Origin of the sequence: Streptomyces sp. NBC_00690 (assembly GCF_036226685.1) — a bacterium.
Lineage (GTDB): Bacteria > Actinomycetota > Actinomycetes > Streptomycetales > Streptomycetaceae > Streptomyces.
Genome location: NZ_CP109009.1, coordinates 3,165,420 through 3,280,762, shown reverse-complemented (window position 1 = coordinate 3,280,762; position 115,343 = coordinate 3,165,420). Strand labels below are relative to the sequence as shown.

92 protein-coding genes, 1 tRNA gene and 3 pseudogenes (2 of these 96 cut by a window edge) are annotated in these 115,343 nt (G+C 68.1%); 55 read left to right on the top strand and 41 right to left on the bottom strand.

Going from position 1 to position 115,343, the window contains the following annotated elements:
• Positions 1 to 598, bottom strand: the start of a protein-coding gene (locus tag OID54_RS14395; RefSeq protein WP_329019292.1) for a helix-turn-helix transcriptional regulator. Its footprint begins 1,721 nt before the window's first position; the window shows 598 of its 2,319 coding nt (coding positions 1-598); the start codon lies at positions 596 to 598; the stop codon falls past the left edge of the window.
• Positions 599 to 962: 364 nt separating this feature from the next.
• Complete coding sequence (locus tag OID54_RS14390) at positions 963 to 3,443, bottom strand: phosphatidylinositol-specific phospholipase C domain-containing protein (protein WP_329019288.1); 2,481 nt, start codon at positions 3,441 to 3,443, stop codon at positions 963 to 965.
• A gap of 383 nt (positions 3,444 to 3,826) precedes the next feature.
• Here OID54_RS14390 and OID54_RS14385 point away from each other — a divergent pair, with 383 nt between their 5' ends.
• On the top strand, positions 3,827 to 4,051 hold the full coding sequence (locus OID54_RS14385; RefSeq protein ID WP_329019284.1) for a hypothetical protein: 225 nt from the start codon (positions 3,827 to 3,829) through the stop codon (positions 4,049 to 4,051).
• A complete protein-coding gene (locus tag OID54_RS14380) occupies positions 4,017 to 4,340 on the top strand; it encodes a hypothetical protein (RefSeq protein ID WP_329019282.1) in 324 nt (107 codons plus the stop codon). The genes OID54_RS14385 and OID54_RS14380 overlap by 35 nt, the downstream gene beginning before the upstream one ends.
• Before the next feature lie 99 nt (positions 4,341 to 4,439).
• Here OID54_RS14380 and OID54_RS14375 read toward each other — a convergent pair whose 3' ends face one another.
• Positions 4,440 to 4,634, bottom strand: a complete 195-nt coding sequence (locus OID54_RS14375; RefSeq protein WP_329027505.1) for a DUF397 domain-containing protein — start codon at positions 4,632 to 4,634, stop codon at positions 4,440 to 4,442.
• 14 nt (positions 4,635 to 4,648) lie between these two features.
• The gene (locus OID54_RS14370; protein WP_329019279.1) at positions 4,649 to 5,512 is read right to left on the bottom strand and encodes a helix-turn-helix domain-containing protein; all 864 of its coding nucleotides are present in this window, start codon (positions 5,510 to 5,512) and stop codon (positions 4,649 to 4,651) included.
• 257 nt (positions 5,513 to 5,769) lie between these two features.
• Between OID54_RS14370 and OID54_RS14365 the strand changes: the two genes are divergently transcribed.
• Both OID54_RS14365 and OID54_RS14360 read left to right on the top strand, forming a co-directional pair.
• Positions 5,770 to 6,261 (top strand): ATP-binding protein, encoded by a 492-nt coding sequence (locus OID54_RS14365; RefSeq protein WP_329019275.1) that lies wholly within the window; start codon positions 5,770 to 5,772, stop codon positions 6,259 to 6,261.
• On the top strand, positions 6,261 to 7,274 hold the full coding sequence (locus OID54_RS14360) for an endonuclease/exonuclease/phosphatase family protein (protein ID WP_329019272.1): 1,014 nt from the start codon (positions 6,261 to 6,263) through the stop codon (positions 7,272 to 7,274). The genes OID54_RS14365 and OID54_RS14360 overlap by 1 nt, the downstream gene beginning before the upstream one ends.
• Here the strand turns inward: OID54_RS14360 and OID54_RS14355 are convergent.
• The 4 genes from OID54_RS14355 to OID54_RS14340 form a co-directional block, all read right to left on the bottom strand.
• On the bottom strand, positions 7,195 to 8,175 hold the full coding sequence (locus OID54_RS14355; RefSeq protein WP_329019269.1) for a cation diffusion facilitator family transporter: 981 nt from the start codon (positions 8,173 to 8,175) through the stop codon (positions 7,195 to 7,197). The genes OID54_RS14360 and OID54_RS14355 overlap by 80 nt on opposite strands.
• A 148-nt stretch (positions 8,176 to 8,323) precedes the next feature.
• Positions 8,324 to 9,202, bottom strand: coding sequence for an acyl-CoA thioesterase (locus tag OID54_RS14350; RefSeq protein ID WP_329019266.1), 879 nt, complete (start codon positions 9,200 to 9,202; stop codon positions 8,324 to 8,326).
• A 5-nt stretch (positions 9,203 to 9,207) separates the two neighbouring features.
• A complete protein-coding gene (locus tag OID54_RS14345; protein WP_329019263.1) occupies positions 9,208 to 10,365 on the bottom strand; it encodes an acyl-CoA dehydrogenase family protein in 1,158 nt (385 codons plus the stop codon).
• Between the two features lie 173 nt (positions 10,366 to 10,538).
• The gene (locus tag OID54_RS14340) at positions 10,539 to 10,913 is read right to left on the bottom strand and encodes a VOC family protein (RefSeq protein WP_329019260.1); all 375 of its coding nucleotides are present in this window, start codon (positions 10,911 to 10,913) and stop codon (positions 10,539 to 10,541) included.
• 367 nt (positions 10,914 to 11,280) lie between these two features.
• Between OID54_RS14340 and speB the strand changes: the two genes are divergently transcribed.
• Both speB and OID54_RS14330 read left to right on the top strand, forming a co-directional pair.
• Positions 11,281 to 12,255 (top strand): agmatinase, encoded by a 975-nt coding sequence (gene speB, locus OID54_RS14335; protein ID WP_329019256.1) that lies wholly within the window; start codon positions 11,281 to 11,283, stop codon positions 12,253 to 12,255.
• On the top strand, positions 12,252 to 13,934 hold the full coding sequence (locus tag OID54_RS14330; RefSeq protein ID WP_329019253.1) for a thiamine pyrophosphate-binding protein: 1,683 nt from the start codon (positions 12,252 to 12,254) through the stop codon (positions 13,932 to 13,934). The genes speB and OID54_RS14330 overlap by 4 nt, the downstream gene beginning before the upstream one ends.
• Positions 13,935 to 14,329: 395 nt before the next feature.
• Here OID54_RS14330 and OID54_RS14325 read toward each other — a convergent pair whose 3' ends face one another.
• Together OID54_RS14325 and OID54_RS14320 are read right to left on the bottom strand one after the other, a co-directional pair.
• On the bottom strand, positions 14,330 to 14,980 hold the full coding sequence (locus OID54_RS14325; protein ID WP_329019249.1) for a response regulator transcription factor: 651 nt from the start codon (positions 14,978 to 14,980) through the stop codon (positions 14,330 to 14,332).
• A 257-nt stretch (positions 14,981 to 15,237) separates the two neighbouring features.
• A complete protein-coding gene (locus tag OID54_RS14320; protein ID WP_329019246.1) occupies positions 15,238 to 16,425 on the bottom strand; it encodes a sensor histidine kinase in 1,188 nt (395 codons plus the stop codon).
• Positions 16,426 to 16,533: 108 nt separating this feature from the next.
• On the opposite strand from OID54_RS14320, the gene OID54_RS14315 reads away from it, so the two are divergent.
• From OID54_RS14315 to OID54_RS14290, 6 genes are all read left to right on the top strand, one after another.
• Entirely contained in the window at positions 16,534 to 17,463 is a 930-nt protein-coding gene (locus tag OID54_RS14315; RefSeq protein WP_329019243.1) for an ABC transporter ATP-binding protein, read from the top strand.
• A gap of 2 nt (positions 17,464 to 17,465) precedes the next feature.
• Positions 17,466 to 18,245, top strand: a complete 780-nt coding sequence (locus OID54_RS14310; RefSeq protein ID WP_329019240.1) for an ABC transporter permease — start codon at positions 17,466 to 17,468, stop codon at positions 18,243 to 18,245.
• Positions 18,246 to 18,469: 224 nt separating this feature from the next.
• Positions 18,470 to 19,435: a serine hydrolase gene (locus tag OID54_RS14305; protein ID WP_329019236.1), complete on the top strand. Its 966-nt coding sequence runs from the start codon at positions 18,470 to 18,472 to the stop codon at positions 19,433 to 19,435.
• 190 nt (positions 19,436 to 19,625) lie between these two features.
• The gene (locus tag OID54_RS14300; protein WP_329019233.1) at positions 19,626 to 23,375 is read left to right on the top strand and encodes an ABC transporter ATP-binding protein; all 3,750 of its coding nucleotides are present in this window, start codon (positions 19,626 to 19,628) and stop codon (positions 23,373 to 23,375) included.
• 389 nt (positions 23,376 to 23,764) lie between these two features.
• A complete protein-coding gene (locus OID54_RS14295; protein WP_443055775.1) occupies positions 23,765 to 24,157 on the top strand; it encodes a hypothetical protein in 393 nt (130 codons plus the stop codon).
• A gap of 384 nt (positions 24,158 to 24,541) precedes the next feature.
• The gene (locus OID54_RS14290) at positions 24,542 to 25,996 is read left to right on the top strand and encodes a S28 family serine protease (protein WP_329019230.1); all 1,455 of its coding nucleotides are present in this window, start codon (positions 24,542 to 24,544) and stop codon (positions 25,994 to 25,996) included.
• 113 nt (positions 25,997 to 26,109) lie between these two features.
• On the opposite strand, the gene OID54_RS14285 is transcribed toward OID54_RS14290, so the two are convergent.
• From OID54_RS14285 to OID54_RS14275, 3 genes are all read right to left on the bottom strand, one after another.
• Positions 26,110 to 26,703, bottom strand: coding sequence for a hypothetical protein (locus OID54_RS14285; protein ID WP_329019228.1), 594 nt, complete (start codon positions 26,701 to 26,703; stop codon positions 26,110 to 26,112).
• A 174-nt stretch (positions 26,704 to 26,877) separates the two neighbouring features.
• Positions 26,878 to 28,725 (bottom strand): glycoside hydrolase family 3 protein, encoded by a 1,848-nt coding sequence (locus tag OID54_RS14280; RefSeq protein WP_329019226.1) that lies wholly within the window; start codon positions 28,723 to 28,725, stop codon positions 26,878 to 26,880.
• A gap of 689 nt (positions 28,726 to 29,414) precedes the next feature.
• Positions 29,415 to 30,317, bottom strand: a complete 903-nt coding sequence (locus OID54_RS14275; protein WP_329019223.1) for a LysR family transcriptional regulator — start codon at positions 30,315 to 30,317, stop codon at positions 29,415 to 29,417.
• A gap of 119 nt (positions 30,318 to 30,436) precedes the next feature.
• Between OID54_RS14275 and OID54_RS14270 the strand changes: the two genes are divergently transcribed.
• The gene (locus OID54_RS14270; protein ID WP_443055583.1) at positions 30,437 to 31,420 is read left to right on the top strand and encodes an EamA family transporter; all 984 of its coding nucleotides are present in this window, start codon (positions 30,437 to 30,439) and stop codon (positions 31,418 to 31,420) included.
• On the opposite strand, the pseudogene OID54_RS14265 reads toward OID54_RS14270, so the two are convergent.
• Positions 31,323 to 32,084, bottom strand: a pseudogene (locus OID54_RS14265) (sugar phosphate isomerase/epimerase family protein); the annotation flags it as partial. The gene OID54_RS14270 and the pseudogene OID54_RS14265 overlap by 98 nt on opposite strands.
• Before the next feature lie 229 nt (positions 32,085 to 32,313).
• Positions 32,314 to 33,390, bottom strand: a complete 1,077-nt coding sequence (locus OID54_RS14260) for a LacI family DNA-binding transcriptional regulator (protein ID WP_329019218.1) — start codon at positions 33,388 to 33,390, stop codon at positions 32,314 to 32,316.
• A gap of 289 nt (positions 33,391 to 33,679) precedes the next feature.
• On the opposite strand from OID54_RS14260, the gene OID54_RS14255 reads away from it, so the two are divergent.
• The 5 genes from OID54_RS14255 (at position 33,680) to OID54_RS14235 (ending at position 41,007) form a co-directional block, all read left to right on the top strand.
• Positions 33,680 to 34,840: a Gfo/Idh/MocA family protein gene (locus OID54_RS14255; RefSeq protein WP_329019217.1), complete on the top strand. Its 1,161-nt coding sequence runs from the start codon at positions 33,680 to 33,682 to the stop codon at positions 34,838 to 34,840.
• Positions 34,837 to 36,000: a dihydrodipicolinate synthase family protein gene (locus OID54_RS14250; RefSeq protein WP_329019215.1), complete on the top strand. Its 1,164-nt coding sequence runs from the start codon at positions 34,837 to 34,839 to the stop codon at positions 35,998 to 36,000. Before OID54_RS14255 ends, OID54_RS14250 begins: the two co-directional genes overlap by 4 nt.
• Positions 36,001 to 36,044: 44 nt before the next feature.
• Positions 36,045 to 36,842 carry a sugar phosphate isomerase/epimerase family protein gene (locus OID54_RS14245; RefSeq protein ID WP_329019212.1) on the top strand — a complete coding sequence of 266 codons (798 nt, stop codon included), beginning with the start codon at positions 36,045 to 36,047 and terminating at the stop codon, positions 36,840 to 36,842.
• Positions 36,843 to 37,269: 427 nt separating this feature from the next.
• Positions 37,270 to 39,477: an SF1B family DNA helicase RecD2 gene (gene recD2, locus OID54_RS14240; RefSeq protein ID WP_443055774.1), complete on the top strand. Its 2,208-nt coding sequence runs from the start codon at positions 37,270 to 37,272 to the stop codon at positions 39,475 to 39,477.
• A 240-nt stretch (positions 39,478 to 39,717) separates the two neighbouring features.
• A complete protein-coding gene (locus OID54_RS14235) occupies positions 39,718 to 41,007 on the top strand; it encodes a citrate synthase (protein ID WP_329019206.1) in 1,290 nt (429 codons plus the stop codon).
• A 3,051-nt stretch (positions 41,008 to 44,058) separates the two neighbouring features.
• Here the strand turns inward: OID54_RS14235 and OID54_RS14230 are convergent.
• Together OID54_RS14230 and OID54_RS14225 are read right to left on the bottom strand one after the other, a co-directional pair.
• A complete protein-coding gene (locus OID54_RS14230; RefSeq protein ID WP_329019203.1) occupies positions 44,059 to 44,376 on the bottom strand; it encodes a heavy-metal-associated domain-containing protein in 318 nt (105 codons plus the stop codon).
• A 172-nt stretch (positions 44,377 to 44,548) separates the two neighbouring features.
• Positions 44,549 to 45,268 carry a TetR family transcriptional regulator gene (locus OID54_RS14225; protein ID WP_443055582.1) on the bottom strand — a complete coding sequence of 240 codons (720 nt, stop codon included), beginning with the start codon at positions 45,266 to 45,268 and terminating at the stop codon, positions 44,549 to 44,551.
• Between the two features lie 163 nt (positions 45,269 to 45,431).
• Here OID54_RS14225 and OID54_RS14220 point away from each other — a divergent pair, with 163 nt between their 5' ends.
• Positions 45,432 to 47,855: an MMPL family transporter gene (locus tag OID54_RS14220; RefSeq protein ID WP_329019198.1), complete on the top strand. Its 2,424-nt coding sequence runs from the start codon at positions 45,432 to 45,434 to the stop codon at positions 47,853 to 47,855.
• A gap of 290 nt (positions 47,856 to 48,145) precedes the next feature.
• Here the strand turns inward: OID54_RS14220 and OID54_RS14215 are convergent, their stop codons facing one another.
• Together OID54_RS14215 and OID54_RS14210 are read right to left on the bottom strand one after the other, a co-directional pair.
• On the bottom strand, positions 48,146 to 48,343 hold the full coding sequence (locus OID54_RS14215) for a helix-turn-helix transcriptional regulator (RefSeq protein WP_329019195.1): 198 nt from the start codon (positions 48,341 to 48,343) through the stop codon (positions 48,146 to 48,148).
• A 208-nt stretch (positions 48,344 to 48,551) separates the two neighbouring features.
• Positions 48,552 to 49,463, bottom strand: coding sequence for a sugar phosphate isomerase/epimerase family protein (locus OID54_RS14210; protein WP_329019190.1), 912 nt, complete (start codon positions 49,461 to 49,463; stop codon positions 48,552 to 48,554).
• Between the two features lie 130 nt (positions 49,464 to 49,593).
• On the opposite strand from OID54_RS14210, the gene iolC reads away from it, so the two are divergent.
• From iolC to OID54_RS14175, 7 genes and pseudogenes are all read left to right on the top strand, one after another.
• Positions 49,594 to 50,781, top strand: a complete 1,188-nt coding sequence (iolC, locus tag OID54_RS14205) for a 5-dehydro-2-deoxygluconokinase (protein WP_329019188.1) — start codon at positions 49,594 to 49,596, stop codon at positions 50,779 to 50,781.
• Positions 50,778 to 51,662 (top strand): Cgl0159 family (beta/alpha)8-fold protein, encoded by an 885-nt coding sequence (locus OID54_RS14200; RefSeq protein WP_329019186.1) that lies wholly within the window; start codon positions 50,778 to 50,780, stop codon positions 51,660 to 51,662. Before iolC ends, OID54_RS14200 begins: the two co-directional genes overlap by 4 nt.
• 16 nt (positions 51,663 to 51,678) lie before the next feature.
• Positions 51,679 to 52,611 (top strand): 5-deoxy-glucuronate isomerase, encoded by a 933-nt coding sequence (iolB, locus tag OID54_RS14195; RefSeq protein ID WP_329019183.1) that lies wholly within the window; start codon positions 51,679 to 51,681, stop codon positions 52,609 to 52,611.
• Positions 52,608 to 54,629 carry a 3D-(3,5/4)-trihydroxycyclohexane-1,2-dione acylhydrolase (decyclizing) gene (iolD, locus tag OID54_RS14190; RefSeq protein WP_329019180.1) on the top strand — a complete coding sequence of 674 codons (2,022 nt, stop codon included), beginning with the start codon at positions 52,608 to 52,610 and terminating at the stop codon, positions 54,627 to 54,629. The genes iolB and iolD overlap by 4 nt, the downstream gene beginning before the upstream one ends.
• Positions 54,630 to 54,671: 42 nt before the next feature.
• Complete coding sequence (locus OID54_RS14185) at positions 54,672 to 56,174, top strand: CoA-acylating methylmalonate-semialdehyde dehydrogenase (protein ID WP_329019178.1); 1,503 nt, start codon at positions 54,672 to 54,674, stop codon at positions 56,172 to 56,174.
• Positions 56,175 to 56,250: 76 nt separating this feature from the next.
• Positions 56,251 to 56,412 (top strand): annotated as a pseudogene (locus OID54_RS14180) (DUF4291 family protein); the annotation flags it as partial.
• Between the two features lie 19 nt (positions 56,413 to 56,431).
• Positions 56,432 to 57,949 (top strand): recombinase family protein, encoded by a 1,518-nt coding sequence (locus OID54_RS14175; RefSeq protein ID WP_329019175.1) that lies wholly within the window; start codon positions 56,432 to 56,434, stop codon positions 57,947 to 57,949.
• A 47-nt stretch (positions 57,950 to 57,996) separates the two neighbouring features.
• On the opposite strand, the gene OID54_RS14170 is transcribed toward OID54_RS14175, so the two are convergent.
• The 5 genes from OID54_RS14170 to OID54_RS14150 form a co-directional block, all read right to left on the bottom strand.
• The gene (locus tag OID54_RS14170; protein ID WP_329019173.1) at positions 57,997 to 58,137 is read right to left on the bottom strand and encodes a hypothetical protein; all 141 of its coding nucleotides are present in this window, start codon (positions 58,135 to 58,137) and stop codon (positions 57,997 to 57,999) included.
• Positions 58,134 to 59,495, bottom strand: coding sequence for a replication initiator (locus OID54_RS14165; protein WP_329027499.1), 1,362 nt, complete (start codon positions 59,493 to 59,495; stop codon positions 58,134 to 58,136). Before OID54_RS14165 ends, OID54_RS14170 begins: the two co-directional genes overlap by 4 nt.
• A 289-nt stretch (positions 59,496 to 59,784) precedes the next feature.
• Complete coding sequence (locus OID54_RS14160) at positions 59,785 to 59,979, bottom strand: hypothetical protein (RefSeq protein WP_329019171.1); 195 nt, start codon at positions 59,977 to 59,979, stop codon at positions 59,785 to 59,787.
• Entirely contained in the window at positions 59,976 to 61,268 is a 1,293-nt protein-coding gene (locus OID54_RS14155) for an FtsK/SpoIIIE domain-containing protein (protein ID WP_329019168.1), read from the bottom strand. The genes OID54_RS14160 and OID54_RS14155 overlap by 4 nt, the downstream gene beginning before the upstream one ends.
• The gene (locus OID54_RS14150; RefSeq protein WP_329019165.1) at positions 61,265 to 61,609 is read right to left on the bottom strand and encodes an SCO3933 family regulatory protein; all 345 of its coding nucleotides are present in this window, start codon (positions 61,607 to 61,609) and stop codon (positions 61,265 to 61,267) included. The genes OID54_RS14155 and OID54_RS14150 overlap by 4 nt, the downstream gene beginning before the upstream one ends.
• 176 nt (positions 61,610 to 61,785) lie before the next feature.
• Between OID54_RS14150 and OID54_RS14145 the strand changes: the two genes are divergently transcribed.
• Positions 61,786 to 62,562, top strand: a complete 777-nt coding sequence (locus OID54_RS14145) for a GntR family transcriptional regulator (protein WP_329019161.1) — start codon at positions 61,786 to 61,788, stop codon at positions 62,560 to 62,562.
• A 501-nt stretch (positions 62,563 to 63,063) separates the two neighbouring features.
• Here OID54_RS14145 and OID54_RS14140 read toward each other — a convergent pair.
• The 4 genes from OID54_RS14140 to OID54_RS14125 form a co-directional block, all read right to left on the bottom strand.
• Positions 63,064 to 63,630, bottom strand: coding sequence for a hypothetical protein (locus OID54_RS14140; RefSeq protein ID WP_329019156.1), 567 nt, complete (start codon positions 63,628 to 63,630; stop codon positions 63,064 to 63,066).
• A 210-nt stretch (positions 63,631 to 63,840) separates the two neighbouring features.
• On the bottom strand, positions 63,841 to 64,137 hold the full coding sequence (locus OID54_RS14135; RefSeq protein WP_329019153.1) for a hypothetical protein: 297 nt from the start codon (positions 64,135 to 64,137) through the stop codon (positions 63,841 to 63,843).
• Between the two features lie 258 nt (positions 64,138 to 64,395).
• Entirely contained in the window at positions 64,396 to 64,641 is a 246-nt protein-coding gene (locus tag OID54_RS14130; protein ID WP_329019147.1) for a DUF7848 domain-containing protein, read from the bottom strand.
• Entirely contained in the window at positions 64,638 to 64,862 is a 225-nt protein-coding gene (locus OID54_RS14125; RefSeq protein ID WP_329019144.1) for a hypothetical protein, read from the bottom strand. Before OID54_RS14125 ends, OID54_RS14130 begins: the two co-directional genes overlap by 4 nt.
• 118 nt (positions 64,863 to 64,980) lie before the next feature.
• Here OID54_RS14125 and OID54_RS14120 point away from each other — a divergent pair, with 118 nt between their 5' ends.
• The 7 genes from OID54_RS14120 (at position 64,981) to OID54_RS14090 (ending at position 73,563) form a co-directional block, all read left to right on the top strand.
• Positions 64,981 to 65,724, top strand: coding sequence for a helix-turn-helix domain-containing protein (locus tag OID54_RS14120; protein ID WP_329019141.1), 744 nt, complete (start codon positions 64,981 to 64,983; stop codon positions 65,722 to 65,724).
• A gap of 3 nt (positions 65,725 to 65,727) precedes the next feature.
• On the top strand, positions 65,728 to 66,198 hold the full coding sequence (locus OID54_RS14115; protein ID WP_329019138.1) for an NUDIX domain-containing protein: 471 nt from the start codon (positions 65,728 to 65,730) through the stop codon (positions 66,196 to 66,198).
• Between the two features lie 68 nt (positions 66,199 to 66,266).
• Positions 66,267 to 66,731: a DUF4291 family protein gene (locus tag OID54_RS14110; protein ID WP_443055773.1), complete on the top strand. Its 465-nt coding sequence runs from the start codon at positions 66,267 to 66,269 to the stop codon at positions 66,729 to 66,731.
• 289 nt (positions 66,732 to 67,020) lie between these two features.
• Positions 67,021 to 69,762 (top strand): alpha/beta fold hydrolase, encoded by a 2,742-nt coding sequence (locus OID54_RS14105; protein ID WP_329019135.1) that lies wholly within the window; start codon positions 67,021 to 67,023, stop codon positions 69,760 to 69,762.
• Positions 69,759 to 70,616 (top strand): ABC transporter permease, encoded by an 858-nt coding sequence (locus tag OID54_RS14100; RefSeq protein ID WP_329019133.1) that lies wholly within the window; start codon positions 69,759 to 69,761, stop codon positions 70,614 to 70,616. The genes OID54_RS14105 and OID54_RS14100 overlap by 4 nt, the downstream gene beginning before the upstream one ends.
• Positions 70,617 to 70,909: 293 nt before the next feature.
• Positions 70,910 to 72,574 (top strand): vWA domain-containing protein, encoded by a 1,665-nt coding sequence (locus tag OID54_RS14095; protein WP_329019131.1) that lies wholly within the window; start codon positions 70,910 to 70,912, stop codon positions 72,572 to 72,574.
• 113 nt (positions 72,575 to 72,687) lie between these two features.
• Positions 72,688 to 73,563, top strand: a complete 876-nt coding sequence (locus OID54_RS14090) for a glycosyltransferase family 2 protein (protein WP_329019128.1) — start codon at positions 72,688 to 72,690, stop codon at positions 73,561 to 73,563.
• Positions 73,564 to 73,603: 40 nt separating this feature from the next.
• Here OID54_RS14090 and OID54_RS14085 read toward each other — a convergent pair whose 3' ends face one another.
• On the bottom strand, positions 73,604 to 75,448 hold the full coding sequence (locus tag OID54_RS14085) for a hypothetical protein (RefSeq protein WP_329019126.1): 1,845 nt from the start codon (positions 75,446 to 75,448) through the stop codon (positions 73,604 to 73,606).
• Between the two features lie 177 nt (positions 75,449 to 75,625).
• On the opposite strand from OID54_RS14085, the gene OID54_RS14080 reads away from it, so the two are divergent.
• The 3 genes from OID54_RS14080 (at position 75,626) to OID54_RS14070 (ending at position 78,464) form a co-directional block, all read left to right on the top strand.
• A complete protein-coding gene (locus OID54_RS14080) occupies positions 75,626 to 76,708 on the top strand; it encodes an NAD-dependent epimerase/dehydratase family protein (RefSeq protein ID WP_329019123.1) in 1,083 nt (360 codons plus the stop codon).
• Positions 76,709 to 76,722: 14 nt separating this feature from the next.
• Complete coding sequence (locus OID54_RS14075; protein WP_329019120.1) at positions 76,723 to 77,397, top strand: NUDIX domain-containing protein; 675 nt, start codon at positions 76,723 to 76,725, stop codon at positions 77,395 to 77,397.
• Between the two features lie 125 nt (positions 77,398 to 77,522).
• Positions 77,523 to 78,464: a GHMP family kinase ATP-binding protein gene (locus tag OID54_RS14070; protein ID WP_329019117.1), complete on the top strand. Its 942-nt coding sequence runs from the start codon at positions 77,523 to 77,525 to the stop codon at positions 78,462 to 78,464.
• A 247-nt stretch (positions 78,465 to 78,711) separates the two neighbouring features.
• Here OID54_RS14070 and OID54_RS14065 read toward each other — a convergent pair whose 3' ends face one another.
• The 4 genes from OID54_RS14065 to OID54_RS14050 form a co-directional block, all read right to left on the bottom strand.
• Complete coding sequence (locus OID54_RS14065; RefSeq protein WP_329019114.1) at positions 78,712 to 79,806, bottom strand: radical SAM protein; 1,095 nt, start codon at positions 79,804 to 79,806, stop codon at positions 78,712 to 78,714.
• Positions 79,807 to 80,313: 507 nt separating this feature from the next.
• The gene (locus tag OID54_RS14060; protein WP_329019111.1) at positions 80,314 to 81,162 is read right to left on the bottom strand and encodes a carbohydrate ABC transporter permease; all 849 of its coding nucleotides are present in this window, start codon (positions 81,160 to 81,162) and stop codon (positions 80,314 to 80,316) included.
• The gene (locus tag OID54_RS14055; protein WP_329019110.1) at positions 81,159 to 82,250 is read right to left on the bottom strand and encodes a carbohydrate ABC transporter permease; all 1,092 of its coding nucleotides are present in this window, start codon (positions 82,248 to 82,250) and stop codon (positions 81,159 to 81,161) included. Before OID54_RS14055 ends, OID54_RS14060 begins: the two co-directional genes overlap by 4 nt.
• Entirely contained in the window at positions 82,240 to 83,529 is a 1,290-nt protein-coding gene (locus tag OID54_RS14050) for an extracellular solute-binding protein (RefSeq protein ID WP_329019107.1), read from the bottom strand. Before OID54_RS14050 ends, OID54_RS14055 begins: the two co-directional genes overlap by 11 nt.
• A 296-nt stretch (positions 83,530 to 83,825) precedes the next feature.
• Here OID54_RS14050 and OID54_RS14045 point away from each other — a divergent pair, with 296 nt between their 5' ends.
• Together OID54_RS14045 and OID54_RS14040 are read left to right on the top strand one after the other, a co-directional pair.
• Entirely contained in the window at positions 83,826 to 85,013 is a 1,188-nt protein-coding gene (locus tag OID54_RS14045; RefSeq protein WP_329019104.1) for a serine/threonine protein kinase, read from the top strand.
• Between the two features lie 279 nt (positions 85,014 to 85,292).
• Positions 85,293 to 86,036: an HAD family hydrolase gene (locus OID54_RS14040; protein ID WP_329019101.1), complete on the top strand. Its 744-nt coding sequence runs from the start codon at positions 85,293 to 85,295 to the stop codon at positions 86,034 to 86,036.
• On the opposite strand, the gene OID54_RS14035 is transcribed toward OID54_RS14040, so the two are convergent.
• Complete coding sequence (locus OID54_RS14035) at positions 85,984 to 87,429, bottom strand: N,N-dimethylformamidase beta subunit family domain-containing protein (protein ID WP_329019098.1); 1,446 nt, start codon at positions 87,427 to 87,429, stop codon at positions 85,984 to 85,986. The genes OID54_RS14040 and OID54_RS14035 overlap by 53 nt on opposite strands.
• A 351-nt stretch (positions 87,430 to 87,780) precedes the next feature.
• On the opposite strand from OID54_RS14035, the gene OID54_RS14030 reads away from it, so the two are divergent.
• Together OID54_RS14030 and OID54_RS14025 are read left to right on the top strand one after the other, a co-directional pair.
• Complete coding sequence (locus tag OID54_RS14030; RefSeq protein ID WP_329019095.1) at positions 87,781 to 88,626, top strand: class I SAM-dependent methyltransferase; 846 nt, start codon at positions 87,781 to 87,783, stop codon at positions 88,624 to 88,626.
• Positions 88,627 to 88,741: 115 nt separating this feature from the next.
• Complete coding sequence (locus OID54_RS14025; RefSeq protein WP_329019093.1) at positions 88,742 to 89,515, top strand: N-acetyltransferase; 774 nt, start codon at positions 88,742 to 88,744, stop codon at positions 89,513 to 89,515.
• Here OID54_RS14025 and OID54_RS14020 read toward each other — a convergent pair.
• Both OID54_RS14020 and OID54_RS14015 read right to left on the bottom strand, forming a co-directional pair.
• Positions 89,481 to 90,611, bottom strand: coding sequence for a hypothetical protein (locus OID54_RS14020; RefSeq protein ID WP_329019090.1), 1,131 nt, complete (start codon positions 90,609 to 90,611; stop codon positions 89,481 to 89,483). The two genes, OID54_RS14025 and OID54_RS14020, sit on opposite strands and share 35 nt — an antisense overlap.
• Positions 90,612 to 90,883: 272 nt before the next feature.
• Positions 90,884 to 91,189 carry a hypothetical protein gene (locus OID54_RS14015; RefSeq protein ID WP_329019088.1) on the bottom strand — a complete coding sequence of 102 codons (306 nt, stop codon included), beginning with the start codon at positions 91,187 to 91,189 and terminating at the stop codon, positions 90,884 to 90,886.
• 212 nt (positions 91,190 to 91,401) lie between these two features.
• Here OID54_RS14015 and OID54_RS14010 point away from each other — a divergent pair, with 212 nt between their 5' ends.
• Positions 91,402 to 91,872, top strand: coding sequence for an anthrone oxygenase family protein (locus tag OID54_RS14010; RefSeq protein ID WP_329019087.1), 471 nt, complete (start codon positions 91,402 to 91,404; stop codon positions 91,870 to 91,872).
• Here the strand turns inward: OID54_RS14010 and OID54_RS14005 are convergent.
• Positions 91,861 to 92,682 carry a class I SAM-dependent methyltransferase family protein gene (locus OID54_RS14005; RefSeq protein ID WP_329019085.1) on the bottom strand — a complete coding sequence of 274 codons (822 nt, stop codon included), beginning with the start codon at positions 92,680 to 92,682 and terminating at the stop codon, positions 91,861 to 91,863. The genes OID54_RS14010 and OID54_RS14005 overlap by 12 nt on opposite strands.
• A 335-nt stretch (positions 92,683 to 93,017) precedes the next feature.
• A complete protein-coding gene (locus OID54_RS14000; protein WP_329019084.1) occupies positions 93,018 to 93,665 on the bottom strand; it encodes a hypothetical protein in 648 nt (215 codons plus the stop codon).
• Positions 93,666 to 93,949: 284 nt separating this feature from the next.
• On the opposite strand from OID54_RS14000, the gene OID54_RS13995 reads away from it, so the two are divergent.
• The 6 genes from OID54_RS13995 (at position 93,950) to OID54_RS13970 (ending at position 100,466) form a co-directional block, all read left to right on the top strand.
• The gene (locus tag OID54_RS13995) at positions 93,950 to 94,414 is read left to right on the top strand and encodes a hypothetical protein (protein ID WP_329019081.1); all 465 of its coding nucleotides are present in this window, start codon (positions 93,950 to 93,952) and stop codon (positions 94,412 to 94,414) included.
• 45 nt (positions 94,415 to 94,459) lie between these two features.
• Positions 94,460 to 95,923, top strand: coding sequence for a sensor histidine kinase (locus tag OID54_RS13990; RefSeq protein WP_329027497.1), 1,464 nt, complete (start codon positions 94,460 to 94,462; stop codon positions 95,921 to 95,923).
• Positions 95,826 to 96,485: a response regulator transcription factor gene (locus OID54_RS13985; protein ID WP_329019078.1), complete on the top strand. Its 660-nt coding sequence runs from the start codon at positions 95,826 to 95,828 to the stop codon at positions 96,483 to 96,485. Before OID54_RS13990 ends, OID54_RS13985 begins: the two co-directional genes overlap by 98 nt.
• 462 nt (positions 96,486 to 96,947) lie before the next feature.
• Positions 96,948 to 97,550 carry a carbonic anhydrase gene (locus OID54_RS13980; RefSeq protein WP_329019075.1) on the top strand — a complete coding sequence of 201 codons (603 nt, stop codon included), beginning with the start codon at positions 96,948 to 96,950 and terminating at the stop codon, positions 97,548 to 97,550.
• A gap of 100 nt (positions 97,551 to 97,650) precedes the next feature.
• Positions 97,651 to 99,951 carry a SulP family inorganic anion transporter gene (locus tag OID54_RS13975; protein WP_329019069.1) on the top strand — a complete coding sequence of 767 codons (2,301 nt, stop codon included), beginning with the start codon at positions 97,651 to 97,653 and terminating at the stop codon, positions 99,949 to 99,951.
• Positions 99,948 to 100,466 carry a hypothetical protein gene (locus tag OID54_RS13970; RefSeq protein ID WP_329019066.1) on the top strand — a complete coding sequence of 173 codons (519 nt, stop codon included), beginning with the start codon at positions 99,948 to 99,950 and terminating at the stop codon, positions 100,464 to 100,466. Before OID54_RS13975 ends, OID54_RS13970 begins: the two co-directional genes overlap by 4 nt.
• 998 nt (positions 100,467 to 101,464) lie before the next feature.
• Here OID54_RS13970 and OID54_RS13965 read toward each other — a convergent pair.
• Both OID54_RS13965 and OID54_RS13960 read right to left on the bottom strand, forming a co-directional pair.
• Complete coding sequence (locus tag OID54_RS13965; RefSeq protein WP_329019059.1) at positions 101,465 to 102,418, bottom strand: polyphosphate polymerase domain-containing protein; 954 nt, start codon at positions 102,416 to 102,418, stop codon at positions 101,465 to 101,467.
• Positions 102,415 to 103,068, bottom strand: coding sequence for a DUF4956 domain-containing protein (locus OID54_RS13960; RefSeq protein WP_329019055.1), 654 nt, complete (start codon positions 103,066 to 103,068; stop codon positions 102,415 to 102,417). Before OID54_RS13960 ends, OID54_RS13965 begins: the two co-directional genes overlap by 4 nt.
• Before the next feature lie 841 nt (positions 103,069 to 103,909).
• On the opposite strand from OID54_RS13960, the gene OID54_RS13955 reads away from it, so the two are divergent.
• Positions 103,910 to 105,133, top strand: a complete 1,224-nt coding sequence (locus tag OID54_RS13955; protein WP_329019053.1) for a hypothetical protein — start codon at positions 103,910 to 103,912, stop codon at positions 105,131 to 105,133.
• Positions 105,134 to 105,432: 299 nt separating this feature from the next.
• Here OID54_RS13955 and OID54_RS13950 read toward each other — a convergent pair.
• Positions 105,433 to 105,505 (bottom strand) — tRNA-Arg (locus OID54_RS13950).
• 309 nt (positions 105,506 to 105,814) lie between these two features.
• Here OID54_RS13950 and OID54_RS13945 point away from each other — a divergent pair.
• The 6 genes and pseudogenes from OID54_RS13945 to OID54_RS13920 all read left to right on the top strand — a co-directional run.
• A complete protein-coding gene (locus OID54_RS13945) occupies positions 105,815 to 107,422 on the top strand; it encodes a dynamin family protein (protein ID WP_329027495.1) in 1,608 nt (535 codons plus the stop codon).
• A gap of 5 nt (positions 107,423 to 107,427) precedes the next feature.
• Positions 107,428 to 109,374: a GTPase gene (locus OID54_RS13940; protein ID WP_443055581.1), complete on the top strand. Its 1,947-nt coding sequence runs from the start codon at positions 107,428 to 107,430 to the stop codon at positions 109,372 to 109,374.
• A gap of 200 nt (positions 109,375 to 109,574) precedes the next feature.
• Positions 109,575 to 110,003, top strand: a pseudogene (locus OID54_RS39195) (single-stranded DNA-binding protein); the annotation flags it as partial.
• A gap of 1,156 nt (positions 110,004 to 111,159) precedes the next feature.
• The gene (locus OID54_RS13930; protein WP_443055580.1) at positions 111,160 to 112,692 is read left to right on the top strand and encodes a Cys-Gln thioester bond-forming surface protein; all 1,533 of its coding nucleotides are present in this window, start codon (positions 111,160 to 111,162) and stop codon (positions 112,690 to 112,692) included.
• Positions 112,693 to 113,166: 474 nt separating this feature from the next.
• Positions 113,167 to 114,831 carry an energy-dependent translational throttle protein EttA gene (gene ettA / locus OID54_RS13925; protein ID WP_329019043.1) on the top strand — a complete coding sequence of 555 codons (1,665 nt, stop codon included), beginning with the start codon at positions 113,167 to 113,169 and terminating at the stop codon, positions 114,829 to 114,831.
• 11 nt (positions 114,832 to 114,842) lie between these two features.
• A protein-coding gene (locus OID54_RS13920; RefSeq protein WP_329019041.1) for an acyl-CoA thioesterase crosses the window boundary here: on the top strand, positions 114,843 to 115,343 show its 5' portion. Its footprint extends 6 nt past the window's final position; the window shows 501 of its 507 coding nt (coding positions 1-501); it begins with the start codon at positions 114,843 to 114,845; its stop codon lies off the right edge, out of view.

The following is a 115,343-nucleotide window of genomic DNA, read 5'->3' as shown; positions in this document are numbered from 1 at the left end:
GGGGCACCATCTGCTCGGCCACACCCAGGGCGGCCAGCAGTTTGGCCAGGGCTTCCTGGGGAGGTGCGGGCTGGGCCGCCATCCCCCGCAGATCGAGGTGCAACTGTCCGTCCGGGAAGTGCGGGGCGAGGGTGTGGGCGGCGTGAACGGCGAAGGCGGTCTTGCCCAGCCCCGGCTGTCCGCAGATCACCGCGACCGGAGGGTGGGCGGGGTCGGTCCGTTCCACCAGTGACAACAGCCGGGCCAGAGCGGGGCCGCGAGCGGTGAAGTCATGGAGGTCGCGGGGGAGCGTCAGTGTGTGCCGCAGGGCGGGCCCGTCGGACGGTTCGGTGGTCGGCCCGCCGGAGGTTCGGGGGCGGCCGAGGCTGGCGGATCGTTCCAGCGCCGTGGCAGTGGGGGCGTCCAGGCCCAGCGCGGCTGCCAGGGCCTGCACGGTGCGGCGCTGCGGGCCCCGGGACCGTCCGCGTTCCAGGTTCGACAGTGCGCGCACGCTCACCCCCGCGGCGTGCGCCAATTCCTCCTGGCTGATACCGGCGTCGACCCGCAGACCGTGCAGGCGCCGGCCGAAGTCGCCGGTGTCCGACACAGCGCCGCCCATGTCTGGATTCCCCCGGTCAGCATGGCTCGGCCGGAACGCCGAACTCCTCCGACAGGAAGTATGCAAGACACTGCTTCTGTCAGTGGCAAATGCCTGGTGCGGGGGCCTCTCGATCAGCGCGCCAAGGGCGTCAACGGGCCTCTGGCGCACGGTATTTCACCGAAGGGATAGCCGGCTGCGGTGCACCACCGGGAGTGCATTCACGCCGTCGCGGCCGAACTCACCTGCCTCACGACAGACGCTCGGCCGGGGAACCCAGCCGAGCGTCTGTCGCAACTGCTCGCCCTCACACATCAGTGATCAAGCGTTGTACGACCCGGGAGCTCGCCAGCGGAAGGCCGAGCGTCCACGGGGTTGGGCCGTGTCAGATGCGAACGCGGTGTCCGGGCGCTCCGACGCCGGTGGCGACGATGCCCTGGTCGGTCCACCTGATGGCACCCGTCGTGGCATTGGTCGTGTTGAGGAAGGAGCGGATGGCGCCGTTGTCGTCGAGGATCAGGAACTCGGGGCGGGCGTCGCCGCTGATGTTGGCGAAGCGCACCTGGCTGCCGATCCAGTTGGCCGAGCCCGTGGCGATGGTGCCCTTGTCGGTCCAGCCTCCGCGGCCGTCGCCACCGGCGTTGACGAAGGCGCGGGTGGCCCCGTTGTCCTCCACCACGAGGTAGTCGGCACGGGCGTCGCCGCCGATGTCGGCGAAGCGCACCTGGCTGCCGGTCCAGGCGGCCGAACCGGTGGCGATGGTGCCCTGGTCGGTCCACTGGATGACGCCCGTGGTGGCGTTCGTGGAGTTCAGGAACGCTCGGGTGGCGCCGTTGTCCTCCACGATCAGATAGTCGGCGTAGGCGTCTCCGCCGACGTTGGCGAACCGTACCCGGTCACCCGTCCAGGCCGAGGAACCGGTGGCGATGGTGCCCTTGTCGGTCCAGCCTCCGCGGCCGTCGCCGCCGAGATTGACGAACGCGCGCACGGCACCGTTGGGCGCGACGACCAGGTAGTCGGCACGGCCGTCACCGGCTACATCGGCGAAGCGCACCTGGCTGCCGGTCCAGGCCGCCGAGCCGGAGGCGATGTAACCCTGAGCGGTCCAGCCGCCGGCCCCGTTGTTGAGCCAGGCACGGGTGGCGCCGTTGTCGTCGACGACGAGGTAGTCGGCCAGCCCGTCGCCGTTGATGTCGACGTTGTAGTCACCGACACCGGTGGACCGCTTCGGCGGGGCGGGCTTGACGATGACCGTTTCCTTGATCCAGCCCTTGTCGGCGAGTTCGCGGACGCCACCGAGGAACGCTTGGGCCATCTTGGTGTAGCCGGCGTTGTTGGGGTGCAGATTGTCGTTCAGATCGGCGTTGGTCAGCCCGCCCATGCTGACCTGGGTGATCTTGTAGCCCTGGGCGGCACGAGAGGAGACGATGCCGGGAATCGCCGCGTTGTACGTGTTGACGCGGGCCTGGACCGCCGGATCGGTGGCCGGTACCAGGGAGGCGACCACGACGGCGGTGTCGGGCGATGCGGTGTGGATCTGGTCGATCAGTGTGCCCAGCCGCTGCGGGGCGGTGGCGACCTGGTAGTTGCGGTTCATGTCGTTGGTGCCGATGTGCAGCGTGACGATGTTCGGCTTCGCCGCGGCAAGCCAGGTCTCGATCTCGGCCTGGAGCTGATCGATGCGCCAGCCCGAGTGCCCTTCATGACGGGTCACACCGTCGGCGTCGACCTGCGAACCTACGAACTCCAGGGTGGTGGCTTCCTTGCCGAGTGCAGCCGCCAGGGCCGGCCGGTAGCCGGTCCGTGTGTTGCTGCCCACTCCCAGGGTGATCGAGTCACCGAGCGGCATGACCGCCATGCGCACCACTTTGGCGCGGGGAGGCGGCAGGGTCGCATTGGTTGCGAGGATGGAATCGATCAGCGCGCCGCCCGGGTAGTCCATGATCACCACCCCGGTACGACTTGCGTGGCCCCCCTGGAGGTACTCCAGAGCGAAGTCGTTGACCCCTCGAATCCCTGGCGTACCACCGGCGACGGAGTACGGGTAGGCCCCCGTACTGGCGCCGCTGAGGTAGTTGAGGTAGAGGGAGTTCTTGTTGGTGTCGGCGTTGGTCCTGACGAAGTGACTCTGTGCCTTACGCCATTTGGCGTCGATGTCGAAGACGGTCGGGACGTCGTACTCGTCCTGGATGTAGTGGGTCCTGTCGGTGTCGGAGAAGAGTTGAGTCAGCCCCAAGTTCCCGAAAGCTCCGCCGCTCGGCCCTCGGAACTGAGTCAGGACCGCCTTGCCCCGCACCTGGCCCAGGTTGGGCATGTCGATGGTGCCCGCTCCGGAGACGGAAGGCTGGTAGAGGACATCACGATTGGGGTCGTTGTCCCGGTACCACTCGAAGATCCGCCGTCTGTCCTCCCCCGTCGTGGTGTCGGGCTCGTCCGTGCAGGACCCCAACGAACCCGTGCACTCGGCCTTGAGGTTCAACAGAACTGTCTCGGTGGGCCGCGCCGTGAGGAAGGTCTTCAGTTCCAGAAGCACATCGGAGAAATTTGCTTCTTGGTAGAAGGTGCCATGGTGGATGGTGAATCGGTCGCCGATGACACGGACACGGATGTCGATGGAACGGATACCGGCATCGAGCTGAGCCCTCAGCGTTTGGCCGCTGATACCGTAGTCCTCCTGCGTTTCCGCGATATCACCACCTCGAATGGCGAGGGTGTCATGTGTTCCGGGAACCGAGAGCCGACCGAGCGATACGTCGTCGTTGATCCTCGACATCCAGTCGGGATGGTGGGCGTCCTTCAGGCTTTGGTAGTACGGCGTCCGCCTCGCTGCCTCTGCCTCAGTGGGGAAGAGTCCTTCCGTCGTCACGCCGATGGCCATTGTGAAGACCAGGACCGCTACGCCTCTTTGCCGGAGCCACCGCGACGCGGCCCTCATATGTCCAGACGTTCTTCGCTGTTGTCTCATAGGACTTCCTTCCATCCCGGACCGGACCAGCCCTGATCCAACAGCACCCCCTTTCGCCCGACCAGGAACTCTCACCGGCAGAAGTAGCGTGGCGGTAGTTGTGCCGGGGACGGCGGGGGCATGGCCGTCTCTGGGGGAGGTTGACCCTTGAAGTCGCTGGTCAGCAGTGGGTATGCCGGCTCAAGGCGGAGCCAGCCCGGAGACGGGAGCCCGACTTCTCCGATCGAGTGAAGAAGTTCGTTACCAGCGACGTGCTTCCACCAGAGGGAGTATCCCTGTGAGCCATGGGACTCGGGGACCGGCACCAGAAGAAGGACATTGAAGCGGCACTACGTCGCGCGGAATCGAGCGGCCTTAAAGTGACGCACGACAAGAACAGGCACAACTGGGGATACGTCATCTGCTGCCCCTGCAACAGGAGCGTGACCGTGCGCTGTACCCCCAGGAACGCGGGAACGGAGGCGAAGAAGATCGATGAGTTCATCAAGCACCACCGGACGTGTGCGTAGCTGGCACTTCATTTTGCACACCGACGAGCCGTTGACCCCGGAGCAGGATGACACCCTGGCTGGTCTCGACTCCTTCAACGACGGGCGCATCGGTCTCGAAGAGGTCCGTGGGGTGGAGTCGACCTTCGTCTGCTACTTCGAAGCCGACCACCTCACGGAGGCCATCGCGGAGGCGCTGACCCTGTTCGAGGAGTTTCCCGGCGTACGCATCAGAAGCGTTGAGTTGAGCCCCCATTCCCTTGACCACAATGGGATGGCCACGGCTTCTGTTGTGCCGGCGCCCGTGTAGGGCTGGTCGTTGGGTGTTTCGATGCGGAGTGTTCGGCCCTGGTATCGGGGGCGAACACTCCGCATCGGGTTGCGCAGGTATCAGAGTGTGTGCTCGTTGCTAGCGGGTGATGAAAGCGACGAAGGTGCTCCAGGTGTTGGCAGGGACGACGACTACTGGGCCGTTCCGATCCTTGGAGTCACGGATGCCGACCTGGCCAGCCTGGGCGGCGGTCTCAACGCACGATCCACCCTGGCTGTCGCTGTAGGAGGACTTCTTCCACGTGTTTTCGGGTGCCACTTCTGGCGCCCTCATCTGATTGGACACAGCTACATCTCCTGCGCTAGTTGGTGTAGAAATCCGGCTGTTGCTGAGGGCCCCAGAGCCTCACCACGCATGTTGTTGAATCTCTGGTTGTACTTCCATACATCGCTGGGCTTGTCGGTGACCGTGATCGTGCCTGGAATGTCTGACTGGACGATGGAGTCCACTGGAGCGTCGAAGTCCAGAACCGCGAAGTTGAAGTCCGACCGGAATGTGGCGAGTCTCTGAGGCAGGATCTGGACCGTCACATGGTCAAGCTGGCCGAGACGCTCGATCTCCTCGTACTGCTCCCTCATGACATCTGGCCCACCGACAACACGTCGAAGTGCTGACTCATCGAGGATTACGCGAAGTGTCAGGGGGGTTTCCTCGCGAGTTAGCAGGTGCTTGCGTTCCATGCGGAGGCTGACGCTGTTTTCGACGAAGGCTGTCGTGGTTTCCTCGACTGGCTTGGCTGCCATGAACTGGGCCCGGGTGTACGCCTCGGTCTGGAGCAGGCCGAACACGTACATCGGTTGCCAAGTCCGCATCTCGCGGGCGTCGGCCTCCAGACCGACGTACATCGGCATACCGGAGGGCATGACATCCCTGTAGGGAATCCAGGGATCGCGACTGAGAGAGTTTCTGTGCAACTCCAGCAGGCCGTCTCGATCGTCGATGTCATCGACGCCCAAGCGATCGAGTAGCTTCTCCAGGTCCTCCACGCGCGGCAAACTGTTGTGTCCGGTCTCAACTCTGCCGAGTTTGGTGTCGCTGAAGCCGAGCCCGGAGACGGCTTCCTGAATCGTCAGATCCGCCTTCTCCCTCAGTCGACGCAGTTCCTTGCCCAGTTCCCGACGACGGAACGTCGGCCCCCTGCGTGCAGCCATCTGATGGTGCCTCCTGACGCCCTGTTGGCCCATGGAGAGCGCGTGTAACGAGTCTCCCACCCGCAGTTCCCCCTTGGGCAAGCCCCTGTCGGGGCGCTGGCATGTGCCAATTTCTCCGCGATTGCAGATTCAGTTGCAGGTTAACTCGCAGATGCAGGACGGTAGTTGTTGTCAGTCATTTCGGACATCCGCTTGCCATCCGGACCTTGGTGGGTCAACTGGCGTGCAGTCTGTCCACAGGTAGCGGAGGGCTGGTCATGACGATCAGAACCACACCCCCACCCACCCCCACCGTGCGCCACACCGGCACCTTCACCCCGTACCTCCCGCCTCCCACCCCCGGCTTTGAGATCCGGTTCGGGCGGACCACTGCGCCCGGGGAGCAGCTCAGTGCGTTGGATCGGGCGCGGCCCGGGCAGGTGCGGGGGCTGGGGCGGGTGCAGCTTCAGCACTGGGGGATGGAGGGGCTGGCCGAGGACGCCGAGTTGGTGATCTCCGAGTTGGTGACCAATGCCTTTCAGCACGGGAGCGGGGACAGCGTTCGCGTATGGCTGGGGCGTACCACCACCCATGTGCGGATCGAAGTCGGTGGTGGTGGCAGCGGCCCGCAGCCTCGGCCACGGCAGGCAGAGCCCTGGGAGGAAGGCGGTCGGGGGCTGTATCTGGTCGATGCGCTCGCCGAGTCCTGGGGAGTGGCCTCCTCCGACGGGCGCGTGTGGTGTGCACTCGCCCTGCCCCGGGAGTCCTGATGCCGACGGTGAGTCCCGACATGGTCGACCTCGCCCGCTGGGTGCGGGCACTGAAGGGCCTGGACGACTTACGGGACCGGTGCGGCGTCGGCGTCGGCGTCGGCGTCGGGAACATCCGGGCCGTGAGCTGGAATCTCGACCTCGGCGGGGTGGACGGTGTCCTGGAGCGCCGACTGAGGGGACAGTCCGAAGTGCTGGCCGCCTTGCGCCCCGATGTGCTCGCCCTTCAGGAGTGCACCTTCTGGGACGCGGACGAGGAACGCCGGCTGCTCTGGATGACGGACGTGCTCGGCATGGTCCCGGTGCGGATGGAGCCCTCCCGGTTGGGCGACGGCCGCAATCACACGGCCCTGCTCTACCGACCCAGCACGCTACGGCTGATCGGTCGACGCACCCTCGGGGCGGGCGTGTACCACCATGCGTTGATCAGGGCACGGCTGCGACCCGTTCACACCGAAGGTGATCGCCACGACGTACTCGTCCTCGCGACCCACCTCACTCATATCGACGGAGATCGCCGGCTCGCCGAGGCGCGTTGTCTGACCGACTACGCCGGCACCCTCCCGGGGATGCCGGATCGAGCCCTCCTCCTGGGCGATCTCCACTGCCCGGGCGCGGATGACGTCGAACCGGTGGACTGGGAGCGCCTGCCCCGGAATCTGCACGCGCGGCATCGGCTGATCGCTCCCGATGGGAGCTTCGGGCCGATGGACCGGCGTGCCCTGGCGGTCCTGGTCAACGCCGGGTGGATCGATCCGCAGGCACTCACCGGGCGGGCCAGGGCCGCGACCGTCGGACACGGCGGTGAGGGGATCGCCCTGCGGCTGGACCACATCCTCGTACGGGGGCTACCGGTGGAGTCGTACCGCACCCATGACACCCCCGAGGCGCGGGCCGTCTCCGATCATCTGCCGGTGGTGTTGGACACGAGCCTCATGGAGCCCCGTCTCCCAGGCCGGGAGTCGAAGCCTCGTCCCCCAGGCCCGGTGTCGGGTCGAGGTACACCCGTCTGATCGCGGGGAAGCGTTCCCGGAGTTGCTCCTCCGCCTCCTCGCAGGCCCATTCGACCTGGCGGGCGCTGGAGGCGTCCCGGAAGTCGACCTTCGCCGCGATCAGGATCTCCTTCGGGCCCTGGATCAGGGTGGTCAGCTCCAGTACGGCCACGATGTGCGGAACGGTGAGGATCTCGTCCACCACCGCTTCCCGCATCCGACGGGGGAGTGCACGGCCGATGAGGAACTGGGCGTTGCTGCGGCCCAGTTCCCACGCCACGTACACCAGCAGTACCCCGATGAGGATCGACGCGACACCGTCGAAGATCCCCGAACCGCTGAGCTGTGCGCCGAGCAGGCCGCCCGCCGCCAGCAGCAGTCCGGCGAGGGCGGCCGTGTCCTCCATGACGACCGCCTTGACCGCCGTGTCCGGGGTCACCTTGAGGTAGTGGCCGGCAGGTGTGCCGAGGAGGGCGGCCTCCGCGCGGATCTGGCGCACCCCGGTCCGTAGCGAGAAGCCTTCGAGGACGAAGGCGATGGCGAGCACGATGTAGGAGATGAGCGGGTCGCCCAACTCCTCGCCGTGGGTGAGGGTGTGGATGCCGTCATAGATCGCGAACACCGCGCCGCCGACGAAGGTGGCGACGGAGGCGAGCAGTGCCCAGACGTAGCGCTCGGGCCCGTACCCGAGGGGGTGCTCCTCGTCCGCCGGCCGTTCGCTGCGCTTCAGCGCGGTCAGCAGGAGTAGTTCGGTGACGGTGTCCGCCACCGAGTGCGCCGCCTCGGAGAGCATGGCGCTGGAGCCGCTGATGATCCCCGCGATCGCCTTTGCCACGGCGATGCCGAGATTGGCGACCGCCGCCACGATGACGGTGAAGGTGCTCTCGGTGGGCACAGCCGCCCCGCTGTCCGGTTCGCTCATATCCGTGACCGTATGCTCTGCTTCATCCCCGGTGCGGGACCCACGCTCAGCGGCACATCTCATCCACCGGAAGCGGCTCGTGGATCTGGGCGGGGCCTTCTGAGCTTCGGTTGGGCTCTGCGCAGGGGCTTCTGGCCTTCGGTCGGGCTCAGCGCGGGACGCGCACCACTCCCTCCTGGATCACCGAGACCGCCAGCCGGCCGTCCTCGGTGTAGATGCGTGCCTGGCCCAGGCCCCTGCCGCCGGAGGACGACGCCGACTCCTGGTCGTACAGCAGCCATTCGTCCGCGCGGAACGGGCGGTGGAACCACATGGCGTGGTCCAGGGAAGCGCCCACCACATCGCCGACGGCCCAGCCGCCCCGACCGTGCGCGAGCAGCACCGAGTCGAGCAGGGTCATGTCGGATACGTACGTCACCAGGCAGATGTGCAGCAACGGGTCGTCGGCGAGCTTGCCGTTGGCGCGGAACCAGACCTGGGAGCGCGGTTCGCGCACCTCGCCGACGCTGGCGAACGGTGGGGCGTCCACATAGCGCAGGTCGACGGCGGCCCGGGCCTCCAACAGTCGTTCCGCGACGCGCGGATCGATGACGTCGGAGTAGGCCGGGAGGATCTCCTCCGCCGTGGGGAGCGACTCGGGCGGTGGCGCCGAGGGCATGGGGGCCTGGTGCTCCAACCCTTCCTCGTACGTCTGAAAGGAGGCCGAGAGGTGGAAGATCGGCTGGCCGTGCTGGACGGCGACGACCCGGCGCGTGGTGAAGGAGCGCCCGTCGCGGATGCGGTCGACCGTGTAGACGATCGGGGCGCCCGCATCGCCCGTGCGCAGGAAGTAGGCGTGGAGCGAGTGGGCCGTGCGGTCCGCGGGGACGGTGCGGCCCGCGGCCACCAGGGCCTGGGCCGCGACCTGTCCGCCGAAGACCCGCGGGATGACCGAGGGCCGCGACTGTCCACGGAAGACGTCCTGCTCGATCCGCTCCAGATCGAGGAGGTCGAGCAGGTCGTCGAGTGCGGTGCTACTGCTGTTCACGGCGGCTACAGACCCATGGACTTGGCGATGATCGACTTCATGACTTCGCTGGTGCCGCCGTAGATGCGGTTGACGCGGTTATCGGCGTAGAGGCGGGCGATGGGGTACTCGTTCATATAGCCGTAGCCGCCGTGCAGTTGGAGGCACTTGTCGATGACCCGATGGGCGACTTCGGTGCAGAACAGCTTCGCCGATGCGGCCTCGGCGGCGGTCAGCTCGCCTGCGTCATGCGCTTCGAGCGCGCGATCCACGACGGCTTCGGCTGCGTCCACCTCGGCCTTGCAGGCCGCCAGTTCGAACTTCGTGTTCTGGAAGGAGGCGACCGTCTTGCCGAAGACCGTACGGTCGGTGACGTACTGCTGGGTGAACCGGATCGCGGCGCTGGCCTGGGCGTAGGCGCCGACCGCGATCGCCAGACGCTCCTGGGGGAGGTTCTGTCCGAGGTAGGAGAAGCCCTTGTTCTCCTCGCCGAGGAGGTCATCGGCCGGGACTTTGACGTCGGAGAAGGACAGCTCGGCGGTGTCCGAGGTCTTCAGGCCGAGCTTGTCGAGCTTGCGGCCGACCGCGTACCCCTCCGCCTTGGTGTCCACCACGAAGAGGGATATGCCATGGCGGCGGTCCTCGGGGGTGGAGGCTGCCGTACGGGCGCAGACGATCATCTTGTCGGCGTGCACACCACCGGTGATGAAGGTCTTCGAGCCGTTGAGGACGTAGTGCGTACCGTCATCGGAGAGCTTGGCGGTGGTCTTCATCCCGGCCAGGTCGGAGCCGGTGCCAGGCTCGGTCATGGCGATGGCGTACATGGCCGCGCCGCTGACGAAGTCGGGCAACCAGCGCTTCTTCTGCTCGTCGGTGGCATAGCCGATGAGGTACGGGAGGCAGAGCGCGACATGGACTCCTGAGCCGCCGAAGGAGACCCCTGCCCGGGCCGACTCCTCCGTGATGACGGCCTGGAACTTGAACGATTCCTCACCGGCGCCGCCGTACTCCTCGGGCACCTCGATGCCGAAGATGCCCAGCTCGCCGAGCTTGTAGTAGAAGTCGCGTGGCGCCTGGCCCGCCGCGTACCACTCGTCGTAGACGGGGACGACCTCGGCCTCGATGAAGGCGCGTACGGTCTCCCGGAACGCCTCGTGGTCCTCGTTGTAAACGCTGCGGCGCACTTACGCCTCCCTCGGTGAGATGTCTAAGCGCTTGCTCAGTCGAAGTTACCCGTTGGTTCTCGGGGCTGTCCAGGGCTCCTGGGGCAACCTGCGTCACAGCGGTCGGGGCGGGACGATTCGAGTTGGGTGGGGTGGCGATGTGAGTCGGTGGGGCGAGGGTGGTTCAGGCCGGCTCAGGGCGTGTCGGGACCTTGGAGGATCTGGAGGTAGTTGCCGACCGGGTCCACGACGGTGGAGAAGAACCATCCGCCTCCCGTGTCCTCGACCGGTCGCACCCAGGTCACACCCATAGCGTTGAGATGCTTCTCAGCCGCACGAATATCACGCACAGTGATGTTGATCATGTGTCTACCGGGTTCCGTGGCGCTGTCCGCGATGTCGTCGCGCTGGTTGAAGCCGATGATCGTCTGCTGCCCGATGACGAGCAGATGCTCCTCCCAGCGGGCGCCGAGCGGCTCCAGGGCCGCGCGATACCACTCGATGAGCGGCTCGGGGTCCGTGGTGCCGAGGATGACGCCGAGTCCGGTGATGTTGCTCGGAGTTGCCATGGGGTGTGCCCTCTCATCTTTGTCCGCGCGTTCTTTTCCCGCGTTCTTTCCCCGCGCGTTGCTTGTCCCCGTGTTGCTTGTCCGCGCGATCAACGCGCGCATGCACGTTGTCCACGCGATCAGCGCAGGCATACAAGGTCATGACCGTCCGCAGCGGCGAAAGTCATCGGTGTCCGCCAGCCGCCCACGGCGGCCAGCCCCCAGCCCTGGGTGCTCCCTCTGCACCCCTCACCCGCCTGAGGGCTGGGCCGCCCCGCACCACAGCAAGCCGCCCCCCATACCGCAGGCACACCCTCCGCTTCGGTATTCGAACCCCTGCCCTTAAAGTCGAAAAGGCAACGAAGCGCAGGAAGAAGAGGCAACGGATATGAGCAGCAGCACCGAGCAGCCGCGTGGTCCCATCGACTCGTCCCGCATCCCGCGGTACGCCGGACCCGCGACGTTCGCCAGGCTGCCGCGACTCGACGAGGTCGGCAGCACCGACGTCGCCGTCGTCGGAGTGCCCTTCGACGCCGGAGTCTCCTACCGTCCCGGCGCCCGCTTCGGCGGCAACGCCATCCGTGAGGCGTCCCGACTGCTGCGCCCCTACAACCCCGCCCAGGACGCGTCCCCCTTCGCCCTGGCGCAGGTCGCCGACGCGGGTGACATCGCCGCCAACCCCTTCAACATCAACGAGGCCGTCGAAACCATCGAGGCCGCAGCGGACGACCTGCTGGGCACCGGCGCCCGACTGATGACCCTCGGCGGCGACCACACCATCGCCCTGCCGCTGCTGCGCTCGGTCGCCAAGAAGCACGGGCCCGTCGCTTTGCTCCACTTCGACGCCCACCTCGACACCTGGGACACCTACTTCGGCGCCGAGTACACGCACGGCACCCCGTTCCGCCGCGCCGTCGAAGAGGGCATCCTCGACACCTCCGCCCTCTCCCACGTCGGCATCCGCGGGCCCCTGTACGGCAGGCAGGACCTGACCGACGACGAGAAGCTCGGCTTCGGCATCGTCACCTCCGCCGACGTCTACCGCCGCGGCGCCGACGAGATCGCCGACCAACTGCGCCAGCGCATCGGCGACCGACCGCTGTACATCTCCATCGACATCGACTGCCTCGACCCCGCGCATGCGCCCGGTACGGGCACCCCCGAGGCCGGCGGTATGACCTCCCGGGAACTCCTGGAGATCCTGCGCGGCCTCGCCTCCTGCAACCTCGTGTCCGCCGACGTCGTCGAGGTCGCGCCCGCGTACGACCATGCCGAGATCACCGCGGTGGCCGCCTCACACACCGCGTACGAACTGACCACGATCATGACGCGGCAGATCGCCGCTGCGAGGGATGGACAGTGACCCACGACCACGACGTCGAACTGAAGCCCACCGCGCGGCAGATCGAGGCGGCGCTGAACCCGCCGCCCGGTCGCACCGGCGGTGACCTCGTCATCGAGACCCTGCGGGGCCTCGGCGCCACCACCGTCTTCGGACTGCCCGGACAGCACGCCCTGGGACTCTTCGACGCACTGCGCCGCTCCTCACTGACGTACGTGGGGCTGCGGATCGAGAACAACGCGGGCTTCGCCGCCGACGCCTACGGACGGATCACCGGCGAGGTCGCGCCGCTGCTCCTCTCCACCGGGCCGGGCGCGCTGATGTCGCTCGCCGCGCTCCAGGAGGCCGCCGCAGGCAGCTCCCCGGTACTGGCGATCTCCAGCCAGATTCCCTCCGCAGGGCTCGGCGGCGGGCGCCACGGCTACCTCCACGAACTGCGCGACCAGCAGGCGTCCGCCCGCGACCTGGTGAAATCGGTCCACACTGCCCGTACCGCCTCCCAGATCCCGTCCGCGGTCGCCGCGGCCTGGCAGTCGGCACTCACCGCCCCGCACGGGCCGGTGTGGGTGGAGATCCCGCAGGACGTCCTCCTCGCCGAGACCGTGCTACCGGTGGTCACCGCCGTCGACGCCACCCCCGATGACCTGCTGCCCCGGCCGGAACTGACGGCCGTGGCCGCACATCTGCTGGCCGGTGCACAGCGCCCTGCGATCATCGCGGGCGGCGGAGTGGTCCGCTCGGACGCGGCCGGGAAGCTGCGCGCGCTCGCCGAGCGGGTCAATGCCCCCGTGGTGACCACCTACGGTGGCAAAGGGGCGTTTCCCTGGGCGCACCCGCTGTCCCTCCAGTCCTGGATCGAGGACCGGCACACCACCGACTTCCTGGAGGACGCGGACGTCCTCCTCGTGATCGGGTCCGGGCTCGGCGAACTCTCCTCGAATTACCACACCTTCGCCCCGCGCGGTCGGATCATCCAGATCGAGGCCGACGCCGGGAAACTGGAGTCCAATCACCCGGCGATCGGCATCCACGCCGACGCCAGGATCGCACTCTCGGCCCTGCTAGAGACGGTGGAAGCCCGACCCGACGACAAGGCACCCGAGCGAGTGCGGGCGCTTCTCGACCAGGTCGGTGCACGGATCGCCGCGCAGGACCGAACGCTCGAACAGTCCCTGCTGACCGCCGTCCGTCGGGCCCTGCCCGATGCCGCCCCCAGCTTCTGGGACATGACGATCCTGTCCTACTGGGCCTGGGCCGCCTTCGACGCACGGCGCCCCAACACCATGCACTCGGCCCAGGGCTCGGGCGGACTCGGCTATGCCTTCCCCGCGGCGCTCGGTGCGGCCGTCGCCGATCCCACGCGTCCCGTGCTCGCGGTCTCGGGCGACGGGGGCGCCATGTACTCGATCGCCGAACTGGCCACTGCCAAGCAGTACGGGCTTCCCGTCACCTGGCTCATCGTCGATGACGGTGGATACGGCATCCTCCGCGAATACATGACGGACGCCTTTGGCGAGGCATCGGCGACCGAGCTTGCCCGCCCCGACTTCGTGGCACTGGCCGAGTCGTTCGGGGTGCCCGGGATCCGTACGACGCCCGACGCACTCGGTGAGGACCTGGCCAAGGCGCTGAGCGAGCCGGGACCCTCGGTGGTGGTGCTGCCCGCACTGTTGAAGATGTTCGCGCCCACGCATCTGTAGGGGACGGCTGCCGGGGGTGCGGGGGCTGCGGGTGGTGCTGGTGGTGCCGGGGTCGCGGGCCCGATCCGCATACCCGAGCCGCTCGGGTGTGCGGCCCTTGGGGCGGCCCTTTTGGACCGGTGGCACGGTTGTTCTGCTGCTGCACCGGCTCGGGCCTGGCCGGCACCCTGCTGCACTGCTCTCTGTTGTACTGCTCCCTGTTCACTGTTGCTGTTTCTGCTGCGGCTGTCCGGCTGGAACCCTTGTGTACCGCTGAGGCCAGCCGGTAGCCCTTAGGTGCTGCTGTGCTGCTGTGCTGCTGTGCTGCTGTGCTGCTGTGCTGCTGTGCTGCTGTGCTGCTGTGCTGCTGTGCTGCTGTGCTGCTGTGCTGCTGTGCTGCTGTGCTGCTGTGCTGCTTAGGCCGGGGCCACGAAACCCGACTCGTAGGCGGCGATCACAGCCTGAGTGCGGTCACGGGCACCCAACTTGGCCAGTACCGAACTGACATGGGTCTTGACGGTCTCCGTGCCCACGACGAGTTGCGCGGCGATCTCCGCATTGGACATCCCGCGTGCCATCAACCGGAGCACCGCTGCCTCCCGCTCCGTCAGCGCGGCCCGTTGCATCGTTGCGCGGGCGGTGCTGGTGCCGTACTCGGCCGCCAAGGCGCGCACTGCGGCGGGGAATAGCAGCGACTCGCCCTCCGCAACGAGCCGCACGGCGTTCACGATCTCCACGGGACGCGAGCGTTTCAACAGAAAGCCGTCGGCGCCGGCGCGCAACGCCTCGTACACATACTCGTCGTTCTCGAAGGTCGTGATCACAATGATCTTGGGCGGATTGTCCACCGTGCGCAGGACGGCGCGGGTGGCCTCGATCCCGTCGAGCAGCGGCATTCGGACGTCCATCGCCACCACATCGGGCCGCAACCGCCGCACCAGGGGAATCACCGCGGCGCCGTCAGCTGCCTCGCCGACCACCTCAATGTCGGACTGCGCCTCCAGCACGGCACGCAGACCCGCACGTACGAGCGGTTCATCGTCGACGAGGAGTACGGAGATCGGCACCGGGCCAGCCTAAGTGCTGGCCCGCGGACGGCTGTCCGCAGGCATCCATGCTGGTAGGCAGCTCAGCACCGCAGGCTGGCGGTATACACCTCGCTGATGGCTCACTGTCGTACGGAGGCGAGGCATGTCCTGATTGAGGCTCGCGGTTGTAGGGAGATGGCGCATGTCCTGGTCGAGGCTCGCGGTTGTACGGAGATGCCGCATGTCCTGGGTGCGGCTCGCGGTTGTACGGAGGCGTCGTACGCCCTGGGTGCGGCTCACCGGCGTACCTCCGCTGCCAGGTCCAACGGAAGGCGCACGCGGACCCGCCACTCACCCCGGTACGGGCCGGTCGTGGCATCCCCGCCCAGCAGCGCGGCCCGCTCCCGTATGCCCCGCAGCCCGCTGCCACCACTGCGCCCTTGAGTCTTGTCCGCCGTACTCAGCGGATTGAGCACCTCCAACTCCAGCGAGCCATCGGCGACGGCGATCCGGACCCGGGTCCGCACCGGTCCCGCGTGCCTGAGCACATTCGTCAACGCCTCCTGAATGATTCGGTACCCCTCCCGGGACACCGGCCCCGGCACTGCACCCACCGGGCCGGTCAACTCCGATTCGACCTCGGCCCCCGAAGCACGTGCGGACTCCAACAGCCGGTCGGTGTCACCGAGCGTCGGACGGCCGCTCACTGGCTGCCCCGACTCGCGCAGCACCACCAGCACCCTTTCCAGGTCCTCCAACGCCGCCCTCCCGGTCTCCTCGATCGCGGTCAACGCCCGCTCGGTGAACTCGGCGTTCCCCGTGGCCCTGGCAGCACCCGCCTGCACCACGGCCACCGTCAGCGCATGGCCTATCGAATCGTGCAGCTCGTGGGCGATGCGATTGCGCTCCAACAACTGCTCGGTGCGCTCCTCCAACGCCGCCACCCGCTCGGCCGCCGACGGGCCGAGCAGGTGCAGCGCCACCACCGTGATCAGATGGCCCGTCCCCACGACGACTGCCATGAGGAGGATGAGCGGCAGGGGCGCGAGCAGCGCGTACCACCAGTGGCCGCCCGGCAGATCCAGGGCGGAGAACCGGGTGGGATCATCTGTCGTCGCCCTGACCAGATCGTTGGTGATGCCGGGCAGATGCACGGTGAGGAAGCTGATGGCCAACCCCAGGACCATCCGGATCTCCAGCCAGAGCACCGTGCGCCAACGATCCGACCAACTCGCTGAAGGCGCCGCGGAGATGCCCGATTCGGAATCCCTGAATCCGTGACGGGTCAGCAACAGCCGGGCCTGAAGCCCCTCCACGAGCCGCACCGCGGGCACCAGGCCGGCGAACGCCAGCAACAGGACGACGAGATAGGGATGCTCGTCGTCGACGAGGATCCACATGCCGACGACCACCACGCTGATGAACAGATGCAGCCAGCGGGTGTAGGTGACCGCCTGCGTCAGCGGGCGAAGAAAGCGGAGCATTTGGCCATCGTGCCAGCGTCCGGGAGCTGACGGCTCCCCCGCACGGGGGAGCCGATCAACACGGCTGGGGGAGGTGGCGCCGGTCGCTCGACGGCCAGGCTTACTGCCATGACCAGCATCGATGTACTGAACCTCACCAAGGAGTACGGACCCCGCCGCGCGGTCGACGGGCTGACGTTCAGCGTGCTGCCCGGACGGGTCACCGGCTTCCTCGGTCCCAACGGCGCGGGAAAATCGACCACCATGCGGCTGGTGCTCGGCCTGGACCGGCCCACCTCGGGCACCGCCACCATCGGCGGACGCACCTATGCATCCCTCGCCGAACCACTGCGCACGGTGGGTGCCCTGCTGGACGCCGGAGCAGCGCTCGGTGCCCGGACCGCACGCGACCACCTACGCGTCCTCGCGGCGGCCGGTGGACTGCCGGCCGGCCGGGTGGACGAGGTCCTGGACCGGACCGGGATCGCCTCCGTCGCGCGACGCAGGATCAGCACCTTTTCGCTCGGCATGAGACAGCGGCTGGGCATCGCGGGAGCACTGCTCGGTGACCCTCAGGTGTTGATGCTCGACGAGCCTGCCAACGGGCTGGACCCCGAGGGGATCATCTGGATACGCACCCTACTGCGGGATTACGCGGACGACGGTCGGGCCGTCCTCGTCTCCAGTCATCTGATGACCGAGACCGCGGCCGTCGCCGACCACCTGGTGGTGCTCGGCAAGGGCAGCCTGCTCGCAGACGCGCCCATCCAGGACTTCCTCGACGAGTGGACGACTCCAAGAGTGCGGCTGCGGACCACGGAGGGGGAGCGGTTGCGCGAGGCCCTCGTCCGCAAGGGGTACCAGCCTGCCCAAACCGACGATGGTCGGTGGACGGTCGATGGCGCCCGGGTGGAGGAGATCGGGCCCATCGCCGCCCACGAAGGCATACCGATCCTGGAACTCGCCGGTGAGGAGGACTCCTTGGAATCCGCGTACCTCGCCCTGACCTCGGGAGCAGCCGAGTTCACCACCGACCCGACCGTGCCGCAGGAGGTCTGACCATGTCCACCCTCACCCGTACCGTCGTGCCAGCCCGCTTCTTCTTCGTCCCCTCGATGCGGTCCGAGTGGCTGAAGATCGTGTCCATACGAGGGCAGTGGGTGGCGCTGGCCGCGGCGTTCCTGGCCACGCTCGGATTCTCCGTACTGATGAGTGGGTCGTTCACCGCCCAGGACATGGCGAAGCCGGACTTCGACCCCCTGCGCTCCGCCTACTTCGGTCTGAACTTCGGCCAGATCGGCATGATCTCGTTCGGCGCGATCGCGGTCGCGGGGGAGTACAAGACCGGCGCCATCCGACTCTCCCTGGTGGCCGTGCCCCATCGAGGCGTCTTCTACGCGGCGAAGCTCGCCGTCATCGGCGCGCTGTCCCTGGCGGTGGGTCTGATCACCAGTCTGACCTGCTTCCTCATCGGACAGAGACTCATGGGCGACCACGGAGTGGGGCTGACCGACCCCGGCGCCCTGCGCTCGGTGATCGGGTGCGCGCTCTACCTCGCGCTGATAGCACTGTTCTCGGCGGGGGCGACCGTCCTGGTGCGCAGTGCACCCGCGGTGATCTGCACACTGATCCCGCTCCTGATGATGGTGTCCTTCATCGTCGGAGACCTGGAGGACGACGGGGGCATCGCCGACTTCCTCCCCGACCGAGCCGGCCAGCAGATCCTTCTCCAGGACCCGTCGGGGCCGCTGAGTCCCTGGGCCGGACTGGGAGTGTTGGTGTTGTGGACCTCCGCGGCCCTCTGCGCGGGCTGGACAAGACTCCACCGCCGAGACGCGTGAGGGGAGTATGACGCCTGGGGGAGTGTTGAGTGCGTGATAGCCCCCGCCCGGAGCCCTCGGCACCGCCCCCACCAGGCGTTTCGATCAGTGTGTGTCACCACTCCGCAACTGTTTCCCCCAGTGCCAAATCTCCGTACAACCATCCCCGCCCCCATGAGTCATCAGTGGCGGGTGCACCGACGTAGGCGCGCCCCCATCAGTTTCAGGGGACAGGGGAACTCTCCATGACTCAGAACCGAATAGCCGGCCGCGCCGTGCGTAGGCCGCGTGCCGTCGCCGCCGCTCTGGCCGTCGCCGTCCTGGCGCCCGCCCTCGTGGGCGTCGGTGCTGCACCAGCGGCAGCCGCTGCACCAGCGGTCTCCTGCGGGTCGGCGAAGGCAGGTCTCGCGGCCAAGCTCAAGAAGGACATCGAGGCGGCGCTCAGGGGCCGCAAGGGCACCGTCGCGATCCACTTCAGCGACCGCGTCGGCAAGTCCAGCTGCGCCCTGCGTCAGGACCAGAAGTTCGACTCCGCCAGCGTGGTCAAGTCGACCGTCCTCGGTGCGCTGCTCCTTGATGCGCAGAACCAGAAGCGATCGCTCACCGCGCGTGAGAAGACCCTGGCCACCGCCATGATCACCAAGTCGGACAATGCCTCCACGACCACTCTGTGGAAGCAGCTCGGGCTCACCAAGATCAAGCGCTTCCTGACCGGGGCGGCGATGAAGAACACCGTCCCCGGCGCGAACGGCTACTGGGGGCTCACTCAGATCACCGCCCGTGACCAGGGCATATTGCTCTCCCGATTCACCGTGAAGAACACCCTGCTCACCGACGCCTCGCGAGCCTATGCACTCAAGCTGATGCACGACGTGGTCCCCTCCCAGCGTTGGGGAACCCCGGCGGGGGCGCCCAGCACCGCAACCGTCCAGCTGAAGAACGGCTGGCTGCCGCGCTCCACGCACGGATGGCGGGTGCACAGCATCGGCGCCTTCACCGGAAAGGGACACGACTACACGATCAGCGTCCTCACCCACGGCAACACCACCATGAACGACGGTGTGAACACCATCCAGGCCGTCTCCCGAGCCATCCACAAGGCGATCAACCCGACCGCGCGCACCACGTTCGTCCTGCCGGCGGTGCCGTACGAGGCCGTCCCCGCAACCCCCGAGCGGGCAGCGAAGGACGCGGTTCCGGCCATCCGCTGACCCCACCGGGCCCAGCCGTATCCGCAGTCCCGGTCACCGTCACGACGGTGGCCGGGACTGCGCCGTGATCACGCCCTCCCACCGTTCCTTTCCCGCCCTTCCTCACAGTTCCTTTATTACAACGGGATGAAATCGGCCCCTCCCGGCGTTGGTGTGTCTCGGCGGAACCGAACCAAACGGGAGGCAATCAGTGGCGGCGGCTGAGCAGGGCTGGGTGCGGCGGCTGAGCGGTTACGCCTGGCGCTACCGGCGTAATGTCGTGCTCGCCCTCGGATCCTCGCTGGGCGGCATGGCGGTCATGGCCCTCGTACCGTTGATCACCAAGGTCGTCATCGACGACGTGATCGGAGACCAGAGCCGCTCCCTCGCCGTCTGGACCGGAGTCCTGATAGTCGCGGCGCTCATCGTCTACGTCCTCACCTACATACGCCGCTACTACGGCGGCCGGCTCGCCCTCGACGTCCAGCACGACCTGCGGACCGAGATGTACGCGACCATCACCCGCCTCGACGGCCGCCGACAGGACGAACTCTCCACGGGCCAGGTCGTCGGCCGCGCCACCAGCGACCTCCAGCTGATCCAGAGCCTGCTGTTCATGCTCCCGATGACCATCGGGAACGTCCTGCTCTTCCTGATCTCCCTGGTGATCATGGCGTGGCTCTCGCTGCCCCTCACCCTGATCGCCCTCGCCGTCGGCCCCGCCCTGTGGTGGATCGCCGGCCGCAGCCGCACCCGCCTCCACCCCGCCACCTGGTATGCGCAGAGCCAGGCCGCCGCCGTCGCCGGAGTGGTGAACGGTGCTGTCGCCGGCGTCCGCGTGGTCAAGGGCTTCGGCCAGGAAGACCAGGAGACCGGCAAACTCCGCGACGCCAGCCGTCTCCTGTTCGCCGGGCGGCTACGAACCATCCGGCTGAACTCCCGCTACACCCCGGCCCTCCAGTCCGTGCCCGCACTCGGGCAGGTCGCCATGCTCGCCATGGGCGGCTGGCTCGCCACCCGGGGGGAGATCAGCCTCGGGACGTTCGTCGCCTTCTCCGCCTACCTCGCCCAACTCGTCGGCCCGGTCCGGATGCTCGCCGTCGTCCTCACCGTGGGCCAGCAGGCCCGTGCCGGTGTCGAACGCGTCCTGGAACTCATCGACACCGAACCCACCATCCAAAACGGCACCAAGGAACTCCCCGCCGACGCACCCGCAACCGTCGAGTTCGACGCGGTCACCTTCGGCTACGACCCCGACCGTCCCGTCCTGGACGGCTTCTCCCTGGAGATCCGCGAGGGGGAGACCGTCGCCGTCGTCGGTGCGTCCGGCAGCGGAAAGTCCACCGTCTCCCTCCTGCTGCCGCGCTTCTACGACGTCGGCCAGGGTGCGGTCCTCGTCGGCGGCCACGACGTCCGCGAACTGACCATCGAATCGCTGCGCGCCGCCATCGGGCTCGTCCCCGAGGACAGCTTCCTCTTCTCCGACACCGTGCGCGCCAACATCGCCTACGGGAAGCCGGACGCCACTGACGACGAGATCCTCGCCGCGGTCCGCGCGGCGCAGGCGGAGGGCTTCATCGCCGCCCTGCCCGACGGGTACGACACCAAGGTCGGCGAACACGGACTGACCCTCTCCGGCGGTCAACGACAGCGCATCGCACTCGCCCGGGCCATCCTCACCGACCCACGGCTGCTCCTCCTCGACGACGCGACTTCCGCCGTGGACGCCCGCGTCGAGCACGAGATCCACGATGCACTCCGCTCGGTCATGGCCGGCCGCACCACCCTGCTCATCGCCCACCGCCGATCCACGCTCAACCTCGCCGACCGGATCGCCGTCCTCGACGAAGGTCGCCTCGCCGACATCGGCACCCACGACGAGTTGGCCGCACGGTCCGCCCTCTACCGCCGACTGCTCACCGACCCCGACGAACTCGGCGGAGTCTCCCCCGGCCATCTGCCGGCCCTGGAAGCGGAACCGCCGCAGGACCTGACCGTGCGGGAGGAACTCGACGCCGAGTTCGACGCCGAGCGGGGCATCACCCCCAGGCTGTGGATACGCGACGAGAGCCCCGGCGCAGACCTGCCCGCCGCAGCCGACGCCACCCCCGAACTACTCGCCCAGGTCGCCGCACTCCCACCGGCGACGGACACCCCCGAGGTGGACGAGGCCCGTGCCCTGCGCCCCGAGCACACCCACGGCGAGGGCCAGGGACTGCGGATGCTGCTCCGGGGCTTCGGCCGGCCCCTGCTGCTGAGCCTGCTCCTGGTCGCGATCGACGCGGGCATGGGGCTGCTGCTGCCGGTACTGATCCGCTACGGCATCGACCAGGGCGTGGAACAGGTGGCGCTCGGCGCGGTCTGGGCCGCCTCCGGACTCGCCCTGCTGAGCGTCCTGGTGCAGTGGGCTGCCCAGATCGGGGAGACCCGGATGACCGGCCGCACCGGTGAACGGGTGCTGTACTCCATCCGGCTGCGCATCTTCGCCCAGCTCCAGCGGCTCGGCCTCGACTTCTACGAGCGCGAGCTGACCGGTCGCATCATGACCCGGATGACCACCGACGTCGACGCGCTCTCCACCTTCCTCCAGACCGGACTGGTCACCGCGTTCATCTCGGTCGTCACCTTCTTCGGCATCCTGGTCGTCCTCGTCGTGATCGACGTGCAGTTGGCCATGGTGGTCTTCGTGACCCTGCCGGTGCTGATCATCGGCACCTACTTCTTCCGCAAGCAGAGCGTCAAGGCGTACGAACTGGCCCGTGAGCGGGTCAGCGTCGTCAACTCCGACCTCCAGGAGTCCGTCTCCGGACTGCGGATCGTGCAGGCGTTCCGCCGTGAGCGCCACGGCAACGAGCGCTATGTCGCGGGCAGCGACAGCTACCGCGAAGCCCGGGTGCGCGGCCAGTGGCTCATCTCGATCTACTTCCCGTTCGTACAGCTCCTCGCGTCCGTCGCCGCCGCGGCGGTACTGATCGTCGGCGCCCACCGCATCGACGCCGGCACCCTCACCACCGGTGCCCTGGTCGCCTATCTGCTCTACATCGACCTGTTCTTCGCACCCGTGCAGCAGCTCTCCCAGGTCTTCGACGGCTACCAGCAGGCGGCCGTGTCGCTGCGGCGCATCCAGGAGCTGCTGGACGAGCCCACGTCCACCGTCCGCGCCGACCGGCCTGCCGAGGTCACCCAACTCCGCGGAGAGATCGCCTTCGAAGACGTCGACTTCGCCTACGGGGACGAGGAAGAGGCCCTCACCGGCATCAATCTGCGGATACCGGCCGGTCAGACCGTTGCCTTTGTCGGAGAGACCGGCGCCGGAAAGTCCACCCTGGTCAAACTGGTGGCCCGGTTCTACGACCCGACCGGAGGCCGGGTCACCGCCGACGGCGCCGATCTACGAGAGCTCGATCTCACCGCGTACCGGCACCGGTTGGGAGTCGTCCCACAAGAGTCGTACCTCTTCGAGGGCACGATCCGGGACGCCATCGCCTACGGGCGTCCTGGTGCCGGCGACGCCGAAGTGGAGGCAGCGGCCCGCGCCGTCGGTGCCCACGACATGATCGCCACTTTGGACGGCGGCTATCTCCATGACGTCTCCGAGCGGGGACGCAATCTCTCCGCGGGGCAGCGGCAGTTGATAGCGCTCGCCCGCGCCGAACTGGTCGACCCCGACGTTCTGCTGCTCGACGAGGCGACCGCGGCACTCGACCTTGCCACCGAAGCCCAGGTCAACCAGGCCACGGACCGGCTCGCCGGTCGTCGCACCACCCTGGTGGTGGCCCATCGGCTCACCACGGCCGCCCGCGCCGACCGCGTAGTGGTGATGGCCGACGGCAGGGTGGCCGAGGACGGCACCCACGAAGAACTCCTGGCCCGCGACGGGCGGTACGCGACCTTGTGGCGGACCTTCATCGGCGCGGACGACCCCGACGATCTGGCGGGTGTCGAAGCCGCGGTGAACTGAGACCCGCCAGGGGCGCACCGGCAGGCTCCGGCCGGAGGCAGGGAGATCCGTCCGCCCCTCGCGGTTTCCTGTCGCCGATGCCGACGGTCCCCCCTTGGATTCGCCCCCCGAGTCCGATGTGGCCGAAGCACAACAACGCCGTCGAGGCGCGTCTCCTCCTCGGACGGAGCCGAATTCTCCCCAGGAAACGACGGGTGTGAAGCTGCTGTGGCGCCGACAACCATTCGGCATCGCCAACGCGTCATACGGAAGTACGGCATCCATAGCTAGGGGGAGTCATGGCGCTCGGCGACAGGGAGACGGACACGGGGCGATCCGCTCGAATACGCAGGACCTCCACGGGGTTCAGGGCCGTGCGGAGGTTGTTGGCGCAGCTCCTTGCCCTGGTCATGGTTCTGCTCGCGTTCAGCGCCTTCAGCGTCGGCGGGCAGCGGGCCCAGGCCGCCCCGATGAGTTCCCCTGCCCTCGCGCCGACGGGCGAGGTGGTGGCGCGGGCTTCCGGGTGCTCAGGGCGTCCCGCGAGGACGGTGCGCTTCTCCACCGGAGAACTGCGCGTCTACCGGAGCCACCGCTACGCCTGTGCCATCACGATCGCCAAGCGCCCGGGGGTTCGGCGGGCCATGTCCGTGTCACTCCAGCCGAGGGGCGGGCGGGCGGTGGTGGACGAGGGTCGCTACACCCGCAAGGCGGGCCCGGTGACCGTCCATGCGCTGAACCGCTGTGTTCGGGCCACCGGCACGATCGCCGGGGTCGAACGTTCCACCGGGTGGATCCTCTGCTGACCTCCTGACCTCCTGACCTCCTGACCTGCTGACGCGCAGACCCGTTGTGGCGTCGACCGGCGGTCTCGGGCCTCAGGGTTTCGGGGCCGTTCAACTCGCTTACCCCGTAAGCCCTGTGGAGCCGCGGCCGATGCACATGGGTTCGCGCAGCGCCCCTTCGAGGGTCTGCCGCCGCATGGACCGCCCACCGTTCGGTGCCCGTTGCCACACTCTGATAGCACTGATGACGTTCCCTCACCTTTGCCGGTAACTTCCCTGCCACCGGCGCGCATAACGGTTGATTCTCCTGTTCAGGGCCCCTGCCGTCGGAAATTGGGTCTGGCGGGTTGGGTGTGACCAGCGCTAGGTTTCGCGGCGACCCACAGAACAATCAGGGGAGGGTTAATGCGCAAGGCGCGCAAGGCGCTGACAGGTCTGGTGTCGCTCGGGGTGCTCGTGGGCACCGTGGGCGCGGCGGAGGCGACTTCAGGGGCGGCGAAAGCCGCGGAGTCTTCGTCCACCAGGACTGTGAGCACCGACATCAAGGATCGGATTCTTGCCATACCCGGCATGAGTCTGATCGAGGAGAAGCCCTACCCGGGCTACCGGTTCTTCGTTCTGAACTACACCCAGCCCGTGGACCACCGCAATCCGCGCAAGGGCACCTTCCAGCAGCGGCTCACGCTGCTGCACAAGGACACCACCCGACCCACGGTGTTCTTCACCTCCGGCTACGGGCTGAATACGGCTCCGCGCCGCAGTGAGCCCACCGCGATCATCGACGGCAACCAGGTCTCCCTGGAGTACAGGTACTTCACGCCGTCCCGCCCCAACCCGGCCGACTGGTCGAAGCTGGACATCTGGCAGGCCGCCAGCGACCAGCACCGGATCTTCTCCGCGCTGAAGAAGATCTACGACAAGAAGTGGCTCTCCACGGGCGGCTCGAAGGGCGGTATGACCGCCACCTACTTCGAGCGCTTCTACCCGCGCGACATGGACGGCGTCGTCGCCTACGTGGCGCCGAACGACGTGGTGAACAACGAGGACAAGGCGTACGACCGCTTCCTCGCGAACGTCGGCACCAAGGAGTGCCGCGACAAGCTGAACGCGGTCCAGCGCGAAGCCCTCGTCCGCCGTGCACCGCTCGCCGCGAAGTACGCGCAGTACGCGAAGGACAACGGCTACACCTTCAACACGATCGGCTCCCTCGACCGTGCCTTCGAGGCCGTCGTCCTCGACTACACCTGGGCGTTCTGGCAGTACAGCCTGGTCGCCGACTGCGGCTCGATCCCGGTCGCGAAGACGGCGACCGACGACGAGTTGTGGAACACCGTCGACTCGATCTCCGGGTTCTCCTTCTACACGGACCAGGGCCTCGCCCCGTACACGCCGTACTACTACCAGGCGGGTACGGAACTGGGCTCGCCGGACATCCAGCAGCCCCACCTCAAGGGGCTGAGCCGCTACGGCTACCAGCCGCCGCGCAACTTCGTGCCGAAGGACATCCCGATGCGGTTCAAGCCGCACGCGATGAAGGACGTCGACCGGTGGGTGCGCAACAACGCCGACCAGATGATGTTCGTCAACGGTCAGAACGACCCGTGGAGCGCGGAGCCGTTCCGCCTCGGCCGGGGCAGCAGCGACAGCTATGTGTACGTCGCTCCCGGTGGTAACCACGGTGCCAACGTGGCCCGACTCGCCCCCGAGGACAAGGCCGCGGCCACCGCGTCCATCCTGAAGTGGGCGGGCGTCGCACCGGCTGCCGTCCAGCGTGACGAGTCACAGGCGAAGCCGCTGGCGCGGTTCGACGCCAAGCTCGACAAGGTGGACATCGAGCGGGAGCCCACCTTGCGCCCGTGAGGTTGAGTACGTCCCGGTTGAGTACGTCCTCGGGCCGTGTCCGTCGCCGTCATGTGCGGCGGGCGCGGCCCGTCTTGTCCCCGCCGTGCACAGGACGGCCCGGCACGGTCGGGTCAGATGTGGTGGGCGCAGCCCACCGGTTTGCCGACGCGCAACTGAACATAGAGGTCCGTCGTGTCCGGGCACTGTGACCGGTGCAGTACGGCCGACTCGATCCGGTACCCCGGTGGGTGCCGCCCCGCGCCGTTGCAGGCGGTCTCCTTCACCTGGCCGCCGCCCGCCCGGTAGACGCAGTCGCCGACGACGGTGTGTGGACCGCCTCCGCCGCCCGGGTCGCCCGGGTGCGGCGGTTCCAGGTTGCGCATGCAGGCGTAGCCCTGGCCCACGTCTCCGTCGCCGTCCTCGTCGACGGGGGAGTAGCCGTGTGAGATGTGGAGGACGTAGTCGGTGACCAGCGGGCAGGCCGGGCCGGTCGACTGTCGTCCGCCGTGCCGGGCGATCACCCGTGCGGCGGCCTTCTCGCTGGTGCAGGGGACCTCAAGGAAGTGTTTGTCGCGCGAGCCGCAGTCGCCGGGGCCCAGGAAGACCGTGCCGTAGTTGGGTGCGGTGGTGATGTTCTCCGACTGCTCCTTGGCCCGGCTGGTGCCCTCGGCGGGTTGCTGGCAACCGACGATGAGCGCCACCGGTAGGAGTACCAGGGCGCTCATCGTGGACCTGCGTCGGCTCGACCGCAGCCGCTGTGCCATTCGGACCCCCGAACCCTCGACCGTACGGTCGTCGGATCAAGGGTGGCCCGTCCGGGCTTTCGATGCCAGCCGCACCGATCGCCATGGGGCCCGCTGGGGGTTGTGCGTCTAGAGTGCGGGCCCCATCCGTCTACGTCAGTCGTCGTAAGACAGTCCATAACCGACGGGGTAGAGCGCCTGCGCCGGGTTGTCCGCACGCGGGATCGCCGCGGGCAGTCGTCCACCGGGCTCGCCACGACCGGCGAGCACGCGGGCGAGCGTGGGCAGCTCCGCGTCCGCGCTGCCGTACGTGGCGAGCGACGCTTTCACCCCGCTGAAGTGGGCGATGTCGTACGGGTTGCCGACGGCCACCGTGACCACGGGGACGCCGGTGGCGACGAGCCGCTCGACCAGGACCTTCTGCCGGTTGGTGGCCCCCACGTTCTGGGTGAGCACCACGACGACGTCCTGACCCTGCGCCCCGGCGACCGCCCGGGCGATGTTGGCGTCGTCCCACGTCTCACGGGCCGCGTGGTCGATGGTGACGGTGGTCGGGGCGAAGCCCTGTCCCGTCAACTGCTCGGCCAGCACCGGCACACTGCGCCGATCCGCGTTGTAGGGGAACGCCGGGCTCTGGCCGGTGACCAGCACCTTGCGCTGCTTGCGCCGGGACAGCGGCAGGAAGTCGCGCTGGTTCACCAACAGGGTCACCGTGCGCTCGGCGATCCGGTCGGCGGTCGCGAGGTGCTTGGGGATGCCGACCGTGCGGTCCACCCCGCGGTGGGTGACGTAGGGGTTGCCGTCGAGCAGCCCCACCTTGTCCTTCATGCGGAGAATGCGCAGGATCGATTCATCCAGCCGTGCTTCGGTCAGCTCGCCACCGCGCACCGCGTTGAGGACGGCGTTCCACGCCAGGTCCAGGTTGGGGACGAAGAGGAGCTGGTCCACACCCGCCTTGAGGGCGAGAACGGGGACGCGGTCGTCGCCGTACTTGGTCCGTACGCCCGTCATGTTGAGGGCGTCGGTGACGATGACCCCGTCGTAGCCGAGTTCTCCACGGAGCACACCGGTGATGATGGGGTGGGAGAGCGTCGCCGGGTCGTTGCTCGGGTCGAGCGCGGGGACCTGGAGGTGCGCGGTCATGATCGATGACACGCCGGCGTCGATGGCCGCCCGGAACGGCGGGGCGTCAATGCGCTCCCATTCCTCCCGGGTGTGGGTGATGATCGGCAGCGAGGTGTGGCTGTCCATCCCCGTGTCGCCGTGGCCCGGGAAGTGCTTCGCGGACGTGGCGATGCCCTTGCGCTCGTAGCCGCGCACCTGAGCGGCGGTCAGCCGGCTCACATGACGGGCGTCGGAGCCGAAGGACCGGATGTTGATGATCGGGTTCGCCGGGTTGACGTTGACGTCGGCGACCGGGGCGAAGTTCTGGTGGATTCCCATGGCGGCCAGCTCGACACCGGCGATCTCAGCTGCTGTGCGGGCATCAGAGACCGAACCGTTGGCGCCGAGTGCCATGGGACCGGGGAGCTGGGTGGCCGGCGGGCCGACCCGAGTGTTCGGCCCGTGCTCCTGGTCGATCGAGATGACGACCGGCAGCGTGCCGTTGTCCTTGGCGACCTTCTGGATCGCGTTGGAGAGGTCGACGAGCTGGTGCGGATCGGTGATGTTCCGCGCCCAGCCGAAGTAGATGACTCCGCCGAGGTGGTACCTCTGGATCATCTCGGCGACATTGCTGACGCCGATCTCCCGGAGGTTCTGGTCGATGTCGCGTTGGGACGGGGCAGTGGCGGACGTCCCGTAGAAGTACGGGACGAACAGCTGGCCGACCTTCTGCTCCAGGCTCATCCCGGCGATGAGCTGCTTGAGGCGTTTGGTCTGGGAGTGACGGGCTGCTTCGGCGGCTGCCGCCGGCACGGTCGTGCCCGTCACTGCTGCGACGGTCGCCGCACCGACGGCGGCCGACGCGATGAGCGTGCGTCTGGAGAGGCTTCGGTCCTGCATAGGTGCTCCTTCCGGCCTTGCTTACAAGGGAGTTGAAGGAAACTTCCAGGGGGAAACGGTCAGGCGGAAGATAACTGTCAGGACGAGCGTTCGGCAAGGGAATGGGCCCGAGGGGTGTCGGAGGTCCCTGTTGCGTGGATTCGTCTTGGGGGATCAGGGCGGTTTGCACCCGGGCCCGACACCCATGTGCCCTCACAGGAGCCCGAGCGCCGCAGCGGAATCGAGGCGGAACTGAGGCGCGCGCCGGGCCGATCGATCAGAGTGATGCCCGAGGTCGGGGCCTTCGGTCGGGGCCTCTCGTAGCCGTGCACGGCGGTACGGAGGAGGTCCGCCACCGGTGCCGTCGGGAGGGGACGCACCGGTGGCGGCGAGCCCGACCGGTCGCAGTGCGGCGGGAGAGGGGTAAGCCGGTGATGCGCTCGTACCAAAACGAAAGCGGACCGGCACCGAACTGCGAACCCACCCGGCAGGGCTGGCTGGATAGACGGCAAAGTCCGCGTGGGGGTTGCCTCGGGGAGGGCACTTGTCCCGAGCGCCAGATTCGCGCGCCCCGCCGTCGGGGCTACGAGACCGGATCGCACGCCGCCCATCCGCCCGGGACGCGCCGGGATCGCGCACCGGGCCGCCTGGGCAACACGGGATCGCGCACCAGGCCGCCCGAGCGGATCCCCTCACGCATCCAAGCGGTGTTACGCCAGTCGGGCGCAGTGGTCCCGCAGCATTTCCACCGTCGTGGTGATCGCCGGTCGTCGAGCTGCACCCGTCCGCCACAGCGCGTACAGCCGGCGTCTGGGCAGTGGGTCGAGTCGCACCGCCACCACGCCGGGCGGCAGGGCCCCCCGCCCCAGCCGTGGAATCACGGCCACGCCCAACCCCGCTGCGACCAGGGCCAGTTGGGTGTGGTTCTCCTCCGCCTGGTGCACCAGATCGGGTTCATGGCCCGAGGCGCGCAGCGTACGGATCAGCCAGTCGTGGCAGACCGTCCCCGGCGGCTGGCAGATCCAGCGCTCGCCCACCAGGTCCGCCTGCCCCGCCTTTCCCTTCGTGGCCAGTGGATGGCCCTCGGGCACCAGCAGATCGCACAGGTCCTCCCCGAGGTAGACCTGCTCCACTCCGTCGGGCGCGGGCCGGGGTGCGATGTCCCAGTCGTGGGCCACCGCAAGATCCGTCATGCCCTTGGCGACCAGATCGATCGACAGATGCGGATCCACCTCGGTCAACCGCACGTCCAGGGCGGAATGGCGGTGTGTCAGTTCGGCGAGGACTTCCGGCAGGAGTCCCCGGGCCGCCGATGCGAAGGCGGCGATCGTCAACCGACCGGTCGGAGTGCCACGCCGTTCCTCCAAGGTGGTCTCGGCGCGTTCCACGATCGCCAGCAGTTCCTGCGCAGCGCCGGCGAGGTGGCGTGCCTCGTCCGTGAGGACGACGCCACGCCCCCGGCGCTCCAGCAGGATCGTGCGCGTCTCCCGCTCCAACTTGGTGATCTGCTGCGACACCGCCGAAGGCGTGTACCCGAGTGCGGTCGCGGCAGCCGCGACCGAACCGTGCACCGCGATGGCGTGCAGCGCCCGCAACCGCCCCAGATCGAGCACGGCGCCCCCCTGTCGACTGCCGGACTGCCCGGCAACACTTCATTCGTAAGCAATGCTCAATTTCACCATGAAGAAATGCGTGCTGGTGCTACATGGTTCGAGTCCCTGATGCTCGCTTCATGCGCCCAGCACACATCTGCCTGGCCGTCGCGATCACCGCGACCTGGGGAGTCAACTTCGTCGTCATCGACATCGGCCTCGACCGCTTTCCGCCCCTGCTCTTCTCCGCCCTGCGGTTCGCGGTCGCCGCCGTGCCCGCCGTCTTCCTCGTCGGCCGCCCCACCGTCGCCTGGCGGTGGATCATCGGCGTGGGCCTCGCGCTGGGCGTGGGGAAGTTCGGTCTGCTGTTCCTCGGCATGGACCAGGGGATGCCCGCGGGTCTGTCCTCGCTGGTGCTCCAGGCCCAAGCGGTCTTCACCGCGGTCTTCGCCGCCACCCTCTTGGCGGAGCACCTCGGGCGGGGGCGGATCATCGGCATGGCCATAGCGTTCGGCGGGATCGCCGTCGCCGCCGTCGATGAGGGAGCCTCGGGATCTGTCGCGGCCTTCGCGCTGGTCATTGCCGCCGCTGCGTGCTGGGGCGTGTCCAATGTGCTCACCCGTAAGGCGTCCCCACCGCATGCCCTCAACTTCATGGTCTGGGTCAGCGTTGTCCCCGTACTGCCCCTGTTCGCCCTCTCGCTCCTCTTCGAGGGGCCACAGGCGCAGACGGAGGCCCTGCGCTCTCTGGACTGGACCGGCGCGGGAGCGGTGCTATTCATCGCCTGGGTGTCGACGGTGCTCGGATTCGGAGCCTGGAACTGGCTGCTCCGCCATCACCCCGCCTCGGCGGTGGCCCCGTTCTCCCTGCTGGTTCCCGTCTTCGGCATGTCGTCCGCGGCGCTGTTGCTCGATGAGTCCATCAGCCCGTTGGGCTGGTGCGCCGCCGTACTCCTGGTGACCGGAGTGGCGCTCACTTCGCTGTCGGGAAGGTCGGTTGGACGGGCAGGGAGGACAACAGGCCCTCCAGATGCTCCCGTCCCGCGACGAGCAGCCCCGGAAGGTCCGCTGCCTGAGGGTTCCAGCGCTTCTCGTACTCCCAGCTCAACCACGTCCGGGGGGTGAGCGTCGCCAGGCACTCGGCGAGCGGGACCACACCCTCACCCAGGGCGATCGGGGTGAGGTCTTCACGCGAGGCGACATCCTTGACCTGTACGTATCCAAGGAACGGGGCGAGCGCGCCATGGGTGGTGATCGGGTCCTCGCCGGCCAGCCACGGGTGCAGCACATCCCAGAGGGCGCCCGCGTGCAGATGCCCGACGGGCCCGAGGACCCGGGACAGGTCCTCTCCCGTGGGATGCGAGTCATGGGTTTCCAGGAGCAGCTTCACCCCGGCGCCTGCCGCGGTCTCCGCAGCAGCACCGAGCAGCCTGGCTGCCGTTGCATCCGCAATGGAGGAGTCCTGGTCGCCGCCACCGGGGAAGACCCGGGCGTAGGGAGCTCCGAGGTCCCGGGCCAGCCACAACAGCTCGCCGATCTCCCGCAGTGCCACCGCTTCATCGGCTTCGGCTGCCAGATTGGTGTAGCCGCAGACTGCGAGGATCTGCACTCCGGCCCGCTCGAACTCCTTCACCACGGCAGCCCGCTCGGGCATCTCGATCCCCGGGTGCACCGGCTCGTCGGGAGCCACCCTCAGCTCCACGCCCTGATAGCCGGTGTCGGCGGCGAGGACCGCCACGTCTGCCGTGGGCATGCCCGGCACACCGAGCGTGGAGAACGCGAACTTCACGGACTGTTCCTTTCGTCGGGGCCCGAACCTGCCCTGTGGACTGCCTGCCGGGCCGACGGAACGCCCCGCCGATCCGGTGGGACGGCGGCCGGGACCCTTCAGCGTGGACGGCCCGGTGGTGTGCGACGTCCCGTAGTGCGGGTACCCCGCATCCCGCCCGACATCCGCCGCGACCTGCGAGGGTCCCCCGGATGAGTCCGGGGACGGCGGATGCCCGGCGGCCGGACGTTCACTCCCGCGGCCGTGCCGTGGATCCGCGCACCATCAGTTCCGCTTCGACCGTCGCTATCCCGCCCGGGGGAGGAGCTTCTTTCCCCATCGCCAGCCGCCCCGCCCGCGCGCCCGCCTCGAACAACGGAAGTCGTACGGTCGTGAGTGCCGGCACGGCGTCCACCGCGAAGGGCAGGTCGTCGAAGCCCGCCACGGAGACGTCCTCGGGGATACGGAGCCCCTGATCGCGCAGGGCCGCGCAGACCCCGAGCGCCACGGTGTCGTTGGCGGCCACGACGGCCGTCAACTCCGGGTCCCTCCGCAGGAGCTCACGGGCCGCGTCGAAGCCCGAGCTGCGGCCGTAGGTGCTGTGCACGGTGAGTCGTTGCTGATCGCCCGCCACACCCGCAGCCGCCATCGCCTCCCGGTGTCCCTCCAGCCGGTCCCTGGTGGTCGTACGGCCCGGCGGTCCGGCCACATAGCCGATCCTGCGGTGCCCGAGCGCCAGGAGGTGGTCGGTCAGTCGGCGGGCTCCGCCCCGGTTGTCGAAGGCGAGTACGGCTGGGTCGGGATGGTCCCCCGCCCCCGGGTCGCCACTGATCGGGGGACGGCCGCAGAGCACCACCCGCGTCCCCGCCCGACTGAGCTTGCCCAGCTTGGCCGCCATCGCAGCCGTGTGCTGGGGATCCTCCAGCGCGCCACCGGTCAGCACCACCGCCGCGGCGCGCTGCCGCTGCAACAGGGTGAGATAGGTGAGCTCCCGCTCGGCGGCGCCACCCGTGTTGCACACGACGGCCAGCTTCTCGCCGCCCCCGCGCCCGACGCTCCCCAACCCGCCGATCTCGCTCTGCACGGCCCCGGCCATGATCCCGAAGAAGGGGTCGGCGATGTCGTTCACCAGGATGCCCACAAGATCGGACGAGGCTGCGGCCAGGGAACTGGCCGGGCCGTTGAGCACGTAGTCCAGATCGTCCACCGCGCGCAGCACTCGCTCCCGGGTCGAGGCCGCGACCGGGTAGTTGCCGTTGAGGACGCGGGAGACGGTGGCCGGGGAGACCCGGGCCCGCGCCGCGACATCCGCCAGGGTGACTGTCATCGCTTTCCTCCGCGGGAGATCCGCCCCGGGCGCTTGTCCGGGCCGCTGTCGGCAGGCTAGCGTCATATCCGATAGAAAGCGCTTGCTATGACAGGTTGCGGTGAACACGCTCCAGAAGGGTTTCAGCGCCACCTCGCCGTCGCCCCGGACCCGCAGACACACCGGCGATCCGTCAGGCGGTTCCGTCAGGCGCAGCGCAGGGATATAGGGGAGAAGTCGAACGAGCGCACCGCCGCCCGCCACGGCACCCGGCCATGGGCGGCACCGACTAGCCGCCGGAGGCTGGCACGTGACACGCAGGACCGTACGGATCGCCATGAACGGCGTCACCGGCCGGATGGGATACCGCCAGCACCTGGTGCGCTCCCTCCTCGCCATCCGCGAACAGGGCGGACTCGACATCGGCGGCGGTGAGACCCTCTGGCCCGAACCGGTCCTGGTGGGGCGCCGCGAGGACGCACTCCGTGCCATCGCCCAGCGCCACGGCCTCACCGAATGGAGCACCGACCTCGACGCCGTGCTCGATGCCACCGGAGAGCGACGCGTGGACGTCTACTTCGACGCCCAGGTGACCTCCGCCCGCCCCGCGGCGCTCAAGCGGGCCATCGCCACCGGCAAGCACCTCTACGTGGAGAAGCCGACCGCCGGGGACCTCGCCGGAGCCATCGAACTCGCCCGGCTCGCGGACACCGCGGGCGTACGGCACGGCGTCGTCCAGGACAAACTCTTCCTCCCGGGGCTGCGCAAGCTCAAACGGCTCGTCGACGGCGGATTCTTCGGCGAGATCCTGTCCATCCGCGGCGAATTCGGCTACTGGGTCTTCGAAGGCGACTGGCAGCAGGCCCAACGGCCGTCCTGGAACTACCGCGCCGAAGACGGCGGCGGGATCACCCTCGACATGTTCCCCCACTGGGACTACCTGCTGCACGAACTCTTCGGCCGGGTGACCAGCGTCTTCGCCCACACGGCCACCCATGTCCCACAACGCTGGGACGAGCGCGGCGAGCCCTACCGGGCGAGCGCCGACGACGCGGCGTACGGCATCTTCCAACTCGAAGGGGGCGCGGTCGCCCAGATCAACTCCTCCTGGGCGGTACGGGTGATGCGGGACGAACTAGTGGAGTTCCAGGTGGACGGAGTCCACGGCTCGGCCGTCGCGGGGCTGCGCCGCTGGCGGGCCCAGCACCGCTCGGCCACCCCCAGACCTGTCTGGAACCCCGATCTGCCCGCCACCGAGTCCTTCCGCGACCAGTGGCAGGAGATCCCCGACAACGAGGAGTACGACAACGGGTTCAAAACCCAGTGGGAGCTGTTCCTCCGCCATGTGGCGCTCGGCGAGCCCTACCACTGGGACCTGCTGGCCGGCGCCCGAGGCGTACAACTCGCGGAACTGGCCGGCAGGTCGGCCGCCGAAGGGCGCCGGTTGAACGTTCCGGAGGTGACGCTGTGAGCCTGCTCCTGCCCGACGCCGACGGCGGGCTGCGCACCTACCGCCCCCGCCTCCACCCCATCGAGTTCCCGTTCCCCGACCGGCCCGGGCCCCGCTCCCGTACGGTCTTCGCCGCTGCCCACACCGTCGCCGATCCCCGTGCGGCCAACGGCCCCGGCTCGCCCGCCGTCGTCGACTGGGACGCGACGCTCGCCTTCCGCCGCCATCTGTGGTCGTACGGACTGGGTGTGGCGGAGGCCATGGACACGGCACAGCGCGGGGCGGGCCTCGATTGGCCGACGGCTGCGGAGCTGATCAGACGCTCCGCGGCCGAGGCCGCAGCGGTCGGCGGACAGATCGTCTGCGGGGTCGGAACCGACCAACTCCCTCCGGGGCCGGCGACCCTGGACGCCGTGTACGCCGCCTACGTCGAACAACTCGCCACCGTCGAGGAGTGCGGGGCCCGCGCCGTTCTCCTGGCGTCCCGGGCGCTCGCGGCGGCGGCCCGTGGCCCTGAGGACTACGCCGCCCTCTACGGCGAACTGCTGCGCCAGGCCCGTGAGCCGGTGGTCCTGCACTGGCTCGGTCCGATGTTCGACCCGGCGCTGCGCGGCTACTGGGGGAGCGATGACCCCGAGGCAGCCGCCGCAGCCCTGGTGGAGATCGTCGCCGCACGGCCCACCGCGGTCGACGGGGTCAAGGTCTCGCTGCTCGATCCTGCCCTGGAGGTCGCTCTCCGCCGTCGACTACCGACCGGCGTACGGTGCTACACCGGGGACGACTTCCACTATCCGGAACTGATTGCGGGGGACGAAAAGGGCTTCAGCGATGCCCTGCTCGGCGTACTCGACCCCTTGGCGCCGCTGGCCGCCGATGCCCTACGACGGCTGGACGCGGGCGATCCGGCCGGATTCCGCACGGCCCTCGAACCCGCGCTGCCGCTCTCCCGGCACCTTTTCGAACCGCCGACCCACCACTACAAGACGGGTGTGGTGCTGCTGGCCTGGCTCGCCGGTCACCAGAGCCACTTCACCATGGTCGGAGGCATGCAGTCCGCCCGCTCGCTGCCCCATCTGGCCAGGACGTATGAACTCGCCGACGCACTCGGTCTCTTCCCCGACCCGCAGTCCGCCGAGGCCCGGATGCGCGCACTTCTCGATGTGTACGGGGTCAAAGGGTGAGCGCCCGGAGCGAGCGGGGGCTCGACCGGTTCAGCATCAACCAGATGACCGTGAGACAGCTCTCCCTGCCCGAGTTGGCCGCCGTATGCGGAGAGTTGGGAGTACGGGGTGTCGGCCTCTGGCGGGAGCCGGTCCGCTCGTACGGGGTCCGGGCCGCGGCCGAGTTGATGAAGTCCGCCGGACTGACCGTCACCAGCCTCTGCCGGGGAGGCTTCTTCACCGCGTCCGACCGTCGGGGGCGCGACCGGGCCCTCGACGACAACAGGGCCGCGGTCGACGAGGCGGCGGCCCTCGGTACGGAGACCCTGGTGCTGGTCAGCGGCGGACTACCGGAGGGCAGCCGCGACCTCGCCGGAGCCCGCGAACAGGTCGCCGATGCGCTGGGTGTGCTCGCCCCCTACGCGGCGGAACGGGGCGTGAGGCTGGCCATCGAACCCTTGCACCCGATGTACGCGGCGGACCGCTGCGTCATCTCCACCCTGCACCAGGCGCTGGACCTCGCCGGCCGTTTCCCACCGTCCTGGGTGGGAGTGGTGGTGGACACGTACCACGTGTGGTGGGACGAGTCGGCACCACGGGCGGTCGCCGACGCCGGGGAGCAGGGGCGCATCCACTCCTTCCAACTGGCCGACTGGATCACACCCCTCCCCGCAGGCGTCCTCACGGGGCGCGGCCAACTCGGCGAAGGCTCCATCGAGCTGCGGCGCTGGCGGGAGCGGGTCGAGGAGGCCGGGTACCGCGGGCCGGTGGAGGTGGAGCTGTTCAACGAGGCGCTCTGGGCGCGGGACGGTGCCGAAGTGGTCGCCGAGACGCTCCACCGCTTCCAGGAGTACGTGTGGTGATGCGTCCGCCCAGGAGGCGGTTTACCCGACGGCCGGGAAAAATGTTCTCCGACCGTGCAACCCTTCGGCGCCGATGAGTGTCGTACGTGGTGTCAGGGCTTCCGGGGGGGAATCTGGGGGGATTCTGGAAGTCTTGACGGAGGGGAAAGGGAGGGGCCCGGCCCATGGTCGGGTCCTCCTCGATTTCCGTCCCTCTCCTCCTCCCTTCTGGCCTTCCTTCTGGCCTTTCTTCTCGGGTCTGCTCTCTCGCCAGGTCGTTCCTCCGTTGGTTCGGGCTTCCGCGCCGGACACCGCAGCTCACCTCCGTATCGGACTGCCTGCTCGACCGAGCGGTCCCGTACGGCAGGGTCGGAATGTTCGGGGTTATCCACAGGCGGGGCGGCTTGTCGGACCGAGACGGTAGCGTCGAGCCATGTCCCAAACGACAGTGCCTCAGCTGGCGGTCGTCGAAGGTGTCCTGGAGCGCGTCACCTACGCCAATGAGGAGAACGGCTACACCGTGGCGCGCGTCGACACCGGTCGCGGCGCGAGTGACCTCCTTACCGTCGTCGGCTCGCTGCTCGGCGCCCAACCCGGTGAATCACTGCGCATGGAGGGCCGCTGGGGCTCGCATCCGCAGTACGGCAAGCAATTCACCGTCGAGAACTACACGACGATCCTGCCTGCCACCATCCAGGGCATCCGCCGCTATCTCGGCTCCGGGCTGATCAAGGGCATCGGCCCCAAGATCGCCGAGCGGATCGTGGATCACTTCGGAGTCGACACCCTTGATGTCATCGAGCAGGAGCCGAAGCGACTCATCGAGGTTCCGGGACTGGGCCCCAAGCGGACCAAGTTGATCGGTGTGGCCTGGGAGGAGCAGAAGGCGATCAAGGAGGTGATGGTCTTCCTCCAGGGAGTCGGCGTCTCCACCTCCATCGCCGTCCGCATCTACAAGAAGTACGAGGACGCCTCCATCTCCGTGGTGAAGAACCAGCCCTACCGGCTGGCGGCCGATGTGTGGGGCATCGGCTTCCTCACCGCCGACAAGATCGCACAGGCGGTGGGCATACCCCACGACAGCCCGGAGCGGGTCAAGGCCGGCCTTCAGTACGCCCTGTCCCAATCCACCGACCAGGGGCACTGCTTCCTGCCCGAGGACCGACTGATCTCCGACGCGGTCAAACTGCTCCAGGTGGACATCGGGCTGGTGATCGAATGCCTCGCGGAGTTGGCGGCCGATGAGGAGGGAGTGGTCAGGGAACAGGTGCCCGCGCCGGATGGAGGAGACCCGCTGACTGCGGTCTTTCTGGTGCCGTTCCACCGGGCGGAGATCTCGCTCTCGGCCCAACTCCAACGGCTGCTGGGCGCGGCGGACGACAGACTGCCCGCCTTCCAGGACGTCGATTGGGAGAAGGCGCTCGGCTGGCTGGCGGAGCGCACCGGTGTGGAGCTTGCCCCCGAGCAGCAGGCCGCCGTTCAGCTCGCGCTCACCAGCAGGGTTGCGGTTCTCACCGGTGGTCCCGGCTGCGGTAAGTCGTTCACCGTACGGTCGGTGGTGGAGCTCGCCCGTGCCAAGAAGGCGAAGGTGGTGCTGGCCGCGCCCACGGGCCGGGCGGCCAAGCGGCTCTCCGAGCTCACCGGTGCCGAGGCGTCCACCGTGCATCGACTGCTGGAGTTGAAGCCGGGCGGCGATGCCGCGTATGACCGGGACCGCCCCCTGGATGCGGATCTGGTGGTGGTGGACGAGGCTTCGATGCTCGATCTGCTCCTGGCCAACAAGCTGGTCAAAGCGGTCGCTCCCGGTGCGCATCTGCTGCTGGTGGGGGATGTGGACCAGTTGCCGAGCGTGGGTGCGGGAGAGGTCCTGCGCGATCTCCTCGCCGACGGCGGGCCTATTCCCAGTGTGCGCCTCACTCGGATCTTCCGGCAGGCCCAGCAGTCGGGTGTGGTCACCAATGCCCATCGCATCAATTCGGGTCTGCCGCCCCTCACTTCCGGCTTGACGGACTTCTTTCTTTTCGTCGAGGAGGAGACCGAGGACGCCGGAAGGCTCACTGTCGATGTTGCCGCGCGAAGAATTCCAGCCAAATTCGGTCTGGATCCTCGGCGAGATGTTCAGGTTCTTGCCCCTATGCACCGCGGTCCTGCGGGTGCCGGCACGCTCAACGGCCTTCTACAGCAGGCGATTACGCCCGCCCGCCCTGATGTGGCCGAGAAGCGCTTCGGCGGGAGAATTTTTCGGGTCGGCGACAAGGTCACGCAGATTCGCAACAATTATGAGAAGGGAAAGAACGGCGTCTTTAATGGAACGGTGGGCGTCGTCACCTCCCTTCACCTGGACGATCAGCGACTCACGGTCCTGACAGATGAGGACGAGGAGGTTCCGTATGAGTTCGACGAGCTCGATGAGCTGGCTCATGCGTATGCGGTCACCATTCATCGTTCGCAGGGCAGCGAATATCCGGCCGTGGTGATCCCGGTCACCACCGGGGCGTGGATGATGCTCCAGCGCAACCTCCTCTACACGGCTGTCACCCGGGCCAAGAAGCTCGTTGTCCTCGTCGGCTCCCGCAAAGCGCTCGGACAGGCGGTGCGGACAGTTTCCGCAGGCAGACGGTTCACGGCGCTGGACCACCGGCTGGGTCGTGGTTGAGCCGTGGTTGAGCCGGGCACACTCGCCCGCTCGGGGGAAGCGCTTTGGTACCGGGGTGGGAAATGCCACCTCGACTTCCGGTTTCCGGTCTGACGGGGCAGGATGGGCAGGCTTGGCGGCACTCAGTGCCGTCAAAGGGTCAATCGGTCGACCCCGAGTGCACTCTGCTGAGCCAAGTGGGGGATGGTAGAGACAGTCAGGGCACCTCGAAGAAGAGGCACTACGTCGGTGAGGGATGACGTGAGCGACAACTCTGTAGTACTGCGGTACGGCGACGGCGAGTACACCTACCCGGTGGCTGAGAGCACCGTCGGTGACAAGGGCTTCGACATCGGGAAGCTCCGAGCCCAAACCGGTCTGGTGACCCTGGACAGCGGCTATGGCAACACGGCCGCCTATAAATCCTCGATCACCTACCTCGACGGCGAAGAGGGAATCCTCCGCTATCGCGGATACCCCATCGAGCAGCTGGCGGAGCGCTCCAGCTTCCTCGAAGTGGCGTACCTGCTGATCAACGGTGAGCTTCCCACCGTCGACGAGCTGGCCGAGTTCCGTGGCGAGATCACCCAGCACACTCTGCTGCACGAAGACGTCAAGCGGTTCTTCGACGGCTTCCCGCGTGACGCCCACCCCATGGCCATGCTCTCCTCGGTGGTCAGCGCGCTGTCGACGTTCTACCAGGACAGCCACAATCCGTTCGACGAGAAGCAGCGCCACCTCTCCACGATCCGGCTGCTCGCCAAGCTGCCCACGATCGCGGCGTACGCGTACAAGAAGTCGATCGGCCACCCCTTCGTCTACCCGCGCAACGACCTCGGGTACGTCGAGAACTTCCTGCGGATGACCTTCTCGGTCCCCGCGCAGGAGTACGACCTCGACCCCGTCGTGGTCGCGGCCCTCGACAAGCTGCTGATCCTGCACGCGGACCACGAGCAGAACTGTTCGACGTCCACGGTCCGCCTGGTCGGCTCCTCCCAGGCGAACATGTTCGCCTCGATCTCCGCCGGCATCTCGGCGCTCTGGGGCCCGCTGCACGGCGGCGCCAACCAGTCAGTGCTAGAGATGTTGGAGGGCATCAAGACGTCCGGCGGCAACGTCGACTCCTTCATCAACAAGGTGAAGAACAAGGAGGACGGCGTCCGTCTGATGGGCTTCGGCCACCGGGTCTACAAGAACTTCGACCCGCGTGCCCAGATCATCAAGGCAGCCGCCCACGATGTCCTCTCCGCGCTCGGCAAGTCCGACGAGCTGCTCGACATCGCGCTCAAGCTCGAAGAGCACGCGCTCTCCGACAGCTACTTCGTGGAGCGCAAGCTCTACCCGAACGTCGACTTCTACACCGGTCTGATCTACCGGGCCATGGGCTTCCCAACCGAGATGTTCACCGTGCTGTTCGCGATCGGGCGGCTGCCCGGATGGATCGCGCAGTGGCACGAGATGATCAAGGAGCCGGGTTCGAGGATCGGCCGTCCGCGGCAGATCTACACGGGTGTCGTCGAGCGCGACTTCGTGCCCGTCGAGGCCCGCTGAGCCCGATCCGACCTAGGGCCGCCGACGCCCTGGATTGGCGTCGAGCTCACCCGAGTCCTTCGGGGCTCGACCACCGGGGTCGCCGCCGGCTGAGGCTCTGCGGTCCCCAGTTCCGTACGGCTGCCCTGTGGACGGGCGTCCCGGCAGCCGTACGGTCCAGCATCCCGCTGCCGGAGTGCCCCACGGGCACTCCGGCAGCGGTGTTTTCGGCGTACTTCGACATCTGGGGCAGCTACCGCGGGTAGAGCGATCTGTTCGGCGGGCTCGGCGGATTGTGCACAGCACGTTCCCCCGCGCAGGCGAGGCGAAGTGGGCGTTAGGCACTGCGTGCCACCGTGTGCTGCGGCCGGCCGTCTGGTGAGCCGAGGTCGAACCGGCCCCTGGCCCGCACTGTCTTCCTCGTGCGGACGCCTCCTGTGCCCCCTCGCAGCCCTTGACGCCCTCGTGCCCCTTGCCTCCTCGATGGGCCCCCTCGGTGGCTTCTGGCGGCGGTGTTACCGCCCTTGGGCGAGCACCTCGTGTGGACCGCACGGACTGCGCCTGATTGGTCGGGCAGGCAGACGCTTCCCGACGCATTCCCCAGGGCGGTGCCACGCTTTTGTTTGTCCGGGACGGCGGACGGCCTTGTTTGTCCGGGACGGCGGACGGCGCCGGGAACACCCGTAAGGGCCGTTGCACCCGCCCGCTGGGGCCATGTCCACCACCCGGGGGGTGGTGGCGCGCCGGGAACGAGGGCTGTGCCGCCTCGGCCGTCCCGGAGGGCCTTGCGAGTTGGGACCCGGTAACGATCACTGTGTGTTGTCGCATCACGATGTCCCGGCGGCTGATTCTGGCTGGTCCGGCAGCCCGTGCGCCCTGCTCCGGCGAACGTCCAACCCCCTTCGTACGGACCGCGATGGCCAGGCTCGGGAGCCTTGGGGCACCGGTGTCGAAGTGCTGGATTCAGCCCGTGCGTACCGAAGGTGTCGGCGTGTGTCGGTGGGTCGCGGCGCGTGCCGGAGTGTGTGGGTGGGCCTGCCCGGCAGCTCGGTCGATCGAGTGGAGGCGCGCCGACGTGCCGCAAGTGGTGGGTGGCGCTGGCGCTGCGACGGGCCGGCCACCAAGGGGCATCAGGCCGTGCTCGACGCGCTTGCGACCGCAAGACTGAGCCCGGATGGGCCCTTCCAGGCCCTGAGCGGCCCTGTGGGGCTCTTGTGGCCCCCAGTTGGGCTCCTGGGCGTTCCATGCCCGGGCGACCCCGTAGAAGACGAAAGCGCCCCGCTGCCGATCCCCCCACGGGTCGACGAGCGGGGCGCTTCCCATATCCCCGGAGCGGATTCCCCCCACGGGATCCGGCCGGGTGTCTCTGCTGCTTGGGGGACCTCCGAGACGGATTCCCCCCACGGGATCCGATCGGGTGTCCCTGCCGCAGCAGAAGCTCCACACGCGGTCTGCCGGGGTACGTACGCACGGGAGGGCCGCTCAAAGCTCCCCGGGCACGTGCCCCGGCCAACGCTTGCCTGGAATGTCCCCCAAGACATCCCACGAACGTCCCCCAAGACGTTCCTGGCATCGCCCATTTAGACTCATGCGGAGCCTCAATGGTTACCCCTCAATATCTGTGATCTAGGTCTCTTTGTGAAGGTCTTGTGCCTCACATGAGCTCAGTTGAACGACCGTAGACGCAGGCTGTTCGTGACCACAAAAACGGATGAAGCGGCCATGGCAAACCCAACGATCATGGGTGTGAACTGGCCGGATGCCGCAAGAGGTAGTGCGGCTACGTTATCGCCAAAGGCCCGAAAAAGATTCCCTTTGGTGGTCCTGAGTGTCCGATGCGCGAGACGGATCGCGTCCGCGGCCACCCGTAGATCTCCCCGGATGAGAGTGAGATCACTCGCCCCGGCTGCGGCACCGGCGCCCGTTTTCGGCCTCGGACGCGGATCTGCGGTGGCGAGCGCACTCGTCTCGCGGGTGTTGCCCTCGACTATCGCCCCGCCACATCCTCGCCCGGAGTCGTCCTGCGACCTCCGCTCTTGTCCTCGGCGGCACCGGAGCACGCGCCTCGTCGATGTCGGGCTCGGCCGCCTCGGCGCTCGGTCGTGGCGAGGGCAGTGGCCGGTCGGTACTGGGCGGTACTGGTCGGCACTGGTCGGGGGTGGGTCGGTCGGAACGGGACGGTTCCCCTGCGCGACCCCACCGCGGTCGTGTCACGGGCTCTGGCTTCGCCGGGCGGCGACTCAGGGCACCCGGCGAGTTGTCATCACAGCTCGCCTAGACGGCCGTACGGCCCTTGAGGGGGGAAGAATCATCCCCCGTCCCGTTCGGGGTGGCCGCAGGCGTCAGGGGTCTCTCAGGCAGCCGTATGCCGGCGTCTGTGGGCAGTGGTGCCCACGCGGTCGGCAGCCACCGGCTGGCTCTGCGGAGCGGGACGCTTCGGTGGGTGCCTTTCGCGGCGCTCGCCGGCCCGGGACGGCCCTTTGGCGGCCGGTGCGACGAGTGCTGCCGATGTGCGGTCGGATCGCCCGAAACGCGGATTCCGTCGTACGGCAGGCTCCTCGATGGGCGAATGGCAAGTGCGGCACTGCGTGCCTGGCTGAAGTCGTCCGTGGGGCGGGTCTTCGGTATGCGTCCGATAGGGACGAATGCCACCCTGCTGTCGGTCTCTTCATGGGAACGCCGGCGAAGATCATCCGCGAGGTCTGAGGGGGTGGTCGCGACGCATTTCCGCCATGGCGACGGGGCCCAGGAGCACTGCCCAGAGTGACCGTCGGAAGACCGCGAGCCCTGTGCGGGAGACAGGCCGTCCGCGCTGGATACGTCATCGGGTCAGCGCGGAAATGAGCCCGGGACGGTGGTGACCGTCGAGCCGTACCCAACCAGTGCGAACTGATCGGATACGGCTCGACGCCTGGGCTGTCCTCGTCCGCGTGGCGCTTGGACGGGATGGCGTCCGGCCGGGCCTCGGGACGGTTTGCGGCAGGGGTGGATTCCTCACGCCGCCCATCGCGGTCCGGGCTTGGGGGTCGCCCGTGGCATAGCCGCGGGTCGGACCGGGCCCGCGCTCCTGGCTCAGGCCCTGCCAACCAGTTCGTACCCCGCCTCGTCCACGGCATCGCGGACGGCCGACTCGTCGAGGGCGGCCTCGGAGACGACGGTCACCAGACCGGTCGCGGCGACGGCCTGGACGGAGGTGACGCCGGCGATGGCGGAGATCTCCGTGGAGATCGCGCCTTCGCAGTGGCCGCAGGTCATTCCGGCGACCTGGTAGACCGTGGTCACGGCGCCCTCCGTTGTGGTGTCGGCCGAGTCGGTGCCGCAAGCACTGCCACCGCAGCAGCTGGAGGCGGGGGCGTTCTCGATGATCTCGATCTCGGTCTTCGCGGTCATGTCGTTCTCCTCGCGGGCAGTGGGGATGCGCCTGTCGCGGCGCACCAGAGGCGTATCAGGGGCTCCCGAGACGGCAGGGACCCCGTGATGCTCAATATACTATACCCCTAGGGGGTATGAAACGCGGGTAGGAAACTCCCGCTTGTGGGACTCCGTGGCGCGCGGCCGTTCGTCAGGACGTCCCCTCGGTGGCGCCGCGGGTCAGTGCGCAGTCCTCGCCCTCGGGGAACAGTGGGTCCAGATAGCGGTACAGGACCGTCTTGATCTCCAGGGTGTACGCCTGTCGCTCGTCGCCCTCATGGGTGAGGACGAGATCGAGGCCCGCCTTGAAGATGGTGAGCGCGGTGTTGGCGATGCGGGACAGCTCTGCCGGCGAGAGGTCGGGCAGATAGACGGCGAACACCTCTTCGATCCGGGCCAGCAGGCTCAGATGGATGGCGTTGAACTCCTGGGCAATCTGGCCGGGCGCGTCATGGCCGTGGATCAGGACCGCGAAAGCCGGATTGTCGTAGTTGAAGGCGAAGAGCGGATCGAGGACTTCGTCCAGGAGTGTGTCGAGGGGGAGTGGCTGGCCCGCTGCGACGAGTGCCGTGCCGTGCGACTCGCGCCAGCGCTCCAGGAGGCGACCGCCCAGTTCGATGGCGATCGCTTCCTTGTTGGGGAAGAACTGGTAGAGCGTGCCGGGGGAGACGCCAGCCTCACGCGCGATGGCGTTGGTCGTGGCTGCGGTGTATCCGGACGTCGTGAAGACGGTCGCCGCGGCATCGAGGAGTTGGGCGATCCGCCGCTCCCCGCGCGCCTGGCGTCGGCGCGGCTTGGCGGTCGTGGACGCGGACTCCTGGGCGGGCGCGATTTCTGGAGTTACTGCCTCCGGCTTTGTCGTGTCCGGCACTGATATCCCCAGCTTCCTGGCGCGGTTGACAAACGCGAGTGGTCGCTCGCATTCTTTGTCAATGCGAGCGATTGCTCGTGTTTGCCAAGTCTATGGCAATGGTCGCCTCATGCTGCCTGCTCGCATGCCTGCACATGGGCCCCGGTGAAGGGGACACCGCACCATGTCCGAAGTCAACAGCCCGCCCCCGGCCCCGCCCCGGGCACGGCGGCCGGTCGGTGGGTGGACCCGATTCGTCACCGCGCGACCACGACTCGCCCTGTTCGCGGCCCTGGTCCTCACCGTGCTCGCCGTCTTCGCGGGCAGTGGAGTGGCGGACCGGATGGGAAGCGGCGGGTGGACCGATCCGGCTGCCGAGTCGTCGTACGCGACCAAGGCGCTGGAGCGCGAGTTTCCGGCGTCCCAGCCCAATCTGCTGCTGCTGGTCGACAGCGGGCGGGCGGGGGTGGACAGCCCGGCGGTCGCCGCCGAAGGGCGGCGGTTGACCGAGCGCCTGGCGGCGGAGAAGGGGATCACGGGCGTCGGGTCCTACTGGCAGAGCCCTTCGCCGGCTCTGCGCTCAGAGGACGGACGGCAAGCCCTCGTCGCGGCTCGGGTACTGGGCGATGAGAAGACCAAGGCCGAGGTGCTCCAGCGGATAGCTCCGGAGTATCGCGGAGCGCACGGCCCAGTGGAGGTCTCCCTCGGAGGGCCTGTTGCCGTGGAGCATGAGATGACCACGATCATCCAGGAAGATCTGCTGCTGGCCGAGGCCATCGCCCTACCGGTGACCCTGATCCTTCTGGTCATGGTCTTCGGAAGCGCGGTCGCGGCAGCGCTGCCCCTGCTGGTCGGGATCGTCGCGATCCTGGGCACCAATGCGCTGCTGAGGGGGCTCACGGAGTTCACGGACGTCTCGGTCTTCGCCATGAACCTCACCACCGCCTTGGGGTTGGGGCTGGCCATTGACTACGCGTTGTTCATCGTGCGTCGGTTCCGGGAGGAACTGGCCGGTGGCCTTGAGGTCCGTGATGCCGTGGGGGCGACCCTGCGCACGGCCGGGAGAACCGTTCTCTTCTCGGCACTGACGGTGGCGGTGTCCCTGGCGGCCATGCTGGTGTTTCCGCAGTACTTCCTCCGCTCGTTCGCCTATGCGGGAGTGGCGGTGGTCCTCCTGGCTGCCGGTGCGGCTCTGGTCCTGCTGCCCGCTGCGCTGATGCTCCTGGGGCATCGGATCAACGCCCTGGACCTGCGAGCGGCCTTCCGTCGCCGCCGAGTCCGCCCAGCCTGCCGAGACCTCGGCGGCGTCGAGCGCGTCGAGCATCAGGGGGAGCAGCCCTCGGGGTCTGTCGGGCCACGCAGCGCGGAGCAGCCCGGAGAGCGGGGAGGGTGGACCCGACTTGCGGATCTGGTGATGCGAAGGGCACCGCTGTTCGCCTTCACGACCATTGCGGCACTGCTCCTTCTGGGGCTCCCCTTCCTTGATGTGAAGTTCGGTACGCCGGATGATCGGCAACTCCCCGTGAGTGCTGAGTCCCGTGTGGTGCAGGAGGAGATCCGCGAGCGATTCACCGGTAGTCCCGACGGGGCCATCGAGATCTTCGCGGGGCCGCTCACCGATGGGGGAGACGGTGACGAGGAGGCGAGCGCGGGTGTCACATCCGCCACCTACGCGGAGTACCGCGACCGAATAGCCGCCCTCCCGGGAGTGCTGCGGGTGGACGGGCCGGCCGTGTCCGGTAGTGCGGCCTACTTCACCATTCAGCCCAAGGGCGAGGCGGTGGGCGAAAGCGCTCAGCAGTTGGTCCATGACCTGCGGGAGGTGCCCGCGCCGTTCGAGACCTCGGTGACGGGCAGGGCCGCTGTTCTGGAGGACTCCAAGGCGGCGATCGCGGACAGGTTGCTGTGGGCGCTGGGGATCATTGCCGTGGCCACCTTGGTTCTGGTCTTCCTTCTGACCGGCAGTGTGCTGATTCCCCTTCAGGCGGTCGTGCTCAATGCGCTGAGTCTCACCGCCATGTTCGGTGCGGTCGTCTGGATCTTCCAGGACGGGAATCTCTCCGGGCTGCTGGGCTTCACTCCGACCGGAGACATCGAAACCAATCTGCCGGTGCTGATGTTCTGCATCGCCTTCGGTCTCTCGATGGACTACGGCGTCTTTCTGCTCTCCCGCATCAAGGAGGAGTACGACCACTCGGGCAACCATGAACACGCGGTGCGCTTCGGACTGCAACGCACGGGTGGACTGATCACCGCAGCGGCCGTGATCCTCGCGGTGGTGATGCTCGCCATTGGCACCTCGCGGGTCACCAACACGAAGATGCTCGGTCTCGGTATCGCCCTTGCGGTGCTGATGGACGCCATGGTGGTGCGCAGTCTGCTGGTGCCGTCGGTGATGAAGCTGATGGGCGCGTGGAGTTGGTGGGCGCCCGCGCCACTGCGACGGTTCCACCAGCGGTTCGGTCTCAGCGAAGGCGACACGGCGGCCTCGGTCGCTCTCGAAGATGAACACGCGGCTGGTGCGGGCGCCGCTGGGCGAGGAGCGATCCAGAACACCGACGCAGACCAGGGGGCCGGCTCCGCCCCGCCCGATCGGGCCAAGGTCTGATGGTGCAGCGGTTCGGATTCTGATGGCGAGTCGGGCCGGGATCTGACCGTGAGCCCGGCCAAGGTCTGACGGCGAGGGGAGCAGGCACGGCAGAAGGCGCCACAGCCGGTGCGGGGACGGTAGGCGCGGGGGCAAGTCGTACCGAAGACGGTGGGTACGGGGGAGCAGGCCATACCCAAGACGACAGGTGCGGCGGGTGCCAGGCGCGGGAGAGAGCAAGCACGGTGCGAGGAGGGGGAAAAGGGGGCAGTCCCGCACACCACCCGGTGTGCGGGACTGCCCGGCAGGAGTCAGTTGGCGCGACCTCTGTTTCCTGGGCGGTTGGCGACCCATACGCGAATGGTCTCGGCGTACCAGTAGGGCTTACCGGCCTGGACCAGATCGGGTGGCGGGAGTTGTCCGTGCTTGCGGTAGGAGCGGACCGTGTCGGGCTGTACCCGGATGTGAGCAGCGATCTCCTTATAGGACCAGAGACTCTTGTCCGTCATGTGGCACCTCCCCGCGTGCACGACAGCGGCGACCTGGGGGCCGTCGGGGGAGCCGTCGTGCGGATGCTGGCGATCATGAGAGTGCGCCTGCTCGACCGCCCCCGGAACAGGGAAGACGGGTCTGTCGACCCCCCGTGACGGAAAACCCGCGTAATGGAGATATGTGTGATCAGAGGGCGACAACGGTGACAGATGTGATGAGTGGGCCTCAGGCGCCGCAAGTGCGCAGGAAGCGACGGGTTCGTTGGGCAATGGGAAATGGTTTGTCAGGAGGGCAGGGGTACATGTCCTGCTCGACGATCGCGAAGAGTTCCACGCCCAGCGCGTCGGCTGCGGCCAGTACGGGTTCCAGGGCAGGGATGCCTGCCGGTGGCTCGCACATCACTCCCCGTGCGACGGCCGGGCCGAAGGGCAACTGATCGGCGTTCACCTCCGCGAGGATCCGAGGGTCCACCTGCTTGAGGTGGAGATAGCCGAGCCGTTCGCCGTACGTCTCGATCAGGGCGACGCTGTCCCCGCCGCAGTAGGCGTAGTGGCCCGTGTCCAGGCAGAGCGAGACCAGATCCGGATCGGTGGCGTCGAGGAAGCGGCTGACGTTCTCCTCACCGTCGATATGAGTGTCCGCATGGGGATGCACCACGATCTCCAGCCCGTAGCGCTCGCGCACCTCACGGCCGAGACGTTCGGTCTGGACGGTCAGATCACGCCATTGACGGGAGGTCAGAGTGCTGTCCTCCACGACCCGCCCGGTCTTGTCGTCCCTCCAGAACGCGGGGATGACCACCAGATGCTCGGCCCCCATGGCCTGGGTGAGGGCGGCGATGTCGGAGACGTGCGCCCAGGTCGCGTCCCAGACGGCGGTGCCACGGTGGAGGGCGGTGAAGACCGTCCCCGCCGACACCTTGAGCCCCCGCCGCACGGTTTCTTCCTGCAAGAGGCCGGGATCAGTGGGGAGATAGCCGTACGGGCCGAGTTCGATCCACTCGTAGCCGGCCTGGGCGACCTCGTCGAGGAATCGTTGCCACGGCACCTGGAGGGGGTCGTCGGGGAACCACACCCCCCAGGAGTCGGGGGCCGAGCCGACCCGGATGCGGTTCAGTGCGGGGACGGGGGAGCTCATACGGCCGAGCCTTACGGCCGCCCCGAAAGAGTGTCAAGTCAACGTCCGAATGTCCGGACAAAATGTTGACAGTATTCGATGGACGGCACTAGACCTGGGGAGACCCGGGCAGCGAGGCGAAGGGACCCGCATGTCGCAGCCGCACCAACCGGAGTCCTTCGACGTCATCACCATGGGACGCATCGGGGTGGATCTCTATCCCCTGCGCACCGGTGTGCCGCTGGCGCGGGTCGATGTGTTCGGCAAGTTCCTCGGTGGCTCGGCGACGAACGTCGCCGTCGCTGCCGCACGGCTCGGGCGGCACACCGCGGTGATCACCCGTACCGGCGCCGATGCCTTCGGTGAGTACCTCCACGAGGCACTCGCCGATTTCGGGGTCGACGACCGATGGGTGACCCCCGTACCGGGACTCCCCACCCCCGTCACCTTCTGCGAGATCTTCCCCCCGGACGACTTCCCCCTCTGGTTCTACCGACAGCCCAAGGCACCCGACCTGGAAATCGCACTCCAGGACCTCGACCTTGAGGCGATCCGAGCGGCGCGGGTCTTCTGGACGACCGGTACGGGACTCTGCGAGGAGCCCAGCAGGGCCACCACGCTCGCGGCGCTCGCCCATCGCGACCGTGCCGGGATCACCGTGTTCGACCTCGACTGGCGGCCCATGTTCTGGGCAGACCCCACGGCGGCCCGCGCCCACTACCGCCGAGCACTCGCCTGGGCCACCGTTGCCGTCGGCAATCTCGACGAGTGCGAGATCGCCACCGGCGAGCGCGAACCGGAGGCAGCCGCCCGGGCGCTGCTCGCCGCGGGAGCGGACCTCGCCGTCGTCAAACAGGGCCCCGCGGGAGTCCTCGCACTGCACCAGGACGGCACTCGCGTCGAGGTCCCTCCCGTGCCCGTGGACGTGGTCAACGGGCTGGGTGCGGGAGACGCGTTCGGTGGGGCCCTCTGTCATGGGTTGCTCGCCGGCTGGGACCTGGAGCGCGTGATGCGCTATGGCAACGCCGCCGGCGCCATCGTCGCCGCGAGGCTCGCCTGCTCCACCGCCATGCCGTTCGCGACGGAAGTAGACCAGGTGATGTCCGGTGGGCCCGTCCCGCCTTCGCCTACCCCGCCCCCGGCCGTCCCCCTGCTCCCACCCGTTCCCCTGCGCCCATCCGAACAGCCGTCGCCCCCGCAGCCCTCCCCGCGACCGTCCCCCGAAGGGCCGACGGCCCCACCCCCGGCATCCCGAGTCCCGCCCGCCCCGGAGCTGCGATCCTCCGAGGCACCCCCGGTCGAGCCGCGCCGAGCCGATGGCCCCGGAGGGCACCCATGAGCCGTGTCGCCATAAACGAACTGACCGGAATCCGGACCAGGCACCCCGAGGCCGTGGCCGAGGCTGCCGCGAGCCGACGCAGACGGACCCGTCTCATCGGTCCGAGCGGACGGCTGATGATCATCGCGGCCGATCATCCGGCCCGTGGAGCGCTCGCCGTCGGAGCCAGCCCGCTGGCCATGGCCAACCGCTTCGACCTGCTGGAACGGCTCTGTCTCGCCCTCTCACGCCCCGGTGTGGACGGCGTCCTCGCCACCGCGGACATCCTTGACGACCTGCTTCTGCTCGGGGCGCTGCACGACAAGGTCGTCATGGGGTCCATGAACCGCGGCGGACTCGCCGGCGCCGTTTTCGAACTGGACGACCGCTTCACCGGACATCGCCCACAGGACCTTGCCCGCCTCGGCTTCGACGCGGGCAAACTGCTGCTGCGCATCGACTACCAGGACCCGGCGTCCCTCGACACCCTCCACTCGGCCGCCCGCGTCGTCGACGAGATGGCGGCACACCGACTGCCCGTCTTCGTCGAGCCCTTCATCTGCCACCGGACCGACGGACGTCTCCACACCGACCTCAGCGCCGGAGCGATCACCCGGTCCATCGCCATCGCCTCCGGTCTCGCCGGGACCTCCGCGTACACCTGGCTCAAGGTTCCGGTGCCGGACGACCCCGAGGCGATGGCGAGCGTCATGGAGACCTCCACCCTGCCCGCGGTCATCCTCGGCGGTGACATCGGCACCGACCAGGACGGCGTCTACGCGAAGTGGCACAGGGCCCTGCGACTGCCCACCGTCCAGGGCCTCGTCGTGGGACGTTCACTGCTCTACCCGGCGGACGGAGACGTGGCCGCTGCCGTCGATACCGCCGTAGGACTGTTGTAGGGGGTACGGAGAGAACATGAGCGCCGATCACACGCACACCGTGCCGCCCGAGTCGAGGTCTCACCTCCCGGCGGGCAGCGCGCGCAGCGGGCCCTATGCCCTGCGCATCGATCCCGCCCGCGCGGGATGGGCCCATGCCGCCCTGAGGGTTCTGGAACTGCCCCCCGGTGGCACCCACTCCCTGGACACGGGCGATTGCGAGTGGATCGTCCTGCCCCTGAGCGGCGGCTGCACCGTACATGCAGAAGGAGAGTTCTTCGAACTGCGCGGAAGGGAAGGTGTATTTGGCGGAGCGACGGACTTCGCCTATCTGCCGCGTGATTCCCACGCACAGATCGCCTCCGGTGCGGGAGGCCGCTTCGCCCTGGCAGGAGCGAAGTGCGAGCGACGACTCCCCGCTCGCTACGGCCCCGCGCCGGAGGTACCGGTCGAACTCCGCGGTTCAGGTGGCTGCTCCCGCCAGGTCAACAACTTCGCCGCCGCGGGTGTCTTCGACTGCGATCGCCTCATCGCTGTGGAGGTGATCACCCCCGGTGGCAACTGGTCGTCCTATCCGCCGCACAAGCACGACGAGCACGTGCCCGGGGTGGAGTCCGAGTTGGAGGAGATCTACTACTTCGAGATCGACCGGGGTGGTACGGGCTTCCACCAGGTCTCGCCGTCCCGCCCCGGGGGTACGGAGTTGCTCGTCGAAGTCGGCGGCGGTGATGCCGTCCTCGTGCCCGACGGATGGCATGGTCCGTCCATCGCCGCTCCCGGGCGGGACATGTACTACCTCAATGTGATGGCGGGGCCCGGCCCACGGGAGTGGCTCATCCGCGACCACCCCGACCACGGCTGGATCCGGGACACCTGGCCGGACCAGCCGATGGATCCCCGACTCCCGCTCCGACCCGGCTCGCGCTCCGACGCACCGAGGCACCCACGACCGGCCGAGGAGCAGGGATGACCTGCCGTCGCCTCACCGTCGCCCAGGCCCTGATCACCTTCCTCAGCCGCCAGTACACCGAGCGGGACGGACGCCGACAGCGGCTCATCAGCGCCACCTGGGGCATCTTCGGTCATGGGAACGTGGCAGGGATCGGTCAAGCCCTGCTGGAATCCGGCACCGGCCCCTACCCGACAGCGCCCGATTCCAGCACCGAACCGCACCCGCACCGCGCGGCCGGTGAAACGCACGGCGCGGCCGGTGAAACGCACGGCCACGGCGGAGGCACCGGCGGCGGCCGTCCTGCCATGCCGTTCTTCCAAGGCCGCAATGAGCAGGCGATGGTCCATGCCGCCGTCGGCTACGCGCGACAGTCCCGTCGGCTCTCCGCCCACGCGGTCACCACGTCCATCGGCCCCGGCGCCACCAATCTGGTCACCGGTGCGGCACTCGCCACCATCAACCGCCTCCCCGTACTCCTGCTCCCCGGCGACGTCTTCGCCACCCGTCCGGCCGACCCCGTTCTGCAACAGCTCGAAACCCCCCATGCGGGAGATCTGTCCGTCAACGACGCCCTACGACCCGTCTCGCGCTACTTCGACCGCATCACCCGCCCCGAGGCCCTGATCCCGGCCGCGCTCCAGGCCATGCGCACCCTCGCCGACCCGGCGGAGACCGGTGCGGTCACCCTCGCCCTTCCTCAGGATGTGCAGACCGAGGCGTACGACTGGCCGGAGGAGTTCTTCACCCAGCGGATCTGGCGGGTGGACCGGCCCCGCCCCGATCGTGATGCGCTCGACGAGGCCCGCCGGCTCCTGTCCGCGGCCCGCCGCCCCCTCCTCGTCGCCGGCGGCGGAGTTCACCACAGCGAGGCCGAGGCAGCGCTGAGGGCGTTCGCCGATGCCACCGGCATTCCCGTTGCCTCCACCCAGGCCGGAAAGGGGTCCCTCCCTTACGACCACCCCTGCGACATCGGCGGCATCGGCCACACCGGTACCGCGGTCGCTGCGGAGGCGGCCCGTACCGCGGATGTCGTGATCGGGGTCGGCACTCGGTGGTCCGACTTCACCACCGCGTCCTCCACTCTGTTCCAGAACCCGTCCGTTCGATTCGTCAACATCAACGTCACGTCCTTCGACGCCCACAAGATGGCCGGCCTCTCCCTCGTCGCGGACGCCCGCGAGGCCCTGACCGATCTCACCGATCTCACCGATCTCGCAGGTCCCGCCGAAGCAGCACCGAAGCGGGTCTCGCCGGCGTACGAGGAGGAGTACCGCGCGGGCAAGGAGCGCTGGGAGCAGCGGGTGGACCTCGCCTATCGCGCGGACGACCCCAACGCCCGCCCCACCCAGACCCAGCTGCTCGGCCTGCTCGACGCCCTCGTCGACCAGGACGACATCGTCATCAACGCCGCCGGTTCGCTCCCCGGGGACCTCCACAAACTGTGGCGCGCCCGGTCCGCCGACCAGTACCACGTCGAGTACGGGTACTCCTGCATGGGCTACGAGATCCCCGCGGCCATCGGTGTCCGGCTGGCCGCACCCGGGCGGCCCGTCTGGGCCCTCGTCGGCGACGGCACCTATCTGATGAACCCCACGGAGATCGTCACCGCGGTCCAGGAGAACATCCCCATCAAGGTGGTCATCGTTCAGAACCACGGATACGCATCGATCGGTGGACTCTCAGCAGCCGTGGGCGCCGAACGGTTCGCCACGGCCTACCGTCACCGCGGCCCCGACGGCACGTACTCCGGAGCGCCGCTCCCCGTCGATCTGGCCGCCAACGCAGCCTCGCTCGGACTGCGCGTGATCCGGGCCACAACCGTGGATGAACTGCGGCGCGCGCTCGTCGAGGCCCGGGCGGCGGACGTTCCCACAGGTGTCTATGTCGAGACCGAAACCGCAGACACTGTGTCGAGCCCGCCCCCGGCACAGGCGTGGTGGGATGTTCCCGTGGCAGAGATCGCGACCCGGCAGTCGGCGGTCGACGCCCGGGAGGAGTACGAGCGGCGCACCGCCGAGCGACGCCGCCAGCTGTGAGACATCCGCAGACGTGCCGGCACTTGTGAAGGAGCCTTTCTCATGACGAAGAACATCCACCACTGGATCGGTGGAAAGACCGTCGAGGGAACGTCGGGCAACTGGGGTCCGGTCACCGACCCGGCGACCGGCGCCGTGGCCGCCCAGGTCGCGCTGGCTTCGACCGACGAGGTCGGTGCCGCCGTCGCCGCGGCCAAGGAAGCGTTCGCCACCTGGGGCACGTCGTCCCTGTCCCAGCGCACGGCGATCCTCTTCCGCTACCGGGCGCTGCTGGACGCGCGCCGTGACGACATCGCGGCCTTGATCACCGCCGAGCACGGCAAGGTCCACTCCGATGCGCTGGGCGAGGTCGCCCGTGGCTTGGAGGTCGTCGAGCTGGCCTGTGGCATCACCACCCAGCTGAAGGGCGAGCTGTCCACCCAGGTGTCGAACCGGGTCGACGTGTCCTCCATCCGCCAGGCCGTCGGTGTCGTCGCGGGCATCACCCCGTTCAACTTCCCCGCGATGGTCCCCATGTGGATGTTCCCGCTGGCGGTCGCCTGCGGAAACACCTTCATCCTGAAGCCCAGCGAGAAGGACCCCTCCGCGGCCAACTTCCTCGCCGAACTGGCCACCGAAGCGGGGCTGCCCGACGGTGTCCTCAATGTGGTCCACGGCGACAAGGTGGCCGTCGACGCACTCCTGCACCACCCGGACGTATCGGCGGTCTCCTTCGTCGGCTCCACTCCGATCGCCCGCTACATCCACACCACCGCCTCCGCCAACGGCAAGCGGGTGCAGGCGCTCGGCGGTGCGAAGAACCACATGCTGGTCCTCCCGGACGCCGACCTGGACGCTGCGGCCGACGCCGCGGTCTCGGCCGCCTACGGTTCGGCGGGCGAGCGCTGCATGGCCATCTCCGCGGTCGTCGCCCTCGACTCCATCGCCGATGAACTGGTGGAGAAGATCCGCGAGCGCGCCGAGAAGATCAAGATCGGCCCGGGCAACGACCCCACGTCCGAGATGGGTCCGCTGATCACCAAGGTGCACCGTGACAAGGTCGCCTCCTACGTCACCGGTGCCGCCGCCCAGGGAGCCGAGGTCGTCCTCGACGGCACCGGTTACACGGTCGAGGGCTTCGAGGACGGTCACTGGATCGGCATCTCCCTCCTCGACAAGGTCTCCACCGACTCCGACGCCTACCGCGACGAGATCTTCGGCCCGGTGCTGTGCGTCCTGCGCGCGGAGACCTACGAAGAGGGCCTGGCCCTCATCAACGCCTCGCAGTACGGCAACGGCACCGCGATCTTCACCCGCGACGGCGGTGCGGCCCGCCGCTTCCAGATGGAGGTCCAGGCCGGCATGGTCGGCGTGAACGTTCCGATTCCGGTTCCCGTCGGCTACCACTCCTTCGGTGGCTGGAAGGACTCCCTCTTCGGGGACCACCACATCTACGGCAACGACGGCGTGCACTTCTACACCCGCGGCAAGGTCGTCACCACCCGCTGGCCCGACCCGGCCGACGCCCCCTCGGGCGTGGACCTCGGTTTCCCGCGCAACCACTGACACATCCGCGCCGGGCGCGTGGCCGCAGCGTTAATCCGCTCGCGTCGGCCACGCGCCCGACCGCATTCTGGTCCCCATGCAGGAGACGAACCCCCCGCAGCGCGCGATCCGCGCGCTGCACACCGACACCACCATCACCGTGTACCAGGCGTACGCCCCGGAACTCGGCCTGCCAGCGGCGCGCGACGGCCGATTTCCGGCAGCCTGGAAGCGGACCAGGATGACTTGGATCAAGCCGCGTTCGTAGTCTCTTACTTGTGACCGAGGACGAGAAGGACCAGCAGTCAGAAGCCCGCTTACGGCGAGCGCTCCGGGCCACGCAGGCGGCGGGAACCCAGCGGACCAAGCAACGCCCATCCGACTGGACGGGAGAGACCGCGGCCATCTACTGCCGGATCTCCCATGCCAACGACGACGATCAGACGGGCGTCGAGCGCCAGGAGCGCATCTGCCGCGAGGTGGCCGAACGGCTCGGGCTCGCCGTTGTCGAGGACCAGGTCTTCGTGGACAACAACCGCTCCGCGTGGCAGCGCAAGCGCAAGCGCCCAGGGTGGGACGCCCTGCTGGCCGAGGCCGGGCGAGGACGCATACGTCATGTGTTGACCTACCACCCGGACCGGTTGATGCGTCAGCCACGCGATCTCGAAGAGCTGTTGCAGATCGCCGACGACCACGACATCACACTCCACGGGCAGGCGAACAGGCGTGACCTCGCGGACCCTGACGACCGGTTCTTCCTTCGCATCGAGGTGGCTCACGCCTGTCGGTCCAGCGACGACACGTCACGTCGGCTGATCGACGCGCTGGTCGAGCGCGCCCAGGACGGACGCCCCCACACCGGTAGGCGCCGCTACGGGTACGACAAGACGGGCACGGTGATCATTCCTGAGGAAGCCGAGATCGTGCGCGAGGTGTTCACGCGCTATCTCGACGGAGCGAGTCCCGTCCAACTGGCCAAGGAACTGTACGAGCGTGAGGTGAAGACCGCAGAGGGGCGCGACTGGAACGCGAATCGGATCAGAGAACTACTCGACAACCGGCATGTCGCAGGCATCCGTGTCTTCCGAGGTGAGGAGATCGGAGACGGTGAGTGGCCGGCGATCATCGACAAGGGGATGTGGCGCGAAGTTCGGGAGCGCCGTACCTATCGAGCCGCAGCGGCCAGGAAGGTCGAGTGGCCGGCCAGGTTCTACCTGCTCCGCGGTCTGGTCACCTGCACAAATTGCGGCAAGCTCATGGGGGGCTCGGGGGCGAGTGGCGCCAAGTACATCTGCAATCACACTCATCGGCTGGACGTCCCGCGCTGTAGTCGGGCGGTCTCCGCACCCATCCTGGAGCAGTTCGTCACCGAGGCCGCGATCAATCTTCTGGAGCGGCTGGACCTCACCGAGGCGCCCATGCCGTCCGTTCTCTCCGAGGAGGACCAAGCGGCCATCGAGGCGGATCGCCAAGAGCTCGATGATCTCAAGGACATGTGGGAGAGCCAGGAACTGAGGACGCGGGAGTACCGCGACATGCGCAAGACGGTGGAAGCGCGCATTGCCGAGGTTGAACGCAAGATGATCGTTCGCCCGGTGACCGAGGTGCTCGACGGTCTCGTCGGTCCACACGCCCGTCAGAGCTGGGAAGCTCTGGAGAAGTCAGGCGATCGCCAGCGCTTGAACGCGGTCATGCGATTCCTGTTCGCCGCGGTGAAGATCAAGGCCGCGGTGAAGAGAGGCCGTCAGTTCGACTACGGCAGGATCGACATCGAGCAGAACCCCATCTGGATCTGAGAACGAGGGTCGCGAAGGGGCCTTGTGGAGGTCCCTCCGCGATCATCTCAATCGACCTTCCCGCCGGGCTGACGCTCCAGGAGCCGGGCCAGACGCCGTGCCGACTCGGGGCCGATCCTGGTCGAGAACCTTCCGCAGACGCGTTGCAGGTGTCGGGCCATGTCCGTCTCACGGCTGCTCTTCGTCAAGGGCAGGCCCCCGCCCGGGTGTGTTCCTGCCGGGCGATCTCACGATTGAGCTCCAGGTCATGGGCGATGCCTGCCGCGATGAGGGCCGCACCGGGGGAGTGGCCTGAGCCGATGTACCGCCAGCGGGCGTCAGCGGCCGAGCCGGGAGGGGGTTCGCTCAGCCCCTGGTGTGCTGCGCGTTCGGCCCGGAGAGCGGCGTACGTGGTCGAGTAGGCACGGGACTTGGTCAGAATGTGACCGCGGTACCCGAGGGTGTGAGCCCAAGCCCGCAGGCGAAGGGTCTGGAACTCGGGAAGCCCGCCGAGGAGCCAGCAGGTGTGCATGAGAGTGCGGACATGCGGGGTCGCCGGTACGGCGTTGATGTCGTCGCGGCTCGTGAACGGATGATCGGCGCCCGCCCCCGTCTCGCTCGCGCCCTTGGTCACGTACTTGGCGATGTACGCGGCAACTGCTTCGTCGCCGGGCCCGCCCTCGCGGACATCGATGGTGCGGACGTCGAGTTGTGAGCCCCAGCGCAGTGACAGTTCTCCGACACCAGCGCTGTAGGGGGTGCGCACGACGATGTGCCGCGCCGCTGTTCGTACCGCCGAAGCCAGCACATCAGCGGTTCCCCAGACCGGAGGGTCATCGACCGGGCCGGTGACTCCGTCAAGGCGTACGACCGCGTGGATGTGGACCGCGCCACGACGCTGGTACTCGGCGACGCGGGCGAAGGACAAGCGCGCATGATCGGCGAATGCCGACTGTGCCAGACCCGCGGACGAGGCGAGGAAGCGTCGCATGGCGATGGTGAAGCGGTCCCAGAGCTTGCCCGCGCACGCGTGCCAGAGGACATGCCCGGTGTGGTCGTAGCAGTCGGTGCACAGGGGTTGCCCGACGATGCGCTCATCTGCGTCGTGAGAGCCGCCGCAGCCGAGGTATCGACCGTGCTCACATGTGGCTGCACTTCCGCGTGGCCGACAGCGGTCGCCTGCTCTGTGCACGGAGCCGAAGGACGGCGCGGTCAGGGTGATGAAGAGCCGGGGCCGGTCGCGTACGGAGGCGGGAACCTCCTTGCCTCCGAGGAGCCCGGCACGCACGAGGTGGAAAGTGTCGCCCGAGTGCAGCCGGGAGCATGGGGCACAGACGGACGATCGGCGGTTGCGGCAGCGGACGAGGAGACGTTCACCGGGTTCGTCCCGGGTGGTGTAGTGGTGCAGGACGTCACCGGTCAGGCTGTCGCGTACGACGGTCGAGCCGGAGAGGTGCACCGGGTGCGTACAGCCGCCGGTGGCGATGACCTGATCGACCCAGCGTGTGAACTGCGGCTCTTGGGCGATGCGGATCGCGTCGCGGTCGGCTTCTGTGAGCTGACGCAGGCGCGCCGCACTGTCGAGGGCAGCGCGCCTGTCAGCCGAGACTGTCTCGGGTGGGATGGTGGGGGCCTTCCTGGATGCGCCGCCGAAACGGCGAAGTTGATGGTTGATGGGGCGGAATCGTTCATGGGTCGCTCCTTTGCGCGGGTGGCTGATCTCAGTGCGGTTCAGCGGATGGTGCCGGTGCCCCGACAGCAGCGGCAGCGCCGCAGACGACCGGTCCTGCTTCTGCGGTGACGCTCGCCCTTGCAGATCGGGCAGCGCACTGGGCGCATGGTCATGACGCTCCCTGTCAGGTCTGGGTGAAGCCGGAGAAGAACCAGGTCACAACGCTGTCCACGGTGAAGATCACCGGTGTTTGTCCGAGGTAGAGCCCGAACAGGCCGATGGCGATCGCTTCCCACGTCTTCACATCGCGGGACCGGACCAGCAGGACGGTGACGATGCCGAAGACCAGCGCGAACGGGATGGCTGCTTGCTCACTCATGCGGTCCCGCTCTCTGGCAGCCCTTGCAGGGTGCGGAGTCGAGGGGTGAGAGCCGCGTACTTGCCAGCCATGGCCGCTGCTGTCTTGGGGGTACAGCGATGAGAACGGGCCCGCTCCCAGACCCCACCGGAGTCGGCGATGACGGTGACGCCGGCTTCGTCCGGGCCGATTGACTGCGCTACGACCACGGCATCCTTGTTGAGGTCGCCCAGGGTCATTTCCGCTGTCCCGGGATCGTTGACCCGATGGCATACGCGCCCGCCGAGCTGGGCCCGCAGCGCGGTCACACCAGGGCCGAGATCGGAGCCCACCCGCTGCCCAGCCACCACGAGGTGGATACCAAGTGCCGCGCCGAGTTGAGCGAGCCGCAGCAGGGAAACGGAGCACCGTTCCGCCTCAGTCCTGTTTTCTCGGGTGCCGTCCGAGAGATACAGCTCCGCGAGTTCATCGACGATGACGACTACGGGGATTGGCCTGAGCTTTGGGTGCAGTTCCCAGACCGAGCGGACGTCGTGCGAACGGCACAGCCGCATTCGCTGTTGCAGCTCTACCAGGAGTGCGCTGAGTACGTCGATTGCCTCCCGCCTGGATGTGGCGAGCGTGCTTAACCGAGGCGCGAACGGGCCCAACTCCATGCCGCCTTTGCAGTCGATTCCCACGAGCGCCACGCGTTGCGGGGCGAGTTGGATGATCAACCGCGCCAGCAGCGTGGACTTGCCGGACCGGGTGGCCCCGGTGATGAGCCAGTGGGGCACTTCGAGGAGATCCATCACCCAGGCCAGGCCGGATTCCCTGATACCGACGACAGCCGACAGCAGGGTGTCAGGAGCCGTCGCCAGCGCCGGTCGAGCCAGCGGATCGGAGCCGAGAGCGGTTAGCACCACCAAGCCCCGTTTCGGCGAGGTGACCCGCACCGCGTGAACCTTCCACGCATGTGCCAGGGCATCAGACGCCGCCATATAGACCGTCGGGGTCTGCCCGGGGCGAAGGTGGACCGTCACCGCCAGGCCCAGCCGGGTGGCCCGGGGGAATGAGATACGAGGCGGAATCGGACGCAGTGACTCGCTCTTGATCAACAGGTCGGTGAGGAGTCCGCGAGGCGGATGCTTCGAGACCGCGAGACCGGTGAGCACGGTGAGCCTGCGCCAGGTGGTGAGCACCCGCAGGGTGGTCACCGGGTACCCGGACACACACCAGTGCCAGACCGGACGATGACGGCGCAGCAGCTCACCGGCACCCAGGACCCACGCCAGGGTGACGACCGCGAGGGCCAAGAGAAGCAGGTTCATCCCGCTCCGCCCCCCTTGCCGGTGGCTCCGGGAGTGGGAGTGATCGCGTCCGCGCGGAAGCTGATTCCGTGCCGATCACCCATCGACCAGGCGAACGCCGTGAGGCCGGTGACCCGAACCTCCGACCCCTCGGTGACTCCCTTTGGTTCACCGGTGACCGCGATCTCCACCACGGAGATCCGCCGACCGTCCTGCCGCACAGTCACCGCCACGGTGTACACCGGGTTGCCGTCCCGGTCCTTCTTGACCTCCTTGGTCTCTGCGTTGCTGTACTTCACTTCGGGCGCAATGGCGCAGCGCAGTACGCCGAGCCGCGCCGTGTCCACAGGTATGGACTGCATGAGTGGTTGCTCTCCTTGATTCTCGGACGCCAGAGAGGCTGACGTCACTCGTCCTTACGAGTTATGACTATGCATGTCTTGACTCGAAGAGGCAAGCACTTATCCTGACGAGTGACGTATGTAGCGGGCTGTAGTGCTCACCGGAGCCCGTACCAACAAGGGGAAGGCCCATCGCTATGGCAGGCATCGAGCGCCCCGGTCCGCTGTACCAGCAGGTGGCCGCCGCCATCAGGCAGGGCATCGCGGATGGGGAGTTCCCGCCGGGTGGCCCGCTTCCCTCCGAGGCCCAGCTGATCCAGCGTTACGAGGTCAGCCGTCCGACCGTGCGCAACGCGATCTCAGCTCTGCGATCCGAGGGGCTCATCGAGGTCAGGCACGGCAAGGGCAGCTTTGTGAAGGGCACCCCCATCCCGCCACTGACGATCGAACGGACCGTCGCCCGCGCCGGCACCGTCTACACATCAGGGCAAGCCGAATGGGACCAGGCTCACGAGCCCACCGTCTACCGCACCCAGGTCACCGGCTCGACTGGCCCTCTACTCGGACTGGGCGAGGGAGAAGCCCTCTTCGGTGTGGACCGGGTACTTGTCGATCCGAGCACTCGAACCAGGGCCCTGCACCGCACGCTGATCCCGTTCGCCACCGCAGACAAGGTGCCGTCCCTCGCGGAGAACCCAGGCGCACCGGTCGAGGAGATCTACACGGCTCTCACCGAAGCCGGACACAAGCTGAGTTGGTCGGAGACCGTACGAGCCCGCATGCCCCAGGCCGACGAGCGCACCGCCCTGGAGCTCCCCGATGCCACGCCGGTCATCCACACCCTGCGCGTCACCTACGGCACCAAGGGCCTGCCGCTGATCCTCGAAGAACTCCGCGCAAGCGGCAGCCAAGCCCAACTCACCTATGGCGTCACCGCTGATACGGCCCGCGCACTCCACCCCGCCCGGAGCTGACAGAGCCGCATCGGTCGAAAGTATCTTCACTTACTCAAGGCACCCGGCTGCGCTCCGCTCCGCCGGGCGCGCTTCCCGGCTCTGGCTGCGCCCGCGCTCCTGCCTTCGGCCCGCTCGGCGCTGCCGCCGCCGACGCGCGCCCGCAGTGGATAGGCCCGAGGGGCATGAGACGAGAACCAAGCCCGCGGCTTCAAGAGGATGCCTCCGGCGGGGGCGCTCAGACTCCGGGATGGAGGGGGCGCCGTTCGCGAGTGCCGGCCGGAGCGTGGTGAGCGTCGTGGGGCTCCCATCCCGACCACCTTCGACCCAGGCAGAGCCGAGCAGTCGCGGCCCAGGGCGTCAAGGTCGTTCGTACAGTGGCGCGCTCCACCTTGACGCCCTGAACCACGACCGCTCCACGGTGTGTGGGTCGAAGGCGGACGGGATGGGAGCCGGGGTGAGTGGTGGGCATGGAAGCCAGGCCCACGCACCGGATGCCCACGGCGTGTTGATCGAAAACGCTTAGTCTGACGCCACCTCAGCGACAACCTCCGGCTCTCGTCCGAGCCAAGTGTCAACGGCTACTTTCAGCGACTGCTTAAGTTCACGTTCCAGTGCCCACATCTGGTCCGCCAACGCTTCAACATCACTAACGGCGATCTGGCGCTCTTCGAAGCCCTTCCGGTAGCGACTACGGCATACGTGGAAGATGCGGTGGTCGACAGGACCGCTAGAGGGGCGAACCGTACACTTTTCCCAATCTAGGCAATCAGTTCGCCATTCCCCATGAACCATCACATTGCGCAGACGGTTCGCTTCCAGAGCGCTTCGAAGCACGTCACGGATGCGGTCCGAATTCTCCTGGGGCCACCGTCTCGCAGCCTCCAACTCTCGCAGGACTGCTATGCCGTTCTGCACAAGCCACTCGACGGACTGTCCCTCGAAGATGATCCATCCAGGATCAGCACTAGCCAGCTCTGACACCACGTAGCGCAAACGGGACTCCATGTCGGCGCTCGCTACGACAAGCATTCCTAGGGCTGGGTAAAGCTCTTCGTGCCCGTATGTCGGCACGTCTGTGGCGGTCATACGGGCCAGACTGCACCAGCGACCGCACGCTGCGCTGGAATTTTCGCTGACGGGGCCTCATGAGGTACAGCAGCGAAGTACAGCAACCACGTCGATCGGCATCGACCGCCTACGCCCTCCTTGACCCTCGTGGCCAGCCCAGCAGACCTCAGCGATCACCCCGCCCATAGTTCGGGACGAAGGGGTCACGGCAGACCTCCGATCCGTCACTCACCCCGTCTTCCCCAACCCCGCCACCCCATCCCGAACCACCTGCGCCAGCTCGAAGGCCGTCCCTGCCGAAAGTGATAACCGCAGCACCCCCGACCCGTCCGGAGCCGTGTCCGCCGTCGCCGTCATCTCCGATGTGTCGATCCCGGCCCCGGTCATCGCGGCGGTCAGCTCCGATGCCGCATCGTTCGCACTCCGCCAGCCCGCCAGGTAGTCGACTCCTCGCACCCACACCCAGCCGTCCGGGTCCAGACCCCCATTGCCGTCGAAGCCCGGGTCTATCGGCTCGTGCTGCACAGAACTCCCCCTCAAGAAGCAGCAGTTCAGCACCAGGGTCGAAGGCCCGCCAGATCGGCGGCATGGCTGCGGCCCCAGTACCATCGGCACTGGGGTCCGCGAGGGCTCCGGGCCGGACCACCCCGGTAGCTGTCCAGGCGAGGGGTGGTCCGGTCTCATGTGTGGTGGATTAGTAGGCGCCCGGATCGCTGATCACGGCGACGGGTACGACCACGGCGGTCCAGAAGATCGCCATCAGGACGCAGAACAAGCGCTGTCTCACGGCCCCTCCCCGCCGGCGGGAGCCATGCGCCAGACACGCCAGATCAGTTCGTGGTAGCGCCGATGCGAGGGGTTCGCGCCGGTGTGTGCGAAGGCCCAATCGCGTACCGCTTCGAAGTCGCCACCCGCGCCGGACGTGGCCCTGCACGTCCCGCACCCGAGTTCGTGAATCATCTCCGGTGAGTCCTCGGCGGGATCGGGGCTCATCGTCCACTGGACGTACCGCAGGACGGAACGCGTCACAACACACCCCCACTGGTGGCGTTGCGTTCGGCCACTCGCAACCGGAGGTATTCGGAGGCTTCGACGGTACGGACATCCTCGGGGCGAGCGTCCCACTCGATTCCGCCCTCTGGACGGCGCAGTTGGACATGAGTACCGACATGGCCCATCACTCTGCCGACCCGGTTCGTCTTCGAATCCAGCGCCAGCGTGCCCACTTCCGGGGCTGTCTTGTCGCTCATGTTGGGAGGATCGGCCCAGTCACCAGGACGGGGATACCTCCCCCAAAACCCACTTAGGGACGTCCCAAGCGCGGTAGAACGTCCCTAGCAACGTCCCCAACTCCAGGGAGAGACTGCGATGCCGAACGAAAGACTTCGAGCCGCCATGGCAGCCGGTGGGTGGACCTATGCCGCCCTCGCGACGAAGGCAGAGGTGGACCCCAAGTCCGTTGAGCGATGGGTCAATCTGGGCCGCACACCACGTCGAGCCACTGCCTTGCTGGCGGCAGAGACGTTAGGAGAAGACGTGCACGCTCTTTGGCCCGCACTGCGGCAGGTCCGCGCCGCCCGCGCCGTCAGTCCGGAACTGGTCGCGTTGTACGACAAGCGAGCGGATGTCCCCGTGTCGGTGATCACCGACATGCTGGCGCAGTCCCGCGAGCGGATCGACATCCTGGTATACGCCGCGATCTTCCTGCATGAGGCTTACCCGCGGCTCAACGAAGTGCTACGGGAGCGCGCTGCTGACGGCTGCACCATACGGATCGCTCTGGGCGACGCCGAGAGCCAGAACGTCCGGCAGCGTGGCGAGGAAGAGCAGTTCGGGCACGGCATCGAGTCCCGGTGCCGACTGGCCCTGATGCACTATCGGCCGCTGATCGGGGTACCCGGCATCGAGGTCCGGACCCATGAGACGACGCTCTACAACTCCCTCTACCGAGCTGATGATCAACTGTTGGTCAACGCCCATGTCTGGGGAGTGAACGCCTACGGTGCGCCGGTCTGGCATCTTCGGCGCAACGGTGCCGGGGGAGTCTTCGACACCTACGCCCAGAGCTTCGACGCGGTATGGGCGACAGCGTCCCCGATCCAGGAGGAGTGACCCTTGCCCCGCACCGAGTACTACGACGATCCCGCCGCCCCCGAGCCGAACAACCTCGTTGTCGCAGCTTCGGCCGTCGTCACCGATGAGCAAGGGCGCATCCTGCTTCAGCGCCGACGTGACAACGATCTCTGGGCGCTGCCAGGAGGTGGCATGGAGATGTCGGACTCGCTGCCCGGTGCGGCGGTGCGCGAGGTCCAGGAGGAGACCGGGCTTCAGGTCGAGATCACCGGGCTGGTCGGTACGTACACCGACCCTCGCCATGTGATCGCCTACTCGGACGGTGAGGTGCGCCGGCAGTTCAATGTCTGCTTCACCGCCCGGGTCACCGGCGGTGAGCTGAAGATCTCCGAGGAGTCCACCGAGCTGCGGTTCATTCACCCGGATGACCTCAGCGAGCTTTCCATGCACCACACCCAGCGGCTCCGTATCCAGCACTTCCTTGAGCACCGGGACCGCCCCTATCTGGGGTGAGTCAGGGAGCACGCCTGTAAAAGGACTATGAACACGACTTGACATGGATCAAGCCGTCGTTCCTCTGGATGATGTACCGCTGCGGCTGGGGTCTGAAGGAGGGCCAGGAGACCGTACTCGCCGTGGAGATCACCCGCGAGGGCTTCGACTGGGCGCTGCGGAACTCCTGTCTGTCCCACTACGACCGGGGGCTCCACCCGGACCGGAACCAGTGGCGGCGGGAGTTGAAGCGCTCACCGGCGCGGGTGCAGTGGGACCCCGAGCGGGATCTGCGCATCCAGCCGCTGTCGTACCGCTCGCTGCAACTGGGGCTCGCGGGGGAGGCGTCCCGCCGGTACGCGGACGAATGGACGGTGTCCATCCGCGATGTGACCGACCTGGCGCACGAGATCCATGCACGGGTGAAGAACGACGACCTGGCCGCCGCAGCCGCTCTCCTGCCGGACGAGCGCCCGTACCCGACCGATGAGGCCCCCGGCCAGGCGAATGCTGTTCAGCGCGTCGGTGAGGCAGAGACGCGGGCCACCGCGTAGCACTCGGCAGCACATCGTGCCGGCGCCCAGCCGTGGCCGCCCGGCGCGAGATTACTCAGCGCGATCTGCGGAGTCGGTCGAAGGAGATCCGGACGAGCGGGTCCAAGGCTCGGGCGCTGGTCGCCCGGTGGTCAACCCCCGCCAGGAGGAACGCCCCCCTCCCGTCCCTGTCAGGGACGCGTACCGCACCTGGTGTACGGCCTGGTCGACGCCTACTCCCCGAGGAGACCGGGCACCTCCGTCTGGCGGCAGCCGAGAGCCCACAGCTGTTCCGCTTAGGGTTTCAACCATGCAGACCCGACTTCTCCGGCTCCGCCCGCCCGGCCGATGGCTCGCGGGCGCCGCAGCCATCGCCGTACTCGCAGGAGCGGGCACCTGGACCGCGGTCGCCGATGACGGCGCCCCGACCGTACGCCGTGAGGACCGCGTGCACTCCATGCCCGGGGCGAAGATCGACACCTCGTACTTCACCGCGGGCAACACCAAGGACCGACGCCCGGCCGTGCTCCTCGGGCACGGCTTCGGCGGCAGCAAGGACGATGTGCGTGCCCAGGCCGAAGGGCTGGCCCGCGACGGTTACGCCGTACTGACCTGGTCGGCCCGCGGCTTCGGCGACTCGGCCGGGCGGATCGGTCTCAACGATCCCGCCTTCGAGGTCAAGGACGTCTCCCGGCTGATCGACTGGTTGGCGGAGCGCCCCGAAGTGCGGCTCGACGCCGATGGCGACCCCCGGGTTGGCGCGGCGGGAGCCTCGTACGGCGGGGCGATCTCCCTGCTGGCCGCGGGGCACGACCCCCGGGTAGACGCCATCGCCCCCTCCATCACCTACTGGAACCTCGCCGACGCCCTCTTCCCGAACGGGGTCTTCAAGAAGCTCTGGGCCGGCATCTTCTTCTCCACCGGTTCGGCGAGTGCCCCCGGCATCGCGCCGAGGGCGGAGCAGCCGAGCGCGCCCGCCCAGCCGAACGCCGGTGCCGCCGCGGGCCCGACCCCGGTGAACCCCGCCGGCTGCGGCCGGTTCCAGCCCGAACTGTGCGCCATGTACGAACGGGTCGCCACGGCCGGAGTGCCCGACGCCGCCGCCCGTGATCTGCTGGAGAGCCGTAGCCCCTCCGCGGTGGGCGACCGCATCAAGGTCCCCACTCTGATCATGCAGGGGCAGGCCGACTCGCTGTTCCCCCTCTCCCACGCCGACGCCATGGCCCGCACGATCAGCGCCAACGGGGCACCGGTCTCCGTGGACTGGATCTCCGGCGGCCACGACGGCGGCGACGGCGAGTCCGCGCGTCTCCAAGGGCGGGTCAACGCATGGTTCGACCGCTACCTCAAGGAGGACGAGAGCGCCGACACGGGCCCGGCCTTCCGGGTCAGCCGCACCGGAGGCGTCGACTCCACCGATGGGCAGGCACTGCTTCGCGGGGCGAGCGGCGACCGCTACCCGGGGCTGGAAAACGGCACCAGGGCCATCGCCCTGAACGGCCGTGAGCAGACCTTCTCCAATCCGGCGGGCGCGTCACCACCCGCCATCTCCGCCGTCCCCGGGCTCAGCGGTGGGCTCGGTCAGTTCTCCTCCTTCGGCGTCGGTCTCTCCCTGGACTTCCCCGGTCAGAACGCGCGCTTCGAATCCCGACCCCTCCAGCAGGGGGTACGGATCACCGGCTCGCCCACGGTCCGCGTCAAGGTGGCCTCCTCCACCGGTACGGCCGTCCTCTTCGGAAAGGTGTACGACGTCGGGCCGGACGGCCGCCAGCAGGTGCTGCCCTCCCAACTCGTCGCCCCGATCCGCATCGACGGCGCCCGCGCGGGCAAAGAGGTCGAGTTGACCCTGCCCGCCGTGGACCATCAGGTCGATGCCGGACACCGGCTGCGCCTGGTCCTGAGCGCGACCGACCTCGGCTATGCATCGCCGACCGCACCCGCCTCCTACACGGTCGGCCTCGCCGGCGGCGGCACCAGCGCCCTCGCCGTGCCCACGGCGGCGGACGTCAAGACCGAGGCCGCCGGGTTGCCCTGGTGGACCTGGGGCCTTCCGCTCGCGGCGGTCGTGATCGCGGCCGGTCTGCTGTTCACCGCGCGGCGCAGGGCCATCGCCCCGGCACCGGACCCGGCGCGCGCCGATGTCCCCTTGGAGATCACCGACCTGTCCAAGCGGTACGCCAAGTCGGCCGACCGCTATGCCGTCCGGGACCTCTCGTTCCGGGTGGAGAAGGGCCAGGTACTGGGCCTGCTCGGGCCGAACGGTGCGGGCAAGACCACGACCCTGCGGATGTTGATGGGCCTCATCCGGCCCGACTCCGGCGAGATCCGCGTCTTCGGGCACGCCATTCGCCCGGGCGCGCCGGTGCTCTCCCGGGTCGGTGCGTTCGTCGAAGGCGCCGGATTCCTGCCTCACCTGTCGGGACGCGACAACCTTGAGCTCTACTGGCGGGCCACCGGCCGGCCCGCTGAGGACGCCCACATCGAGGAGGCCCTGGAGATCGCCGGGCTCGGTGACGCACTCGCCCGAGCGGTTCGTACCTACTCGCAGGGCATGCGGCAGCGGCTCGCGATCGCCCAGGCCATGCTCGGCATGCCGGACCTCCTCATCCTTGACGAGCCGACGAACGGACTCGACCCACCACAGATCCGTGAGATGAGGGACGTGATGATCCGGTACGCGGCCGGCGGCCGAACCGTGATCGTGTCCAGCCATCTCCTGTCCGAGGTCGAGCAGTCCTGCACCCATCTGGTCGTGATGGACCGCGGCCGACTGGTGCAGGCCGGACCGGTCGCGGAGATCACGGGGGAGAGCGACACCCTGCTCGTCACGACCGCCGTCCAGATCTCGGACCCCGTGGTCGAGAAGATCGGCGCGCTCGGCGGGATCGCCTCCGCCACCCGCACCGACGATGGACTCCTGATCAGGCTCGACGGCGCCACGCCAACCGACATGATCGGCGAACTGGTACGTCTGGACGTGCCGCTGACCGGTGTCGGTCCGCACCGCCGCCTGGAGGACGCCTTCCTCACCCTGATCGGAGGTCCCGCATGAGTACGCTGATCGATTCGGCCCCCGGCTACCGCGCCCGGCGCACCCTGCCGCTTCGGGTGGAGGCGGTGCGCCAGTTGAAGCGGCGACGGACCATGGTCATGGCGGGGATCCTGGCCGCGTTGCCGCTGGTCCTGATCGCCGCCTTCGCGATCGGAGGCTCGCCGGACGGCGGCGAGAACGACCGCATCACCCTCATGGACACCGCCACCGCATCGGGCGCCAACTTCGCGGCCACCTGCCTGTTCGCCTCGGCGGGCTTCCTGCTGGTCGTACCGGTGGCGCTGTTCCACGGCGACACGGTGGCCTCGGAGGCCAACTGGTCCTCCCTGCGCTATCTGCTGGCCGCACCCGTGCCCCGCACCCGTCTGCTGTGGTCCAAGCTGGCGGTCGCGCTTGGCTTCAGTGCGGCGGCGATGGTCATGCTCCCGGTGATCGCCTTGGCCACGGGCACTCTCGCCTACGGTTGGGGGCCGCTCAAGCTGCCCACCGGGGGCTCCCTCGACGCGGCGGAGACGCTGCCCAGGCTGGCGCTGGTCGTGGCGTTCATCTTCGTCTCCCAACTGGTCACGGCGGGGCTCGCGTTCTGGCTGTCCACCAAGACCGATGCCCCGCTGGGCGCGGTCGGCGGAGCGGTGGGCCTCACCATCGTCGGCAATGTGCTGGACGCGGTCACCGCCCTCGGCTCCTGGCGCGACGTACTGCCAGCGCACTGGCAGTTCGCGTGGATAGACGCGCTGCAACCCCAGTTGGAGTGGAGCGGCATGGTCAAGGGCGCTGCTGTCTCGGTGAGTTACGCCCTGGTGCTCTTCGCGCTGGCCTTCCGCAACTTCTCCCGGAAGGACATCGTGTCGTAGAACCGCGGCCGGCTGCTGCCGCCTGCCATGACGAGCCGCCTTCGGTGCACCCGGAGGCGGCTCGTCGCGTACGGGCTGCGCGTGGGTCCGGACCCGTACGGTTCCGTGGTCGAATCGATTCCGCAACGCCGTCGCCCACAGGGCACCCCCGCATCTTGTAGCGGGCCGAAGCCGCAGGCCCCGGGATTCCTGCCCGTTGCCGCATCGAGACGGTTCCGCAACACCCCTGGCGAGTCCGAACCGCCGCACCGGACGTCACATCCCCAAGCGCCAACCACACGGGGGAGATCCGGATGAAGCTCGGCACAGCCCAGCCCACCAGCAGCAGGAGGGCGGGCATACGCACCAGGACCTACCGGGGGGCGGTCGCTGTCGTCCTCGCCGGTGGGGTGCTGCTGACCGCCGCGTGCAGCGACGGCGGCGACGACCAACGCAACTCCACCTATGACGCGTCCGACGAACGGGAGCGACGCGAGGGCGGGAGCGCAGCCCAGCGGAACCCCACGGTCGCCCCACCGGCCGCCAATCCGCCCGCCGCAGGTCGCAAGGACGGCCAGGACGGCTTGCGCGCGGACGACATGGTCGAGAAGCCCGCGCCCCCGGCCGACTACCTCTCCACGTTCGCCCTCGATGTGGACACCGCCTCGTACGGATACGCCCGCCGCACCCTGGAGAACGGAGAGCGCCCCACCCCGGGGGACGTCCGGCCCGAGGAGTTCATCAACAGCTTTCGGCAGGACTATCCGCAGCCCGGGGGCAACGGCTTCTCCGTGACCCTCGACGGCGCCCGCCCCACCGCGGGCGAGGGCGAGATCCGGGGCGAGATCGGCGGGCAGGAAGCCGGCGAAGGGGACTGGTCCCTGGTGCGGGTCGGACTCGCCACCCGTGCGACCGACCGCGCGGGCAAACGTCCGCCCGCCGCCCTCACCTTCGTCATCGACATCTCCGGTTCGATGGCCGGAGAGGGCCGGCTCGACCTGGTCCGGGAGTCGCTGCGGACGCTCACGGACGAACTGCGCGACGACGACTCCATCGCCGTGGTGACCTTCAGCGCCAAGGCCGAGACCCGGCTGCGCATGACCCGGCTCGACGGCAACCGGGAACGCATCCACGACGTCATCGACGAGCTGCGCCCGACCGACTCCACCAACCTCTCCGCAGGCGTGCGCACCGGCTATGCGGAGGCCGTCGAGGGCAAGCGCAACGGCGCCACCAACCGGGTCGTCCTCCTCTCGGACGCCCTCGCCAACACCGGGGAGACCGACGCGGACCGCATCCTCGACCGGATCGCCGACGCCCGGCGCGACCACGGCATCACCCTTTTCGGAGTGGGAGTCGGCAGTGAGTACGGGGACGCCCTGATGGAGCGGCTCACGAACAAGGGCGACGGCCACACCACCTATGTGTCCAGCAACAAGGAGGCCCGGACGGTCTTCCGTGACCAACTGCCCTCCCATGTGGAACTGCGCGCCAGGGACGCCAAGGCCCAGGTGGTCTTCGACCAGCAGAACGTGCAGCAGTTCCGGTTGATCGGCTACGAGAACCGGGCCGTCGCCGATGAGGACTTCCGCGACGACGGGGTGGACGGCGGCGAAGTGGGACCCGGTCACACGGTGACCGCGCTGTACGCCGTCAGGCTCAAAGAGGGTGCCCGCGGCCATGTGGCCACGGCAACCGTCCGCTGGCTCGACCCCAAGACCCGTGCCCCGTACGAGAAGTCGGGTTCGATCGAGGTCGGCGGCGTGGACGGCTCGCTCTGGCAGGGCGCGTCGAACCGGTTCCAGATCACCGCGGTCGCCGCCTACTTCGCCGAGTCCCTCCGCGGAGGCTCCCTGCCGGGTGCTCCCGGCTGGAACGAGTTGCGGAAGCGGGCGACCACGCTCGCCGACATTACCGAGGACCCTGCCGTGACGGAGTTGGCCGAGGCGATCCGCCGGGCCCAGCGCCTCGCCGACTGAGCCGGGCCCGGGCGACGCATCCGCCCCTCCCCGGTGTGCGGGGAGGGGCTGGATCGTACGGGTGGCGCGAGCGGTTAGCATCGGTGCAGCCACCAGGATCGGAGAGTACGACTGTGCGTCAGCTGCGCGTGGGCGTCGCCATTTTGACCATGGGCAACAGGCCGGCGGAACTTGCCGCTCTCCTCGACTCCGTGGCCTCCCAGGACCTACCGGCCACCAGGGTCGTCGTGGTCGCCAACGGCGTTGCACCACCACCGCTGCCCGAGTCGGTCACCGCCGTCGCATTGCCCGAGAACGCCGGAGTCACCGGAGGGCGCAATGCCGCCCTGGCGCGACTCAAGGAGTTCGGCGACGTGGACATCGTCGTCGACCTCGACGACGACGGGCTGTTGATCAGCACGGACGTCTTCAGCCGGCTGGTGGCGGCCTTCGCTGACGACCCCCGATTGGGTGTCGTCAGCTTCCGCATCGCCGATGAACGCAATCGCACCCAGCGTCGTCACGTGCCCCGGCTGCGCGCGTCCGACCCGATGCGCGGCGGCTATGTCACCACCTTCCTCGGCGGCGGCCATGGACTGTCGATGCCGATGCTCGACGAGATCGGCGGCTGGCCGGACGAGTTCTTCTACGCCCACGAAGAAACCGATCTGGCCTGGCGGGCCCTGGACGCGGACTGGAAGGTGCTCTACGAACCGCAACTCGTGCTCCAGCACCCCTGGACCGCGCCCACCCGGCACGCCGTCTACCACCGGATGATCGCGAGGAACCGGGTCTGGCTGGCCAAGCGCCATCTGCCGGCCCCGCTGGTGCCCACCTACCTCGCGGTCTGGACGGCCCTGACGCTCCTGCGGAGCCGCTCGTTGTCGGGACTGCGGCCCTGGTTCGCGGGATTCGCCGAAGGCGTGCGGACACCGTGCGGCCGGCGCAGGCCGATGCGCTGGCGCACGGTGTGGCGGATGACGACGCTCGGCCGACCTCCGATCATCTAATTCGATCTAGTTCATCGAGTCCGTCAAGGCGACCGGCTCTTCAGTCAGGCATCAGGGCGACACCCTCGTACGCCAACCACTGGGCGAAGCCGTGCAGCCCGCGGGCGAGTTCGGTGCGGGGCACCCAACCGGGGAGCGGGGCACCGTCCGTCAGCAGTGCGCGGTTCCTGTCCACCGTGTGGGTCGCCGATCGCGGCGCCTCTTCGATGGGCATCGGGCGCACCGCGCGGTGCACCGTTCGGGCGAGCTCGGCCACGGTGACCGCTGGGCCCGCAAGGGTGACCACGTTCTGGGCCGGTGGTGTACGCAGCGCATGGGAGAGCGCATCGGCGAGATCGCTCACGTACAGCGGGTGCAGTGGATCGGCGGGCCCTTCGACGAGCAGGCTCTGGCTGCGCAGGGCGTCCCACACCAGTTGGCCGATGAGGGTGTGCCGGGAGCAGCCCGGGCCGTAGAGGTCGCCGGCGCGCAGGGTGTAGCTGATCGGGGGTGCGGTGCCGTCGGGCGCGGCGCCGATGCGGATCGTCGCCGTCGCTTCGGTGTCGCGCAGACCCCGCAGATCGATGACGGCGTCGAAGGGCGAGTGGTCCTCCGCGGGCTCCACCGCCACCACGGGGTGGCCGCGATCCGCGAGCCCTCTGAGGATGTGTTCGCCGACCGGTGTCGCCGAGCCGACGACACCCAGTGCCTTCACCCTCGGCGTGGCCTCCGGTCGGGAGCGTGTTTCCATCGGTTGGGGGGAGGTCCGTATCCCTGGGGCATCAACGGATTTCGGGCCGAGTCCCTTTTTCGGCGCACCGGTTGGCGCCGGGCGGCCACGGGTGCGGCGACGGGCGATCTCCTCTGCCTTCTCCCGGCCTGCCGCGAGCCCTTGGGTCGCCGCCTCGGCGAGCGCGTCCCGGCGTTCGGCGATCCGGTCTTCGGACGAGGTGTGGCTGATCCCGCCCGGACCGATGGTGGCGAGGGACTCCGCGAGGACGATCGGGTCGGGCTCGTAGCCGGACGCCCCGGTCAGATCGGCCAGCCGGGCCGAACCATGGAGTCCCATGGCGAAGGCGGTCAGCCAGGTCCCACGGCTGTCGGGGTCCGAACCGTAGCCGCCCGCCTGCTGCAACAGCGCGGACGGCACTCCGCGCCCCTCCAGATAGGTCTCGCACTCCAGGTGCAGCCAGCGCCGTGGACCGGGTCCGACGATGCGCACCGCGCATTGTGCGACACCGTTCTTGAAGAAGGGGACCATGTCCAACCCGGTCAATCGGGAACCCTCGTCGCCCACCGGGTCCGAAGGGAGGAAGCAGACCGATCTGCGCGGCCCCCGGAAGGCGTTCCCCGAGATGCTGCCGCGGTCCTCGTGCTCTGCGAGGTTGGGCACGGAGACGTACCGGGGCACATCGTGCTCCCGTAAGTAGCGGTACATCAGGATGTCATCGGGCCACGCACCCAGTCGTGCACGGCCGTAGGTGACGAACCCTTCGGCGATCGGACGCGGCAGGACGATGGCCACGCAGGGGAAGTATTCATTGACCGCGCCGACCCAGCGGGCGCCCGTCATCGCACCCCAGCGGACTGCGGCTCCATTGCGCGAGTCCCAGAGCGCGAACAGCGCGAGCGCCGCATCGGGCATCGCCTTGATCGCCAGACGCACCCTCTCGAAGAAGTTTTCGGACAACATCATGTCGTCTTGGATCACCAACTGATGTGTGGCGCCTTCCTCGATCGAGGACCAGGCGGCCAGTGCCGTGCGCAGGACGGAAGGCGTACCGGTCGGGTCCGGGTCCATCACCACCCGTAACGCCCCCGGAGGCGCTGTCAAGGCCAGTTTCTCTGCGGCTTCACGGCGTTTCGGGTGGGTCATCACCACACCGCTCAACCGGGGTGACGTCACAAGCCCTCCATAGGTCCAGTTGTCGTTCAAGGCGACCCGTGGCCGCCGAATCCGGACAGTACGGCGGGGGTTTCCGGGCCGCAAGAGTGCCGAAAAGGCACTCTGGCACGCCGTGCAGGGGGGACAGATGCTGATCACACGTACCGAGTCCGAGAGTCGACCCCCGGAGGCGAATACATGACCGCAGGAGTGAATGGAGCCGGAGCCGGCCAGGCTACGGCGACTGTTGAGCCCGTCCTGTCCCGACTGGAGAAGCTGCGCGAGGCGCGGGTGGTCGTGACCGGTGGCGGTGGCCTCGTCGGCAGTCGTCTCACGGCCCTTTTACACCGGGCGGGTGCGCACGTCACCGTACTGGACCGTATGGACGCCTACCCCGACTCCGCACATGAACTGTTCGGGACCGCCGGTACCGGCGCCGAGTTGATCATCGGCGACATTACGGACCGCCAGGCCGTGCGAAGACTCTTCCGGGGTGCGGACTTCGTGGTGCACGCCGCCGCCTACGCCGATGTCGCCGCATGCACCCGACGGCCCGACATCGCCTTCCAGGCCAATGTCCAGGGCTCCGAGGTCGTCCTCGAAGAGGCTGCCGCATCCCGTGTGCGCCGCCTGGTCCTGGTTTCGTCGGCCTCCGTCTACGGAGACGGCGCACCGGGTGTCGAGGGCCCGCAGATGTTCAGCGAGGACCAGACGCCCTTCCCGCTCTCCGTCTACGCCAACTCCAAACTCTGGGCCGAGCACCAGACCCGACTGCTCCTCGGCGGACAGAGTTCGACCGAGTACGCGATCGTGCGCTACTTCTCGGTCTACGGCGACCCCCAGGTCCCCAAGCCCGGCAGTCACTCTTGGATGGTGGCCTGGCTCGCCATGCACGCCCGCCTCGGGCTGCCCATGCGGCTCAACGGCGGTGGCGTGCAGGTCCGTGACCTGGTTCATGTCGAGGACATCGCCGAAGCGACCGCACTCGCGCTGATCGAGGAACGGATGTCCGGCGCGACGGTGAACATCGGCACCGGGACGCCCACGTCGGTGCGCGCGGTCGCCGAGTTGATCGCCCCCCACTTCCCGGGCTCGCAGTGCATCACCACCCCCCGCCCCGACGGCGACCCGCTGGGCGGATACGCCTCCACCGAGCGTGCCCGTGAACTCCTGCGCTGGCAGGCCCGCATACCCGTCAGCGAAGGCGTCGAGCGCTATGTGAAATGGCTGACCGCCACGCCGTACGCCGTGCCGCGCTGGCTCTCCGAGTCCGCCGCATGACAGCCTGCTGCACGGTGACCGGCGGGAGTGGGGCGACCCACCGGCGCACCCCTTCGACCAGCCCCCTGAGCGGGATCGACAGCGGGCCCATCGCCAGCGCGACCGCCCGCTGTGACGGGCGATCCGGGACGCCCCGGCCCGGTGTGACGGTCGCGGTCGCCGGACCCGTTCGCGGTCCGGAGAGTGACGCAGCGATGAGTTACGTCGGGTCCTACATCTGGTCGCTGCGCCAACAGGTCGGCGCACGGACCCTCCTCGTACCAGGGGCACAGGTACTGCTCCTGGACGCACAGGGGCGTGCCCTGTTCCAACAGCGCGCCGACACGGGAGTGTGGGAACTGCCCGCCGGCGCCTGCGAGGAGGGCGGCGACTTTCTCGACGCCGCGGTGCGCGAAGTGGCCGAGGAGACCGGGCTCACGGTGGCCCGGGCGGATCTGATCGCCTTCGGTTCGCTCTCGGACCCCGGGGTCCACACGCTCACCTATCCCAACGGTGACGTCACCCACTGCTTCGCCCTCTGCTTCGTCGCCCGAGCGTGGTCGGGGCGGCTGGTTCCGGGCCCCGATGAGGTGCGCCGTGCGGAGTTCCGTGAACTCGACGACGCACCCGCCCCGCTGCACCCGCCGACGGCCGTCGTCCTTGACATGTACGACGCGTTCCGGCGCACGGGAAGGTTCCAGGCGCGGTGAGCGGTGAGCGCAGGACCGGACCAGTCAGGCCGACGGAAACGCTCAGACCGAGCCAATCAGCCAGGTCAGCCGGACCGGTCGGATCTGCCGGGTCGGCTGGGTCGGCTGGTTCTGTATGTGTTGACGTGCCCTGTCGGGCCTGTCTGTCCGGCGAGGACCTCGACTGGTTGGGCGGGCGCTCGGTCAGCGTGGCGTTGGACCTGCCGACCCGGGTCGAGACCTCCGCACCGACGGCGGTCAACGAGGCTCCGGCCGAGGGGTGGCCCGCCGAGGTGTGGGGCTTCCTTCGCCAGCGGCTGCCCGAACTCCCGGCCGAACCACCGCCGGTGACCACCAGCAGTGCCGCGCCCTCCGCCAGCGGGCTGTCCTCCTCGACGGCGCTGATCGTGGGCCTGTTCCGGGCGTTTACCGACGCCAGCGGACCCTCCGGGCGCCTCTCGGACCGGGTGCTGGCCCAGTGGGCGTACGAGTTCGAGTTCGCCGTCTTCAACGGCGGCGGCATGGACCATCTCGCCGTGGTGGAGGGGGGCGCCCTGTTGCTGGAGGGCAGGGAGGTCGGTCTGCCCGAGGTCAAGGAACGGATGGAGTTCCCCGCCGACTGGTCCGTGATCGTCGTGGACTCCGGAACCCGGAAGAACACGGGTGGTCACATCCGAACCGTACGGGCCCAACTCGCCTCGGGAGACCCCGATCTCGCCGCCTATATGCGCATCGCGGACGAGGCTTCGGGAGCGGTGTGGGAGGCGCTGCGGGCCCATGACCACCAGGCGGTCGGGGCGGCGATGAGCAGGGCCCACGAGGCGATGCGTGATCACCAGCGGATGTCCACCCCGCTGCTGGAGGAGTTGCGCACCAAGGCGGCGCGTTCCGTCGGGCTGCCGTTGAAGGTGAGCGGGGCCGGGGGAGGCGGGTCGCTCGTCGGCGTCTGTCCGCTGGTCGATGCGCCGGAGACGGCGCGGGCGCTACGGGCGGCGCTGCGTGACGACCATCCCGGGGCCCGGGTGGTGGTGACCGGGGCGGCACCAGGTCGGAGCACCGCGCCCTTGCAGGTGGTCAACACCGCCTGACGCAGGAGGAAGGGGCCGGTCGACCGGGTGGATACGGTCGACCGGCCCTTCGGTGTGTGCGGGCCCGCACACAGGTGGATCGCCCCTACCTTCCCCGGCCCCCTGCTCCTTCGTACTTCATGGACTGCCGGACCCGTGCCCCTCGTGGGACCCCGGGGACCCGGGGCGAGACCGCCTGCAACGTCCGACTGTCTTCGCTCAGCCGGATGAATGCACCGCCGCCTCGCCCCGTCCGTTCGAGGCCGACTCAGATGAAGGGGTCGTAGTCCGTCCCCAACTCCCGCCCTTCACCGCGCGCTATGCGCTCCATCTCCAGGTTGGAGAGGTGCCGTGCGCAGTGGAAGCGGCAGTCGCGTTCCGGGTCGATCATGCCGCGGTCGGACTTCTTCCAGATGTCGGCGAGGTCCTCGGTGACCGCGTCACCGATCCTGGCCAGCGGGTTGCCCCGGTGGTACGAGCACACGTAGACGCCCGACGGTGTGATGAGCGTCCGCAACTCGGCCACCTGGCAGCGGTGGTACTCCTTCGGCTGCACCGGCCCCACATGAGTGCGCAGGGCCGTCAGGGTCGAGGAGTTGATCAGTTGGAAGGTGTCGCTCTCCAGCCGGGCGGCCTTCTCCAACTGGCGGTCGACGGAGTCAAGGATGTCCTCCGGCACCTGGATGATGTGGTGGTCGTCGTCGAACATGGCCTTGGTCTCGAAGTAGTCGCAACCGATGTCGTGGGCGAGTTCCGCGGCCTGGAGCACCTCGCCGTGGTTGCTGACCGTGGTGCCGTCCGACAGCCGTCGGGACATCACCAGGAACGAGTACCCGAGAGCCCCCTGTTTGGCCTCGGCGAGCAGCCGCATGTTCCCGACCACCTTGTCGAAGACGCTGCGCCCCTTGCGGTCCGGGCGGAAGATCCCGTACGTCTCCGGAGTGCCGGCGTCCATGGACACCCGTACCCAACTGGCGTACTCGGCGAGTTCATCGAGGTTCTGCGCGATCATGGTGCCGTTGGTGACCACCCCGATGGCCAACCCCGCTTCACCGAGGACCTTCAGCACATTGCGGGTGCCGCGGTGGGCGAGCGGTTCACCGCCGCCGATGAGGACCACGGCACGCACCGAGAGGTCGACCAACTCCTGCGCGAGGGCCGCCAGCCGCTCCGGGGTGAAGCGGCCCTGGTTCAGTAACTTTCCGCTGATGCACTCGGGGCAGGCCAGATCGCAGAAGGTGGTCGGATCGAGGTCAACCACAAGAGGGGCACTGGAGGAGCCTCCGGCGGCTGCTTCCACAACCCTCGGCCACCCCGAGGGTTGGTACAGCTTGGACACCAGGTCCAGGCGGTCTGACGTCACGATGAATCTCCTCGTGGTCGTGGAACGGTTGAACGTGGTTCGACGGTGGGTGCCCTGCCGGTGGTCCCGGCGAGGCGGGGAGTCGAAGGGCAGCGGGCGGCGCGGGGCGATCGCCCACGTGTCCGTGCCCATGGATATGGGGCGCGCATGGGATCGGAGACGCGGGGCAGCCGTATCAGGGGAGTCGGTCCGGACGGCGTCGTCCGGGGCACGGCTCGGCGGCCATCGACCGGGTGATCGCAGCCCGGCTCGGCGGCCTTTCGCCGACCTCACCCACCTCGGCCCGGCCCCGCATGACGTCGTCCGGCGCCCCTCCGCGCCCATCTGCGCCTATTCAAGAGCGGGCTCGAACCGGGACGGCACCCTCGTGGGAAGGTCCGCCCCGGTCGATCGCACCCGGGGAGACGGCGCGGGACACGCCCGTCACGGTGGACGGCACCGTGCTCCACAACAGTGGTCACCGGTGGCTCGACGCCCCGGCCCACTCCACCACCGCAGCGTGCCCGATCACCCCTTGATGGCGCCGACGGTCAACCCGGCGGCGATCTTGCGCTGTACGAACAGGAAGAAGACCACCACGGGCAGCGCGGTGAGCGTCGCCCCGGCCATCAGCCCGCCGTAGTCGGTGCCGAATCCGGTCTGGAAGGACACGAGCCAGATGCTGAGCGTCTGCTTCTCCGGGCTCGACAGCAGCACGTACACCAGGACGTACTCGTTCCACGCCTGGATCATGGCGAAGATCGAGGTGGCCACGAGGCCCGGCGCGAGCAGCGGAAGGATCACCCGCCGAAACGCACCGAGCCGCGTACACCCGTCGACCATCGCCGCCTCCTCCAACTCCACCGGGATGCCCGCGATGAAGCCGTGCAGCAGCCAGACGGTGAACGGCAGCATGAAGACGAGGTACGTGAGTATCACACCGATCAGGGTGTCGGTCATCCCGGCATCGTTGACCAGGAGGTAGACGGGAATGACCAGCGCCGTCAGCGGAATCATCTGGACGCCCAGGATCACCACGACGAACGCCTTGCGCCCGGCGAACCGGAACCTCGCCAGGGCGAAGGCGGCAAGGGTGCCGATCACCAGTGACACCAGGACCGTGCCCAGCCCGATGAGCACGCTGGAGCGGACGTTGGCCCAGAACGTCTCCGTCCCCATCGCCCGCGAGAAGTTGTCCAGGGTGAAGCCGTTGGGCCAGAACACCGGTGGGTTGCTGAGCACATCGGTCGCGGGCCGGAACGCGGTCAGGACCATCCAGTAGACGGGGAAGCCCATCACCGCGGCCACCAGCAACCCCAGGACGTTGTCCCGGCGCCTGGTGCGGCGTATCCCGGATCTGCTCCGTGCGCGGCTCACTCGACCTCTCCCATGCGAAGCATCTGACGTAGGTAGACGACGGATCCGGCGAGGAGCAGCAGTACGGTCACCACGGCGATCGCCGCACCCGCGCTGTAGCGGTTGATCGCGAACGACTCGATGAAGGAGTAGATGCCCAGCAGGTAGTACTCCCGCTCCGGTTGGCCGCCGCGCATCAGCCAGATCTGGTTGAAGACCCCGAAGTTCCAGATGGACATCAGGGTCGTGACCATGACGAAGGAGGGCTTGATGACGGGGAAGGTGATGTGCCGCAGCATCTGCGAGCCCTGCACCCCGTCGATGACCGCCGCCTCCTCCAACTCCTGCGGGATCTGCATGAGCGCCGCGTGGAGGGTGATGGTGGCGAAGGGCACGGCTCCCCAGATCACCACGCCCGCGATGACGGCGAAGCCCTGCCAGGGGTCGGTGAACCAGTTGTGCTTGCTGAAGTCCATCATCGGCAGTTGGCTCAGCAGCCAGTTGGCGACCCCGTAGTCCGCGTCGAACAGCCAGCGGAAGATGGAGGCGGCCACCATCACGGGCATGGCCCAGACCGCGATCAGCACCGAGGCGATGATCAGCCGGACCCAGGTGGACACCCGTCGCATCAGCAGGGCTATGGCGAGTGAGATCGCCATGGTGAGCGTGGTGCACACGACCGTGAAGGCGGTGGTCCTGGCGACGACCACCCAGAAGAAGTCGTCGCTGAGGATGTTGCGGAACTGCTCAAGTCCGACCCAGGGCGGCGACTCTCCGCTGAACAGTTCCTTGCGGGTCATGTCCTGGAACGAGAGCAGGAGCATGTCCGCCAGCGGGTAGCCGAGGACGACCACCAAGGACAGCAGCGCCGGCGCGATCAGCAGATAGGGCAGCAGTTGTGGACGTCTGCGGGGGGCGCGCGTCCGACCTCCGTCCCCTTGCTGGCCGGCGCGGCCGTTTTTGGTTCGTGTGTGTTCTTCGGGTCTTCGCTGCTGGCCGGGTAGGTCCGGCCGATCGACCGTGGAGCTCGGGGTGTGCCTCTCGCCGTGCTGCCGCGCACCGTCCCCGGTCGGAGGGGGCGCGGCGGACGGAGTTGCATCAGCGCTCATTGATCACCGCGTTGATCCTGCGGTCCGCCTCCTTGGTGGCCTTCTCCACCGAGTCCTTTCCGGTGGCGATCCGCTCCAGCGTCTCGGGAAGGATGTTGGACTTCTCGACCGAGGTCCAACCGGGTGCCTGCGGGGTGATCCAACCGCGCTCGGCCGCCTTGGCTGCCGGGCCGTTGATGCCGTCAGCGGGCACGTCCTTCAGCTGGACCGTGTTGTTGGGCAGGGTGTTGGCGGCGATCAGCTGACGCTGGGACTCTCGGTCGGTGAAGATCCGTATCCACTCCGCTGCCAGCTCCTGGTTGCGGGACTTGGCGGGGATGGCAAGGGTGGAGCCGCCGAGGAACGGAGGCAGCACTTCTCCCGAGGGGCCGGGGAAGGTGAAGGTGGCGAGCTTGCCCTTCAGCGCCGGGTTGCCACCGGAGCGGCTGTCGGCTGAGGCTTGGGCCTCCCAGGTGTTGCCGTAGAAGACGCCGACCTTGCCCTGTCCGATGACGGCGGGCTGGTCGCCGTTGTCCTTGGACCGGTCTCCCACGTAGTAGGAGTCGATGAGCTTCTTCCACTGGGTGAGGCCCTGGATCGACTTGGGCGAGGACAGCGCACCCTTCCAGGTGCCGTCGGTCTTCACGGCCATCTCGCCGCCGGCGTCCTTGAGGAAGGCCATCGCCGCCGACCAGTAGCGGCCGGGCAGATAGAGGGCGGAGAAGTTGGGGTCCTTGCTGCCGTACTTCTGCTTCAACTTGTCGAGGGCCGAGATGAGTTCGGGGAATGTCTCCGGTGGGGCGGTGACTCCCGCCTGGCTGAAGTAGTCGGTGCGGTAGACGCCGATCCTGGCGCCCGCGTAGTACGGCACGCAGTAGGTCTTGCCTTCGGACTGACACGCCTCCGACAGCGCTTCGAGCCAGGTGTCGGACTGGTCGAACTTCTTGGCGTCAAGGGGGATGAAGGCGCCATTGAGGATGTAGTTGGCTGTTTCGCTGTTGCCCATCTCGACGACGTCGGGGGTGTCACGTCCCGCGAGTACGGCGTCGAGCTTCTGGTTCTTGCTGGGCCACTGCTGGTACTGGATCTCGACGTCGACACCGGGGTGCTTCTTGTTGAAGCGCTCATTGGCCGACTTCACCATGCCGGGCCAACTCTCCCGGGCGTCGACGGCGAGCCAGACCGTGAGCTTGTCCCCGCCCGACGAGCCGTTCGAGTCGTCGGACGAACCGCAGGCCGCAGTCCCGAGTAACAGGAGAGTTCCCAGGTAAGCGGACCAGCGAAGCCTTCTCGGTGTCATGGTTGTCCTCCGTGGGGGGTGGCTTGCGACCGTCACTAACTACCCGGGAGAAACAGGCTTCTCCTCTTGCACGTGTCTTTCGGCTCGAAGAGATCGGTTATCGGTCTGGTCCTCCGACGTGCGCAAACGTCATGGTCCGTCGCTGATCTCGGGCAATGGCCGGAACTTTCGCTTCCGGTGGCCTATACCTTTGGCTTAAAGACTGCGCTGCGCAATCAAGTGCTTCTTGACGGTGATCCATTCGTGCCTCAGGTTTGCCTCTGCGTCTCCCGCGACCCCTATCGAAGGGTGAGTACGTGACCGAGCAGAGCGACTCCGCTACGGATCTCAACACCGGTTTGACCAGCACCGCCGACTCCAGACCCTTACGGGTCAACGCCTGGAACGGCTGGGACCCGCTGCGGCACGTCATCGTCGGACGGGCCGAAGGCACCGTGGTCCAGGCACCCGAACACGCGGTGCGTCGGGACTACCCCGACGATGGATTCCCCCTGGGCACCTACGGCCCCATGCCGGCCGAAATGGTTGCAGAGGCGGACGAACAGCTCGACAACTTCGCCAAGCTCCTGTCGGACCGTGGCATCCGGGTGGACCGCCCCACCCCCATCGACTTCACCCAGCAGGTCTCCACCCCGGAGTGGAGCCATGACTCGATGTTCGGCTGCATGCCGCCGAGGGACCTCCTGCTGACCGTGGGCAACGAGGTCCTCGAAGCGACCATGTCGTACCGCAGCCGCTGGTTCGAGTACCTCTGCTACCGGCCGGTGCTCCAGAACCTGTTCGAAGGCGACAGCAACATGCGGTGGGAGGCGGCGCCCAAACCGCGACTCACCGACGACTCCTTCAAGCCCGGATTCTGGGACGAGTTCAACGGGCAGAGCACCGAGGAGCAGTTGGCCCGGGTCCGCGACTACGACCTGGTGCTCACCGAGGCGGAACCCCTCTTCGATGCGGCCGATGTCGCCCGCTTCGGCAAGGACCTCTTCGTCCAACTCTCCTTCGTCACCAACCGCAGCGGCTATGAGTGGCTCAAGCGCCACTTCCCCGACCACCGGGTCCATGCCGTGACCTCCACCAACACCCATCCGCTGCACATCGACTCCACGTGGGTCCCCCTGCGGCCTGGCCTGGTCCTGCACTGCGGGGAGCGACTCGCCGACGCGGAGCTGATGGAGTTCTACAAGCTCAACGACTGGGAGGTCATCGAGGCGGTCCAGCCGGCGAGTTGGGACCACCCTCCCAAACTGTCGTTCTGTAGCCCCTGGCTCGCAGCGAACATGCTCAACCTGGACCAGAACACGCTCTGCGTCGAGGAGAAGGAGGAGCGCCTCTCCGAGCAGCTGTCCTCCTACGGGTTCGAGATCGTGCCGGTCCCGTTCCGCGCGGTCGGTCCCTTCGGCGGTGGGCTGCACTGCTCCACGGTGGACATCGAGCGCGACGGCGTGTTGGAGGACTACTTCCCCCGCCGGTACGGACGGTTCTGATCTGCCGGGACTGACGATACGGACGGCTCTGAGCTGTCGGTTGCGACAGGCTCGCGCCGTTCCTCCGCGCGGAGTTCGGCGCGGCGATGACACGGGTGACGCCCCTCCCCGGGCGCCGGGGCCATCGACCCGAACGGAGTCACATCCGATCGGGAACAGGCCGCCGTGATGGATGCGGCCGTAGGGATCCTTCCCCGCCCTGCCCCCTACGGCCGCATCCGGGCCAGGAGCGACCCAGCCGCAGCAGCGGAGGACACCACATCGGGAGCGTGGAGAGAGATGACAGCGATCAGGGGAGTCGTCTTCGACTTCTACGGAACCCTGGTGCGGATGGTCCCGCCGCTGCCGCCCGACCACCGCTCGATCTTCGCCCGTCATGGGCTGGTGGAAGCGGGTCGCCGCTGGGGGGACCAATGGTCCGTGGGGCCGGGGGAGGGTGAGGAACACCGAGCCCACTCCGGTAGCGAACGGGCGTACACCGCCTGGGAGCGAGACCGGCTCAGAAGCCGGGCCCGGGCCTGCGGGGTGCCGGGCGATCAGTTGGAGGAACTGGTCGCCGAGGTCGACCGGGCGATGAAGGACCTTCATCTCGCCCTGTTTGACGATGTGCCGGGAGCACTCGCCGAACTGCGCAGCAGGGGAGTGCGGGTGGCGGTCTGCTCCAACTGGTACTGGCATCTGGACCGGTCCCTTGCGGACGTCGGCCTGACGGATTTGATCGACGTGTCGGTCAGTTCCGCACGGGTCGGCGCCCGCAAGCCCCATCCCCTCATCTATCGCGCGGTGTTGGACCGGCTGGGACTGACGCCCGAGGAGACCGTGTTCGTCGGCGATGTCTGGCGCCCGGATGTGGAGGGGCCGCTGACAGCGGGGATGCGTGCGGTCCACCTATGGCGTGCCGATCGGGCCGTCGACGGACAAGCGCCACCGCTCGTGCCGGGCGCCGCCCGGATCTCCGGACTCGCGGAGCTCAGCGATCTGCTGTGGTCCGCGTCCGCAACCGATCCAGCACGTTTCGGGTGACGCGCACCACCGCCGCGTCCGTCTCCCGTCCGCACACCACCGGCCAGTCGGTGGTGCCGGCCGTGAACACCGTTCCGCCTGCCGTGTACACGCCCATCGTGGCGGCGCGCGGACTGGTGACTGCGGGCTCGCGTGCGACACAGTTCCAATGGCCGAGCTTGAAGTGATGGAAATCGTCATGCGTCGGATTCAGGAGATGGATCCCCAGAATGAGGAATGAATCCGGAGTGCCGTCCGAGCCATCGGCCCAGGCGATTCCTTCGGCATCGTAGGTGAATGCGGTGCCATCGCATTCATAGCCGATGAGCGGTGTTCCGGCGCCCAGATGGTCTTGAACTCCATCCGCGGATCCATCGCGTAGTCCGGTGCCCTCGTAGACCCAGTGGTCCGCGTGCTGTACGGAATATCCGGCGCGCGGCCGATCGCCCGGCCAGGTGCCGTCCGATGTCGCCCACATGCCGCCGTTGCGAAAGCTCACACCGGTCAGGGAATTCTCCGGTACTCCGACCCCGTCGGGCATCGGAGGCCACCATTGGTCGGTGGCCGGGAGATGTGGATAGTCCTCCCCCACTTGGTGATCCGTGTCAGAAATGAATGCGCTGTTCTGGTCGACGGGGTGAATGCGCCACCAGCAGGTGTTCGCACTGAAGAAGGCGACGTTCCCACGGGCGCTGATGAACTCCTCGACCTGGGACCGCATTGCCTGGCTCCAGTACTCGTCATGGCCGACGCTGAGCAGGAGGTCGTATGCGGACAGCAGCTCTGGGTTCTCGTGCAGATCGAGGTCGGTGCAGTACTCCACCGGATAGCCGCTGCGTTCGAGCCAGGCGATGAAGGGGGCGTCCCAGTAGGCCAGGTCGATCACACCGCCCGGCCGATGCAGACTGATCTTGTGCCCGCGGGGACCGCCGTCACTGCCGTCCAGGTAGACCGGGTTCTCGTAGAGACTGGCGGTCCGCTCCAGATCCCTGCGGTCCGACTTGTTGTACGCATGCCGGGTGAACGTCGACTTCTTGTAGAGGATGCGGGAGTGTTCGCCGGGCCGTCGCGGTCGGACGATGAAGAACTCCCGCTCGAAGCCCTCGATGGTCGAACCGTCCAGCAGCGGTGCGGAGTCCTCGGAACCGGGGCCGCCCTCGATAAATTGCACCAGATAGATCCCGGTCCGCCAGTCGGGCGGAATGGAGAATTCCATGGCGGGCCAGTCCCAGTCCGCCGCAGGAGATGCACCGGCCGGCGGACCTTGGGGATGCGGTGGAGCGGAATGCAGCGATCCTGGTTGCCACACCGATTCTCGTACCATCTCCAACTCTTCGCCGAGTCGATAGAAACGCACCCGGTAGATGGGTGCGTCGGTGGAGACGTGGAGTGCAAGGAAATCGCCTGCCGTCACGCTTTCCCGGCCCACATAGCCCTCTATCACACCGCTCCCAGGATTGATCGCAGAAAGACGGCGAGAAGTCCACACCGCCGGTCGGACATGCTAGATAGGTGCACCCGGTCGCGACAATGGCCCGTCCTGAACCGGCCACTCGTGGCCGCGTTTTGGACACAAGGGCCGCTCATCGACTCTTTTCCCTTGAACCGGGGTAGTCCTGGCACTCGACACAGACGCCGACACCACCTGAACAACACCCAGGCGACACGCGAACAGCACGCGGACAACACGCGAAGGAAATCCGGGTTCCATCACCCGGTGCACAACACATCGACAGCCCATCCCATGGGCGGCGAGGGGAATCGAATGAGCAGTGAATTCCGTGTCCGCGAACTGGTGCTGGGAATCCAGGGCATGGCGCTGCTACGGCGCGCCATCGACGGTGACGAGGCGTTCCTCAAGCAGCGCGTGGACGACATACGACGCTTCGTCCTCAGCGACGAACAACTGCCCGGCAGGGGCGCGGACGTCGACGAACTCGACGCCGCCGACGGCTACGCCTCGTGGTCCGCCATCTACGACACCCTGCCCAGCTCCTACATCGAGGTGGAGGAGCCCATCGTCCATGAGATCCTCGACCGGCTCCCCGCCGGCGCCGCGCTCGACGCCGCGTGCGGCACTGGCCGTCAGACCCTCGCCCTGACCTCGCGCGGGTTTCGCACCACCGGCGTCGACCAGTCACCGCAGATGCTGGACAAGGCCCGCGAGAACGCCCCGGAGGCCCAGTACCGGGTGGGACGGCTGGAGAGCCTGCCGCTGGACGACCAGTCCGTCGACGTCGCCGTCTGCTCCCTGGCGATGACCCACCTACCGGAACTGGACGCAAGCGTCGCGGAGTTGGCCCGCGTGGTCAAACCGGGCGGACGCATCGTCATCACCGATATGCACCCCTTCGTGATCTCCCTCCAGGGCCAGTGCCTCTTCGTCCATGGATCCGAGCAACTCGCGTTCGTCCGCAATCACGTCCACTTCGCGAGCGACTATCTGAACGCCTTCGCCCGGGCCGGACTGACCGTGCGCGCCTGTCACGAACCCCTCTTCAACGGCCGCCTGGCACCCGGCGGATACGAGGAGTACATCGCGGACGCCGCCCGCGCCGCCTGGGAGGGCATCCCGCTGATCATCGCCTGGGAGCTGTCCGTACCCGCCTGACCCGATGCCCCGGCCACCCGTCACACGCCCTGGGGTGCCGAGTTCCACGAGAGAGCCGCAACAGGCCCGCAGACGACCGCCCGCACGACCGCCGGAGAGAAGAGAGCAGATCAAAATGGCCATGGCCGTGGTGCGCTACTCGGAACGCCCCGCCCTGTGGGACCGCATCCCAGCGCAGTTCGCCGGAGTGGTGCCCGAGTACAACCTGCACGGAGACATCAACGGCGACTACTGGAATCGCCTGTTCGAGGACTTCCCGGACTATCAGTTCCTGCTGTACGACGAGGAGCAGGACGAGGTCCTGGGTGCCGGGCGCTCCCTTCCCCGCAGCTGGGACGGCACCCCCGAGGACCTCGGCCCCGGGCTCGACGACTCGATCGGACGGGCCTTCGCCGACCACGACGCCGGCCGTGCCCCCGGGGGCCTCTGCGCACTCGGCATCGAGGTCGCACAGCGGCACCAGGGCAAGGGACTGTCGAAGGTGCTGCTCGACACCATGAGCGCCACGGCCCGGATCGCCGGGGTCGACACCGTCCTCGTGCCCATCCGACCCACCTGGAAGGACCGCTACCCGCTGGTGCCCATCGAGCGGTACGCCTCCTGGACCCGCGACGACGGCTCCCCGTTCGACCCCTGGATACGTACCCAGGTCAAGGCGGGAGGTGCCGTGACCGCCGCATCGGCCCGCTCGTCCAGGATCACCGGCACCGTCGCCGAATGGGAGAGCTGGACGGGGATGGCCTTCCCCGAGGACGGCGACTACGTCTTCCCCGGCGGGCTGACCACCTTGTACGTCGACCACAGCAGCGACCTGGGCGCCTACTGGGAGCCGGCGGTGTGGATCACCCACCGGGTCACGACTCCCACAGACGCTCCCCGGCACGGATAGCGGTCCAGGCGAACTCGGTCATCAGCCGGGTCTGCTCCGGACCCGCCTCGGGACGGCGCTCCGGTGACAGACCAGCAGGCCCCACCGTCGAGACCGCGGCCTCCTTCAGCCGCCGGATCGCCTCCTCGTCCGGCGCCCCCATCGGTTCGGCCCCCTGCCGCAGGGCCTGCCGATGGGCGGCCCCGGCCGCCTGCCGGCCCAACATCAGACAGTGGATCCACAACTCCTCGGCGAAGTCGGGGCCAAACGAGCGGGCGACCTCCGTCGCCAGCCCCAGGGGCATCTGTTCGGTCACCAGATCCCGGATGCGTTCCTCGGTGAGCCGGGACGAAGCTCCTATCGCGGGCAGGGCGTCGCGCCAGCGGATGTGCCCCCGCCCGCCGTCCGCCGCGGTCTCCTGGCCGGGCAGCCGGAGGTAGCCCTCGCCGTAGCGCATATAGGGGAGCCAATCGAGCTCCTCCAGCACCCACCCCTGCTGCAAGAGTCCGTCGGCGTCATCGGCCCCGAGGGGACAGACCGCCAGTCGGATGCCCTGCGCCGCATGGCCGTTGATGCTGCTGGTGCCGATGTGCTCCACCACATTGGGTACGGCGAGCAGCGCCATCCGCCCCTTGGTGCGGAAGAAGCCGGACAACACTTCGTCGTCGTGGCGCTCGGCGCTGTCCCGGGCGAACTCGGTGAACTCAGCGACAGTGCTGACCGGCAGACAGACCGCAAGGGAGGGGGTGAACTCCTCCGGGACGGCCCGCACCCAGGAAGCCCCCGCCAATGCGGCCAGTCGGGACGCAGAGCCATTGCGGGCATGCCAGTTGGTGTAGAAGACGAGTGGCTCGTTGGGGAAGCGCTCCACCGCTCGTCCCACCAGTGCCAACAGATTCTGCGGCGCCGACACATCGTCCTGCACCACGAGATGGTGCCCCGCTCCCGGTACCACGGCCGACCAGGCCACCAGCGCCGTACGCAGTGCGGACGGCGGATCGTGCGGTGCGGGGTCCAGGGCGAGTCCCCCCAACCCCAGGAGTCCGGCCAACTCCCGGGCCTGTTCCTCCCGTACGGGATGGGTCATGACGGCCGAGCTGATGGGTACCACGCTCACCACAGCGCTCCTAGGCATCCTGGACATCATGGCCGTGCCAGAGTCGCAGACCGTCCGACGATCGGCGGGGCCCCAGAGCAACAATGGCCTGATCTTGTGCGATCGTGACCAGCGGAAACGCCTAGGTCATGTCCACATGGTCCCGACTGTCTGCCATGCCCTGGCACGCGCTGTCGCTGCGTCGTCGGCAGCCGCCGACACTCCGCGACGGCATGCACCGAACCTTCGCCGCCGCGCTCCTCGGGTCGGCGGCACGACCTTGACCACACGACCTAGAGGTGGTCCCTGGTGCTCCAGCGCGGCTTCGCCTGCCGGTGGGTGTCTGCCGTACATCGGACCGCGGGCTCCCGGCCGTCCGACTCCTGATCCCGGCTGTCGACGGGCGATCGCGTCTCCCGGCCGGCCAACCGCCGCGTCACCCCGTACGCGGCGATGCTCAACCAACAGGCCACCACCGCGACGTCTGCGTACAACCGTACGGCGAAGGGGGGCCGCGCCACCTGGTGGACCGCCAGCAAGGTCAATGCCGTCAGCGCGATCGCGAGTGCGAGTAACAGATACAGCCAGACCCGTCCCATGGGGCAACCTCCGTGACGGCCCCCTCGCGACCCGTTGGATCGCAGGGTCCGGGGACCGTTCCTCTCCGGCTGTACCCAACGGCCGCCGCCGTACCCCAACGTGATCGCGTGATCACCTGACCGCCGGCGGAGAACACCCACCGCATCGACTGAGGTGTCCGCCCACCGCGTAGGGGCTGCGCGCCGGCCCGTGTCAGGTCATGATGTGCGCCATGGCTGCCGTTCTCCTCGCTTTCGCGATCATCTCCACGGGTCTGTACGCAGGCTTCATGCTGACCTTCCAGACCGGGATCATGCCGGCGTTCGCCCAACTCACCGACGAGCAGTTCCTGACGGCCATGCGCCGGATCAACGAGGTCGTGCCGCGTCCTCTCTTCCTGGTGACCTTCGTTTCGATCGTCCTCTTCCCGACGCTGTCCGTGTTCTTCCCCGTCGACGGACGTACCGACTATCAGCGGAATCTCCTGATATCCGGTCTGGTGTGCGCGGTGCTGAACCATGTGGTGACCATCCTCGGGAACGTTCCGCTGAACAATGCGCTCGAAGCGGCGGCGAAGGTCACCCACAGCCCTTCCGACGGCGAGCTCCGGCTGGCGTTCGAACCTCGTTGGAACCAGTACCACCTGTTGCGCACGATGTTGGCGATCGGGGCCTTCGTCCTGATGGTCAGCTCAGCCCTGTGACGACCGGTCCGCGGCGCTCGCCGAGCCTGCGGTGGTGACCGTGAACAGTCCTACCTGCTCGCGCCTGCTGGCGACCGCGTCGAATCCTGCCTCCCGGGCCCACTGCTCTGCCTTCTCCACCGGCCTGCACTTCATCTCCCACAGGACTCCATCGCGGTTGGGCAGTACCCGGGCGATGAACTCCAGTTGCGGATGGTGGGTCTGGGTGGTGAACACCAGCACCCCGCCCGGGGCGAGCAGGGAGCGGAGCCGCGCGATCGAAGCGGCGATGGCCTCGTCGTCCAGCAGTAGTTCGTACAGCCCGGACACCACGATCACCTCCGGCGCACGGTCCGCGGGTCGAGGGTCCAGCGCGTCACCGTGGACGTACGAGATGTTCTGCAAACCGTGTGATCGCGCCCGCTCTTTGCCCTGGGTGAGCCCCGCTTGATCCAGGTCGCGGCACTCCACCCGTAGGTATCCGGGCGCGTACTCCTCGACGAGGTCCTGGAGGTATCGGCCGGGCCCGGATGCCACGTCCAGCACGAACACCCCGTCGCCGCGTTCGGCGATCTCCTTGCGCAGCACGTCCTTCAGCAACTCGCGACGGGCGCGGATGGCCCGCCAGCCGATCGCGTTGAGGTAGTTGCGGTCGATGAGACGGCCGACTCCCCATGAACCCGATGCCTTGTTGACATAGACGTAGTCGAGCATCGAGCCGCTGTCGAAGCCGTGGCGGTAGCCGATCCTGATGCCTTCACTGAGCCGTCCCACGGTGTTCATCAGCAGTCGCATGGCGGCCCAACGCACGTTTCCCAGTCGCTTGTTCATGGCCCCAGCCTGCTGTTGGGGGCATTCTCCGGACATCCGTTCGGCTACTCGGCTCCGGTCTGGGTGCCCCTGAGTACGGGGAGCGCAGACCGGAGCGGTGGTGCGGCGGTCATTCTCGCGTGAGGTCGCCGCCCCCGCTGGGCCAGGCAATCTCAGGTGCGGGCGGGTAGGCGTGGTCCCTCAGCGGCCGTAGATCGTCTAGTGTCGTGTCCATGTCGACATCATGGGTTGGGCTCAGGGCGGGGGAGTCGCGCCCGACCGCCCCCTTCCGCCGGCGGCTGGCATCGCCACTCCCGCCGGCCCGCAGGCGCCGACTCCGTGCCGTTGCGGCATCCTTATGCCCCGCGGTCCGTGGGGGATTCGTCAGCGCCGATGCCGGAGTGCAGGGGAGTGACGCGCACCAGGATCACGTCGTAGTGGGAGTAGCTGTTGAGGTCGTCGGTGCGGTGCAGCTCCAACTGAACCCCCGTGCAGTACCAGACCTCGCGGTGTTCGTCCATCTCACCGCCGAACGACTCGTCGGGCTCACCCAACTCGGCTCTCAGCAACGCCCCGATCCGGTCATACTCCCGATGGAAGTCCGCTCGGGTCGCCTCCGGGAAGCGCTCCCAGTCCGGACTGTAGTCCGCATCGAGGTCATCGCTCTCATCTGGTTCTGCGTCCTCCGGCTCTTCCCCGAACGCAGGCCAGAACAGCGCGCAGGGCAGCTGGACGAATCCCGCGCCGCTAGCAGGCCCGTCGGGCGCCCCACCCAGTTCGAGTCGGCGTCCGCAGCCGTCGTCAGACGAATCCTCGCCAAAGAAGTGTGGAGCCGCTCCGCCGCTGCCCCACTCGACGGCAGGCCCCGCTGCGCCGGGTTCGACGACCGCCCAGTGGTGGGCGACGAACGCGTCCTCCAAGGCCGCCCGCTCCCAGGGGAGATCGGTGAGGGCCACCATGCGCCGCACCTCGTCGGAACCACCACGCAGTGATTTCAGAGACATGGATCGGACCGTATCCGACCGTACTGACACCGCTTGGGGGCGCCCGTTGAAGGGATTCGACGCCTCTGTTATTGATCTTTCCCAAGAACTGTTGAGTCTTTGACCGCGTGCCGCGCGTATCTGTCGTCGATCGGTCGTCACACCCTCGTCGACCGGAGAGCGCAAGAGGGAGACAAAGGATGGCTTTCTGGTCTGCACGTGCAGCTGCACGCCCTGACCGGCCGAGACATGAGAATCCTCTCCTCTTTCATTCATCTGTTCGATCTAGGAAGCAGACTCTCCGCATGACACTCAGGAGAGCCAACATCGTGATAACGGCGGTCTGCGCACTGGCCGGTGCCGGGATGCTCGCCGGCAAGGTCTGGGCACAAGGACCCGAACCGTTGGATCTCGGACCCGCCATCGTCGTACAGCCCAGTGGGCTCCCCATGCCCGAGGCGACTGCGCGGAGCCAACCACCGTCACCGATGACTCCTTCCTTACCTGAGAAGAAGCCCCCACCGCCGACGAAGTCGGCACCTCTGCCTCAGACGTCCACACCGCAGCCCCAGTTCACCCCGCCTTCGCCCCAGCAGTCGGGAGGGCGCCCGGTGGAGATCCTCGATCCGCCCCGCAGCTCTGAGAGCGGCACCCCCCGGCCCGGAGGCCAGGAGGAGGAGGGCGACGACGACGAGGAGGAGGACGATGAGGACGGGGGCGGAGGCGGGAGCGGCTTCTCCGAAGACCGCGGCGCTGAAGGAGACGACTAAGTGAGACGTCGTACAGCCAGCGCGCGATCGCGCATCGTCGGTTGGATGCTCCTTCTGGTGGGCGTGGCCATGGCCGCGCCCACCGTTGGCATCACGGTCGTCTGGCAGGCACAGCTGGACAACCAGGTCGATGCGCGGCTGCAACGACGGGTCGACGACCTGCGTCAACACGCGACCACCAGGTCGTACAACAACAGCGCCGAGTTGGTGACCGAGTTCTTGAAGGTCACCCCGCCGGGCCGGGACGAGACGTTCTTCAGTGTTGTTGACGGCGTTGCCGATCGCCGCAGCCCGGCGGACACCCCGGGTCAGGTGCGCCTCGACCGGGACGCGTCCGTCGTCAGAATGCTGGGCACGGTCGCCACCCCCAAGTCCGGCTGGCTGGATTCCAAGGCGGGGAAAGTCCGCTACGGGGTCGTCAAAGTGGAGGTCGCCGGCGACCCCAGGGACGTACGACTCGTCGTGCTGGAGTTCCGCGACCGCCAACTCCAGGAGGAGCGACGCGTCGCCAAGATGCTGATGCTCACCGCCTTCGGTGCGTTGGTCTGCGCCGGACTGGCCAGTTGGCTGGTCGCGGGACGCATCCTGGCGCCGATCAGACTCGTGCGACAGACGGCGGCGCGGATCGGTGAATCGGACCTCACCCAGCGGCTCGACGTCCGGGGCGACGACGATGTGGCCGCCCTCGCCCACACCTTCAACCACATGCTGGACCGGTTGGAGCGCGCCTTCACCACGCAGCGGCGGTTCCTCGACGAGGTGGGGCACGAGTTGCGCACGCCCATCACCGTCGTGCGCGGCCATCTGGAACTAATGGAGGACGGGCCGGACGAGACCCATATGACCCGGGCCCTCCTGGTCGACGAACTCGACCGGATGAGCCGCATCGTGGACGATCTGCTCCTGCTGGCGAAGGCGGAACGGCCGGACTTCCTCACGGTCGGCGAGACCAATCTGACGGACCTCATCGTGGACGTGGTCGCCAAGGCCAGGGCGTTGGGACACCGGCACTGGCGGGTGGCCGCGGTCTCCGAGGCGACCGTCCTGGTCGACGGTCAGCGGCTCACCCAGGGGTTGATCCAACTCGCGGCCAACGCGGTGCGGCACACCCTCGACGGAGATCTCATCGAGATGGGCTCGGCCGTGCGCGAGGGCCGGGTCCTGCTCTGGGTACGGGACACCGGCCCCGGGGTGGGACCGGTGGACCGGGACCGGATCTTCGGCAGATTCGTCCAAGCAGGGAGGGTCGCCTCACCCGCACAGGCGGGTACGGGTATCGGCCTCGGGCTCGCCATCGTGCGGGAGATCGCCGAGGCGCACGGAGGTACCGCGTGGGTGGAAGACGCAGAGACCGGAGGCGCCCGATTCGTACTGGATTTGCCGGCGTATTTCCCCTGGCAGAGAGGACACCATGCACCGGATTCTGATAGCGGAGGACGAAGCCGGAATCGCCTCCTTCGTCGAAAAGGGCCTGCGAAGCAATGGGTTCGTCACCGCGGTCGTCGGTGACGGCCTTTCCGCTTATGAACATGCGCGGGCCGGTGACTGCGATCTTATGATTCTCGATCTAGGACTGCCCGCAGTGGACGGGCTAACCGTCCTCCGCAAACTCCGGGAACTACGGGTGACCCTTCCCGTGGTCATCCTCACGGCCCGGGACAGCGTTTCCGATGTTGTAGCCGGGCTGGAGACGGGAGCGGACGACTACATCTCCAAACCCTTTGCCTTCGAGGAGCTGCTCGCACGGGTCCGCTTGCGATTGAGAGGTGAGGCCGGCCCGGAGGCTTCGGTCCTGCGTGTCGGCGACATGGTGCTTGACCTGCGAACCCGTCGCGTCCATGTGGACGGGCGGGTCGCTGAACTGTCGGCGAGGGAATTTGCCCTCGCCGAGGTCTTTTTACGTAACCCGGATCAGGTGCTCACCCGTGAGCAGCTGCTGAGCAGGGTCTGGGGCTTCGACTACGACCCGGGATCGAACATCGTCGATGTGTATGTGCGCTATCTCCGCAGGAAGTTGGGTCCGGATCGGGTGGAGACGATCCGGGGTGTCGGCTACCGACTGCGTGCCTGAGCAGGCGGTGAGCCGGGCCGTGACGGCTGGTGGCGGGGCCCGGGACGGCCTGCTGGGGGTCCTGGGGTCCGGCTGCCGGCCGCCGATGACTCCCCGCGGGCCCACGGCCGCCACGCGCCGCCCAGTGGCCCTTCGGTACCCGAAGTCGGTTACGGGAGCGGGGAACTGAGTTGTCCGTGTTATCGGAGTTATCGAACGAACAGCGAGTCCTTAATTACGGTGGCGAAGGGACCTTTCACACACAGTGAATGGGGTCTTAGGAATATGCCACTGGAAGGGGCAAAACCCCTGAATGATTTTTTCTTCGCTTGAATGACATCGTTGTCAGCGCCATGAGAACTCTCTCACGGTGATCTCACGGATGACTCATGACTTCAGCGCAGTATTCCGGGCCAAGACATTCACGTCGGATGTCTCTCCCCCCACCGGCTCCCCATAGCCGGAACTGCTAGGAGCGTGACCATGAAGCGACTGCTCGACAACGCGCGTAACTTCCGCCACCGCGTGGCCCCTGAGAGCGAGACCTTCCGGCGATTCGCGGCGGGCCAGACGCCCGGAACGCTGTTCGTGAGCTGTTCCGATTCACGCGTGATCCCCGCGCTCATCACCGGAGCGGTTCCCGGTGAGGTCTTCGAACTGCGCAACGCCGGCAACATCATCACGCCCTACGACGCGGACCACTCCTGCGCCGAGTCCGCCACCATCGAGTACGCGGTGGAGGTCCTCAAGGTCCGGGACATCGTGGTCTGCGGCCACTCCCACTGTGGAGCGGTCGGCGCGGTTGCCAATGACGCGGACCTCAGCTCGCTTCCCAGCGTCGCCCAGTGGGTCTCCGGCTGCCGCCCCGCGCTCGCCCCGATGCTCGGGTCGCCGGTGGAGGACCTGACCCTTGCCAAGTTCGTTCAGCGGCACGTCGTCGCCCAGCTGGAGAACCTGCGTACGTACCCCAAGGTGCGCGAGGCGATCGAAGCGGGGCGGCTGCAACTGCACGGCTGGTACTACCGCGTCGACACGGCCGAGGTGCTGGAGCTCGACGAGCTCAACGGAGTGTTCAACCGGAACTGAACCCCGGGCCCGTCCGGCCCTCTTACCCCCCACACGCAGCGGCCTGCCGCGCTAGAGCTCCCCCAGCTCATCGGCATCCGGCTGCGGCGAAAGGAACACTGTGTCGACTGATACGACTCCTCCTAACGCTGGAAGGCATGCGAAGAAGGGTGCCGCCGCCGCCCCGGCGAAGGGCACCGCCTCCCCGTCGCTGACCAGCGCTCTCAGTACTGACTTCAGTGCGTCGATCGTCGTCTTCCTTGTTGCTCTTCCCCTGTGCATCGGTGTCGCTTCCGCATCCGGCGTCAACGTCGCCCTAGGCATCATCTCCGGCATTGTCGGAGGCTTGATTGTGGGATTTCTGCCCGGCAGTAACCTCCAGGTCAGCGGCCCCGCTGCCGGCCTGGCGGTGCTGGTACTGGAGTTCGTGACCGAACACGGCCCCGGGATGCTCGGCCCGGTCGTGTTGATCAGCGGAATCCTGCAGATGATCCTGGGAATGCTCAAGTTGGGCCGGATGTTCCAGTCCATCTCGCTCTCCGTGGTGCAGGGCATGCTGGCAGGTATCGGCGTGCCGCTGATCCTGAGCCAGATATACGCCCTGGTGGACTCCAAGCAGCTCGGTACGGCCCTGAAGAACATGGCCGGCCTGCCCAACCTGGTCTCCGATGTGCTCGGGGACCGGGACAAGGGCGCCGCCCTCATCTTGGGCGTCATGGCGCTGGTCATCTGCTTCATGTGGAAGAAGGTCCCCGCCCCGATCAACAAGGTCCCCGCGCCCTTGGTCGCGGTGATCCTGGGTGCCGTCATCGCCGCCTTCCCCGGCTTCAGCGGTGTGAACAAGGTGTCCTTCGGAAGCATGATCGACGCGGTCAACTTCACCGGGCCGTCCGAGCTGAGCCACATCTTCGACCCGGCGATCTTGATGATGATCGTCACCTTCACGGTCATCGCGTCCGCTGAGAGCCTCTTCAGCGCCGCGGCGGTCGACCGGATGCACACCGGAGCTCCAACGAAGTACAACGCCGAACTCTTCTCCCAGGGAGTCGGCAATACGATCTGTGGACTCCTCGGTGCGCTGCCCATGACCGCCGTCATCGTGCGCAGTGCCGCCAACGTCCAAGCAGGTGCGAAGACCAAGCTCTCCCGCATCCTGCACGGAGCCTGGCTCCTTGGTTTCGGTCTGCTCCTCCCGGGGCTGCTCGGACTGATCCCGATCACCGTGCTCGCCGGTGTCCTTCTCCAGGCTGGTTGGAAGCTCTTCAACCCGCCGGCCTTCCTGGCCATGTGGAAGAAGGACCGTGCCGAGGGCGCGATCATGTTCATCACCACCCTCGCCATCGTGGTCACGAACCTGCTCGATGGTGTGGTCGCCGGCCTCGCGGTCGCCATCATCCTCACGGCGATCCGCATGAGCCACATGACCATCCGCACCACCACCGACGGCGACATGGGACGGCTGGAGCTGAAGGGCAACGTCACCTTCCTGCGCCTTCCCAAGCTGATCGACGCCCTGGAGACCATCCAGGACAAGGAGCGCGTCTACATCGACGGCAGCGGCATCTCGCACCTGGACATGGCCTGCCGTGCCCAGATCGAGGAGTTCGCGGAGCAGCGCCGCAAGGCCGGCGCCGAGCACGTCGAGTGCATCCTGCCGGGCGATCCGACGGTCCAGAAGGTGGACGAGGTCGTCGTCCCCGACGAGCCCGTCACGGAGGAGTTCGACACTCCGGTCAAGGACACCCAGCAGCAGCCCGCACAGCCCGCACAGCCCGGGCCGTACGCACCGGAACCCGCCCCCGCCTTCCAGCACACGGCGGCTCCGAACTACGGTCACGCACACGTGGCTCACGGCAGCCCCTACGCGCGACAGCACCAGCACGCGCAGCAGCACCAGCACAACAACCAGCACCCCCATGCACCACAGCACCCCCAGCACGTGCAACACGCGCAGAACAACCAGCACGTGCAACATGCTCAGAACAACCAGCACGCGCACCCGCAGCACACGCAGTACCAGTACCCGCAGTACCCGCACCCAGAGCAGAACTACCCGCACGCACCTCAGCACCCCAACCACCAGTACGGCATGGGTGGACAGGGGCCGGTACGACCGCTGCACCAGCAGCCCCAGTACAGCCAGCACTCCCAGGCGCACATCCCGAACCAGGCGCATGGCCCGCAGCACAACGGTGTGCCCAACGGCCAACCGCCCGCTCCGCACGACGGCCAGCAGCAGATGCCGCCACAGGGATACGCGCCACCTCCGGGATACGGCCCCCAAGAAACCCCCTATCAGGGCACTCCGATGGTTCAGGGATACGGACCGCAGGGGTACCAGCAGCCGCCGCAGGGTGGCTACTGGGGACCCAATGACGACTGGGCCGTTCAGCAGCAGCACGGCGAAGGGACTCGACGATGAGGAAACCCTTGAAATCGGCGCTGGCCGACGCGCTCCACCTACGGGATCTCAAGGACCTGCGTCACCACCGGCATCAGCCGGGGCGGCCACGGCGGATCGACCGGCCTCGCGCCGATCGGGCCGACTGCGCCAGGACCGATTGCCCCCTGACCGACCGGCACGGGGCGGACCGCCCGAGGGCCGAGCGGCCGTGGAGCGGACGGGATTGGAGCGACCGCTCCTGGACCGAACGCCCGGTGACGGAACGCGAGGTCACCGAGCGGCACAGCACCGAGCGGAACGGCAGCGACCATGCGGTGTACGACCGTGTGAGCCATGACCGTGCCGCGTACGACCGCTCGGTCTACGACCGGCGGCAGCAGGCCAGGCCCAAGGAGGAGGACAAGTTGTTCGAGTTCCTCCGCTCCCTGCACAAGTACCTCCTCGCACCCCAGGACGCGGCCACCGCCGGTCTTGCGGAGCGTCCGGTCAGCACCGCGGACAAGCGCGACCTCCCGCCGACCGCGGCGAGCTGACAGGGCATAGAGACGTCGCCCACGGCACCGACATCCCGCAGGGTGTCGTGGGCGGCCCCAGGGCCTTGAGCGACAAGCGCTTCCCCCACTGGGCCCTGGTGAGCCCCCTCTACTGCCTCCCGCAGGGAGGGGGCTCCCCCCTACTTCTGCCCCACCGACGGTCCGGCGCGCACGTCACGCGGACCGTCCCCGAAGACCCGCACCCGGGCGCCCCGACCCGCCCCGGGTGAGGTGATCAGGTCGGGCGACCCGGAAATGCGGCCGGGCCGCCCGGCCCTTTCATATGTCAGGCCCCCGCCATCCCGCCCGCCCATGACGGAGCCCCGGTTGAGGCAGTGCCTCGGCCGCGCCCCTCGTTGGCCGCGCCGTGTGTCGGTGCGGCCGACCCTCGTGCTCCGCTCACAGCGGCGGGGACACCGGACTTGTGCACGGCTCTCCTGTGGCCGATGGGCCAAGTTCTCGGACGTGAAAGGGCCCCCGGTCGGCGCGATCGGGAGAAGTCACCGATGCGCGGAAGGACCAAGGGGCGAGGTTCTCACCGGAGTTGCCGAACGCCGACCGGGAGTGCCCCGATCGGTCAGATGCGGGTCGGTCTCAGGGACTTCCACCGTCAGATCTCCGCGGGCGCCGATATCAACTGCACCTCACGACACCGGCCGCACCTCACGACATGGACCGCACCTCACGACATCGGCCGTCGTCATCGGCGTTCGACAAGTCCTGGCAGCCCCGGAGTTCACTTTCATACCGCGAACCAGGGCCGCGATCGCGGTGTGCGCGGGGTGCGGTGGACCGGGGGAGTACGGAGGGCTGTGACGGGCGGTGAAGCCGACCGACCCGGACACGGGACCGGGGCCGGTCGGCTTCACCTCGTACGTCGGCGGGAACATCGGCTGGGGGTCGTGACCGACATTCACGCCGCCGTACGGTTCGAGGACCGGTGGGGCGAGTGGGGCGGTGCGGTGAACGCGCCCCCTACTCCAGGCCCACCGGCCGGCTTACGAGGCGACGCCGGAGAAGGCGCGCCGGGCGGCCCGTCGCCAACGGCCCCCGGCCAGCCCCGGTCGGAGCGCGACGAGCGAACCGCAGTACTTCGTAAAAACCGCCGGCCGCACTCCGTGCGCGTGCAGGAAGAGATCGGCCTCGGTGAGATGACCCGTCGTCTTGGTTTCGACCAGTACCAGTCCGGGATCGCAGCGCACGGCACCGCCCTCCCGGATGTCGTCGCAGCGCAGCCGTGCGTCGCAGGTGATGCGTTCTCCGTCGGAGACCAAAGTGGCCCTCTGGTAGTCGGTCGTGACCGAGGGGGAGAGCGCGGTGGGCGCCTCGATGCCGTACGCGGTGAGCAGGGCATCGGCGAGGAAGCTCCGCGCCGACGGGTCGAGCGGGGTGTCGTGCCCGGTGAGGGGACGGCGGTGCTTGACGGTCTCGCCGCGCCCTCCCTTGAGTTTGATTTCGAACTGGCGCTCTCCGGAATCCTGGTAGATCCGTTCGCGGATCTTGAACCGCAGTCGGCGGCCCTGTCGGTGTTCGTGGAAGCACCGCATGTCCGGAGTGTCGTAGTAGACGGAGTGATAGCGGAACCAGCGGCGCCCGTCGATGGTGAGCGCCCGGAACGGTCCCTGTGGTCGACGGGGGTCGGTCAGATGCGCGGTCAGCGCGGCGAAGATCGGAGTGGGGACCAGGTACGCCTGGTCGAAGCGGGCCAGCAGTTCGGCCCGCTCCTTCACTTCCGCCAGGGAGATGGAACGGGCGTTCATGATCGGCCAGGCGATGTCGTCCATGCCCGGCAGAAATGGTTCCCGCTCGTCCTGCGCTGCGGGGTGCGGGGTGGGATCGGGCCCCTTCTGCTCGGGTGCGCCGTCGTGGAGCGCGGTCGTCGGCTCATCGGCGGAGTCCAGGGCCGCCGGTGTGCCGTCGTGATGGGGGCGAGGGGTCGCGACGGTGGTCACACCGCCTCCAACGACGGCTCCGGGGTGCGGGGATGCAGTGCGGTGGGTTCCGGTTCGGGCTGCTGCTTGTCGGCGGTTGTCTTCTTGACCTCCTGCGGTACGCGGTACCGGACGTCCACCACGGTCAGATCGCGTACGTAGTCGACCTCCATGACGGTCCAGTTGAGGGGCTCTCCAAGACGACGGTGGAGATCGGCGCGGAGTTCAGCGGTGTTGCCGTAGACCGCGTCCAGGGTGACGACCGTACGGCGAGCTCGGGCGAACAGCCGTGGGTGGTCGGCCGCGTACACGACGGTCAGCAGCAGCGCGGAGAGCGCGCCCGCCTGTCGGATGTCCAGTTGCGGCAGACCGCACAGGAGGCCCAGCACCAGGGTGGTGAAGTAGTAGGCGACCTCCTCGTGCTGGATGGAGTCGGAGCGGAGCCTGATGATCGAGAGCACGCCGAAGAGGCCGAACCCCAGCGCTGCGCCACCACTGCCGCCGACCTGCGCGAGTGCGGCGACGACCGTGAAGAGGGCCACGTTCAGCGCGAGGTAGGCCGGCAGCAGATCACGGCGGCGGTGCCTCGGGTAGGACACGGCGAACGCCAACAGGGACACGGTGACGAGATCGAGGACAAGGTGCGTGGCGAGTTGCCTCAGGGACTCCAAGGTTGCACACCTCCTAAGGGGAATGAGTGAAGATTTGGGATTGCCGCGAATCCTAGGCGAATGCATTGCAAAGAAACGGGAAAGGGTATATCCGTTTATGTAAAAAGGGTTGCTAGGAGATTTTCGGCCACATACTCCCCTGTGTGTGGGAGTTTATGACGGCTCATAGTCTGAAATCTCTGATCTAGCCCGAGGGGTACTCTGGTTGGCTTATGGAGACGATTCGTTGAATCCTGTTCGGTCGCTTGAACGATGAAAAGGATTCCGATGTCGTCCCATGTCAACAGCTGTAGGGGTTCGCGTGTGAGGCGGCGCTCATTTAAATCCTCCGGAGCGCTCGCACGATGAAGTTTGCTGGATCAACCATGTTTATGTATAGGTGTAAGGGCGGTCGATCTGGCCTTTCGAGATCGGTGTTCCGGTTGCGGTAATTCCTGCGGAGGTGCAGAGGTTTCCGGAAACGCCCGGTGCTGGTCATTCAGGCGCTGGATGCATCAGGCGATTCTCGCTGCGGGGAGCTCCGTGCGGATGGCGCGGTGCGGGCGGCGGATATCGATCCGGGGCCTCGCGGTCGCTGCCGTGCCGGGGTGCCTGGCGGGTGGGCGTCAGCTCCTCGCGCCCGCTCCCGGCGGTGTTCGTCCCGTGGTTCAGGGGGTGAGTGTGTGCTCGGCGCGGGGTGTCGGGTGGCGGTGACGCGGTGGTGTTGCGGGGCGGATGCCTGTCGTAGTGTGAATGTATGAAAACCGACAGGGTGGAGTCTGTTTCACCCCGTTCGTCATGCTCATTCTTTTTGTCCGGCTCCTGGATGTAAGGCCAGCAGAACCGACCTTGCGAGGAGTCGATGGCCCATCAGACGCAGAGCGATGCTCGCCCCACGACCGTCGCCGTCCCCCCGCCCCGGTTCCGCTCCCGTCTGGGGGCGACCCGCCGCCTGGCGTTGCCGTCGGCCGCAGGGTGGGGATCGACCGTGGGCACGGTCCTCGCGGTCTACGCCACGAGCGTTGCCGCACACCTACTGATCCTCTCCGCGATGATCAGCTCGGGTGGGCCCGGCATCCGTGACCGTCTGCTCTCCTGGGACGGTCAGCTCTACACCTCGATAGCCGCCGACGGATACCCCGATGGCTTCAGCTACGACGAGAACCGTGAACCGGCTGGCAACAACCTGGCCTTCTTCCCGCTCTACCCCCTCCTGGTCCGTGGCCTCCACCAACTGACGGGCATCGAAGCGGGTACGGCCGCCATCGCCGTGGCCCACCTCGCCCTCATTGCCGCACTCCTGGCCCTGCACGCTCTGATCACCCGGCTCCACGGCCCGCGGACCGCGACGATCGCCATCGTCTTGGTGGCCGGCGCCCAACCCATGGCCCTGGCCTTCTTCATGGGGTACAGCGAGTCGCTATTCCTCGCGCTGGCAGCAACCACCCTCCTCGCCACCCATCGCCGCGCCTGGCTCACCGCGGGCACCCTGGCCCTGCTGACGGGCCTGACCCGCCCGGCCGCCGCAGCCCTGACCCTCGCCGTGGTGCTTGCGGTGGTCCTGGAGATCCGCCGCGTCGGCCGCCCCACCTGGCGCACGCTCGCCGCGGTCGCACTGGCCTGCGCCGGAACCCCTCTCTATCTGCTCTGGGTGGGCAATCGGGCCGGCCAACTCAACGCCTGGTTCGTCATCCAGGAAGCGGGCTGGGGGACCCGCTGGGACAACGGGTCGTCCTTCTTCAGATTCCTGGGGGAAACGTTCCAACGCGGTGACGGCTGGGTGTCCGTGAGCACCGCCGTCCTGCTCATCGCCGCCGTCTGCACCACCGCCGTCGCCTGGCGCCGCGACGCCTGGCCCCCGCTGCTCGTCTACGGCACCACGGTCCTCGTGCTGACCTTGGGGCAGAGCAACTACTACCACTCCAAGCTCCGCCTGCTGATCCCTGCGGTCCTCTTCCTCCTGCCACTGGCCAAGGCCCTGTCCACCGTGCGTCCCCGCACCCTGGTGATCACCCTGACCGTGGCCACCCTCTTCGGCTGCTGGTACGGCGCCCACATGGTCACGCTCTGGCACTACGCGATCTAGCGCCGCGCAGGTGTCGCCGTCCGAAACCGAGTCGTGCTGTGCTGTGCTGTGTCGAGGCGTGGTGAGTGGCTTCGAGCCGTTTCCACGACTCCACGGCGTCGAAGCCGGCAGGAGACGCCCGGGACAAGTGCGGCGGGGGCGGCGACCATGACGTCCAAGGCGGCCCTGCGGCGCCCGCGAATCCGTGCCCGCGAACCCGTGCCCACGATCGTGGGCAGCCAAGGCGCTTGGCCTATGAGCGATGTGCTCATGGGTACGAAGAAGCCTCACCGGCGACTGCGCTGGCGAGGCTGGGTGAGTGCCCCCGGCAGGACTCGAACCTGCGGCCAAGCGCTTAGAAGGCGCCTGCTCTATCCACTGAGCTACGGGGGCCGGTTGGTGGCCGCGGCTACCGGAGCCCTGGGGTCCGTGACCTTGCCGGGCACAAGGATAGGGCTCCTGTCGCCTTGACCCGGTTGCTTCACCTGCGTGGCACGTTGTGTAGGTTCGGTGAAGCGAACCGATAATCGCAGGCAGGTGCGATTCCTGCATCGCTTTTCACGCCTCGCGTCCTGGGTGTTGTGCACTCGTTATGCCTGCGCCCCACTCATCCCAAGTGTCCCAAGTGTCCGACCGGCGCGCAGACATTCCCATACGCTTCAAAAAGCTGCCAAAATTAGGCATTCTTCCCATGTGGTGACCTTGGATGCACGGCCCCAGCTGATCGACGCACTAACCGCCCTGCGCGACCGTGTCGCCGCCGTGCGTCTCCCTCTGACCCTTCCCGGCACACCCCGCGCACGTCAGGCACGTACCGAACTCCTCGCACAGCTCGACGACTACCTCGTCCCCCGCCTCAAGACCCCGGGCGCCCCACTGCTCGCCGTCGTCGGCGGATCCACCGGAGCCGGAAAGTCAACACTGGTCAACTCGCTCGTCGGACGACGCGTCAGCGCAGCCGGCGTGCTGCGGCCCACCACCCGCACCCCCGTTCTCGTCTGCCACCCCGACGACCACCACTGGTTCGCTGACCTGCGGGTATTCCCACAGCTCACCCGTGTGTGGCTCCCCCAACAGGAAGACACCGAAGAACCCGACCACGAGAGCGCATCCGATGCGGTGCCCGACGGCGGCGCCCTGCGCATCGAGAAGGCGCCCTCCCTGCCACGTGGACTCGCGCTCCTCGACGCGCCCGACATCGACTCCCTCGTCGTCGAAAACCGGCTCCTCGCCGGCGAACTCATCTGCGCCGCCGACGTCTGGATCATGGTGACCACCGCCTCCCGGTACGCCGACGCCGTCCCCTGGCACCTCCTGCGTACCGCAAAGGAGTACGACGCGACCCTCGTCACCGTGCTCGATCGAGTGCCCCACCAGGTCATCGGTGACGTCTCACGACAGTACGCAGCGCTGCTCACCAAGGCAGGACTCGGCGACGTCCCCCGATTCACCATCCCCGAACTCCCCGAATCCGCCGGCGGCGGCAGCGGACTGCTCCCGACCACGGCCGTCGCCCCCCTGTTCGCCTGGCTCGCCCATCGGGTGCATGACCCCGCCGCCCGGCAGCAGGCCATCGGACGGACCGCGACCGGCGTGATCAACTCGCTCAAGGCCCGCATGCCGGAACTGGCCGCGGCCGTCGCCGGGCAGTACGCCGCAGCCGTACGCCTCATGGGCGTCGTCGAGGAGGCGTACGGAAGGGAACGCGAGCGGCTCAACCGAGAGCTCAAGGCCGGCTCCGTACTCGCGGGAGACGCACGCACCCGCTGGCGCGGATTCCCCCGCGACAGCTCAGCCGCCGAACTGCTCGACGCCCTCGTCGGCAGCCTCTGCGCCCTGGTCCAGTGCGCGGTGGCCGCCGCGGACGAGCACGTACAGGAGGCCTGGCGCACCGAACCTGGTGCACAGAACGTCGTGCTCGAAGGCCGACTGGACCTGGAGGCCGCCGAGCGCATCGGCATTGCCGTACGCCGCTGGCGCCGGGAACTCGAAGAACACGCCGACGAAGAGGTACGCGGACTCGACCTCCCGTCCGCGCCCGACGCCGAAACCGTTGCCGCACTCGTCGCCACCGCCCTCCTGGGCGGCCGACGCGCCAAGGCCGCGGGCGAGCAGCTTGCCGAACGGATCGGGGCCCAAGGCGCACTGCGCCTGCGCGACAAGGGCGGCGAGCTGCTGGCGACCTCCATCGACGAGGTGCTCAACAGCGAGCGCGACCGACGCCTCGCCCCCCTCGACGCCCTCGATGTCTCCCCCGAACCGCAGGCCGAGCTGATCGCCGCCCTGTCCGTACTCCAGAAGGTGAGGTGACGGCGGTGACCGCCATCACGGGCGACGAGAACCCGACCGCCCAAGAGCCCGTACCCGCGCCGCCGCCCGCCGAGGGCGCCCGCTGGGACGACGGGCTCATCGCCAGACGTGCCGCCGACCGCAGCGAAGACCCTCGGGAGCGTACGGCCGTCGGCCAGGGCGCAGCCGCCGCCGAGGAGGAGCTACCGATCGGCGGCAGCTACGACGGCCCCCTGCGCGCCCGACTGGATGCGCTGCGCGAACTCATCGGCCTCTCCCGCACGAGGCTCGACCAGGGCGCGCTCACCGAGGCCGGGCGGGTCCTCGACGAAGCATCCGCCCGCCAACGGCTCTCCTCGCGCCACACCGTCGTCGCCATCGCCGGCGCGACGGGCAGCGGAAAGTCCACCCTCTTCAACACGCTCGCCCAGGTGCCGCTCTCCGAGACCGGACTCCGCAGACCGACCACGGCAGCCCCCATCGCCTGTAGCTGGTCAGAAGGTGCCGCCGGCCTCCTCGACCGCCTGGCCATCCCCTCCCGGCTGCGCCGCCGCCCGCTGGCCGGAGGCGCCGACGAACTGTCCGGCCTGGTGCTCATCGACCTCCCCGACCATGACTCGGCCCTGGTCAGACATCGCGACCAGGTCGATCGGGTCCTGGCCCTCGTCGATGCCGTGATCTGGGTCGTCGACCCCGAGAAGTACGCGGACGCAGCGCTGCACGAAAGGTATCTGCGTCCGCTGGCCGGCCACGCCGAAGTCACGTTCGTCGTGCTCAACCAGATCGACCGGCTACCCGGTGACGCGGCTGACCAGATCCTTGATGACCTGCGCAGACTCCTTGACGACGACGGCATGGCGGTGGGCGAACACGGTGAACCCGGCGCCACCGTCCTCTCCCTCTCCGCGCTCACCGGCGAAGGCGTCGACGAACTGCGCGAGGTGATCGGCACCTTCGTCCAGGAGCGGTCCGCAGCCGCCCACCGGCTGGCCGCCGACGTCGACGTGGCCGCAGCCAAACTGCGTACGTCCTATGTGGCCGACGGCAGGACCGGACTCGACGAGCGGACGCGCGAGGACTTCGCGGACCGCCTCGCCGAGGCGGTCGGAGCCAAGGCGGCCGGCGAGGCGGCCGAACGGGAATGGCGGCGGCACGCGGGGCGCGCCTGCGGTACGCCGTGGCTGCGGCTGTGGCGCTGGTACGAGCGGACGCGCACGCCCGGGGCCGCCCTCACCCCGGTCGCACCACCGGTGGAGGAGGAGCTGACGGCCCGGCAGCGGGTCGAACAGGCGGTCCGTACGGTCGCCGACGAGGCGGCGGCCGGCTTGCCCACCCCTTGGGCGCAGGCCGTGCGCGAGGCCGCGGTCCGCGGCGCCGAAGGGCTGCCCGAGGCGCTGGACGAACTGGCCGTGCGCGAGGCGACGACCACCGGCAAACGACCGTTGCGCCCCGCGTGGTGGCCGGCGGCGGTGATGGCCCAGGCAGGGATGACGCTGCTTCAGATCTACGGCGGGCTGTGGCTGGTGGGCCAGATCATTGGATTCATGTCGCCCGGCCTGATCGTTCCCGCCCTGCTGATGGCAGCCGGGATCGTGGGCGGCCCGCTGGTGGAGTTGGCCTGCACGGCTGCCGTACGAGGGCCGGCCAGACGCTACGGACAGGACGCCGAGCGGCGGCTGAGGGAAGCGGCGGCCGGCTGCGGCCGGGCGCGGGTGCTCGACCCGGTGGCGGGGGAGCTCATGCGATACCGCGAGGTCCGCGAACAGTACGCGACGGTGGCGGGTAAGACCGGCGCGGTGACCGGAACCCGGGGTCGGGCTCCGCGCTCCCTCCACGGGGGCCCTAGGGGAGGCTCCGGTGGCGCGACCAAGCGTGCCGGCGGTGGTCCGACCGCGGATATCGACGGCCATGAAGTCCGTACGGGCGGCGGCACCCAGTTGGGAGTGACCGGGTTTTCCACAACCGGGCGGTAGTCCACAGGCCCGAGCGGCTTCTGTTCTGTGAGCTCAGGATGTTCTTCGTGACCCCGGACCGAGGGTCACGAAGAACACCGGTACTCGCGGGGTGAGCCGGATCGGGCAGATCGAGGGACCGTCGGCCCCTCGTGCTCGACTTCCAGCGTGCTTCTCTCCCCGCCCGGGTGCCGGATCAGCCGCAGAGGGAGGCGGGGACCATGAATGACACCCTGGTGACCGTGGTGGGCAATGCCGCCACACAGGTGGAGTACCGGGAGACGGCGGCGGGTGGGGGCATGGCGCGCTTCCGCATCGCTGTCACCCCCAGGCGCTGGGACAAACAGAGCGCTGCCTGGATCGACGGACGCACCGGGTTCTACACCGTCTTCGCCTGGCGGTCCCTCGCCATCAACCTCGCCGGATCGGTGTCCGTCGGCGAACCGCTGGTGGTCCATGGCCGATTGCGGGTGCGCGAGGAGGAACGCGACGGGCAGCGCAGGACGTCGGTCGACATCGAAGCCCTGGCGGTGGGACACGATCTGACGCGCGGTACGGCGGCCTTCCGCCGTGGTGGCAGGACGGAGGCACGCACGGCGGCCGGGGCGGCGGGCGGGGTGCTGACGAGAAGCCCGGCTGTGGCCGACGGGGGTCGGGGCGAGTTCGGTGGTCCTGGCGCAGCTGGTCCGGGGGCTCGCGCGCCACAGACGGCAGGTGTATGGGCGACGAGGGCACCTGAACAGGGAGGGGCGGTGGGCGAGACCGTTCTCAGCGGTTGGGATCGCCGTCCAGTCGACGACCGCTCTGAAAGCGCATCACAGGAGACGGGTGTGCCCGAAGCGCAACTCGCTCTCTCCATTGCCGCGCAGGGCGCCGGTGTCCCCTCGGCGGAGTCCACATCGGAACCCCCCTTCTGAGCCTCTGCCGCTTTGAACATCTGGCCGGCTGGGCTTCTGACGCTGTAGCTCTTGCTCTTGTGCCCACTGGTGTTCCGGGGCCTGGGGCGCGGGGCTCGCACCCGGCCCTGGGCACTCCCTGGGAAGCCCCCATCCCGAGCGGTCGTTGCCCCCGAGGGCGGAAGGCCCCCGGAATCACGGGCCTTGCGTGACCGGGTTATCGATGAGGACGTAAGTGAGGAAGGCGGGTGGAGAAGGAAGGAGACGGCGCGCAACAAGATATGTGGGAGGAACGACAGAAGGGAGGGGCCGTTCTGATGAAGGCTGTTCCCGCGACAAGCACGGAATGTAGTCCCATCCTTACCCGACGCCGAACGCCGAACGCCGAACGCCGAACGCCGAACGCCGAACGCCGAACGCCGAACGCCGAACGCCGAACGCCGAACGCCGAACGCCGGATTGCGGATTCGATTCGCCAAGTGGCGTGGGCCTGGGATGCGCTGGGGTGGTGAGGGGGGCGGTCAGGGGTGCGGGCGTGGTCAGAGCGTGCTGCGGGGGTGCTCGTTCTGCCCGGATCCCCGTCCGTCGCATCTGGCCGTCATGCCCTCGGCCACCTGGTTCACCTTCGTCTCCGAAGCTCATACGGACCGCCCAATCAGGGTTCTCCCGCTGCCCCGATGAGACTGCTGACCATGCTTTGTAAGCGAGTTGTAAATATCCGCTGACGTGGAATGGAAGCCTCTGCCCGAAGCCTTGCCCGCCACACGGAGCGCGATAACGATTCCGATTCGGAATGCTTATCTGCCCCTTTGGCGGGGGACTGGGCGTCGGTGCCTCTCTAGGATTCCCCAGTACTCACGGGGCACTTGAGTTGCTGGCGAGGCACTTGCCCACGCGTCACCACGGGGCCATGTTCCACACGCGACCGGCGCCTCGCTCGAAGGGGAATGCTGTGTTTGCGAAGTTCGCCGTGTCCGCTGTCGGCAGGGGGGCCGTACGTCGTCTGGCAACGGCGGCTCTGGTGTCGGGATTCATCGCGACGGGGGCCATCGTCGGTGCGGGTGTTGCGGTCGCCGACGACAGCACTCAGCATCAAGGCGGAGCCGTGGCCACGCTCAACGGTCTGACGACCTTCGACCGTGCCGTACTGCGCGTCAACGGTAAGGGGCACTCCATCCCCGCAGGTGTCTTCGAGCTCACCGTCGATGGTGGTGGTCGGCTGAAGACGTACTGCATCGACATCCACAACCCGACCCAGGACCAGGCGAAGTACCTGGAGACCTCCTGGAGCGAAACCTCGCTGGGCGGAAACAAGAACGCCGGCAAGATCCGTTGGATACTCCAGCACTCCTACCCCCAGGTCGACGATCTGGCCGAGTTGGCGAAGGCGGCCAAGACCGGTCCGCTCACTCAGAAGGCGGCTGCGGCGGGCACCCAGGTCGCGATCTGGCGCTACTCGGACAACGCCGATGTCACGGCGGTCGATCCCGCGGCCGAAAAGCTGGCGGACTGGCTGCACAAGAAGGCCAAGAAGCTCAGCGAGCCACAGGCGTCCCTCACCCTCGAACCGAGCGCGGTGTCCGGCAAGAGCGGGAGTCGCATCGGTCCGGTCACGGTCCGGACCGACGCGGACCGGGTGGCGATCGCACCACCTGCGGACACGGCCGTCAGCGGTGTGCAGATAACGGATCTGGCCGGCCAGCCCATCGCCTCCGCGGTCAACGGCAGCAAGGTCTACTTCGACGTCCCGGCCGGGACCCCCGATGGAACGGCCGAGCTGTCCGCGCAGGCGGCCACCTCCATACCCGTCGGCCGGGCGTTCGCGGCGTCGAGCAAGAGCCAGACACAGATCCTCGCCGGTTCCAGCGAGTCCACGGTCTCTGCCACGGCCGTGGCGACCTGGGCGCAGACCGGTGCGATCCCTGCCGTCTCCGCGCGGAAGAACTGCGCCGAGGGGGGCATCGACGTCACCGTGAGCAACCGTGGGGACGCACCGCTCACCGTGGATGTGGCGGGCACCGCCCACACGGTCCCCGTCGGGGCGTCGAAGACCGTCACCGTCCCCGTGGCCGAAGACCAGCCCTATCAGTTCGCCGTCACGGGCCCCGGAGGCTTCTCGAAGACCTTCGCAGGGCTCCTGGACTGCAAGGTCACCGGTGCGCCGGACATCGAGACGGCGGCACAGGCCCCGGGCACGCAGACCGGCCCGCCCACCGCCGTCGGGTCCGTGACCACTGGGCCTGCGACGGGAGGGTTGTCGACTGCCCTGGAAGGCGACCTCGCCGCGACGGGCGGTTCCGACTACACCCCGGTGATCGCAGGCACCGCGGTCATCCTCGTGGTGATCGGCGGCGGCGCCGTCTTCTTCCTGCGCAAGAAGAAGACGCCCGAGCCCGGTGGCGGTCGCAATGACCAGGCCGCCCGGCCAGGGACGGACGCATAGCTCCACCGGAGCCCGACACGGTCACAGCTCCGCATGCAGAGGGACACAGCGGGTCCCCGATGCGTGCGGGGCTGGCGATCTATTGGGTTCCAGGGGCCACCCGCGCGGTGAGCGTCCGACCGGGCGTATGTTCCCCTGCCGGGCCGCACGAACCGATTGCAGCGCCTCCGGGATCGTCTCCCCAGCCCGGGGCCCGCCTAGCTGGATGAACCGTCGACCCATGGGCACCGTGGCCGATCGGGCCCTTTCGCCCGTCCATAAGCCGCATTCATCCCACCCCGTCACCGGAAGTCGCGTGGATCGACGGCGGCCCCGTCCGTCCACAGCAGCCCGGACCGGTCGGGAAGGAGCGGGCTCCCGGATGATCCGCACCCCGAGCGCCCATGTCCCGCCGACTACTCGTTTTCATCCTCAGGTGGACGTACGGCAAGATGGGGTGTATCTGCCCATCCACTTCTTGCCGGACGGTTTCTCTTGGCTGAGTACATCTACACGATGCGCAAGACGCGCAAGGCGCACGGCGACAAGGTCATCCTCGATGACGTGACGCTGAGCTTCCTGCCCGGCGCGAAGATCGGTGTGGTCGGCCCAAACGGCGCCGGTAAGTCCACCGTCTTGAAGATCATGGCTGGTCTGGAGCACCCCTCCAACGGCGATGCGTTCCTGTCGCCCGGCTACACGGTCGGCATCCTGCTCCAGGAACCGCCGTTGGACGAGTCCAAGACGGTCCTGGAGAACGTCCAGGGCGGTGTCGCCGAGATCAAGGGCAAGCTCGACCGGTTCAACGCGATCGCCGAGCAGATGGCGACCGACTACTCGGACGCCCTGCTCGACGAGATGGGCAAGCTCCAGGAGGAGTTGGACCACGCCAACGCCTGGGACCTCGACGCCCAGCTGGAGCAGGCGATGGACGCCCTCGGCTGCCCGCCCGGGGACTGGGCAGTCACCAATCTCTCCGGTGGTGAGAAGCGCCGCGTCGCCCTGTGCAAGCTGCTGCTGGAAGCCCCCGACCTGCTGCTCCTCGACGAGCCCACCAACCACCTCGACGCCGAGTCCGTGCAGTGGCTTGAGGCCCACCTCGCCAAGTACGCGGGCACCGTCGTCGCCATCACCCACGACCGGTACTTCCTCGACAACGTCGCCGGCTGGATCCTCGAACTTGACCGCGGTCGCGCCATCGGCTACGAGGGCAACTACTCCACTTACCTGGAGTCCAAGCAGTCCCGGCTCAAGGTCGAGGGGCAGAAGGACGCCAAGCGCGCCAAGCGCCTCAAGGAGGAGTTGGAGTGGGTCCGCTCCAACGCCAAGGGGCGCCAGGCCAAGTCCAAGGCCCGTCTCGCTCGCTACGAGGAGATGGCGGCCGAGGCCGACAAGATGCGGAAGCTGGACTTCGAGGAGATCCAGATCCCGCCGGGCCCCCGGCTCGGCAGTGTCGTCGTGGAGGTCGAGAACCTCTCGAAGGGCTTCGGCGACAAACTCCTCATCGACGACCTCAGCTTCACGCTGCCCCGTAACGGCATCGTCGGTGTCATCGGCCCGAACGGCGCCGGCAAGACCACCCTGTTCAAGATGATCCAGGGCCTCGAAGAGCCCGACTCCGGTGTCATCAAGGTCGGCGAGACGGTCAAGATCTCCTACGTCGACCAGAGCCGCGCCAACATCGACCCCAAGAAGTCGCTGTGGGCCGTGGTCTCCGACGAACTCGACTACATCAACGTCGGCCAGGTCGAGATGCCGTCCCGCGCCTATGTCTCCGCCTTCGGATTCAAGGGCCCGGACCAGCAGAAGCCCGCGGGCATCCTCTCGGGCGGTGAGCGCAACCGGCTGAACCTCGCGCTCACCCTGAAGCAGGGCGGCAATCTGCTGCTCCTCGACGAGCCCACCAACGACCTCGACGTCGAGACCCTGTCGTCCTTGGAGAACGCCCTGCTGGAGTTCCCCGGTGCGGCCGTGGTCGTCTCCCACGACCGTTGGTTCTTGGACCGAGTGGCGACGCACATCCTCGCGTACGAGGGTGAGTCGAAGTGGTTCTGGTTCGAGGGCAACTTCGATTCGTACGAGAAGAACAAGATTGAGCGACTCGGTGCGGACGCGGCCCGTCCGCACCGCGCCACGTACAAGAAGCTCACCCGAGGCTGAGGCGAGAACCCATGGCTCGGCACATCTACCGCTGTCCCCTCCGCTGGTCGGACATGGACGCCTTCGGGCACGTCAACAACGTCGTCTTCCTGCGGTATCTGGAAGAGGCGCGCATTGACTTCATGTTCCGACTGGCGCCGGGTGACGGATCCCCCTCGTTCTCCGGGGGGTCTGTGGTCGCGCGGCACGAGATCGACTACATACGGCCGCTCGTCCATCGACATGAACCGGTGATCGTCGAGTCATGGGTGACGCGCATCGGCGCGGCTTCCCTCACCATCACGTACGAGATCAAGGACGACGTTTCGGACGCGCAGGTCCACGGCGGCGCCGGGGACGCTCCGCAGGTCTATGTGCGGGCCTCGACCGTCGTCGTGCCATACGACCTGGCGGCGGGCCGACCGCGCCGAATCAGCGCGGAGGAGAAGTCGTTCCTCCAGAAGTACCTTCCGGAGACGGAAGCCGGGACGGGTCCCGCGACGTCCGCCGCGGCAGACGAGGACGCCCTCGTC

Bases quoted from the DNA above. Each gene is read 5' to 3' on its own strand.
- OID54_RS13930 (WP_443055580.1), top strand. From the start codon at position 111,160: ATGTTCCACACGCGACCGGCGCCTCGCTCGAAGGGGAATGCTGTGTTT.
- OID54_RS14355 (WP_329019269.1), bottom strand. From the start codon at position 8,175: ATGAGCGAACCGGACAGCGGGGCGGCTGTGCCCACCGAGAGCACCTTC.
- OID54_RS14260 (WP_329019218.1), bottom strand. From the start codon at position 33,390: ATGACAGTCACCCTGGCGGATGTCGCGGCGCGGGCCCGGGTCTCCCCG.
- OID54_RS14215 (WP_329019195.1), bottom strand. From the start codon at position 48,343: ATGACGGACAAGAGTCTCTGGTCCTATAAGGAGATCGCTGCTCACATC.
- OID54_RS14315 (WP_329019243.1), top strand. From the start codon at position 16,534: ATGACCAGCATCGATGTACTGAACCTCACCAAGGAGTACGGACCCCGC.
- OID54_RS14290 (WP_329019230.1), top strand. From the start codon at position 24,542: ATGCGCAAGGCGCGCAAGGCGCTGACAGGTCTGGTGTCGCTCGGGGTG.
- OID54_RS13985 (WP_329019078.1), top strand. From the start codon at position 95,826: ATGCACCGGATTCTGATAGCGGAGGACGAAGCCGGAATCGCCTCCTTC.
- OID54_RS14140 (WP_329019156.1), bottom strand. From the start codon at position 63,630: ATGACCGCCACAGACGTGCCGACATACGGGCACGAAGAGCTTTACCCA.
- OID54_RS14000 (WP_329019084.1), bottom strand. From the start codon at position 93,665: ATGTCTCTGAAATCACTGCGTGGTGGTTCCGACGAGGTGCGGCGCATG.
- OID54_RS14375 (WP_329027505.1), bottom strand. From the start codon at position 4,634: ATGAGGGCGCCAGAAGTGGCACCCGAAAACACGTGGAAGAAGTCCTCC.
- iolC (WP_329019188.1), top strand. From the start codon at position 49,594: ATGTCGCAGCCGCACCAACCGGAGTCCTTCGACGTCATCACCATGGGA.
- OID54_RS14155 (WP_329019168.1), bottom strand. From the start codon at position 61,268: ATGAACCTGCTTCTCTTGGCCCTCGCGGTCGTCACCCTGGCGTGGGTC.
- OID54_RS14210 (WP_329019190.1), bottom strand. From the start codon at position 49,463: ATGAGCTCCCCCGTCCCCGCACTGAACCGCATCCGGGTCGGCTCGGCC.
- OID54_RS14320 (WP_329019246.1), bottom strand. From the start codon at position 16,425: ATGCTCCGCTTTCTTCGCCCGCTGACGCAGGCGGTCACCTACACCCGC.
- OID54_RS14015 (WP_329019088.1), bottom strand. From the start codon at position 91,189: ATGGGACGGGTCTGGCTGTATCTGTTACTCGCACTCGCGATCGCGCTG.
- OID54_RS14010 (WP_329019087.1), top strand. From the start codon at position 91,402: ATGGCTGCCGTTCTCCTCGCTTTCGCGATCATCTCCACGGGTCTGTAC.
- OID54_RS14220 (WP_329019198.1), top strand. From the start codon at position 45,432: ATGTCCGAAGTCAACAGCCCGCCCCCGGCCCCGCCCCGGGCACGGCGG.
- OID54_RS14145 (WP_329019161.1), top strand. From the start codon at position 61,786: ATGGCAGGCATCGAGCGCCCCGGTCCGCTGTACCAGCAGGTGGCCGCC.
- OID54_RS14365 (WP_329019275.1), top strand. From the start codon at position 5,770: ATGACGATCAGAACCACACCCCCACCCACCCCCACCGTGCGCCACACC.
- OID54_RS14305 (WP_329019236.1), top strand. From the start codon at position 18,470: ATGACTCAGAACCGAATAGCCGGCCGCGCCGTGCGTAGGCCGCGTGCC.
- OID54_RS14360 (WP_329019272.1), top strand. From the start codon at position 6,261: ATGCCGACGGTGAGTCCCGACATGGTCGACCTCGCCCGCTGGGTGCGG.
- OID54_RS14185 (WP_329019178.1), top strand. From the start codon at position 54,672: ATGACGAAGAACATCCACCACTGGATCGGTGGAAAGACCGTCGAGGGA.
- OID54_RS14095 (WP_329019131.1), top strand. From the start codon at position 70,910: ATGAAGCTCGGCACAGCCCAGCCCACCAGCAGCAGGAGGGCGGGCATA.
- speB (WP_329019256.1), top strand. From the start codon at position 11,281: ATGAGCAGCAGCACCGAGCAGCCGCGTGGTCCCATCGACTCGTCCCGC.
- OID54_RS14125 (WP_329019144.1), bottom strand. From the start codon at position 64,862: ATGAGCGACAAGACAGCCCCGGAAGTGGGCACGCTGGCGCTGGATTCG.
- OID54_RS14120 (WP_329019141.1), top strand. From the start codon at position 64,981: ATGCCGAACGAAAGACTTCGAGCCGCCATGGCAGCCGGTGGGTGGACC.
- OID54_RS14080 (WP_329019123.1), top strand. From the start codon at position 75,626: ATGACCGCAGGAGTGAATGGAGCCGGAGCCGGCCAGGCTACGGCGACT.
- OID54_RS14105 (WP_329019135.1), top strand. From the start codon at position 67,021: ATGCAGACCCGACTTCTCCGGCTCCGCCCGCCCGGCCGATGGCTCGCG.
- OID54_RS14245 (WP_329019212.1), top strand. From the start codon at position 36,045: ATGACCGTGAGACAGCTCTCCCTGCCCGAGTTGGCCGCCGTATGCGGA.
- OID54_RS13995 (WP_329019081.1), top strand. From the start codon at position 93,950: ATGACACTCAGGAGAGCCAACATCGTGATAACGGCGGTCTGCGCACTG.
- OID54_RS14270 (WP_443055583.1), top strand. From the start codon at position 30,437: ATGCGCCCAGCACACATCTGCCTGGCCGTCGCGATCACCGCGACCTGG.
- OID54_RS13955 (WP_329019053.1), top strand. From the start codon at position 103,910: ATGGCCCATCAGACGCAGAGCGATGCTCGCCCCACGACCGTCGCCGTC.
- iolB (WP_329019183.1), top strand. From the start codon at position 51,679: ATGAGCGCCGATCACACGCACACCGTGCCGCCCGAGTCGAGGTCTCAC.
- OID54_RS14150 (WP_329019165.1), bottom strand. From the start codon at position 61,609: ATGCAGTCCATACCTGTGGACACGGCGCGGCTCGGCGTACTGCGCTGC.
- OID54_RS14295 (WP_443055775.1), top strand. From the start codon at position 23,765: ATGGTTCTGCTCGCGTTCAGCGCCTTCAGCGTCGGCGGGCAGCGGGCC.
- OID54_RS14110 (WP_443055773.1), top strand. From the start codon at position 66,267: ATGATGTACCGCTGCGGCTGGGGTCTGAAGGAGGGCCAGGAGACCGTA.
- OID54_RS14230 (WP_329019203.1), bottom strand. From the start codon at position 44,376: ATGACCGCGAAGACCGAGATCGAGATCATCGAGAACGCCCCCGCCTCC.
- OID54_RS14160 (WP_329019171.1), bottom strand. From the start codon at position 59,979: ATGAGTGAGCAAGCAGCCATCCCGTTCGCGCTGGTCTTCGGCATCGTC.
- OID54_RS14385 (WP_329019284.1), top strand. From the start codon at position 3,827: ATGGGACTCGGGGACCGGCACCAGAAGAAGGACATTGAAGCGGCACTA.
- OID54_RS14285 (WP_329019228.1), bottom strand. From the start codon at position 26,703: ATGAGCGCCCTGGTACTCCTACCGGTGGCGCTCATCGTCGGTTGCCAG.
- OID54_RS14370 (WP_329019279.1), bottom strand. From the start codon at position 5,512: ATGGCTGCACGCAGGGGGCCGACGTTCCGTCGTCGGGAACTGGGCAAG.
- OID54_RS14040 (WP_329019101.1), top strand. From the start codon at position 85,293: ATGACAGCGATCAGGGGAGTCGTCTTCGACTTCTACGGAACCCTGGTG.
- OID54_RS13970 (WP_329019066.1), top strand. From the start codon at position 99,948: ATGAGGAAACCCTTGAAATCGGCGCTGGCCGACGCGCTCCACCTACGG.
- OID54_RS14025 (WP_329019093.1), top strand. From the start codon at position 88,742: ATGGCCATGGCCGTGGTGCGCTACTCGGAACGCCCCGCCCTGTGGGAC.
- OID54_RS14310 (WP_329019240.1), top strand. From the start codon at position 17,466: ATGTCCACCCTCACCCGTACCGTCGTGCCAGCCCGCTTCTTCTTCGTC.
- OID54_RS14100 (WP_329019133.1), top strand. From the start codon at position 69,759: ATGAGTACGCTGATCGATTCGGCCCCCGGCTACCGCGCCCGGCGCACC.
- iolD (WP_329019180.1), top strand. From the start codon at position 52,608: ATGACCTGCCGTCGCCTCACCGTCGCCCAGGCCCTGATCACCTTCCTC.
- OID54_RS14005 (WP_329019085.1), bottom strand. From the start codon at position 92,682: ATGAACAAGCGACTGGGAAACGTGCGTTGGGCCGCCATGCGACTGCTG.
- OID54_RS14055 (WP_329019110.1), bottom strand. From the start codon at position 82,250: ATGAGCGCTGATGCAACTCCGTCCGCCGCGCCCCCTCCGACCGGGGAC.
- OID54_RS14280 (WP_329019226.1), bottom strand. From the start codon at position 28,725: ATGCAGGACCGAAGCCTCTCCAGACGCACGCTCATCGCGTCGGCCGCC.
- OID54_RS14340 (WP_329019260.1), bottom strand. From the start codon at position 10,913: ATGGCAACTCCGAGCAACATCACCGGACTCGGCGTCATCCTCGGCACC.
- OID54_RS14200 (WP_329019186.1), top strand. From the start codon at position 50,778: ATGAGCCGTGTCGCCATAAACGAACTGACCGGAATCCGGACCAGGCAC.
- OID54_RS13990 (WP_329027497.1), top strand. From the start codon at position 94,460: ATGCTCCTTCTGGTGGGCGTGGCCATGGCCGCGCCCACCGTTGGCATC.
- OID54_RS14030 (WP_329019095.1), top strand. From the start codon at position 87,781: ATGAGCAGTGAATTCCGTGTCCGCGAACTGGTGCTGGGAATCCAGGGC.
- OID54_RS14380 (WP_329019282.1), top strand. From the start codon at position 4,017: ATGAGTTCATCAAGCACCACCGGACGTGTGCGTAGCTGGCACTTCATT.
- OID54_RS13980 (WP_329019075.1), top strand. From the start codon at position 96,948: ATGAAGCGACTGCTCGACAACGCGCGTAACTTCCGCCACCGCGTGGCC.
- OID54_RS14050 (WP_329019107.1), bottom strand. From the start codon at position 83,529: ATGACACCGAGAAGGCTTCGCTGGTCCGCTTACCTGGGAACTCTCCTG.